The 91,022-nt window shown below is 70.7% G+C and carries 72 protein-coding genes and 1 tRNA gene (1 of these 73 running past the window's edge); 44 read left to right on the top strand and 29 right to left on the bottom strand.

All coding sequences use genetic code 11. From position 1 onward, the window contains the following. Positions 1-143: 143 nt before the first annotated feature. Positions 144-2,276: a collagenase gene (locus ACFWBY_RS12125; protein ID WP_385343612.1), complete on the bottom strand. Its 2,133-nt coding sequence runs from the start codon at positions 2,274-2,276 to the stop codon at positions 144-146. Between the two features lie 713 nt (positions 2,277-2,989). On the opposite strand from ACFWBY_RS12125, the gene ACFWBY_RS12120 reads away from it, so the two are divergent. Next, positions 2,990-3,409, top strand: coding sequence for a hypothetical protein (locus ACFWBY_RS12120; RefSeq protein ID WP_385343609.1), 420 nt, complete (start codon positions 2,990-2,992; stop codon positions 3,407-3,409). A 67-nt stretch (positions 3,410-3,476) separates the two neighbouring features. Here ACFWBY_RS12120 and ACFWBY_RS12115 read toward each other — a convergent pair whose 3' ends face one another. Then, on the bottom strand, positions 3,477-4,040 hold the full coding sequence (locus ACFWBY_RS12115; protein WP_385343607.1) for a dihydrofolate reductase family protein: 564 nt from the start codon (positions 4,038-4,040) through the stop codon (positions 3,477-3,479). 251 nt (positions 4,041-4,291) lie between these two features. Between ACFWBY_RS12115 and ACFWBY_RS12110 the strand changes: the two genes are divergently transcribed. The 5 genes from ACFWBY_RS12110 (at position 4,292) to ACFWBY_RS12090 (ending at position 9,029) form a co-directional block, all read left to right on the top strand. Then, the gene (locus ACFWBY_RS12110) at positions 4,292-5,581 is read left to right on the top strand and encodes a phytase (protein ID WP_385343604.1); all 1,290 of its coding nucleotides are present in this window, start codon (positions 4,292-4,294) and stop codon (positions 5,579-5,581) included. A gap of 155 nt (positions 5,582-5,736) precedes the next feature. Continuing rightward, entirely contained in the window at positions 5,737-6,381 is a 645-nt protein-coding gene (locus ACFWBY_RS12105) for a dihydrofolate reductase family protein (protein ID WP_385343601.1), read from the top strand. A 233-nt stretch (positions 6,382-6,614) separates the two neighbouring features. After that, positions 6,615-7,586, top strand: a complete 972-nt coding sequence (locus ACFWBY_RS12100) for a PP2C family protein-serine/threonine phosphatase (RefSeq protein ID WP_385343598.1) — start codon at positions 6,615-6,617, stop codon at positions 7,584-7,586. A 267-nt stretch (positions 7,587-7,853) separates the two neighbouring features. Beyond that, positions 7,854-8,393 carry a hypothetical protein gene (locus ACFWBY_RS12095; RefSeq protein ID WP_385343595.1) on the top strand — a complete coding sequence of 180 codons (540 nt, stop codon included), beginning with the start codon at positions 7,854-7,856 and terminating at the stop codon, positions 8,391-8,393. Between the two features lie 60 nt (positions 8,394-8,453). Continuing rightward, positions 8,454-9,029, top strand: a complete 576-nt coding sequence (locus tag ACFWBY_RS12090; RefSeq protein ID WP_385343592.1) for a hypothetical protein — start codon at positions 8,454-8,456, stop codon at positions 9,027-9,029. Positions 9,030-9,043: 14 nt separating this feature from the next. Here the strand turns inward: ACFWBY_RS12090 and ACFWBY_RS12085 are convergent, their stop codons facing one another. Beyond that, positions 9,044-9,730: an ABC transporter permease gene (locus tag ACFWBY_RS12085; protein WP_385343590.1), complete on the bottom strand. Its 687-nt coding sequence runs from the start codon at positions 9,728-9,730 to the stop codon at positions 9,044-9,046. Here ACFWBY_RS12085 and ACFWBY_RS12080 point away from each other — a divergent pair. Next, positions 9,723-9,836, top strand: a complete 114-nt coding sequence (locus ACFWBY_RS12080) for a hypothetical protein (protein WP_385343587.1) — start codon at positions 9,723-9,725, stop codon at positions 9,834-9,836. The genes ACFWBY_RS12085 and ACFWBY_RS12080 overlap by 8 nt on opposite strands. A gap of 91 nt (positions 9,837-9,927) precedes the next feature. Here ACFWBY_RS12080 and ACFWBY_RS12075 read toward each other — a convergent pair whose 3' ends face one another. Further along, a complete protein-coding gene (locus ACFWBY_RS12075) occupies positions 9,928-11,076 on the bottom strand; it encodes a S1 family peptidase (protein WP_385343584.1) in 1,149 nt (382 codons plus the stop codon). An 814-nt stretch (positions 11,077-11,890) separates the two neighbouring features. On the opposite strand from ACFWBY_RS12075, the gene ACFWBY_RS12070 reads away from it, so the two are divergent. Genes ACFWBY_RS12070 through ACFWBY_RS12060 form a run of 3 tightly spaced genes read left to right on the top strand, consistent with a single transcriptional unit; the run spans position 11,891 to position 16,667 of the window. Then, positions 11,891-12,262 carry a hypothetical protein gene (locus ACFWBY_RS12070; RefSeq protein ID WP_385343581.1) on the top strand — a complete coding sequence of 124 codons (372 nt, stop codon included), beginning with the start codon at positions 11,891-11,893 and terminating at the stop codon, positions 12,260-12,262. Then, the gene (locus ACFWBY_RS12065; protein ID WP_385343578.1) at positions 12,262-13,569 is read left to right on the top strand and encodes a lanthionine synthetase C family protein; all 1,308 of its coding nucleotides are present in this window, start codon (positions 12,262-12,264) and stop codon (positions 13,567-13,569) included. Before ACFWBY_RS12070 ends, ACFWBY_RS12065 begins: the two co-directional genes overlap by 1 nt. Then, positions 13,566-16,667 (top strand): lantibiotic dehydratase, encoded by a 3,102-nt coding sequence (locus ACFWBY_RS12060; RefSeq protein ID WP_385343576.1) that lies wholly within the window; start codon positions 13,566-13,568, stop codon positions 16,665-16,667. The genes ACFWBY_RS12065 and ACFWBY_RS12060 overlap by 4 nt, the downstream gene beginning before the upstream one ends. 45 nt (positions 16,668-16,712) lie before the next feature. Here the strand turns inward: ACFWBY_RS12060 and ACFWBY_RS12055 are convergent, their stop codons facing one another. Then, positions 16,713-17,015 (bottom strand): hypothetical protein, encoded by a 303-nt coding sequence (locus ACFWBY_RS12055; RefSeq protein WP_385343573.1) that lies wholly within the window; start codon positions 17,013-17,015, stop codon positions 16,713-16,715. Continuing rightward, positions 17,012-17,452, bottom strand: coding sequence for an arsenate reductase ArsC (locus ACFWBY_RS12050; RefSeq protein ID WP_385343570.1), 441 nt, complete (start codon positions 17,450-17,452; stop codon positions 17,012-17,014). The genes ACFWBY_RS12055 and ACFWBY_RS12050 overlap by 4 nt, the downstream gene beginning before the upstream one ends. Before the next feature lie 91 nt (positions 17,453-17,543). Between ACFWBY_RS12050 and ACFWBY_RS12045 the strand changes: the two genes are divergently transcribed. From ACFWBY_RS12045 to ACFWBY_RS12025, 5 genes are all read left to right on the top strand, one after another. Beyond that, positions 17,544-17,858, top strand: coding sequence for an ArsR/SmtB family transcription factor (locus ACFWBY_RS12045; RefSeq protein ID WP_385343568.1), 315 nt, complete (start codon positions 17,544-17,546; stop codon positions 17,856-17,858). A gap of 160 nt (positions 17,859-18,018) precedes the next feature. Further along, positions 18,019-18,828, top strand: a complete 810-nt coding sequence (locus tag ACFWBY_RS12040) for an aquaporin (protein ID WP_385343566.1) — start codon at positions 18,019-18,021, stop codon at positions 18,826-18,828. Between the two features lie 5 nt (positions 18,829-18,833). After that, a complete protein-coding gene (locus tag ACFWBY_RS12035; protein ID WP_385343563.1) occupies positions 18,834-19,622 on the top strand; it encodes a TSUP family transporter in 789 nt (262 codons plus the stop codon). 164 nt (positions 19,623-19,786) lie between these two features. Then, positions 19,787-21,145: an NAD(P)-binding domain-containing protein gene (locus ACFWBY_RS12030; RefSeq protein WP_385343560.1), complete on the top strand. Its 1,359-nt coding sequence runs from the start codon at positions 19,787-19,789 to the stop codon at positions 21,143-21,145. Between the two features lie 5 nt (positions 21,146-21,150). Further along, positions 21,151-22,365 (top strand): MFS transporter, encoded by a 1,215-nt coding sequence (locus ACFWBY_RS12025; protein ID WP_385409654.1) that lies wholly within the window; start codon positions 21,151-21,153, stop codon positions 22,363-22,365. Between the two features lie 50 nt (positions 22,366-22,415). On the opposite strand, the gene ACFWBY_RS12020 is transcribed toward ACFWBY_RS12025, so the two are convergent. From ACFWBY_RS12020 to ACFWBY_RS12010, 3 genes are all read right to left on the bottom strand, one after another. After that, positions 22,416-23,021, bottom strand: coding sequence for a hypothetical protein (locus ACFWBY_RS12020; RefSeq protein WP_385335144.1), 606 nt, complete (start codon positions 23,019-23,021; stop codon positions 22,416-22,418). 206 nt (positions 23,022-23,227) lie between these two features. Next, the gene (locus ACFWBY_RS12015) at positions 23,228-24,709 is read right to left on the bottom strand and encodes a UDP-N-acetylmuramoyl-L-alanyl-D-glutamate--2,6-diaminopimelate ligase (RefSeq protein ID WP_385335142.1); all 1,482 of its coding nucleotides are present in this window, start codon (positions 24,707-24,709) and stop codon (positions 23,228-23,230) included. A gap of 119 nt (positions 24,710-24,828) precedes the next feature. Beyond that, positions 24,829-24,981, bottom strand: a complete 153-nt coding sequence (locus ACFWBY_RS12010) for a hypothetical protein (RefSeq protein WP_385335140.1) — start codon at positions 24,979-24,981, stop codon at positions 24,829-24,831. Positions 24,982-25,175: 194 nt separating this feature from the next. Here ACFWBY_RS12010 and ppk2 point away from each other — a divergent pair, with 194 nt between their 5' ends. The 3 genes from ppk2 to ACFWBY_RS11995 all read left to right on the top strand — a co-directional run bounded on the left by ppk2 (position 25,176) and on the right by ACFWBY_RS11995 (position 28,078). Then, positions 25,176-26,165 carry a polyphosphate kinase 2 gene (ppk2, locus tag ACFWBY_RS12005; RefSeq protein ID WP_385335138.1) on the top strand — a complete coding sequence of 330 codons (990 nt, stop codon included), beginning with the start codon at positions 25,176-25,178 and terminating at the stop codon, positions 26,163-26,165. 134 nt (positions 26,166-26,299) lie between these two features. Beyond that, positions 26,300-26,860, top strand: coding sequence for a SixA phosphatase family protein (locus tag ACFWBY_RS12000; RefSeq protein WP_385335136.1), 561 nt, complete (start codon positions 26,300-26,302; stop codon positions 26,858-26,860). A gap of 339 nt (positions 26,861-27,199) precedes the next feature. Further along, complete coding sequence (locus tag ACFWBY_RS11995) at positions 27,200-28,078, top strand: formylglycine-generating enzyme family protein (protein ID WP_385335134.1); 879 nt, start codon at positions 27,200-27,202, stop codon at positions 28,076-28,078. On the opposite strand, the gene ACFWBY_RS11990 is transcribed toward ACFWBY_RS11995, so the two are convergent. Next, positions 28,065-30,416: a sulfatase-like hydrolase/transferase gene (locus ACFWBY_RS11990; RefSeq protein ID WP_385335132.1), complete on the bottom strand. Its 2,352-nt coding sequence runs from the start codon at positions 30,414-30,416 to the stop codon at positions 28,065-28,067. The two genes, ACFWBY_RS11995 and ACFWBY_RS11990, sit on opposite strands and share 14 nt — an antisense overlap. A 174-nt stretch (positions 30,417-30,590) precedes the next feature. On the opposite strand from ACFWBY_RS11990, the gene ACFWBY_RS11985 reads away from it, so the two are divergent. Further along, positions 30,591-31,085: an SRPBCC family protein gene (locus tag ACFWBY_RS11985; RefSeq protein WP_385335130.1), complete on the top strand. Its 495-nt coding sequence runs from the start codon at positions 30,591-30,593 to the stop codon at positions 31,083-31,085. Positions 31,086-31,168: 83 nt separating this feature from the next. On the opposite strand, the gene ACFWBY_RS11980 is transcribed toward ACFWBY_RS11985, so the two are convergent. Further along, the gene (locus ACFWBY_RS11980; RefSeq protein WP_385335128.1) at positions 31,169-32,782 is read right to left on the bottom strand and encodes a phospholipase D family protein; all 1,614 of its coding nucleotides are present in this window, start codon (positions 32,780-32,782) and stop codon (positions 31,169-31,171) included. Between the two features lie 207 nt (positions 32,783-32,989). Between ACFWBY_RS11980 and ACFWBY_RS11975 the strand changes: the two genes are divergently transcribed. Beyond that, positions 32,990-33,631, top strand: coding sequence for a 4'-phosphopantetheinyl transferase family protein (locus tag ACFWBY_RS11975; protein WP_385409653.1), 642 nt, complete (start codon positions 32,990-32,992; stop codon positions 33,629-33,631). Between the two features lie 177 nt (positions 33,632-33,808). On the opposite strand, the gene sbnA is transcribed toward ACFWBY_RS11975, so the two are convergent. Continuing rightward, on the bottom strand, positions 33,809-34,786 hold the full coding sequence (gene sbnA, locus ACFWBY_RS11970) for a 2,3-diaminopropionate biosynthesis protein SbnA (protein ID WP_385335124.1): 978 nt from the start codon (positions 34,784-34,786) through the stop codon (positions 33,809-33,811). Between the two features lie 541 nt (positions 34,787-35,327). On the opposite strand from sbnA, the gene ACFWBY_RS11965 reads away from it, so the two are divergent. Genes ACFWBY_RS11965 through sbnB form a run of 4 tightly spaced genes read left to right on the top strand, consistent with a single transcriptional unit; the run spans position 35,328 to position 42,842 of the window. Then, positions 35,328-38,069, top strand: coding sequence for a Pls/PosA family non-ribosomal peptide synthetase (locus tag ACFWBY_RS11965; protein WP_385335122.1), 2,742 nt, complete (start codon positions 35,328-35,330; stop codon positions 38,067-38,069). Between the two features lie 38 nt (positions 38,070-38,107). Further along, positions 38,108-40,657, top strand: a complete 2,550-nt coding sequence (locus tag ACFWBY_RS11960; protein ID WP_385335120.1) for an amino acid adenylation domain-containing protein — start codon at positions 38,108-38,110, stop codon at positions 40,655-40,657. A gap of 41 nt (positions 40,658-40,698) precedes the next feature. Beyond that, complete coding sequence (locus ACFWBY_RS11955; protein ID WP_385335118.1) at positions 40,699-41,754, top strand: TauD/TfdA family dioxygenase; 1,056 nt, start codon at positions 40,699-40,701, stop codon at positions 41,752-41,754. Then, positions 41,751-42,842, top strand: coding sequence for a 2,3-diaminopropionate biosynthesis protein SbnB (sbnB, locus tag ACFWBY_RS11950; protein WP_385335116.1), 1,092 nt, complete (start codon positions 41,751-41,753; stop codon positions 42,840-42,842). Before ACFWBY_RS11955 ends, sbnB begins: the two co-directional genes overlap by 4 nt. Before the next feature lie 89 nt (positions 42,843-42,931). Here the strand turns inward: sbnB and ACFWBY_RS11945 are convergent, their stop codons facing one another. Then, the gene (locus ACFWBY_RS11945; protein WP_385335114.1) at positions 42,932-44,194 is read right to left on the bottom strand and encodes an FAD-dependent monooxygenase; all 1,263 of its coding nucleotides are present in this window, start codon (positions 44,192-44,194) and stop codon (positions 42,932-42,934) included. Between the two features lie 183 nt (positions 44,195-44,377). On the opposite strand from ACFWBY_RS11945, the gene ACFWBY_RS11940 reads away from it, so the two are divergent. The 4 genes from ACFWBY_RS11940 (at position 44,378) to ACFWBY_RS11925 (ending at position 47,714) form a co-directional block, all read left to right on the top strand. Continuing rightward, entirely contained in the window at positions 44,378-45,415 is a 1,038-nt protein-coding gene (locus tag ACFWBY_RS11940; RefSeq protein WP_385335112.1) for a TetR/AcrR family transcriptional regulator C-terminal domain-containing protein, read from the top strand. A 202-nt stretch (positions 45,416-45,617) separates the two neighbouring features. Beyond that, complete coding sequence (locus tag ACFWBY_RS11935; RefSeq protein WP_385335110.1) at positions 45,618-46,685, top strand: sodium:calcium antiporter; 1,068 nt, start codon at positions 45,618-45,620, stop codon at positions 46,683-46,685. A 526-nt stretch (positions 46,686-47,211) separates the two neighbouring features. Further along, a tRNA-Met gene (locus ACFWBY_RS11930) sits at positions 47,212-47,288 on the top strand. A gap of 237 nt (positions 47,289-47,525) precedes the next feature. Next, positions 47,526-47,714 carry a DUF4236 domain-containing protein gene (locus ACFWBY_RS11925; RefSeq protein ID WP_385335108.1) on the top strand — a complete coding sequence of 63 codons (189 nt, stop codon included), beginning with the start codon at positions 47,526-47,528 and terminating at the stop codon, positions 47,712-47,714. A 78-nt stretch (positions 47,715-47,792) separates the two neighbouring features. Here the strand turns inward: ACFWBY_RS11925 and ACFWBY_RS11920 are convergent, their stop codons facing one another. Next, complete coding sequence (locus ACFWBY_RS11920) at positions 47,793-48,701, bottom strand: metal ABC transporter substrate-binding protein (protein WP_385335106.1); 909 nt, start codon at positions 48,699-48,701, stop codon at positions 47,793-47,795. 20 nt (positions 48,702-48,721) lie between these two features. Beyond that, positions 48,722-50,026, bottom strand: coding sequence for a hypothetical protein (locus ACFWBY_RS11915; protein WP_385335104.1), 1,305 nt, complete (start codon positions 50,024-50,026; stop codon positions 48,722-48,724). Between the two features lie 390 nt (positions 50,027-50,416). On the opposite strand from ACFWBY_RS11915, the gene ACFWBY_RS11910 reads away from it, so the two are divergent. Beyond that, positions 50,417-50,689, top strand: a complete 273-nt coding sequence (locus ACFWBY_RS11910) for a PLD nuclease N-terminal domain-containing protein (protein ID WP_385335102.1) — start codon at positions 50,417-50,419, stop codon at positions 50,687-50,689. A 1,100-nt stretch (positions 50,690-51,789) separates the two neighbouring features. Then, on the top strand, positions 51,790-53,061 hold the full coding sequence (locus ACFWBY_RS11905) for a peptidoglycan-binding protein (RefSeq protein WP_385335100.1): 1,272 nt from the start codon (positions 51,790-51,792) through the stop codon (positions 53,059-53,061). Between the two features lie 158 nt (positions 53,062-53,219). Here ACFWBY_RS11905 and ACFWBY_RS11900 read toward each other — a convergent pair whose 3' ends face one another. Continuing rightward, positions 53,220-54,086 (bottom strand): universal stress protein, encoded by an 867-nt coding sequence (locus tag ACFWBY_RS11900; RefSeq protein WP_385335098.1) that lies wholly within the window; start codon positions 54,084-54,086, stop codon positions 53,220-53,222. 577 nt (positions 54,087-54,663) lie between these two features. Here ACFWBY_RS11900 and ACFWBY_RS11895 point away from each other — a divergent pair. The 3 genes from ACFWBY_RS11895 to ACFWBY_RS11885 all read left to right on the top strand — a co-directional run bounded on the left by ACFWBY_RS11895 (position 54,664) and on the right by ACFWBY_RS11885 (position 58,729). Next, on the top strand, positions 54,664-57,369 hold the full coding sequence (locus tag ACFWBY_RS11895) for a SpoIIE family protein phosphatase (RefSeq protein WP_385335096.1): 2,706 nt from the start codon (positions 54,664-54,666) through the stop codon (positions 57,367-57,369). A 132-nt stretch (positions 57,370-57,501) separates the two neighbouring features. After that, positions 57,502-57,705, top strand: a complete 204-nt coding sequence (locus ACFWBY_RS11890; protein ID WP_385335094.1) for a cold-shock protein — start codon at positions 57,502-57,504, stop codon at positions 57,703-57,705. Positions 57,706-57,772: 67 nt separating this feature from the next. Then, positions 57,773-58,729 (top strand): hypothetical protein, encoded by a 957-nt coding sequence (locus tag ACFWBY_RS11885; RefSeq protein WP_385335092.1) that lies wholly within the window; start codon positions 57,773-57,775, stop codon positions 58,727-58,729. 132 nt (positions 58,730-58,861) lie between these two features. Here the strand turns inward: ACFWBY_RS11885 and ACFWBY_RS11880 are convergent, their stop codons facing one another. Genes ACFWBY_RS11880 through ACFWBY_RS11870 form a run of 3 tightly spaced genes read right to left on the bottom strand, consistent with a single transcriptional unit; the run spans position 58,862 to position 61,501 of the window. Beyond that, on the bottom strand, positions 58,862-59,890 hold the full coding sequence (locus tag ACFWBY_RS11880) for an NAD(P)/FAD-dependent oxidoreductase (protein ID WP_385335090.1): 1,029 nt from the start codon (positions 59,888-59,890) through the stop codon (positions 58,862-58,864). Further along, on the bottom strand, positions 59,887-60,423 hold the full coding sequence (locus tag ACFWBY_RS11875; protein WP_385335088.1) for an isoprenylcysteine carboxyl methyltransferase family protein: 537 nt from the start codon (positions 60,421-60,423) through the stop codon (positions 59,887-59,889). The genes ACFWBY_RS11880 and ACFWBY_RS11875 overlap by 4 nt, the downstream gene beginning before the upstream one ends. 7 nt (positions 60,424-60,430) lie before the next feature. After that, the gene (locus ACFWBY_RS11870) at positions 60,431-61,501 is read right to left on the bottom strand and encodes a type III polyketide synthase (protein ID WP_385335086.1); all 1,071 of its coding nucleotides are present in this window, start codon (positions 61,499-61,501) and stop codon (positions 60,431-60,433) included. A 79-nt stretch (positions 61,502-61,580) separates the two neighbouring features. On the opposite strand from ACFWBY_RS11870, the gene ACFWBY_RS11865 reads away from it, so the two are divergent. From ACFWBY_RS11865 to ACFWBY_RS11845, 5 genes are all read left to right on the top strand, one after another. Then, on the top strand, positions 61,581-62,489 hold the full coding sequence (locus tag ACFWBY_RS11865; protein ID WP_385335084.1) for a UbiA family prenyltransferase: 909 nt from the start codon (positions 61,581-61,583) through the stop codon (positions 62,487-62,489). A 452-nt stretch (positions 62,490-62,941) separates the two neighbouring features. Then, positions 62,942-63,298, top strand: coding sequence for a subtilase-type protease inhibitor (locus tag ACFWBY_RS11860; protein WP_385335154.1), 357 nt, complete (start codon positions 62,942-62,944; stop codon positions 63,296-63,298). Positions 63,299-63,548: 250 nt separating this feature from the next. Next, positions 63,549-63,800 carry a DUF3253 domain-containing protein gene (locus ACFWBY_RS11855; RefSeq protein WP_385335152.1) on the top strand — a complete coding sequence of 84 codons (252 nt, stop codon included), beginning with the start codon at positions 63,549-63,551 and terminating at the stop codon, positions 63,798-63,800. Between the two features lie 375 nt (positions 63,801-64,175). Next, positions 64,176-66,236, top strand: coding sequence for an alpha-galactosidase (locus ACFWBY_RS11850; protein WP_385335082.1), 2,061 nt, complete (start codon positions 64,176-64,178; stop codon positions 66,234-66,236). Next, positions 66,233-67,495: an MFS transporter gene (locus ACFWBY_RS11845; protein ID WP_385335080.1), complete on the top strand. Its 1,263-nt coding sequence runs from the start codon at positions 66,233-66,235 to the stop codon at positions 67,493-67,495. The genes ACFWBY_RS11850 and ACFWBY_RS11845 overlap by 4 nt, the downstream gene beginning before the upstream one ends. 23 nt (positions 67,496-67,518) lie before the next feature. On the opposite strand, the gene ACFWBY_RS11840 is transcribed toward ACFWBY_RS11845, so the two are convergent. Further along, positions 67,519-68,142 carry a TetR family transcriptional regulator gene (locus ACFWBY_RS11840; protein WP_385335078.1) on the bottom strand — a complete coding sequence of 208 codons (624 nt, stop codon included), beginning with the start codon at positions 68,140-68,142 and terminating at the stop codon, positions 67,519-67,521. A 64-nt stretch (positions 68,143-68,206) separates the two neighbouring features. Between ACFWBY_RS11840 and ACFWBY_RS11835 the strand changes: the two genes are divergently transcribed. Together ACFWBY_RS11835 and ACFWBY_RS11830 are read left to right on the top strand one after the other, a co-directional pair. Next, the gene (locus tag ACFWBY_RS11835; RefSeq protein WP_385335076.1) at positions 68,207-69,541 is read left to right on the top strand and encodes a GH1 family beta-glucosidase; all 1,335 of its coding nucleotides are present in this window, start codon (positions 68,207-68,209) and stop codon (positions 69,539-69,541) included. A gap of 195 nt (positions 69,542-69,736) precedes the next feature. Next, a complete protein-coding gene (locus tag ACFWBY_RS11830) occupies positions 69,737-72,079 on the top strand; it encodes an Orn/Lys/Arg decarboxylase N-terminal domain-containing protein (protein ID WP_385335074.1) in 2,343 nt (780 codons plus the stop codon). An 83-nt stretch (positions 72,080-72,162) separates the two neighbouring features. Here ACFWBY_RS11830 and ACFWBY_RS11825 read toward each other — a convergent pair whose 3' ends face one another. Then, a complete protein-coding gene (locus ACFWBY_RS11825; RefSeq protein ID WP_385335072.1) occupies positions 72,163-73,536 on the bottom strand; it encodes a phosphatidylserine/phosphatidylglycerophosphate/cardiolipin synthase family protein in 1,374 nt (457 codons plus the stop codon). Between the two features lie 142 nt (positions 73,537-73,678). On the opposite strand from ACFWBY_RS11825, the gene ACFWBY_RS11820 reads away from it, so the two are divergent. Both ACFWBY_RS11820 and ACFWBY_RS11815 read left to right on the top strand, forming a co-directional pair. Then, positions 73,679-74,005, top strand: coding sequence for a hypothetical protein (locus ACFWBY_RS11820; protein ID WP_385335070.1), 327 nt, complete (start codon positions 73,679-73,681; stop codon positions 74,003-74,005). Positions 74,006-74,890: 885 nt separating this feature from the next. Next, positions 74,891-77,113, top strand: coding sequence for a germacradienol/geosmin synthase (locus ACFWBY_RS11815; protein WP_385335068.1), 2,223 nt, complete (start codon positions 74,891-74,893; stop codon positions 77,111-77,113). 325 nt (positions 77,114-77,438) lie between these two features. Here ACFWBY_RS11815 and ACFWBY_RS11810 read toward each other — a convergent pair whose 3' ends face one another. The 3 genes from ACFWBY_RS11810 to ACFWBY_RS11800 form a co-directional block, all read right to left on the bottom strand. Then, positions 77,439-77,819 carry a hypothetical protein gene (locus tag ACFWBY_RS11810; protein ID WP_385335066.1) on the bottom strand — a complete coding sequence of 127 codons (381 nt, stop codon included), beginning with the start codon at positions 77,817-77,819 and terminating at the stop codon, positions 77,439-77,441. Continuing rightward, on the bottom strand, positions 77,816-78,403 hold the full coding sequence (locus tag ACFWBY_RS11805; protein ID WP_385335064.1) for a TetR/AcrR family transcriptional regulator: 588 nt from the start codon (positions 78,401-78,403) through the stop codon (positions 77,816-77,818). Before ACFWBY_RS11805 ends, ACFWBY_RS11810 begins: the two co-directional genes overlap by 4 nt. A gap of 498 nt (positions 78,404-78,901) precedes the next feature. Continuing rightward, a complete protein-coding gene (locus tag ACFWBY_RS11800; RefSeq protein ID WP_385335062.1) occupies positions 78,902-79,417 on the bottom strand; it encodes a GNAT family N-acetyltransferase in 516 nt (171 codons plus the stop codon). 248 nt (positions 79,418-79,665) lie between these two features. Between ACFWBY_RS11800 and ACFWBY_RS11795 the strand changes: the two genes are divergently transcribed. Beyond that, the gene (locus ACFWBY_RS11795; protein WP_385335060.1) at positions 79,666-81,054 is read left to right on the top strand and encodes a CoA transferase; all 1,389 of its coding nucleotides are present in this window, start codon (positions 79,666-79,668) and stop codon (positions 81,052-81,054) included. Between the two features lie 181 nt (positions 81,055-81,235). Here ACFWBY_RS11795 and ACFWBY_RS11790 read toward each other — a convergent pair whose 3' ends face one another. Then, complete coding sequence (locus ACFWBY_RS11790) at positions 81,236-83,605, bottom strand: non-reducing end alpha-L-arabinofuranosidase family hydrolase (RefSeq protein WP_385335058.1); 2,370 nt, start codon at positions 83,603-83,605, stop codon at positions 81,236-81,238. Positions 83,606-84,035: 430 nt separating this feature from the next. Beyond that, positions 84,036-85,586, bottom strand: a complete 1,551-nt coding sequence (locus ACFWBY_RS11785; protein ID WP_385335056.1) for a sigma-70 family RNA polymerase sigma factor — start codon at positions 85,584-85,586, stop codon at positions 84,036-84,038. A 444-nt stretch (positions 85,587-86,030) separates the two neighbouring features. Between ACFWBY_RS11785 and ACFWBY_RS11780 the strand changes: the two genes are divergently transcribed. Then, positions 86,031-88,577: an RICIN domain-containing protein gene (locus tag ACFWBY_RS11780; protein ID WP_385335150.1), complete on the top strand. Its 2,547-nt coding sequence runs from the start codon at positions 86,031-86,033 to the stop codon at positions 88,575-88,577. A gap of 221 nt (positions 88,578-88,798) precedes the next feature. On the opposite strand, the gene ACFWBY_RS11775 is transcribed toward ACFWBY_RS11780, so the two are convergent. From ACFWBY_RS11775 to ACFWBY_RS11765, 3 genes are all read right to left on the bottom strand, one after another. Continuing rightward, positions 88,799-89,623 (bottom strand): hypothetical protein, encoded by an 825-nt coding sequence (locus ACFWBY_RS11775; RefSeq protein WP_385335054.1) that lies wholly within the window; start codon positions 89,621-89,623, stop codon positions 88,799-88,801. Further along, on the bottom strand, positions 89,620-90,153 hold the full coding sequence (locus tag ACFWBY_RS11770; protein ID WP_385335052.1) for a SigE family RNA polymerase sigma factor: 534 nt from the start codon (positions 90,151-90,153) through the stop codon (positions 89,620-89,622). The genes ACFWBY_RS11775 and ACFWBY_RS11770 overlap by 4 nt, the downstream gene beginning before the upstream one ends. 124 nt (positions 90,154-90,277) lie before the next feature. Beyond that, a protein-coding gene (locus ACFWBY_RS11765) for an expansin EXLX1 family cellulose-binding protein (RefSeq protein WP_385335050.1) crosses the window boundary here: on the bottom strand, positions 90,278-91,022 show its 3' portion. Its footprint extends 158 nt past the window's final position; the window shows 745 of its 903 coding nt (coding positions 159-903); the start codon falls outside the window, past its right edge; its stop codon occupies positions 90,278-90,280.

Raw genomic sequence — 91,022 nt, 5'->3', positions numbered from 1 at the left:
GGGCGGGGCGCCCCCCCCCGGGGCGCCCCCCCGCGGTCCGCCCCCCCGCCCCCCCCGGGGCCGCCCCCCCCCCCCGGGGGCCCCCCCCCCGGCGGGCGGGCGGGGGGCGCCCCGCCGTCATGCTCAGAGCCCGGGGGACCGGCTCACTTGGACTGCGTGGAGACGCTCACGCCGCTGAAGTCCTGCGCGGCGGCGAGGCTGAAGTAGACCCAGCCGGACGGCGGGTTGTCGATCGTCAGGGTCTCGCTGTTGCCCGCGTTGGTGGACTTCGCCTGGTAGCTGCTGGTGGTGGCCCAGCTGCTGCCGCCGTAGTACAGGTCGGCGTTGCCGGTGCCGCCGCTGCTGGTGATGGTCAGCTGCTTGACGCCGGCCGGCAGGTACACGAAGTGGTAGCTGTAGTTGCCGGTGGCGGCCGCGAGATTGTCCCGGCGGCAGTTCTTGTCGAACTGCCGGGGGTCGCTGATGGTGCAGAGCGGGGTGGACTGGGCCTCCGGCAGGGGGCCGCAGTCGTTGGTCGCGCAGGCGGTCGTCAGCCAGGTGGCGAAGCCCGCGTCGTAGTTCGTGCCGATGGTCTGCTTCAGGAAGGTGCGGGCACCGTTCCAGTCACCGGCGCGGTACTTGGTGAGTACGGTCTCGACGTCGGCGGGGTGCGCCTGGAGCATGTAGCGGACCGCGAGCCAGCCCCAGCGGTAGACCCGGTTCGAGTTGACCTCGGGGTCCCCGTCCTGGTTGTAGACGGTGTCGAACAGGTCGCTCAGCTTGTAGGTCTTCTTGCCGGCCTCGGCGATCGCGTCGGCGTTGCGCTCGCCCCGGTAGCCGAACGAGATGTTCTCGGCGATGCCCTCGACCCACCAGATGGTCGGCGTGGTCAGGCTGGCCTCGAAGTCGCCGGCCATGTTGTAGCGGCCGTCGAGGTAGTGGGAGTACTCGTGGTTGAGGTTCCAGATCTGGAAGTCCGGGCGCAGCCAGTGGGCCTCGTGGGCGATGAAGCGGGCCTGGTTGCCGACGGTGGCCGGGTTGCCCTCCTCGTACATGCCGCCGTTGTCGACGTCGATGTTGTAGATGGCCCAGGCGTACAGCGCGTACTGGGTGTAGTCGTCGAAGACGACGACCTCGAGGTTGGTGTTCACGTCACCGGGGATCGCGCCCTTGTCGCCGATGACCCGGTGGAAGTAGGCGTCCTGGTTGACCAGGCTGGTGCAGGTGCCGGCCAGCTGTCCCGGGGACATGTCCTGGGCGCGGATCTTCAGACCCGGGGTGCACGTGTGCTGGATCGGCAGGATCGCCGGGAGCACGCGCTCGCCCAGGTCGCAGATGGCGTAGGCCGCGCAGTTGTTCTTGTCGTACTGGCGCGTGTACCAGCCCAGGTTCATGGTGATCGGCGCGGTGGGGCCGACGTTCGGGTAGCGGTTGATCAGGTCCTTCAGCAGCGGACGGACCCGGTCCTTGAGCTCGGGGACGTCGAGGGCGTAGCCGAGGTAGCGGCCGACGTTGCTGACGACGTCCAAGCGGTTCAGCTGCGCGCTGTTGCGCGTGATGAAGCCGGCCCAGGTGTTGAGGATCGTGGGGTCGGCCTTGAGGGCCGCCCGCCAGCCGCGGTCGTCGTTCTTGACCTTGAAGCCGTTCTCGACGACCCACTCGACGTGCTGCATGGCGAGGTTCATCTGGCCGGGCCAGGTGCCGTCGTAGCCGGCGAGCATCCACTTGACGACGCCGGCGTACCGGCCGGCCGCGTGGGTGCTGTCGATCAGGGTGACGACCTCGTTGAGGATCTCGCCGTTGGCGTCGGTGACGTCCTTGCTGCGCGGGGAAGCGAAGAAGGCGTCCAGCGCGCCGAGCGCCGCGTCGTCCAGCGCCGTGCCGTAGTCGCCGACGACGTCGGCGTTGTTGTCCTGCACGTAGTAGCCGGCGCGCAGGAACAGCACCAGCTGGCCGATGGCGGCGCTGTTGCTGCCCGAGTAGGTGGTGGAGGCGTCGCGCAGCGCATTGGCGACGGTCACCATCTGGGCTTCACGAAATGCCTTCCGCGCGTTCTCCCCGGTGAGGTTGAACAGCGGGTACGTACAGGAGATCCGGGGGAGGGCCTTGAGCTGCTGGACCAACGCGCTGCCGGTGGCGTTGATCACGCCGGAGATGTCACCGCACTCGTCCCCGGCGGCGGCAGAGGACTGCTTGCCGAGCTCGGCGGGCTTGCCGGTGACGGTCGGGGCGGGTGCGGGGGCGGACTCCTCGGTACTGTCCTGCGAGGAGATCCGGAAGCGGGAGGCGTTGCTCATCGCATCGGGCGACTTGGGGACCGGGATCGCACGCGGCGCCGGGGCCGCGGTTCCCCTTGCGGTCGCACCGGCGGCCGGGGTCGGGGCGCCGACGGAGGCGGCTTGGCTCTGTGGCGCGAACAGGCCGAGCGTGATGAAGACGGCTGCACCGAGCGCAGGAAGTCTGCGTGCGTTGGCCTTCGATATCCGGAAGGGATGCATCTGCGGGGGCCTCCGGGGCCGTTGTGCCGCGTGTGGGGGATGAACACGAGGCAATTGATGTGTGACATGTAAAATTGCACATGTCGCATCGCGCCGGAAGACTTTTGGCCAGATTGCGATCTCCGGGGTGCGGGACAGGGGTTGAGGGACCGTCGGTTTTCCCGGGCGTGACGGCCGGCCCGGCACGACGGCTCGGGCGCAGCTGTTCAGGCGATGGCCATCCGCAGGAGCGGATCCCTGGGCCGGGGCCGCGGGGAGAGCCGGCGATGGGGGCGGGTACGTCCGTCCTGGTGCTCCTGTTCCCGGGGGCCGGTCCGGCACAGGAGAGCGGCCTGGCGGCCGAGCGCATCGCGGCGACACTGGCCGGTGTGGCGCTGGCGTACCTGTGCGGGATCCGTCCGGCAGGTCGGCCCGGCCGGTCGAGCCCCCCGCACGCCCACCGACCCCGGACCGTTCAACAGTCCATCGCACACGTCCGCGTGCTTCCCGGCCGCAGCCCTTAGGCTCCGGCCATGACTACCGACCAGTGGTACGTCCTCATCGAGGAGGACACCCGGACGACTCGCAATGCCGACGGCGTCGCACTCAAACTGCACCGCTGGACTCTGGCTGCCAGCTACCCCGTCCGAGGCACGGAGGCACAGGCCCTGGCCGTGGCCGAGGACGCGGCCCTGCACTACCTGCCGGCCCTCCTGGCCCGCCACGCCAGACCGGGGGACACCCCCGCCCGTCAGGCGTTCCTCACCTCGGACGGCGCCTGGCTGGTCCAGCTCAGACAGCGTCACCGCGACTGCCACATACGCGTGTCGACCGCCCGCCTCGTCCACACACGAGAAGGGACGGACTCCCCGCCGAAATCCCTCAAGGAGAAGCTCCGGCACGCCCTCGACGGGCCCGAGCCCGTCGAGGATCCGTGGACACCCAAGGCGTAGGACCAGGCGCCGCTCGGTACCTACCAGAACCGGGTCGTCCACGAGCCGTTGATGGTGGCGACAAGGCTCAGCGCGCCACGCGGTAGGCGAGGTAGAGGACTCCCGAGCCGAAGGTGCGGGTCTCGACGAGTTCGAGATCCACCCGGCGCTCGTGCTGCGGAAAGAACGGAACGCCACCGCCGACGAGCACCGGGTAGACCCTGGCCCGGTATTCGTCGATCAGATCCAACGCGGCCGCCTCGGCGGCGAGAGCCGCGCCGCCGATCGCGATGTTGCCCTTCCCCGGTGCGGCTCGCAACCGTTCGATCTCCTCCGCCAGGCCGCCGGAGGCCAGGCGGGCATTGCCCTGCACCGCCGACAGCGTGGTGGAGAACACCAGCTTGGGGAGCGACTTCCAGAGCGCGGTCCACTCGAGCAGGGAGTCGTCGAGCGACGGATCCTCGTCGGCCGTCTCCCAGTACAGCATCGTCTCGTACAGGCGTCGTCCCAGCAGGTGGACGCCGACCCCTCGCACCTCGTCGGTGACGAAGCGAAAGACCTCCTCGTCGGGATCCGTCCAGTCGAAGGCACCGTCCGGCCCCACGATGTAGCCGTCAAGTGAGACGCCCATTGAATACGTCACGCTGCGCATCAGAAGACCTCCTCGGTGCGGGGTTCGACAGTACGGCCGCCGGACGCCGCGGGACCCGTCGCGGCTCGCGGGTCACCTGGGCCGACGGGGTTCCTTCTGGGTGGCCGACAATGGAAGCCGACCCGACCGACTCGTGGAAGGCGCGAACCTTTACCGGTTATTTAACCTCTCGGCAGTCATCAGTACCCTGTAGGGCCGTTCGACGACAGCATCGTCCCCCTCAAGCGCAACGCACTCCGAAGGGAAGAAACATGGCGACACGTCAGCTGCCGCGGGTCACCGCGCTGGTCGTGGGAGCGGTGGTGGCGTCCTGCGTCGCGCTGCCGGCCGAGGCGTCCTCCGGGATTCCGGCCGTCCACGCGAGGGTCGAGACGGCGCCTCTTTACGACGACGAGGCAGGCGGCGACGCCAACGCGGACGACCCGGCGATCTGGCGCAACGCGGCCAGTCCGGGCCGCAGCCTGGTGATCGCGACGGCCAAGCAGGGAGGCCTGCGGGTCTACGACCTGGAAGCGCGTGAGGTCCAGTCCCTCGCTGCCCCGGCCGGGCCGGGCGAGGACGACGCACCCGGCCGCTTCAACAACGTCGACCTCGTGTCCGGCCTGCGCCTGGCAGGCGCCCGGGCCGACATCGCGGTGGTCAGTGACCGCGGCAACGACCGGCTGCGGATCTACCGGATCGACCGTGACAAGCCCGGCGGCCCGCTCACCGACGTCACCGACCCGGCCGCGCTCCCGGTCTTCTCGGCAGACCAGGCCCAGATCAACGAACAGAAGACCGCATACGGCCTGGCCACCTGGACGGACCGGACGACCGGGCGCTCCTACGCACTGGTCAGCCAGCGCAACCGCACGCGGATCGCCCTACTGGAACTGGTCGCCACCCCCACGGGCACGGTGAGCTACCGGCAGGTCCGCACCCTCGACCTGCCCTCCTCCTTCCGGTTGCCGAACGGCACGGGCTGGACGCCTTGCGCCGAGCCCGGTGAACTGCCGCAGGTCGAGGGCATGGTCGTCGACCCGGCGGACGGCACCCTGTACGCCGGGCAGGAGGACGTCGGGATCTGGCGCATCGACGCGGGCCTCACCGGCACACCGGTGCTCGTCGACAAGGTGCGCGAGTACGGCGTGCCCGGCACGTACGACGAGGGCACCGAGGAGTGCACGCCCGGCACCGACCCCGGTTACGGCGGCAAGCACCTCAAGGCCGACGTCGAGGGTCTGACCCTGGTCACCGAGCGGGACGGCGACGGCTACCTGCTGGCCTCGAGCCAGGGTGACGACACCTTCGTCGCCTACGACCGGGAGCGCGACGACGACAACGAGGTGGAGGGCGCCTTCCGCATCACCGCGGCCTCGTCCGTCCTCGACGGCTCCGAGGTCTGCGACGGCGCCGCCGCCCTCAACGCACCCCTCGGTACGCGCTACCCCAACGGCCTGCTCGTCGTCCAGGACGGCCAGGAGACTCCGGGCGACGGCGACCGCGAGGCGACCGGCTTCAAGTTCGTCGACCTCGGCGACGTGCTCGACGCCCTCGACTGAGCCCGTCCGCCATCCGTGGCCCGGGACGCGTCCGGAGCCGCGCGCCCGGGTACTCCGCGCCGCCTCCATGAAACCGGTTCCGGCGCGGCGATGAGTTCGCGGGCACCCACGGGTCTATCTCTTGACGGAGACAACCGACTCATCGGGAGCACGCCATGGGCCTCATCCACATCGAGCTGTTCGCGACCCTCGACCTCGTCGGGCAGGCGCCCGGCGGCCCCGACGAGGACCCGGTGGGGTTCCCGTTCGGCGGCTGGCAGGCGCCCCTGCTGGACGAGGTCGCCGGGGCGCAGGTCGGTGCCGCGTACGAGGGCACGGACGCCCTCTTGCTCGGTCGGCGGACGTACGACATCTTCGCCGCCTACTGGCCCCACCAGGAGGGCGGCGAGGACAACGAGATCGCGACCCTCTTCAACAGCGTGCCGAAGTACGTGGCCTCTCGCGGCAGGCCCGACCTCTCGTGGGCCGGATCCACGCAGCTCGGCCCGGACCTCGCCACCGCGGTGCGTGAGATCCGTGAGCGTCACGAGCACGTGAAGGTCGTCGGGAGCCTGAACCTCGTGCAGAGCCTCCTGCGCGAGAAGCTCTTCGACCGTCTCGACCTCTGGCTGCACCCGATCGTGCTCGGCGTCGGGAAGAAGGTGTTCGCCGATGGCGCGGTGCCCACCAACGTCACGCTCCTCGCACCTCCGGCAGCGGGCCCGAAGGGCACCGTGTACCTGCGCTACGGGCTCGCCGACGGCACTCCCGCGACGGGCGACATGAGCGCACCCGATCGCGGCGTCGGAAGCGACGACTGAGGCCACCCCGCGCCTGGTGGAGCGCCTGGTGGGTCGCCCGGGCCCGCAGGGGCGGGAGGCCGGCTCCGTTCGCCAGAGCGCCGTGCGCTCCATGCACGGATACTCTGGTAAATGTGATCGAGTCCGGACGGCCGCGGCTCCGTAGGCGCCCCGGTTCGGGAAGACTTGTGCGGCTGTCGCCGGTCATCCTGACCGTCGTCATCGCCAGCCTGGCATACACCACTCCGCCGGAAATGGCCTTCAGTCGCCTCCTGCCCGCGGCGCCCGCCCTCGCCGCCGCCATGTGGCCGGTGCTCCCCACCGTCCTGCTCGGGACGGTCTGCCTCCTCCTGATGATCGGCCTCAGCCTCGTCTTCCCCGATCTGGGGACGTGGTGGACGGCCGCGGGGATCATCGCGGTCACCGTGGCCGCCGCGTACGGAAGCCATGTCCGGCTCCAGCGGGAGCGCACGCTCTTCCAGGTACGGCTCGTCGCCGACGCGGCGCAGCAGGTGGTGCTGAGCCCCATGCCGCGCCGCCTCGGCAGCCTCGAGATCGAGTCGCTGTACCTCGCGGCCGCGGCGGAGGCCCGCATCGGCGGGGATTTCTACGAGGTGGTCGACACGCCGTACGGGGTCAGGCTGCTCATCGGTGACGTGCGGGGCAAGGGCCTGCCGGCGGTGGGGGCGGCCGCGGCGATCGTCAACGCATTCCGGGAGGCTGCCTACGGCGAGACCGACATGATCAACGTCGCACGCAGGCTGGACGCCAGCAGCACCCGTTACAACGCCGCCTTTCCACCGGAGGGGCCGATGGAGCGCTTCGCCACCGCCCTCCTCGTCGAGATCCCGCACGAGGGCAGACGTATCAACATCCTCAACTGCGGGCACCCACCCCCGCTGCTCCTGAACCGCGGGAGACTGCGTGTCCTCGAGTCGCCCACCCCGTCGCCCCTGCTCAGCCTCGCCGAGCTGATCGGTGATCAGTACAGCGTCGACACCTTCGACTTCGCCCCCAACGACCTGCTGCTCCTCTATACCGACGGGATCGCCGAGACCCGCGCCCGCGACGGCGAGTTCTTTCCGCTGGCGGCCTGGATGCGTCGACAGCCCTCGACACCGCCCCGCGAACTGCTCACGGCTCTCCACCGCGATCTCCTCCGCTACAGCCGAGGACGCCTCGACGACGACATCGCCGCCCTCGCCGTCCGCCTGTGCGAGCCCTGAGGTACGGAGTCCCGGGTGGCCGGCCGGAGCGGGCACGGTGTGCACCGCTGCGGGCGGGGGAGCGGCGAGTCCGGCGGGTGACTGGCGGATCGCGGGGTAGGCGCTGTGAGCAGCACGCACATCTCATCGAGAGAGGAGCTCGCTGTGGCGGCGCGCTCCCGAGTCCGGCCCCAGTCAGGCAACGGCTGAGGCCTGGACCCCCATTTCCGAGCAGCCGATCGACAACGTCAAGGCCGACGCGGCCGAGACCAAGGAGGCAGCGCACCGATGAGCACCCCCTCCGAAGGCGACAAGGAACCCACACCCACTCCCGAGGACCTGCGCGTGCAGGTCGAGCACACCCACACAGGCGCGGAGCTCGGACACGCCGTCGAAGCGCCGGTGGCCAAGGCCGACGTCAAGACCCAGACGAAGGAGAAGGCGGCCGAGATCAAGGAGCAGGCCGCGGAGAAGGCCGCTGAGATCAAGGAGCAGGCCGCGGAGAAGGCGGCCGAGATCAAGGAGCAGGCCGCCGAGAAGGCCACCCTCGTCACCGACCAGCTACGGGAGAAGGCGGCGCAGGCCACCCAGCTCGTGAAGGACAAGACCCCCGATCCGGTCCTCGACAAGGCAGCCCACGCCGCGGCCCAGGTCCGTGACACCGCGGTCCGGGCCGGTCACCGCGCCGCCGAGAAAGCCCCGGAACCGCTCCGCGAGAAGGCCGGGACGGCGGCGACCACAGCGCGGGCCAACCGCACCCCACTGCTCGCCGCGGCCGCAGCGCTCGTCGTCTTCCTGCTCGTGCGCCACAGCCGGCGCTGCCGGTGAGTCTGCAGCGCCGTGACACCGGGGCGGGTGTCGTTCCCTTCTCGGGGCACACGAGACGTCATGCACGGACAACATGCGCGTCCCACAGGTGGCAGTCTGTTCGGCTCGGCCCGCGCGTCCCGGACGCCGACGCCGACGCCGACGCCGACGCCGACGCCGACGCCGACGCCGACGCCGACGCCGACGTCGACGTCGAGCCGAACCGGCGCCAAGCACTCGCGCCGGGGCCGGCTCACCGGCCGCCTGCGCCGACGGCTCCTCGTTTACCGGGCCATCGACTTCCTGTCCACGCACATCCCCGACGAGCCCGGCCCCGGCGAGGAATGCCTGCTCCTCGTCCACATTCGCCAGGTCGTCGGCCAGGTCCAGTACCGGATCTGCGCCGCCTGCGCCCAGGGTGTCATCACCGCCGTCGTCATCGACGGGCGCTTCCACAGCACCGGCCTGGGCACACGTGCGCTTTCGCACCTGCGTTCCCGCCACCCGGGTATTGCCTGGCGCAGCACTCTGACCCTGCGCACCACCCGCGATCTCCTGCGTCGCATGCGCATCCCCACGATCACCTCTGCCATGCCCTGTCCCCACGTACGCCGGACCCTGCCCGACCCGACCGGACCGAGACTTCTCAGCGCCTGACACCAGCCGCGGTCTCAGACGTCCCGGCGCCGCACGACGAGCACGGCGACGGCCACCGAGACGATCGCCCAGGACGCGAGTGCGATCCAGGAGCCCGTGATCGTGGCCGGATATTCGCCCAGGCTGGTATTGCTGTCGGGGTTCAGTGCCAGCCGGGCCCGCGCGGTCGGCGGCAGGTGGTTGCCGATCTCCTTCAAGAGCCTGTACCTCTCGCCACCGAAGAGCGCGGGCAGGATGAAGAGCACCCCCACGAGGGCGACGATCGAGGCCGTGGCGTGCCTCAGGACGGCGCCGAACGCCATGCCGATGAGCGCGCAGACCGGGGTGACCAGCGCGCATGCGGTGACGGCACGCAGGCAGCCGGGGTCGTGGATCGAGAGTCCGACGTGGCGGGAGGCGAGCATCGCGTTGGTGGTGGAGAACGACGTCACGGAGACGATCACACCGAGGACGAGCGTGACCGCCGTGACGAGGACGACCTTGGCCGTGATCACCGCGCGCCGGTCGGGGACGGCGGCGAGCGTGGTGCGGATCATTCCGGTGGCGTACTCGCCGAAGACCGTGATGGCAACGGCGAAGGCGGCCGCGGCCAGTGACGTGACATCGGCGGCGATGCTGCCCAGGCCGTGGACAGCGGGTCGTACACGTAGGGAGGGAGGTCGGGTAGTGATCGCCGAGGAGCTCTCCATCAGCGTGGCCACCGCCAAGGCCCACCTCGCGCGGCTCTTCACCAAGCTCGACGCACGCGACCGTGTCCACCTCGTCATCCTCGCTTACGAGACCGGCCTGGTCGCACCCCCGCGGTGAGTCCGACCCGCGCTTCCCCGAGGAACCCGGACAGGGTCCTTCCGGGCGCGGGCGTGCCCGGAAGGACCCCTCGTCGTGCACCGGCATCCGGTCAGGCGGTGTGGAGGGTCAGTCCGTAGCGGCCGAGGATCTCGTTGACGGGCTGGAACCACGTCTCGCCGCCGGAGGAGCAGTTGCCCCAGCCGCCGGAGGTGACGCCCTGGGCCTGGTCACCGCTGATGAACGCGCCGCCGGAGTCGCCGCCCTCCGCGCACACGCTGGTCTTCGTCATCTGGTGGACGGCGCCCTGGCTGTAGTTGACGGTCTCGTTCTTGGCCAGCACGGTGCCGCAGTGCCACCGCGTGGTGGAGCCGGAGCGGCAGATCGACGCGCCTACGGGCGCCTCGGCGGAGCCGCGTACCAGCCGGTCCGGGACGGTGCCCCAACCGAGCACCACCGGTACCGTCCACCAGCCGCTGTGGATGCTCACGTACGCGTAGTCGTCGCCGGGGAACGAGGAGCCCTGGAAGGTGCCCATGGCCGATCCGTCCCAGCCGCGTACCGCTGCCCCGGCCCGTCCGCAGTGTCCGGCGGTCACGAAACCGCCGTGGACGGAGAAGCCGATCGAGCAACGGACGTTGCCGGTGTAGTACGGGTCGCCGCCGACGGTTCCGGCGGCGTACGTGCGGGGCGCGTCGGCGGTCTCGGTCGTGGTGACGGGGCCTGCGTCGCGAGCCTTCTCGACGAATGCGCGGACGGCGGGAGCGTCCCGCTCGGCACGCACGACCGTGACGACGACGCTGTTGGAGCGGGGGTCGACGTGCCAGCCGGCCACGCCCGCTGGGGCGGAGAGCGTGTCCAGCCGCGCCTTGGTCCGGTCCAGCGCGTCCGCGCTGTGCCGGACGATCCGGGTGTCGGCGCCGAGCGCGCGCACCTCGGCCTCCCCGGTGCGCTCGGTGAGGGCGACGACGAGCCGTCCCGTGGCCGGCTCGAACCACGAGCCGCCGTACGCGCCGCCCGCGGCCTGCCGGGCCGGCGTTTCGACGGCGGTGGCCGCCTTCTCCTCGCGCAGCCGCGCCTCCGCCTGCGAGGCCGTCAGTCCGAAGTCGTGGCGCAGGGCTTCGAGCAGTCCGTCCGAGGCGGACGGGGAAGACGGGCGCGGCTCGGGCAGGGGGGCGGCGTTCGCGGTGCCTGCGGAGCCGAGGCCGAGGACCAGCATCAGCGCCGCGATGGCGGAGCGAAGGGGCATGTTGCGTTTCACGTGACCTCCTGGTGTGGGGCACAGAAAGCCTGAGAGCGCTCTCAAGGCGTCGTTCGGCGGCCACGCTAGCCCGGGGTGCCCTGACAGGTCCATACCAAATTCCGGCCGTCGCCGGCACTGCTTTCACGCCGCCCGCGATACGCCCAACCCCCGGCGCGCGTCGCGTCGGCACCGGCAGCTCCTGGCAACGATCAATGGATGGCCGGCATCACCAGCGCTCGCCCCCGTCCGCTCCTGGTTCACCGCTGCCCTCGCCAAGGGCGATGACCGCCATCACGAAGCCGTGACGCGATGAGGACGCGCGACCTGAGGTTCGGCCTGTACGCGGACGAGCTCACGGCTCTGTGTCCAGAGGGGATGGCGCCCCACGCCTGCCGTGTTCCATGGATGGCCGCCCGAAGTGGCTCGCGTAGCCGCCGTGCCCGGCCCGCGCGCTCCCGAGGGCGCGTGAGGCCGACTCGCCTTCCGACGGGCTGCGCTGTCGTACCGGGAGAACGGCAAGAGAACGGAAAGGGACTCCCGTGAACGACTTCCGAGCCATCGCGGACCGCGTCGAGATCGAGGCACTGCGCGGGGAGTTCACCGACGCGGCGATGATGCGCGACCGACCCCGCCCGGCGTCGCCGTTCACACCGGACGGTGCCCGCTACCAGCGCACCGAGGAAGGCCGGAAGTCAGGGGTGCTACCCGGCCGGGCTCCCGGACCTGGCGGTGGTGCGCGGGGGCCGTGGCCGCCCCGGGTTGCGGCCCCCACCCGAGGTGCCATCGTGGAAGCAAAGGCATTGCTCGGTAACCGATTGCCGAGGGTTGAGCCATGGAAGACGAGCAAGCGCACGTCGTATACAGCGATGACCAGTTCGACCTGGACATCCGGGTCAAGATGACGACGCGGGAAGTCGACAAGTTCGTCATCCAGGACACCCACAGCTGTGCCAGTACGTGCGGCGATGAATGCACGAACAGCTGTGCCAGTACTTGTGCGGGCAGTTGCCCCGTGCTCGACACCCGCAACGAGACCGAGACGTGTGACACCTGCGGCTCCTGCACCTCGGAGTGCGACCGCAGCCTCTACGAGGATCACTACGTCCTGGAAGTCAGTCAGGTCCGGGCCGACGGGGTCACCCGCAAGGTCGCCGGCGAGCACGTCATCCGCCGCGTCGTCGAGCACTCCCCGCAGGAAGGCTGATGGCCCCGCCCCCCTGGCAGCCGGCCATCGGCGATCCGCAAACCGCCGCCTCCGTGCGCGCGATCTCCGTGGACGTGCTCTCGCGGCTGCGTGACTCCGACACGGTCGAGGGGGAGGCCCGGGCGGCGCCGCTCGGGGGACGTCCGCGGTGGACGGCCCACAGTGCCGCCCAAGGCTCGTGCGGCCTCGCCCTCGCCTTCGGGCATCTCGACCGGTGCCTGCCCGGCGAGGGCTGGGACCTCGTGGCCCACCAGCACCTCAGCCGCGCCGTCGACGGCACCGCGTCGAACCCCGTGCGCACCCTGGGACTATTCGCCGGCCTCACCGGAGTGGCTTTCACCACCTCGTACCTGGCTCACGGCGGACAGCGGTACCGCAGTCTGCTCGGCGACATCGACGACAGCCTGTACACCCGGATTCCCGGACGGCTTCCCGCTGTCACCGGGGAAGGCCTCCCCGTCGGCACCTTCGACCTCGTGTCGGGGTGGACCGGCGTGGCCGCGTACCTCCACTCCCGCCCGACCGGCCCGGCCCGGGACCGCGCTCTGCACACCGTGCTCGCCTGGCTGGTGGACCTGTCCCGTGCCGTCGACGGGATCCCCGCCTGGCACACCCCCCATGCCCTCATCACCGACGAGAGCATGCGCGACCGGTACCGGACCGCGGTCGCCAACTGCGGTCTCGCCCACGGCATCACCGGCCCCCTCGCCATGCTCGCGCTCGCCCACGCCGACGGCCCGATCGCCGCGGGGCACACCGAGGCGATCCACCGCACGGCGTCCTGGCTCGCCTCCCACCAGGTCGACGACGCCCGAGGAGGGGCGTACCCGTCGGTCGTCCCGCTCGGTGAGGACTCCGCCGCACCGTCGGTGGCCCGCGACGCCTGGTGCTACGGCAGCCCCGGTGTCGCGCGCGCCCTCTGGCTCGCCGGTACCGCCCTCGGCGACCCCGACCTGACCCGTACGGCCGTCGGGGCCATGAGGGCCGTACTGCGGCGGCCCGTCGCCCGGCGGCGCATCGACTCGCCCGGGTTCTGCCACGGCATCGCCGGGCTTCTGCAGGTCACCCTGCGGTTCGCCGTCGACACCGGAGACGAGGAGATCGGCGACGGAGCGCGGCGCCTGGTCGACCAGCTGCTCGGCGAGTACCAGCCGCAGGCGCCCTTCGGCTATCGCAGCGTCGAGGCCGACGGCACCCGCGAGGACCGGTCCGGCCTCCTCGAAGGCGCCGCGGGCGTCGCCCTCACCCTGCTTGCCGCCACCAGCCCCGAACCACCCGCCTGGGACCGGTTCTTCCTGCTGTCATGAGCACCGACGCCTCCCGTGGTCGCGGCACTCGGCGACGAGCCGCAGCCCGGGCACCGGGGCTCTACCGCTGTGCCGACCACTTCGTGATCCGCACCCCGATCCTCCCCGTCACGGACTACCCCGGGGCCGAGGACCTCAGCCGCGCGCCCGCGACCGCGCGCGTCCGGGACGACGAGCACGCGCGGCGTGCCGTCGTCGTGTCCTCGCTGCCCCTCGCCGCCGCACTGCTGGGGCCCGTACGCACCGAACGCGACCGGCGGCGCCTCGAGTCGAGCATCCTGCGCTACCTCATTCGCCTCAGCACCCGGCCCACTCCCTTCGGGCTGAACGCAGGCGTCGCCCTGGGGCGGTGGGGCCCGGTCACCGACGTCCGTCTCGCCGACCAGACTCCCGACGTCCACGCCCGTGTCGACATGCACGCCCTCATGCACTTCGTCACCGCCCTCGAAGCGCGAGCCGAGATCCGGGAGGCGACCACGGTCATCGCCAATCCGGCCGTGCTGCACCGCGCCGGCCGGATCACGTTGAGCGGTGTCGAAGCGGTCCTCGGGGCGAACGGCGGCGAGAACGTCACCCTGCGCGCCACCGGCGCCGTCGAACGCGCCCTGGCCCTCGCCCGCACGCCCGTGGCCCACGCCGACCTCGCCGCCGACCTCCTGGCAGCCGTCCCCGGAGCCACTCCCGACAAGGTCCACGACCTGCTGTACCGGCTGTGGCGGCACGCGTTCCTCCTGACGGACCTGCGCCCACCGCTGACCCACCTCGACCCCGCGGGGCACGTCCTCGACCACCTGAGCCGGATACCGGGTGCCGTCGCCGCCGCGGCGGACCTCGGCGCACTGCTGGCCGCGATCCAGGACTGGGAGGGGCAGCCGGCCGCCACCGGCGCCGCCGCTTTCCCAGCGCTCGCCGACCACGCCCGCCGCGTCACGGGCTTCGAAACGGCCACACCGCTCCAGGTCGACACGGTTCTGCCCCTGGCGGCCCGCGACGTGTCCCGCAAAGTGGCCGACGAAGCGGTCCGAGCGGCCGAACTGCTGCTGCGTCTCACCCCGTTCCCCTTCGGCCTGCCGCAGATCACCGCGTACAGGAGCGCGTTCGAGGTCCGCTACGGCACCGACCGTGACGTGTCCGTCCTCGAACTCCTCGATCCCGTCACGGGCCTCGGCTCCCCGTCCCTCCTCCCTCCGGTCATTCCCGCCAAAGCGGCCCGGGCCGACACCTTGCTCCGCCTCGCCACCGGTGCTCTCCACGACCACCTCACCAGCGTCGACCTCGACGAGGACACCATCGACCGACTCGCCCTCTGGGAAGCGGCCCCCGAGCGGCTCCCCGCGTCGCTCGACCTCTACGCCATGGTCTCCGCCGCGTCACCCGCCGCCATCGACGCCGGCGACTTCCACCTGGTCGTGGGCCCCAACGTGGGTGCCGGAGCAGCCGGACGCAATCTCGGGCGCTTCGCGGGCATGCTCTCCGGTGCCGTTCCCGCCCTCGGCGACATCGCCGACGCCGAACAAGCCGTCGAAACCGGCCGCATTCTGGCCGAACTGGTGTACCTCCCCGAGAAGACCCGTTCGGCGAACGTCGTCGTCCGGCCCGCGATCCGCGACCACGAAGTCGGCATTCGCACCAGCGCGGCCGCCGGACCTGCCCGCTACATCCCTCTCGACCAGCTCGTGGTCCGCGTCACGAACGGCAGGTTCGCACTGATATGGGACGACGGCGCGGGGGAGCTCCGAGAGGTCGGCGTCTGCTCGGGACACATGCTCAACCACAGCCGGGCTCCCGCCGTCTGCCGTTTCCTCGCCGACGTGAGCCGCGACGGCACCGCCCAGATCGTCGGCTTCGACTGGGGCCCGGCCCGCGACTTCCCCTACCTGCCCCGCGTCACCTCCGGCCCGGTCGTCCTGCGCCTGGCCCAGTGGCGCATCGACCACGCCGCGGCGCACGAGATGGCCGGGCAGCCGGACCGGTTCCCGGCAGCGTTCGACACCTGGCGCCGCCGGTGGCGGGTGCCCCGCTACACGTACCTCACGAGCAGCGACGCGGCCGCGGACCACCGGCTCCTCGTCGACGCCACCGCGCATTCCCACACCGACGAGATACGGCGAGCCCTGAACCGTCTGCGGCCCGGCGGCAGCGTGGTCCTCCAGGAGGCCGTTCCCTGCCTCGACGACGCCTGGGTCACGGGTCCGAACGGCCGCCACACCGTCGAACTCGTGGTGTCCATGACCCGCAACGCGGCCGTTCCGCGCTCGGTTCCACCCGGCACGGCCGGCGCCCGGGTCGCGAGGGCGGACCGGCTGCGTCCCCCGGGCAGCGACTGGACCTTCGTCAAGCTCTACGGCGACCGCCAGGAGGAGGAATCCCTGCTCGTCGGCGGCATCCGCGAGCTCGTCCGCTCCCTGGACGGCCATTGCGACCGAGGCGTCTTCCTGCGCTACGCGGACCCCGAACCCCACCTGCGGCTACGCCTGCGCGGCAGCCCCTCCGTACTGCTCCCCGCACTCAGCGACTGGGCCGGCACCCTCCTCGCCGACGGCCACGTCTCGCGGTTCACCTTCGACGTCTACGACCGTGAGATCGAACGCTACGGCGGCCTCGTCGGGATGGACGTCACCGAACAGCTGTACTCCGCCGACAGCTCCGCCGTTCTCGACCTGCTCTCCCTCGACCACGCCGGGAAGTCCCAGCTCGACAGGACGGGGCTGGCCCTGCTCACCATTGACGACCTGTTGACCGGGCTCGGCCTGAGCGAAGCCGAGAGGCTCCGCTTCTACCATCGGGCGACTCCACAGCGACGGCTCGCCGGCGCGGAGTACCGCACCCGCAAGGCGGAATTCTGCGACCTGCTGCGCGGGCCGCCTCCCCGTCCCGTCGCCGACGTCCTCACCCGGCGTCGTCCTCACCTGGAGGACGTCGCCGACCGGCTCGACGATCTGAAACGCCGTCGGCAACTCGGCAAGACGCTGCCCGAGCTCTGCCACAGCTACGTACACCTGCACTGCAACCGCCTGCTGGGCACGGACCGTGCAGCCGAGAACACGGCGTTGGAACTGCTCTACCGCACCCGCCACAGCCTGGCCTCAGGAGCCTGAAACCCCGATGCGGGGCGGCCGCGTGGTGAGGGGGCACCTGGTGTGTCAGGTGCCGGTGTGTGCCCCGTCGCCGGTGCCGAGGAAGGGGACGGCGAGCTGGTGCTCGACGGCCTGGGGCAGCGACCACTGCGTACGCCGCTTGCGGTCCAGCGCGCCTCGGCGGTCCGCGCGGCGTACACCGGGAACGGCGAGGGCCAGGGCGGTCGGGGACGCGGCCGGCCCGGCGCCGAGGAGCACACCGGCGAGTACGGCCCCGCCCGCCACGGCGAACGGGAGAGCGACGCCGAGGCAGAGCGCGCCGAGGCCGCCGAGGACGGCCACCATCCACCACAGCGGGGTGAGCGTCACCCGGCTTCCCCGCCGTCCGCTGATCCGGCGGGGCGCGGGGTGATCTCGGCGATCAGGCCCTGGACGAGCCTCTTGATTTCGTCGCGGATGGGGCGGACGGCTTCGACGCCCTGGCCTGCGGGGTCTTCGAGTTTCCAGTCGAGGTAGCGCTTTCCGGGGAAGACGGGGCAGGTGTCGCCGCAGCCCATGGTGACGCACACATCGGAGGCCTTCACGGCGTCGACCGTGAGGACCTTGGGGGTCTCGGCGGACATGTCGATGCCGACTTCGTGCATCGCCTCGATCGCGGCCGGGTTGACGCTGTCGGCGGGGGCGGAGCCCGCGGAGCGGACCTCGACCTGGTCCCCGGCGAGGTGGGTGAGCCAGGCGGCGGCCATCTGGGAGCGGCCGGCGTTGTGGACGCAGACGAACAGCACGGACGGCTTGGCGGCGGTCATGGGTTCTCTTCTCGGGCAGGCAGGAGCACAGGGCGGCCATCGCATCAGCGCGAGCTGGTGTCAGCCGCTGCTGATGTGAAAGTATCAGCCCATGATGACGCCGGTCGACACTGATCTGATCCGGGTCCTGGCCGACCCGCTGAGGCTCGAGATCGTGACCCTCCTCGCCAGGGAGACGCTCTGCACCACCCACCTGGTGGAGGAGACGGGGGCGAAGCAGACCAACCTCTCCAACCACCTGACGGTGTTGCGCAAGGCCGGGGTCGTGGAGACGGAGCCCTGCGGACGGTTCACCTACTACCGGCTGCGCCCGGAGGTCATCGAACAGCTCGCCGGTCATTTCGCCGACCTCGCCCAGAGCGCGCGCGCCACCGCCGAGGCGAACCTCAAGCGGTCCTGTCCCTAGGGTCGGGCCCCGCGACCCGGTGGACCTTTCCGGTCACAGCACCAGCTTTCCGCTCCGGTCACAGCACTAGCTTTCCGCTCCGGTCACAGCACCAGCTTTCCGCACCGGCCACAGCACTTGCCTTCCGCGCCCCGCCTCACCTGCCCGAGGAGAACCCGCCTTGACCGCCCCCGAGTCCGCCGGCACGCCCACAGCCGCGGACGTGCCCCAGCCGGCGCCCGGCGCCACGCCGCCCCGTACGCCTCTGACCGCCCGCGCCGCCGCCGAGCTGGTCGGTACGGCCGCCCTGGTCGCGGTCGTGGTCGGTTCCGGTATCCAGGCGACCGGACTCACCGACGACGTCGCCCTCCAACTGCTGGCCAACTCCACCGCCACCGTCTTCGGCCTCGGGGTCCTCATCGCCCTCCTCGGCCCGGTTTCCGGCGCCCACTTCAACCCGGCCGTCACCCTCGCCGAGTGGTGGACCGCCCGCCGCGGCGGCGCCGGGGTCACCACCCGCGAACTCGCCGTCTACCTCCCCGCCCAGACCGTCGGCGCCGTCCTGGGCGCGATCCTGGCCGACGCCATGTTCGGCGAACCGCTGGTCAGGTGGTCGCAGCACGACCGCTCCGCGGGCCACCTGCTCCTCGGCGAGGTCGTCGCCACGGCCGGCCTGATCCTGCTGATCTTCGGCCTGGCCCGCACCGACCGTCTGCGTTTCGCACCCGTCGCCGTGGCCTCGTACATCGGCGCCGCCTACTGGTTCACCTCCTCCACCTCCTTCGCGAACCCGGCCGTCACGATCGGGCGCGCCTTCACCGACACGTTCGCGGGTATCGCCCCGGCCTCGGTCCCGGCGTTCATCGCCGCGCAGTGCGCGGGCGCGGTGATGGGGCTGGCCCTGGTCGCGATCGTCTTCGGTCGGACCGCCGCCCTGCCGGGCGTCCGTATCGACACCGCTCGGCGCCGGGCGGCTGCCGACCGCTCCTGACCGCCGTGGACTGGGGGGTGGGCGCGGCCGGTCTGGCCGCGGGTTTGATGATCGCGGTGGTGACCGCGCCGGTCGGTGTGTCGGGCGCGGTGTTCCTATTGCCCGTGCAGCTGAGCGTGTTCGCGGTGCCGAGTCCTGCGGTGACTCCGACCAACCTGCTCTACAACGTCGTCGCCGGCCCGGGCGCCCTCCTGCGCTACCGCCGCACCGGCGCCTTGCACGGACCGCTGGTGCGCCGTCTGGTCCTCGGTACCCTTCCGGGCGTCGTCGTCGGCGCGGTCATCCGCGTGTTCGCCATCCCGGGCCCGGCCGTCTTCAAGCTCCTGGTCGCCGTGTTCCTGCTGCCGCTCGGCGTGTGGCTGATCGCCCGGACGCTGCTGCCGCCGCGCCGGCCGAAGCCCTCCGGTGACGGGCCGTCGGCGCGCGCGGTGACCGGCCTGGCCCTGGCCGTAGGGGTGATCGGGGGGATCTACGGCATCGGCGGCGGTTCGCTCCTCGGCCCGGTCCTCGTCGGCCGTGGCATGCCGGTCGCGAAGGTCGCCCCGGCGGCCCTGGCGTCGACCTTCGCCACCTCGGTCGTGGGCGCGGCCACGTACGCGCTGCTGTCGCTGGCCGGCTCCGGCAGCATCGCACCGCACTGGTTCCTCGGCCTGGCCTGCGGCCTGGGAGGACTCATCGGCGGCTACCTCGGCGCCCGCCTCCAGGCCCGCGTTCCCGACAGAGCCCTGCGCCTGCTGCTGGGCACTCTGGCCGCCGCCGTCGGAGCCCTCTACGCGGTCGAGACCATCAGCTGATCAGCGGGCTGTGGCGTTCCGGCGTGGAAACGCGCCGCGTGCCGTGGTCGTGGTCGGCGCGCTGGCCGACTTCGATGAATGTCTATGTTGACGAATGTCGATCCAGGGTCCATCCTGGAGGCGTCAAGACATCGACAGACGTCGAATCAACTGGGGAGCCCGCCGTGCACGCATCCACCGAAGCCCTGCCCGTCGTCGTGATCGGCGCCGGTCCGATCGGACTCGCCGCGGCTGCCCGCCTCATCGAGCGGGACATCGAGCCCCTGGTCCTGGAGGCCGGACCCGCCGCCGCGTCCGCCGTGCGCGACTGGTCGCACGTACGCCTCTTCTCCACCTGGTCCGAACTGGTCGACCCGGCGGCCGAGAAGCTCCTCGCCCCCACCGGCTGGACCGCGCCCGACGGTGCGACCTACCCCTCCGGCGGCGACTGGGCCGACCTGTACCTCCAGCCCCTCGCTGACGTCTTTGCCGACCGTGTCCGCTACAACGTGACCGTCACCGGTGTCTCCCGCTCAGGCCGCGACCGCGTCGTCGACGCCGACCGCGAGACCCAGCCCTTCACCGTCCGCGTCGTCCACGCCGACGGCAGCGAGGAGCGGATCCTCGCCCGTGCCGTCATCGACGCATCCGGCACCTGGTCCACTCCCAGCCCGATCGGCGGTGACGGCCTCCCGGCCCTCGGCGAGCAGGCGGCCTCCGACCGGATCTCCTACCGCATCCCCGACCTGAGGAACCCTGCCGTCCGGGCCCGTTACGCGGGCAAGCACATCGCTGTCATCGGCTCGGGCGCGTCCGCCTTCACCGCTCTGGCCTACCTCGCCGACCTCGCCAAGGCCGAAGACGGAACCGGCACCCACGCCACCTGGATCCTGCGCCGCGGCATCTCCGGCTCCACCTTCGGCGGCGGCGATGCGGACCAACTGCCCGCACGCGGCGCCCTCGGCCTCGCCGCCAAGGCAGCAGTCGACGCGGGATACGCCGACGCCGTCACCGGCTTCCGCACCGACGCCGTCGAACGCGACGGCGACGACCGCCTCGTCCTGGTCGCCGAGGACGGCCGCCGTCTGGACGCGGTAGACGAAGTCATCGTCCTCACCGGCCTGCGCCCCGACCTGTCGTTCGTCAACGAGCTGCGCCTGGGCCTGGACGAGCGCCTCCAAGCGCCCGTCGAGCTCGCTCCGCTGATCGATCCCAACCAGCACTCCTGCGGCACCGTCTACCCCCACGGCGTGAAGGAGCTCTCCCACCCCGAGAAGGACGTCTACCTCGTCGGCATGAAGTCCTACGGCCGCGCCCCGACCTTCCTGGCCATGACCGGCTACGAGCAGGTCCGCTCCATCGCCGCCCACCTCGCCGGCGACCAGGAAGCCGCCGAACGCGTCGAGCTCACCCTCCCCGAGACCGGAGTCTGCGGCGGCGCGGGCCTGTTCGACGAGCCCGCGGCCGCCGAGGAGAGCGGTGGCGGCTGCTGCGCGGCGCCGGCCACGCTCACCATCGGCGCCCCGGCCCGCTCCGGCTGCTGACCGAAGTGACCGAACTCCACAGCAGCGGGGCCGCGACCGGTACGGGGGACCGGTCGCGGCCCCGCGCCGTCCTGCCCGCCCTGTGCCTCACCCAGATCACCAGCTGGGGCATCCTCTACTACGCCTTCCCCGTCCTGAACCCGGCCATCACCGCCGACACCGGCTGGGGCACCGGCACGACCACCGCGGCGTTCTCCGCCGCCCTCATCGTCTCCGCCCTCGCCGGCATCTACGTCGGCCGCACCCTGGACCACCGCGGACCCCGCGCCGTCATGACGGCCGGCTCCGTCCTCGGCGCCCTGAGCCTGCTGCTCGTGGCGGCGGCGCCCAACCCGGCCGTCTTCCTGGCCGGATGGCTGCTCGCCGGAACCGCGATGGCGGCCACCTTCTACCAGCCCGCCTTCGCAGCCCTCACCCGCTGGTGGGCGCCCGACCACATCCGCGCCCTGACGATCGTCACCCTCGCCGGCGGACTCGCCTCCACCGTCTTCGCCCCCCTGACAGCGGTCCTGGCCGACCACATGTCCTGGCGCGCCACCTACGTGGTGCTCGCGGGAATCCTCGCGGCCTTGACCATCCCGGCCCACGCCCTTGCTCTGAGAGCACCCTGGCCGCCGGCCCCTCCGAGCCCGTCGCACCTCACCGGTGGCAGTGACGCAGTCGTGGGCAGCAGGGCGTTCCGAATGCTGGCCGCCACCTTCACCCTGTCGTCTTTCGCGATGTACGCCGTGGTCATCGGCCTCGTCCCCCTCCTGATCGAGCGCGGCTACACCACCACCCAGGCCGCATGGGCCCTCGGCCTCGGCGGCGCGGGGCAAACCCTCGGCCGCACCCTGTACGCCGCCCTGTCCCGCCGTCTGGGCGTCACCGCCCGCACCGTCACCCTGATCGGCCTCGGCGGGCTCACCACCGCGGCCCTCGCCACCGTGGCCGGCCCCTACGCCCTTCTCGTCACCGTGTCCGTCCTGGCCGGGGTGGTGCGGGGCAACCTCACCCTCCTCCAGGCCACCTCCGTCACCGACCGCTGGGGAACCACCCACTACGGCCGGCTCTCCGGACTCCTCGGGGCACCCGCCCACGCCGCGGCAGCCCTCGCCCCCTTCGCCGGCGCGGTCCTGGCCGGGCCGCTCGGCGGGTACCCCGCACTGTTCGCACTGCTCTCGGCGCTGTCGATCATCGCCGCCGCCACCGCCCTCGGCACCCGCCCGCGCGTGCCGTAGTCCACCGGGGCGGATGCCGGCGGCCCGGCCGAGCCGACGGCCGGGGAGCATCAGGGGCGCAGGCCGGCCTGTCTGAGCGCCACCCGGGACAGGTCATCGATGACCTGCTCGTCTCCCCGGCGCCAGGCGTCGGCGAGGCCCCCCGGCGGGACGGGGACCGTGCCGAGGTACCGCACCGGTCCCGTCAGAGCACGCAGGGCCAGCAGATCGCCGCCGCCGGGAGCGTCGAGAAGTCCTCGGAGCAGAGCACTGCGTCGGATCCAGCGCACGCGCGGGGGAAGCCAGAGCGCCAGCACGAACGCCACCGAGAGGACGATCAGGGCGAACGCGGTCAGGCCGGCCACCCGGCCCACCACGTCCTGCATGGACTGCCCGGCATCGGAGAGCCCGTTGCTGGCGTCGGCGGCGGACTCCAGCGGCTCCTTGAGGACGTCTCCGACCAGCGGCACGTTCGAGGCCGCTTCCCCCGCGTCGCCGAGGCCGGAGGCAAGACTGCCGCCCGCGTCCTCCACCTTCCGCCCCGGCTCGGCCAGCAGCATGATCCCGTCGTGGACGGCCAGCGCGAACCATACTGAGGCCACCACCAGGACCAAGGCGGTGAGATCGGCGAGCACCTGTCGGCAACGGCGTGCTCGGGTCTGGGCGTAAAGGCGCATCCGCGTGCTCCTGTTCCGATGACATCAACGGACAAGGCCGGTCTCCGACCGGGCGAGGCAGACAGCCGGGACAACAAGCCACGGCCCACCGCCCGACCGTACGCGGCATCCAGGTGTCATCACGTGCCGACGTCACCGGCGCGTCTACCCCGGACCGGGCCGTCGAGGCATCCGGGCGACGCCGCACCTGATCCGAGAAGCGGTGATCAGGCCTGGGCCAGTTCACGCACCGTGGCCATGTCGCTGAAGGGGAGCAGCTCCACGCCGACGATCTGGTGCGGTTCGCTGCCCTTGCCGGCGATGAGGACCGTGTCGTCGGGGCCCGCCGCGGACAAGGCGAAGGCGATCGCCTGGCGGCGGTCGGCGTAGCGCCGGAAGGGGGTGCCGGTCGCCGTCAGGCCGGGGGAGACCTGGTCCAAGATGGCCTCGGGGTCCTCGTTGCGGGGGTTGTCCGAGGTCAGGACGCAGAGGTCGGAATGGGTTCCGGCGATCTGGCCCATCTCGACCCGTTTGGTGGTGTCGCGGTCCCCACCGCAGCCGAAGACCGTGATCACCCGGCCGCGGGCGAACCCTCGGATGGTGGTCAGGACCTTGTCCAGGGAGTCCGGCGAGTGGGCGTAGTCCACGATCACCGACGTACCCCGCGGGGTACGGAAGCGTTCCAGCCGGCCCGGGACGGGCGGCATCCGGTCGAGCGCGTCGACCAGGGGGCCCAGCTCGTGCCCCCACACGTGGCAGGCGGCCACCGTGGCCAGTGCGTTGGCCACCGAGAACCGGCCGGGCACGGGGATCGAGGCGGGGTAGGCGCGCCCTTCGTGGTGGAGGGTGAACCGCGTGCCCGAGGCACTCACCACGAGGTCGGTGGCCCGGTAGTCAGCCGGGCGGTCCAGGGCGTAGGTGCTCACCGCACCCGGCATCATCGCCACGATGCCCGCGCCCACCGGGTCGTCGGCGTTGACCACCGCACGTCGGCACAAGCCCTGGAAGAGCCGCAGCTTGGCGTCCCGGTAGTCCGCCATCGTTCCGTGGTCGTCCAGATGGTCCTGCGTCAGGTTGGTGAAGACCCCGACGTCGATGAACGTACGGTCCACCCGGTGTGTCAGCAGCGCCATCGAGGTGGCCTCCAGCACCACGCCGGTGGCCCCGCGGTCGCGCATGTACCCCAGGATGTACTGCAGGTCGGGAGATTCAGGGGTGGTCAGCACCGATCGCGGCATGGGGATCGGCTCGTCGCCGATCCTGCTCCCGGCGGTTCCGATCACCCCCACCCTGGAGCCCTCGGCGATCCGCAGGACCGACTCCACCATGTACGAAACGGAGGTCTTCCCGTTGGTGCCGGTGATCGCCATCATGTCCATCTGCCGTCCGGGCTCGCCGAAGTAGCGCGAGGTCACCACCGCGGCGGCCGTCCGCGTATCGGGTACCCGGACGACGCAGGCGCCGGGGGGCCACACCGCGGCCGGCAGGCCGGGGTCACTGCCGTCGACGAGTACGGCGGCGGCGCCCCGGGCCAGGGCGGGCGGGACGGCGCCGGGACCGCCTTCCCGGTGTCCGGGTACCGCGATGAAGAGCGAGCCCGGCGTGACCCGGTCGGCGTCGAAGGTGGTTCCCGCGGTGATCGGCGTCGTGTCCGGATCGCCCTGGAGAACGTGGTGTTCCTGTCCGGCCAGCAATTCGCTCAGCTTCACGATGATCCCTTCGAGGGGGCTCGGGCCCGGGCGTGCGGCCGTAGCCAGGCGGCAGCGCCGGCGGCGTGCCGGGAAGCTGCTGTGGTGATGTGGAGCGCAGGAGCCTGGGGCGCGAAGCGTCAGCCGTGGCCGTGCAGGGCGGTACGGCGGGTCTCGGGCACCGCGGCGAAGGCCGTGCCGGCCGGGTCGACGACGGTCGGTTCCCCGGCGGCCGGGCGCATCCCGGAGGCGGCCTGCTGCAGGCACTGCCTCGAGGAAAGTGTGCGACCCATGGGCCGAGTGTACGGCCCACGCAGCGGCCCGGGACCGCTTCGGCAGTCAATGCGGCGGCCCCGCCGTGCCGACTCCGTCCACCGTGCCCCCGCGCCGCGACAAGTGGATCCGACCTGCCGGCCGTCCCCCGCATCCTCACCCGCCGACGGTCGCCCCTCGCGCTATCCGCCGCGTCCTCGGGTAGGCGTGGAGTGTGAACGAGCGAGAAACGAACCTGCACAAGCCCGGGGATCTGCTGGCGGGGCTGAGCGTGGACGACCACCGGCCGGAGCAGCCGGTGCTCCTGGACTCGGCCGGCGCCCCGATCCAGACGTGGAGGGAGAACTATCCGTACGACCGCAAGCTGCGCCGGGCCGAGTACGAGCGGAGCAAACGAATCCTGCAGATCGAGCTGCTGAAGCTCCAGCACTGGGTCAAGGACTGCGGAGCCCGCATGGTGGTGATCTGCGAAGGCCGGGACGCGGCCGGCAAGGGCGGCACGATCCAGCGGTTCACCGAGCGCCTCAACCCCCGCGGGGCCCGGATCGTCGCCCTGGACAAGCCCACCGAGCGGGAGGCCGGGCAGTGGTACTTCCAGCGCTATGTCGCCCATCTGCCGACCGCCGGCGAGATCGTCTTCTTCGACCGCTCCTGGTACAACCGCGCCGGGGTCGAAAGGGTCATGGGATTCTGCACCGACGCGCAGTACGAGCTGTTCCTGCGGCAGTGTCCCCCTTTCGAATCCATGCTGGTGGCCGACGGGATCCTGCTGATCAAGCTGTGGTTCTCCGTCTCGCGTGCGGAGCAGCGCACCCGCTTCGCGATCCGCCAGGTCGACCCGGTACGGCAGTGGAAGCTCTCCCCGACCGATCTGGCCTCCCTCGACCTGTGGGACGCCTACACCACCGCGAAGGTCGAGATGTTCCGGGCCACCGACTCCGCGCACGCACCGTGGACCGTCGTCAAGAGCAACGACAAGCGCCGGGCCCGGCTGGAGGCGATCCGCAGTCTCCTGGCGCACATCGAGTACGACCGCAAGGACCCCGCGGCGGTCGGCAGGCCCGACCCCCTGATCGTGGGCGCCGCCGACACCCTCCTCGAGGCCGGGGAGGAGAACGCCGACCTTTCCCCCACTCCGCTGGCCGGCACTCCTCACGGTCCCGGCCGCCATCCGCAAGGCCGGGACTCCGCTGATCCCCGATGAGAGCACTGCGCTCACCCGGAGCGGTCACGGCCTCCTCCCGGTCGGCGAGTGCCGGGCCTGCGACCCGCGGTGCGCATCTGCCCGGCCGACCCCACGATGGTCGTGTACCCGTACCCGCGGTGAAGGAGACGGCCATGCCCTCGGCGCCCGCGCCACGCACGAAGTCCTCGGGTCCCGACGCGGCGGCCGGGTGTCGGCTGCTCCTGGTCCGGCACGCCAAGGCCGTGCCCAAGGGCCCGGAGGTCGAGGACTTCGAGCGTGCCCTGTCCGAGCGCGGCAGGGCCGACGCGCCGCGGACGGGAGCCTGGCTGGCAGAGTCCGGTCACCGGCCCGAGCTGGTGCTGTGTTCCCCGGCGCGCAGGACATCGGAGACCTGGCAGCTGCTCGTCCCGGCCCTGCCGGTTCCACCGCCCCCCGCCGTGTCCGACGAGCGGCTCTACAAGGCGGAGCCGAACGTCCTGGCCACGGTGCTGACGGAGCGGGCGGCAGGCCTGGGGTGCGTGGCTCTGGTCGGCCACAACCCCGGCCTCCACGCGTTCGCCTCGGCCCTGTGCGGTTCCGGTCCGCCGGAGCTGCTGGAGGAACTCACAGCGCGCTTCGTGACCTCGGGACTCGCGGTGGTGGACCTGCCGGGCTGGGACGCCCTGACTCCCGGCGCCGGCCGCCTCACGGCTCTGTGGTCACCGCACCGGTGAGGTGTCGGGGCACGGCTCGTCGAGCCGGCGGCAACCGTTGAACTGTGCGGGCGTGGCGGTGAGTTCGTCCTGAGCCGTCCCCGGTAGCGTGTCCTGGCGCCGCTGCGCGCCGTCCGCCGAGGGACGGCTCGACACCGGCCGCTCCGTGTCTTCTCCTGCGTCCGCGAGGCCTGCGCCGCCTTGCCGGAACCTCAAGAAGGGTGACGCATGTCCGCCAGTCACAAGAACGCAGCGTGCTGCAGCCCGTCCCGGTCGGAGCCGGGGGCGCCGGGGGCCGCACCGCCGACCCGCGTCGGTCAGGCATGTGCCGAGGCGGGCGTCCCGGGCGGGGAGCGGGGGATGGTGCGTCTGGACGCGGCGACGTTCCTGATGGGGGCCGCGGACCGGTGGGTGGTGCCCGGTGACGGTGAGGGCCCGGTCCACGAGGTGGAGCTCGCGCCGTTCTGGATCGACCGGTGCGCGGTCTCCAACGCCGACTTCGCCGACTTCGTCGCCGCGACGGGGTACGTGACCGACGCGGAGCGCTACGGCTGGTCGTTCGTCTTCGCCGGGCTGCTGCCGCCCGGCTTCCCCGACACCCGGGCCGTCGCCCGGGCTCCTTGGTGGCGTCAGGTCCACGGGGCATCCTGGCACCGGCCGGAGGGCCCCGACTCCCGTGTGGCGGACCGCGCCGACCATCCGGCGGTGCACGTGTCGTGGGACGACGCCGGCGCATACGCGGCGTGGGCGGGCAAGCGGCTGCCGACGGAGGCGGAGTGGGAGTACGCCGCCCGCGGAGGACTGGAGCAGGCCGCGTTCCCCTGGGGGAACGACCCCGAGCCGGGCGGAGAGCGCCTGATGAACGTATGGCAGGGCCGTTTCCCCGACCACCACACCCGCCCGGACGGCTGGTACGGCACCGCGCCGGTGACCGCGTACCGGCCCAACGGGCACGGCCTGTACAACGTGTGCGGCAACGTCTGGGAGTGGTGTGCCGACTGGTACTCGCCCACCACCTACGTGCGCGGTGGGCGCCAGAACCCGCCCGGCCCGGCCTCGGGCACCACCCGGGTGATCCGCGGCGGCTCCTACCTGTGCCACGCCTCCTACTGCCGCCGCTACCGGGTGGCCGCCCGCAGCTCCAGCACGCCCGACAGCAGCACGGGCCACCAGGGCTTCCGCTGCGCTGCCGACGACCACCCGCACAACGTCCCGCCGAGACGGCCTAGTCGCGCATGAACATGGCGGCGAACTCCTTCTCCAGATCCGCGTACGGCGCGCCGCTGACGTCCACCGCCACCTGCTCGATCGTCCCGCCGATGAACGGGAACGGTGCGTCGTAGCGGGTGGACACCGGCTGGCCGCTGTCCCGCCCGACCGTCAGCCCCTCCCCGACCATCGAGAAGGGACCCGGCTGGGTCTTGATGTCGCCCTGCCCGACGAGCCGTTCGTCGATGTGCACGGTGAGCGTCCCGTGCATGCTGCCCTGGCTGTCCGGCCGGCCCGCGGTGAACGTCGCGGAAAGCAGGTGGGTGCCGGCGCGGACCGGCTCCGAGGAGACGATCTCCTGCTCCACACTGCCCAGCCAGTTGTACACGTAGTGAAGGCGCCCGTCCTCGAGGAACAGACTGTGGCCGCCGAACCGGCCGCCGTGGGCGAAGAGCACGCCCTGCGCCTCGGCGGTATCCAGGTGCACCTCGGCGACGACGGAGTAAGAGCGCCTGCGGATGTTGACCGCCACCGACTCCGGCACGTCGGCGCAATCGGGGTAGTAGACGTAGCGCTCGCGCGGCTTGGAGAGTTGGGGTCGCGGGGTGCCGAGGAGCTCCACGACGCCGCGGTCGTCCAGTGGCAGACCGTTGTACTTGGCGGCTTCCTGCGCCCACAGGCGTTTGAGCTCCTCGAGCTTCTCCGGATGCTCGGCGGCCAGGTCCCGGCTCTCGGAGCGGTCCTCGCGCAGGTGGTACAGCTCCCAGACGTCTTCGTCGTAGCGGCCCCACGACGAGGGGGCCGGCGGGTGCAGAGCCGTGGCGTGCCAGCCGTCGTGCCAGATCCCACGGGTGCCGAGCATGACGTAGAACTGTGTCCGACGCGGTTCGGGGGCCTGCTCGTCCTCCAGGAGGTTCCGGAAGCTGGCGCCTTCGAGGGGGCTCTGCTCGATGCCCTTCACCTCGGTGGGGGGCTCGATGCCGATCAGGTCGTACAGGGTGGGCACGATGTCGATGGCGTGCAGGTACTGATGCCGTACTCCGCCCCGTGCCTTGATGCCCGCGGGCCAGGAGATGATCATCGGGTCGGCGACGCCGCCCTCGTAGGACGCCCACCGCTTCCAGTACTTGAAGGGGGTGTTGAACGCCCACGCCCACCCGGTCGGGTAGTGGTTGTAGGTGGTCGGGCTGCCCAGCTCGTCGATGTGGCGGAGGTTCTCGGCCATGTCGTCGGGTACGCCGTTGAAGAAGTTGTTCTCGTTCAACGACCCGTCCGGGCCGCCCTCCCCGCTGGCGCCGTTGTCCGAGACCGCGACGATGATCGTGTTCTCCAGCTGCCCGGACTTATCCAGGTAGTCCAGTACCCGGCCGATCTGCTCGTCCGTGTGCGACACGAAACCGGCGAACACCTCCGCCATCCGGGTGAACAGGCGCTTCTCCTCGGCGCTCAGCGACTCCCAGGGACGGACGAACTCTCCCTCGGGCCACGGCTTTCCGCTCGGGCTGGGTGCGTCCGGCTCGCCATGCGGGTTGATCGGCGTGAGTTCGGTGCCCTCCGGCATGATGCCCAGCTCGATCTGCCGCCGCAGCGTCAGCTGACGGTAGACCTCGTACCCGTCGCCGAACTTCCCCGCGTACCGGTCCGCCCACTCGCTCGGCACGTGATGGGGCGCGTGCCCCGCGCCCGGGCAGAAGTAGTTGAACCAGGGCTTGTCCGGGGCGATGACCTTGGCGTCCCTGATGAACTGGATCGCCTTGTCCGCCAGATCCTTCGCCAGGTGGTAGCCCTGCTCCGGAAGGTACGGGGGCTCGATCCGGTGGTTGTCGTAGGCCAGGTCCGGGGTGTACTGGTCGGTCTCGCCCCCGAGGAATCCGTAGAAGCGCTCGAACCCGCGGCCCAGCGGCCAGTGCCGCTTGGAGGACGCCATATTGGCCTCCTCTCCCGGGCACAGATGCCACTTGCCCAGGGCGTAGGTGTTCCATCCCCGCTCGACCAGCACCTCCGCCAGGGTGGCGTTCTCGAACGGCATCCGCCCGTTGGACGCGGGGAACCCGCTGGTGGCCTCCATGATGCAGGCCACCCCGTTGCTGGTCGCGTTCCGCCCCGTCAGCAGGCACGCCCGGGTCGGGGAGCACAGCGCGGTGGTGTGGAAGTTGGTGAACCGCACGCCCATGTCGGCGATCCGGCGCATCGCAGGGGCCTCCACCAGCCCGCCGAAGACGTCGAACGTTCCGAAGCCGACGTCGTCCCACACCAGGTACAGCACATTCGGCGCACCCTCAGGAGCCTGCGGCTCCGCATAGGGCTCCCAGTCCGGCACGGACTCCCGGATGTCCTGCTGAATCACTCCCTTGAAGGCCCCAGCCATTCCTGTCTCCTCGGATTCACGCGCACGCGGGCTCCAGCACCGTAAGTCCGCCCGCACGCTCCGGCCCCCGCGGCTAGCCCGACAGGGCACCGGACGCGCCCCGAAGGCCCAACCGCGTACGCCCTTCCACAGCGCCGCGCTGCGCACGTCCCGGGCAGGCCCGAGGATGGCACCATGATTCACCGGCTGCGCCCCGAAGGCCTGGAGTTCCTCGATCACGCACCCGTCCGGCAGACCTGCACCCGAGCCCTCCACACGCCGGCGGGCCTCCTCTTCGAGCAGCTCGCGGCCCGACCGCAGGACTGGCCGCGCTGGCTCGGCTTCGTGCGCGCATGCCAGTACCAGGCAGCGCCCCCGTACGGCGTCGGCACGGTGCGGCACCTGCGCGTCGCCGGCGGCCTCCGCTTCCACGAGGCCGTCATCGCCTGGGATCCGGACGAGCGCTTCGCCTACCGCGTCGAGGAGACGAACGCGCCCGGCCTCACCGCGATGATGGAGCAGTGGAAACTGACCCCGCTGTCCCAGAAGCTCACGAGGGTCAGCTGGACCATGGCCGCCGACGGCTCCCCGCCCTTGCGCCTCCTGCTCCGCGCCGGCCGCAACCGCGTTGACAGGACCTTCGGCGAAGCGATGAAGCGACTGGACCGCTCGCCGGCCCCACCACGCTAGGCCGAGGGCATGGTGCCGGCCGGCGCCGAGACGAAGGCTGCAAGGGCGACCGCGGCCACCTCAGGCTCGGTGTCCGGCCGCGGTCAGAAGACGTTGCGCCGCCGAAGGCCGAACGTACGGCCGTCCGGGTCGACGAGGAGCCGGTACAGCGGCATGGCGAAGCGGCGCTCGGCGCGCGAGAGGTCGGGCGGACGGTAGGCACGCAGTCGGCCGGGCGGTTTCGGGCCGCGGCAGCCGTCCGCGTGCCAGGCGTCCAGCGCGGCAGCGCTGGACGCGAACGCGTCGAAGGCCCGTACCGGATCGCACAGCGGGTCCGGGTCGCCGAGGGCGTCCGCGGGCAGATCGAGGTGCTCGCGGGAGAGTCCCAGCCGCAGCTCCCTGGCGAAGCGGCGGGCGCCGTCACCCAGCCCGGCGGGATCGGCGGGCGCGCGGCCGTCCAGGTCGTCGTCCAGGACGGCGCAGTTGAGTTCCGAGTCGTGCGTCCAAGACCGGAGGTTGATGTTGTCGGATCCGACCGTGGCCCACACGTCGTCGACGGCGCACACCTTGGCGTGCACGTACACGGGAGTGCCGGCGCGGTTCTCCAGCCCGTAGACCGCCACCCGTCCGCCGCCCGCCTCGCGCAGTCTGTCCAGTGCCTTGACCCGTCCGACCAGGTTCATGGGCCGGGACAGCCGGCCGTCCTGGTCGGGCTCGGTGGGTATCACGGCGATCAGGCGGAGTTCGGGGTTCTCGCACAGCGCCCGGGCGAAGCACTCCACCACCTCGGGGGACCAGAGGTACTGGTCCTCCAGGTAGATGAGCCGCCTGGCCCGCTTCAGCGCCTTGAGGTAGCTGCGCGCTACGCTGCGCTCCCCGTCCGGTGCGAAGGGGTAGCCGCGCAGCAGCCGGTTCGGGTAGGTGCGCAGTACCTGCACGGTGTGGTTGCCGCAGGGCGGGGGATCGGGGAGCTGCGGCGGGATGGGATCCGCGTAGGTGTCCTCCCTGTTGATGAGTTCCCGCAGCTTGACGAGGGGGCTGCGGCTCAGCGCGGCCGGGTCCTCCCAGCGTTCGCGGAAGACCGCCTCGACGTCACCGACGGCCGGCCCCCGGACGGCCAGTTGGACGTCGTGCCAAGGTGGCCGGGGACCGTAGGCGGCCGCCAGGGGCATTGCCTGCGGATCCCCGTGGTGCGAGGCGTCGTCGTTGCGGCTGTGGCACAGGTCGATCCCGCCGACGTAGGCCACGTCCAGAGCGGGGCGTCCGGGATGGCGCAGGACGACCAGCTTCTGGTGGTGGCTTCCTCCGGGGCGGACCCTCATGTCGAGCAGGCATTCGCCACCCGCCGCCGCGATCTCCTCACCGAGGTGCCGGTTCTCGCTCTCGCTGAACCGCAGTCCGTCCAGGTGGGAACGCCAGAGGAGGCCCTTGACGATCACGCCGCGCTCGGCCGCCTCCGCCAGCACGGCGCCGATCTCCGTGCCCTCGCCGTCGAGCCGTTCGTCGGGGTCGCCGCGCCAGTCCGTGAAGAAGAGGAGGTCTCCCCGGCGCTGTGCCCGGATGTTCCGCAGGAGCTCCGCGAAGTACGTGGCGCCGTGCACGAGCGGGCGGGCCTCGTTGCCGCGGGTCCAGGCGGCTCCGTCCGGGTGGCGGCTGTCCACCCGGGTGGCCGTGTTCCCGCGCTCACCAGTGGTGAGCATCCAGTCACTGTGTTTCATCTATGACGCCTCCCCCGACCGGCTACCCGCCCGGCACGGTTTCAGACACGGTGTCCCGGGCGGGCGGCGGCTCCGCGGCGTGTCCCCGTGCGGACGGATGGCGGGGTGCCGCAATAGTTTGAACGGCATTCGTATGCTCTACGGATGATGGCGCGTGCGGTGCGGTGGCCGGTTGAGTTGACCGACGGGGGATGGGAGCAGCCACCGGTGACGGCGGAGGCGCCGGCGCTGTGGTTGGTGCGGGCCCGCGCGTTCAAGACGGTCGTGGCCCGGCTGGCCGATGCGGTGCTGGACGGGGTCGAGAAGGAGCGCGCGGCGGCCTTCCGGGCGGCCGGGGACAGGGACACGTATCTGGCGGGCCATGTGGGACTGCGGCTGCTGCTGGGCGCGTACCTGGGTGTCCCGCCCGCGGAGGTCCTGCTCCAGCGGCTGCCGTGCCCGTTGTGCGGGCAGCCCCACGGGCGCCCGGTGGTGGACGGCAACCCGGTGCACTTCTCGCTCTCTCACAGCGGCGGGCTGTGCCTGCTCGCGTTCGCGAGTACGCCGGTGGGCGTGGACGTCGAAGCCGTGCCGGTCCTTGCGGTGGCTCAGGAGGTCGGGGGGAGTCTTCATCCGCGGGAGGCGTCCGAGCTGAGGGGGCTCCGCACGGTGGACCAGCCGGCGGTCTTCGCCCGCGTCTGGGCCCGCAAGGAGGCCTACCTGAAGGGGCTGGGGGTGGGACTGGGGCGCTCCATGTCGCTGGACTACCTGGGTACGGCACCGGAAGCGGTGGCGAAGGTGCCGGGCTGGACCATCGGGGATGTGGCTGTGGACGCCGGTTATGCCGCCGCGGTCGCCGTTCAGGACTGAGCTGCCCGCACCGCGCGACGGTCAGGCGGGGCACGCCGGGCTGAGCGCGACGGCAGGGTCTCGGCCGGCGCGGATCGGGCGACAGATCGCTATCAGTTGCTCGCTGTCGGTGACACCCGCTCGCACGGGATTCGGGCGGGACACGGGACAGGTGGCCGCGGCGCGTCGCTCGGCGGGTCAGCCTGTCGTGGCGGTGACGGTTTGGAGCTGGAGCGTGTCCTCGCCGTAAAGATCTTGCACCCAGTCGGTCTGGTAGATGGTTTCGAGGTAGCGCTCGCCGAGGTCGGGGGAGATGGCGACCGCGGTCACCTGCTGTTCCTGCTGGGCCAGCCATTGGGTGGCGCCGTTGACGACGGTCCCGGTGGAGCCGCCGAAGAGGAAGCCGTGGCGGGCCAGGTGGTGGCACGTGCGGATCGTCTCGGCCTCGTTGACGTGTACCACGTCGTCGACGTAGGAGGTGTCGAGGAGCGGGGGGCGGATGCCGGCGCCGAGGCCGGGGATCATGCGGCGGCTGGGCGTGTGACCGAAGGTGGCGGAGCCTTCCGTATCGATCGCGACGATGCGCACCGGGCGGTGCCAGGTGCGGAAGTAGCGGGCGCACCCCATGAGCGTCCCGGCGGTGCCGGCCCCGATGAAGAGGACATCGAGGTCGGGGAAGGCGCGGGCGATGGCCGGTGCGGTCGTGCGGTAGTGAGCGGTGTGGTTGTTGGGATTGGTGTACTGGTTGAGCCATACGTAGCGGTCGTCGGAGGCGCACAGGGCGCGGACGTGGTCGATGCGGGCGCCGAGCAGGCCGCCGGTGGGGGAGGGCTCGGTGACGACGTGGATCTCGCTGCCGAGGGCTTCCAAGAGCATCCGGGTCACCAGGTTGCAGCGGGAGTCGGTCACGCACACGAACTGGTAGCCCTTGCTGGCCGCGATCATGCCCAGCGCCACGCCGAGGTTGCCGGAGGAGGATTCGACCAGGATCGAGCCCGGGGTGAGCAGGCCGTCGCGTTCGGCGGCCTCGACCATCGCGGTCGCGGCTTTGAGCTTGACGGACCCCGCGAAGTTGAATCCTTCGCATTTGAGGAACAACCGGTTCCCGGTGATCGCCTCGAGGTCGACGTAGAGGTCGTCTTGGTTGAATTCCTGGGGTGTGGATATGACCGGCATGGTCGCCTCCTTGGGCGTGCGCTCACCGCGGCGTTTGGTGCCGCTGGCCTGCGTGGGGGCGGCTCGGGGAAGACCTGGCCTGCTGCCGTGTCTTCGGGACACCTCCAGTACGCGGGCTGAGCCCGGCTCTGTCATGCCACCGGATGTCGGGGCTTGACGCCGGCCGCGATCACGGATAGGTGCCGGCCGGTCGTGGTGGTCCGAGACGGTCCGGTGCGGTCCTCAATCGCGTCGAATGCGTGGTGTCAAGTCACGACATGCAGCGGCGTGACGCATATGTGCCGGCGGGGCCTACTGGAGGGGCGGCATCACGAATCCGCCTCTTGCGGGCTTGAGGCCTTTCTCAAACGGAACGTCCTCACCCGCAATCCGCGACCCGCGACGACCCAACGGAAACGTTTGTGGTTCGCGGGAGCGGAAGTGACATCCGTGGCCATGCGACGTCACCCGTTGCTGCGCGCCACAAACACGATCGGTGCCGAAAAGGCATCTTCCCGACCGCCGCGGCTTGCGGCGCTCGGAACGTCGTCGAGGAGCACACATGCTAGAGAAATCCACGGATGCCCGGACGGCCGACCCGACCGGCACCTCAACGCTTTCCGGCAGCAGGCCCGACGACGAGCACCAAGGCACATCCGGCAGCCCGGCCGCCGAGACCGCGCGTCTCCTCGCGGAGGTGCTGGCCGACGTCGTGGGTGTGGAGCACGTGCCGGGCGACGGCAACTTCTTCGATGATCTGGGCGCTGATTCGCTGGTGATGGCGGGGTTCTGTGCCCGCGTAAGGAAGCGGGCGGACCTGCTGCCCGTATCGATGAAGGACGTCTACCGGCACCCCACGGTCAACAGCCTGGCCTCCGCGCTCGTCGACGCGGCCCCCGGGGCCTCCGATCCCACCCGTGTCGCGCCCGGGACCTCCGCGCCCGTTCCCGCCGGTCCCGCGGCCACGGGACCGGCAGCGGCTGCGACCGTACCCTCCCAGCCCTCTGCCCAGCCCTCTGTCCATCCGGCCGTCCCGGCATCAACGCCGGCGTCCGTTTCGGCGCGCGGTACGGCGGCGCGGGCGGGCACGGGGCAGTACCTGCTGTGCGGAATGCTGCAGCTCCTGGTGTTCCTCGGCTACTCCTACCTCGGCGCCCTGGCCACGGTCCATGGCTTCGAGTGGGTCGCCGCCGGCACCGGTGTGCTCGACGTCTACCTGCGCTCCGTACTGGTGGGCGGTGCGGGCTTCACCGGCCTGTGCCTGGTGCCCATCGCGGCGAAGTGGACCCTCATCGGTCGTTTCACACCCCGCGAGTTCCCCGTCTGGAGCCTCGGCTACGTCCGCTTCTGGCTGGTCAAGACCTTGATCCGCGCGAGTCCCGTCCGTCTGTTCACCGGGTCGCCGCTGTACGTGGCATACCTCAGGGCGCTGGGCGCGAGGATCGGGCGCAACGTCGCGATCTTTTCCACGCACATCCCCGTCTGCGCCGATCTGCTCACGATCGATGACGGAACGGTGATCCGCAAGGACGTGCTCTTCTCCTGCTACCGGGCACACGCCGGTCTGATCCAGACCGGCCCCGTCACCCTCGGCAGCAACGTCCTCGTCAGCGAACAGACCGTCCTCGACATCAACACCTCGATGGGCCGCCAGGCCCAGCTCGGGCACGCCTCCAGCCTCCACACCGGTCAGACGGTCCCCGCCGGTGAGCGCTGGCACGGCTCACCGGCCGAGCCCACCGGCACGGACTTCCGCACGGTCGGTGCCCTCGACTGCTCCACCGCCAGGAAGGTCCGCTACACGGTCGGGCAGCTGCTCTCCCTGCTGCTGGTGTACCTGCCGCTGGCCACCGGCGCCGTCACCGTGCTGCTGGCCCCGCTGTCGCAGCTGACCACACCGCCTCAGGCCGGGACGTCCGCGTTCACGAGCGGCACGTTCTACCTGGGTGCGCTGGCGGCCTCCGTCGTGCTGTTCTTCGGCGCCGCCCTCGCCGGGCTGCTCGTCCAGGGCGTGGTGCCGCGCCTGCTCAATCGGGCGGTCAAGCCGGACACGGTCTATCCGCTCTACGGCTTCCACTACGGCGTGCAGCGGGCCATCGCGCTTCTGACCAACAGGAAGTTCTTCACGGCGCTGTTCGGGGACAGCTCCGCGATCGTCCACTACCTGCGCTATCTCGGCTACGACCTGTCCCGCGTCACCCAGACCGGTTCGAACTTCGGCACCGAAGTGAAGCACGACAGCCCGTTCTTGAGCTCGGTGGGCAGCAGGACGATGGTCGCCGACGGCCTGTCGGTCATCAATGCCGAATTCTCCAGCACGTCCTTCAAACTGTCCCGGGTCTCGATCGGAGCCGACAGTTTCCTCGGCAACCGCATCGCGTATCCCTCGCAGGCCAGGACCGGTGACAACTGTCTGCTGGCGACGAAGGTGATGGTCCCCGTCGACGGAGAGGTACGGGAAAACGTGGGCCTGCTGGGCTCGCCTTCCTTCGCCATTCCCCGCACGGTGATGCGGGACACCCGGTTCCAGGACCTGGAGAGCGGCAGCGAGCTGCGCCGGCGCCTGGCCGCCAAGAACCGGCACAATGCCGTCACGGCGGGGCTGTACCTGACGGCGCGGTGGATCCACGTCTTCGCCGTGACCCTGATCGCCATGGGCGCCACAACCCTCTACCCCGCGCTGGGTGCGTCGGCGTTCGCGCTGGCCAGCGTCCTCACCCTGCTGTTCACCGTCGTCTACTTCGCGCTGATCGAACGGGCCACCACCGGATTCAAGGCCCAGGAACCGCTGTACTGCTCGATCTACGAGCCGTCGTTCTGGCGGCACGAGCGGTTCTGGAAGATGGCGTCGGTCGACTACGCGCAGGTCTTCGACGGAACCCCGTTCAAGAACGTCGTCTGGCGGTTGCTGGGCGCGCGGATCGGCAAGCGGGTCTTCGACGACGGCAGCTTCTTCCCGGAGCGGACCCTCGTCACCATCGGGGACGACTGCACGCTGAACGCGGGCACGGTGGTGCAGTGCCACTCGCAGGAGGACGGCGCCTTCAAGTCCGACCGCACCACGATCGGTGACGGCTCCACCCTCGGTGTCGGCGCGTTCGTCCACTACGGCGTGACGCTGGCAGACCGCGTCCAGCTCGCCTGCGACTCCTTCCTCATGAAGGGCGAGCAGGTCCCGCAAGGGGCCCGGTGGGCAGGCAACCCGGCCCGGCACCTGTCCGACGACACCCCGCCCCCCGCCACGCCGCCGGCACACCTGTCCGGCCCCACGTCCCTGCACCGCGACCCGCTCGGCGTCGTCTGACGTCCCACCACATCAGTACCCGACAGGAGAGAATCCTCATGGCACTCAACGCATCCACCAGTAGAGAGTTCTGGCATGGCGTCCTGGCCGCCGGCAGCGGCTTCACTCCCCTCCCACGCTGGAGCCGGGTCCCGGTCGCGGGCGTGGCCGAGTACGAGACGACGCTCCCGGCCGGCCAGGCGACCGCCTTGCGCCGACTGGCGGACGACCTGACGGTGCCGATGAACTGTGTGCTGCTGACCGCCCACGCGAAGGTGCTGGCCGCGCTGAGCGGCGAGGAGGAAGTCACCACCGGCTACGTCGCCGCTGCCGGAGGCCGGCCGCTGCCGTGCAGGCTGACGACCGGCCCCGGCTCATGGCGGAGCCTGCTGCTGCACACCGGCGACGCCCTCGCGCACCTGCTGGCGCACCAGGACTTCCCCGTCGATGGGCTCAGGAGCGAACTCGGCCTGACCGAAGCCCCCTTCGAGACCGTGCTCGATCCCACCGGCATCGGCGGCGACCTCCCCGGCGGCGACGTTGAGCGGGCCGAGGACGGCGGCACCCCGGTCGCGGACACGGCGCTGTGGACGGGCATCGCCCACCACGACGACGGACGGCTGACACTGCGGCTGCGCTACCGCACCGACGTCCTCGACGCGGACTGCGCAGCCCGGATCGCCGGATACCACCTGACGGCGCTCGCCCTGATCACCGCTGACCCGGATGCCGATCACGCAGGTCAGAGCTTGGTGTCGGCCGAAGAGCTCGATTTCCAGCTCCACGGCCTTGCTGGGCCGCGCCGTGACCTTCCCGAGCGCCGAGTGCACGAGCTGTTCGAGCAGCGTGTACGGCAGCACCCGGAGGCCGTCGCCGCCCAGCACGGCGACCGGCAGTGGACCTACCAGGAGCTCAACGCCCGCGCCAACCGGCTGGCCCGCGCCCTGCGGGCGCAAGGACTGGACGGTGAAGGGGTGGTCGCGGTGGCCATGGAGAGGAACCTGGACTGGCTGGCCGCCGTCCTGGCCGTCTTCAAGGCCGGCGGCGCGTACCTGCCCATCGAGCCGCACCTGCCGGCCGAACGCATCAGCGCCATGCTGACCCGCGCCGGATGCGGGCTCGTGATGACAGAAACTGCCACCACCACCCTCCAGTCGGCCCTCGCCTCCCAGCCCTCGGTCCGGACGCTGTTCGCCGACGCCGCCTACGGCCAGGAGCATGCCGGGACCGACCTCGGTATCGACGTCGCACCCGACCAACTGGCCTACATCTACTTCACCTCCGGCTCGACGGGTGAGCCCAAGGGCGCGATGTGCGAACAGCAGGGCATGCTCAACCACCTCTACGCCAAAATCGACGACCTCGAGATCGGTGAAGGGCAGGTGGTCGCCCAGACCGCCCCCCAGTGTTTCGACATCTCGCTGTGGCAACTGCTGGCCCCACTGCTCGTCGGCGGGCGGACCCTGCTGATCGAACAGGAAGCGATCCTGGACGCCTCACGGTTCGTGGACACCGTTGCCCGCGGCCAGGTCACCGTGCTGCAGGTCGTCCCTTCCTACCTCGACGTCGTCGTGTCCCATCTCGAGCAGCACCCCCGGACGCTGCCGGACCTGCGGTACGTGTCGGTCACGGGTGAGGCGCTGAAGAGGGAACTCGCCCAGCGCTGGTTCACCGCGCAGCCGCACATCAAGCTCGTCAACGCCTACGGTCTGACCGAGACCAGCGACGACACCAACCACGAGGTCATGGACCGCGTACCGGACACCGACCGGGTCCCGCTGGGCCCCCCCGTCAACAACGTGCACCTCTACGTCGTCGACGAGCACCTCAACCCGGTGCCGCTCGGCGCGCCCGGCGTGATCGCCTTCTCCGGGGTCTGCGTCGGCCGCGGCTACGTCAATGACCCCGAACGCACCCGGCCGACCTACCTTGCCGATCCGCACCGTGAGGGCGCGCGCCTGTACCGCAGCGGCGACGTCGGCCGCTGGCGGGCCGACGGCAAGCTGGAATTCCTCGGCCGCCGCGACAACCAGGTCAAGATCCGCGGTTTCCGTATCGAGACCGGCGAGATCGAGAACACCCTCCTCCGGGCACCCGGGGTCCGTGACAGTGCCGTGGTGGTCGCTGAACGGCCCGACCACAGCACCCATCTGGTGGCGTTCTACACCGCGCCGCGCCCGCTCGAAACCAGCGTCCTGCTGGACCGGCTGGGCAGCTCACTGCCCGGGTACATGGTCCCCTCGGCCATCCACTGGCAGGAAAGCCTCCCGCTGACCGCCAACAGCAAAATCGACCGGAAGGCCTTGACGGCCCTGGCCGCGAACCTGCAGGTCACCGGCGACGACGTCCAGGTGCCGCTCACGCCCTCCGAACAGCGGCTGGCGGCCGCGTGGGGGAGCGTGCTCGGCATCGCGCACGGCCGGATCGACCGGCGTGACAACTTCTTCGACCTGGGCGGCACCTCCCTGTCGGCCGTGAAGCTCGCCATCACCCTGGACCGCGCCGTGTCCCCGGCAGACGTCACCCGCCACCCCGTCCTCACCGATCTGGCCCGGTTCCTGGACACCGCGTCCCAGCCGCGCCCCACCGCACACCCGGCCTCCCACTGATCACCGGCCTCCTCCTCCACAGCACCGAAAGGACACAGACCATGTCGTTCACCGGCCCCGCCCCGATCAGCACCAGCCCTACGGCTTCTTCCGCGCCCGTGCTCCGGGCGGACCTGCACCCCGGCACACCCCCGGTACTGCACGTTCCGACCCCCGCACCGGCCGATGTGCCGGCCTGGGCAGCCGAACACCGCCACACCCTGCGCGACCTCGTCACCGAACACGGCGCCCTCCTCGTACGCGGGCTCGGCTTGTGCGACACCGGCCAGGTGGGCGCCGTCTTCGACCGGTTGACCCCCGTCCTGATGACCGACACCGAAGCGTTCGCCCCCCGTCAGTCCCACGCCCCCGGCGTGTACTCCTCCGCGGCGTGGCCGGCCAACCAGCCCATGTGCATGCACCACGAGCTCAGCTACACGCACCGCCCTCCCGGCCTGCTGCTGCTGGCCTGCCTGACGGCGCCCACCACGGGCGGAGCGACGGCCCTCGCGGATTCCGCCGCCGTCCTGGACGCGCTGCCGCCGGAACTCGTCCAGCGGTTCGAACAGGAGGGCTGGCTGCTCACCCGCACCTACAACGACGACATCGGCGCCTCCTGGACCGAGGTGTTCGGCACCGACGACCGGGCAGCCGTCGAGAGCTACTGCCGAGCCAACGCCATCGAGTACGCCTGGCAACACGACGGCGGCTTGCGCACCAGCCAGCGCCGCCCCGCCGTGGTGCGCCATCCGGCCACCGGCCGACGCTGCTGGTTCAACCAGATCGCCTTCCTCAACGAGTGGACGCTGGCGCCCGAGGTGCGGGAGTACCTCGTCGACGTCTACGGGCCCGATGCCCTGCCCTTCAACACCCGCTTCGGAGACGGCGACCCGATCGGCGAGGACGTAGTCCAGCTGATCAACACGGTCTACGACGAGCACACCGTCCGCGAGCCGTGGCAGTCCGGCGACCTGATGCTCATCGACAACATCCGCACCGCGCACAGCAGGGAACCGTTCGAGCCGCCGCGCGAGGTCCTCGTCGCCATGGCCGCCCCACAGCCCCCGGCCTCCATCCCGCCCACCCCGACCGCGTCCCCCGACTGGAGCACCCGATGAGCACGTCCCGTCCTACTCCTGCGCAGTCCCCCCTGTCCGATCCGAGCGCGGCACAACAGCCGATCACGGTGCCCCCGTTCGCCGTGATCCCCGGAACCCAGGTCCAGCACACCCTCCAGGGCCAGGAGCACCAGATCATGGAGCTGATCGAGGCCACCTACCAGCTCCACGCCGCCGGGGAGTCGGTGAACCCGCCGTCGTACTTCCTGCGGTTCCCCGACCGCCCGACCGCCCGCATCATCGCGCTGCCCGCATCGATCGGCGGCCGGACGCGAGTGGACGGCCTCAAGTGGATCTCCAGCTTCCCCGACAACGTTCAGGCCGGCATTCCCAGGGCCTCGGCGGTGCTGATCCTCAACGACCACGACACCGGCTACCCGTTCGCCTGCCTGGAGAGCTCCATCATCAGCGCCACCCGGACGGCCGCGATGGCCGCGTCGGCGGCCCACAGGCTCAGCCAACACCGCCAAACACGCCCGGCCCGCGTCGGATTCTTCGGAACGGGCCTCATCGCCCGCTACATCCACACCTTCCTGACCGCGACCGGCTGGTCCTTCGACGAGATCGGCGTGCACGACATCTCGGCGGACAGCGCAGCCGGCTTCCACAGCTACCTCGAAGACGCCGATGCGACCACCCCGATCACCGTGCACGACAGCCCCGAGGAGCTGATCCGCTCCAGCGACCTGCTCGTCTTCGCCACCATCGCCGACAGGCCGCACATCACCGACCCGGCATGGTTCGACCACAACCCCCTGGTCCTGCACGTGTCACTGCGCGACCTCGCCCCCGAAGTCCTGCTCGCCTCGACCAACATCGTCGACGACGTCGAGCACTGCCTCAAAGCCGACACCTCGCCCCACCTGGCCGAACAGCTCACCGGGAGCCGCGATTTCCTCACCGGCACGCTGCACGACGTCACGACCGGCCGCGTGGCACTGCCGCAAGACCGGCCGGTGGTGTTCTCACCCTTCGGCCTGGGCGTGCTCGACCTCGCCGTCGGCAAACACGTCTACGACGAGGCCGCCCGCACCGGGCAACTGAACGTCATCGACGGCTTCTTCCACGAACTGCGCCGATACGGATAGGCGGCGCCGACCGGTACCGGGTCCGGGAGGAGACCAGCCCCAACAGTTCCGGCAGGTCGATCCGTTCGCGGAAGCGTCTGGTGGCTGCGCTACCTCGGCAGGCGTCCCTTCCGCCGCGGCACGCGCTCCGAGGGCGACGGGTGGACCGCGTCCGTGGCGCGACCGTACTCCGGCAGTGCGATGTCCCCGGCTTTGGCGAACTGCGCGGCGAGCAGGTTCCGCATCGGCCAGCGGGTCATCGACCGCATCGAGAGGTCGCGCAGCCGGATACCGAGCCGGCCCGACGGCGCGTACCCGGCGGCTCCACCGGGCGGCAGCTGCTGCGCCTGACTCACGTACGGGCGCATCACCGTGTCGTAGCGGCGGAGGGCGGCACCGTGGGCGCCCTCGGCGGCGGCGAGTTCACCGGCCAGGACGTAGGCGCCGACCAGGGCGAGGCTGGTCCCGAGGCCGGTCAGCGGGGTCGCGCAGTATCCGGCGTCGCCGAGCAGCACCACGCGGCCGCGCGAGAACCTGTCGAGGCGGACCTGGCCCATGGAGTCGAAGAAGAAGTCCGGGGAAGTGCGCATCGCCCGCAACAGGCGTGGGCTCTCCCAGCCGACGTGGGCGAAGCGCCGCGCTACGAGGTCCTGTTGGGCGGTGACGTCGTGGCGGTCGTAGGCGAGCGGCGGCGAACGGAAGCTGAAGCCCGCCTTGATCTCGCCCGGGAGGCGTCCGGGCCGGGCCGAGACGACCAGTCCTCCGGGCGCGTTGTGCATCAGGAACCAGCCGTCGAGGTCCAGGTCGTCGAGGGCGGTGAACCAGGCCGTGTAGAGGTCGATCGGGCGGACGAAGTCCCGCTCCGGGCCGAAGGCCAGCGCGCGCACCACGGAGTGCGGCCCGTCCGCGCCGACGACGAGCGCGAAACGGCGCGGAGCGGCCTTCTCGAAGGCGACGGTGACCCCGTCCGCGTCCTGCTCGATCTGGGTGACGGTGTCGTCGAAGAGGTACTCCGCGTCCGGCAGGGTGGCCTCGTACAGCAGACGGGCGAGGTCGCCGCGGAGGATCTCGATCTCGGAGACGAACCCCTCGCCGCCGAAGCCGTCGGCGGGCAGTCGGGCAGTGGCCCGGCCGGCGGTGTCGACGAGGGCGAGGCCGCGCTGGTCGACGGCCTGCGCCCTGGCCCGGTCCAACAGGCCCATCCGTTCCATCACGGTGCGACCGGCGCCGCGCAGGTCCACGGTCTGCCCGCCCGGCCGGGGTGTCGGGGTGCGCTCCACGATCGTGACCGTGAAGCCTCCCTCGCGTAGCCAGTACGCCAGCGCGGGACCGGCGATGCCGGCACCGCAGATGAGTATTCCGTCGTTCGGCATACTGAGAACGTACGCCGTACGCGAAGATGTGCGCAAGCGCGGAATAGTAGTCGCGAAAGGGGTATTGGAGGATGCCGTACTAGTGCGGTGGTGCGAAGGGGCTCCTTGCTGCCCCGGGTACCACGCGGCGTCGGCGGCTAGGATGGCACCCATCCAGGTGCACTAGTGCGGAAGGGGTGTCGGGTGGCCGGACGGGCGGAACCGCGCTACAGCCGGATCGTCGCCGAACTGCGGCAGCGGATCGAGACGGCCGAACTGGCGCCGGGCGATCGCGTGCCCTCGACCCGCGAGATCACCCGGCAGTGGGGCGTCGCCATGGCGACCGCGACCAAGGCGCTCTCCGAACTGCGCCGCGAGGGCTTGGTCCGCGCCGTCCCGGGCGTCGGCACGGTCGTGGCGGCCCCGAGCCGCCCGGTGCGGGCCGTGCGACCCGCTACCGCCGCACGCACGGGCGGGCCGTCGGACGCGCCCTCGGTCCAGGCGGCCCTCACGCTCGGACGGATCGTCTTTGCGGCCGTCACGGTCGCCGACACGGAGGGGCTGGCCGCGGTCTCGATGCGCCGGGTGGCCGCCGAGCTCGGGGTGGCGACCATGTCCCTGTACCGGCACGTGGCCGACAAGGACGACCTGCTGACGCGGATGATGGACAGCGTCATGGCGGAGCACCCGCTGCCCGCCCACCGTCCTGAGGGCTGGCGGGAGGCGACCGAGCTGGCGGCCCGACAGCTCTGGGACGTGTTCCGCCGCCATCCGTGGCTCGCACCGGCCCTGTCGGTGACCCGTCCTCAGGTGATCATCTCGGCGCTGCCGCACAGCGAGTGGATGCTCTCCACCCTGCACGCGCACGGGCTCGACCTGCGGGCGGCCTTCACCGCGCACCTCACACTGCTCAACCACGCCCGTGGCATCGCCGTCCACCTGGAGGCGGAGCGGGAGGCCGAGGCGCACAGCGGCCTCGACAGTGAGGAGTGGATGGCCGCCCAGGAGTCCAGGCTCCTGGCGGCTCTGGGCACCGGGCGGTTCCCCGCACTCTCCCGCCTCGCCACTGCCGGCTACGACCTCGACCTCGACGACCTCTTCGAATTCGGCCTCCAGCGCATCCTCGACGGCCTCGCCCCCCTCCTCGAACCGTCCGGCGGCGGGATCGAGCGGGACGGAGCGGCGGCCCGTCGTCCGGAAGGCCCCGGGGCGGGTAGGGTGGGTGGCTGCGAAGGGGAGTAGCCCTGCGATACCGGTCGTCGACACACTGGAACCCCCGGGTTCCCGGTGGCCGGGCCCGCGTTCTCCATGAGGCGGGTGGGCGAGACCTTCGGCCCATTTGTCGACGACGTATGTCAGCGTGTCGGCGGGGTCGAAGCCGTCTGCCGCCTCTTACGCCGGTCGTCCTCGAGCCCCGCAGACGCGGGAAGGCTGGACGAGTCCCTTGATCCATTTCGTATTGCTCATCGCGTGTGCGGTGGCGATCTATCTCTCCTGTGAGTGGTTCGTCAACGCGGTGGAGTGGCTGGGCGAACGCCTCAATGTGGGAAAGATGGCAGTCGGCACGATCCTGGCCGCCTTCGGCACCGCCCTGCCGGAGTCCGTGGTCACCCTCGTCGCCGTGACCACCGGCGCCACCGAAGAGGCCAAGAACATCGGAGTCGGCGCCGCCATGGGCGGCCCGCTCGCCCTGGCCACCATCGCCTACGGTGTCACCGGAGCGATGCTCATCCTCAAGCGCCGCAAGGACCGCGCGGCCGTCCTCGCCGGTGCCGGCGGCGCCATCGGCTCGAGCGCGGGCCGGCCCCGGGGCGATGAGGCCCTCGGCGACGCCAAGGACATGAAGCGCCTGGCCCGGGACCAGAAGTGGTTCCTGCCGATCTTCATCGTGAAGGTCGCGCTCGGTCTGGTCGCCTTCGCCTTCAAGCCCGCCCTGGGCGTCCTGTTCTTCGCCGCGTACGCGGTCTACTTCGTCCGCGAGATCCGCAGCAGCCGTGCCGAGGACCCGGACGACGAGGACGAGGAGCTGGAACCGCTCAAGCTCCAGCCCAAGGCCGCCTCTCCCGCCACGTGGGCCGTGGTCGTCCAGACCCTGGCCGCGCTCGTGGTGATCTTCTTCGCCGCGCACTTCTTCGTGAAGCAGCTCGACGTCATCGGCCCCATGCTGGGGCTGTCCGCGACGGTCACGGCCTTGCTGCTGTCCCCGATCGCCACCGAGCTCCCCGAGATCATGAACGCCGTGATCTGGGTCCGACAGGGCAAGGTCAAGCTGGCACTCGCCAACATCTCCGGCGCCATGATGATCCAGGCCACCGTCCCCAGCGGGATCGGCCTGTTCTTCACAAGCTGGCACTTCGACGGCGCCCTGCTCTGGTCGGGACTCATCACCATGGCCGCGATCGTCTACCTCCTGCTCACCATGCGCGCCCACAAGCTCACCCCTGCCCGCCTCGCGATCGCCGGACTGTTCTACGCCGTCTTCGCCATCGGCCTCGTCCCCATCCTCGGCTGACCCCCTCCCTCGCGGGTCCCCGCCCTCTCACGGGCCGGGCCCGCGCCATGGGTGCCCGCGATGTTCCACGGTCGTGACGCCGAGCGCGCGAGCGTTCTCGACCGGCGCGGCACACAGTCGCGGCAGGACGTCTCCGAACGCGTGCGCGCCGGATACCGGGCCTGGCTCGACGGGGACTCACGCCGGCGTCTGCTGGTTCTCCTCGACGAGTGCGACCAGTTCTTGGAGGCGGCGTGCCCCGCTTCGATCAGACCAAGAAGCGCACGGGTCTCGGGTCCGACACCAAGGACCGTGCCAAGGGCGTCTTAGTCGGCCTGCACCCCGTGCGGCGGTTCTCCAAGCTCGCCGGCAACGGCCCGTTCGGCCACCTCGAGCAGACTCCGAAGGTGATCGGCCCGTCGCCCCCCAGTCCGCCGCCGAACTACTGGTCGGCCCGATGCGGGCGCTCGGCTTCGAGTTCCAGGACATGGATCTGCGGACAATGGTCGGGCGGCACCGAAGGGATGCCGTACTCTGAGCTTACCGACGCGGGGTGGAGCAGCTCGGTAGCTCGCTGGGCTCATAACCCAGAGGTCGCAGGTTCAAATCCTGTCCCCGCTACCAACGCACCGGCCCCCTCGACCATCAGGTCGAGGGGGCCGGTCGCATCTGGCGGTCAAGGCAGCCTGCTGAGGCCGTTCCGGGAGGCGTCACCGAGGGGGCGGCGGGCGGCGCAGGGCGGCCATCAGGCGCTCCGCGGGCGCATGGAACAAGCGGCGCCGGGCACACGAATGTCAACTGGCCTGAGTACAGGAACAGTCGGGCCGCCCGTCCCTACGCGCACCGAGGAAGCGAGACGCCATGCCGCTGACATTCCGCAAGAGCTTCCGGATCCTGCCCGGCGTCCGGCTCAACATCAACCGCAAGTCGTGGTCGATCACCACTGGCGGCAAGCACGGCCCCCGCCGCACCCACAGCAGTACCGGACGCCGCACCACCTCGATGGACCTGCCCGGCCCGTTCGGCTGGCGCAAGACGCGCCGCGGCTGATTCACGAGGTGGGAGCCGCCCCCGCGAACCCCCTGCCGGACAGGTCGGGGGTTCGTTCTGCTGCATTCCAGTGCTCGGTCAGCGGCAGTCGAGGGCGGTGCGCAGGGCGGCGAGGTTGTCGCGCATGAGACTGAGGTAGTCCTTGCCGCTGCCCGGCGCGAGACCTTCCACCGGGTCGAGGACCGCCGCCTTGAGGCCGAGGTCCGTCGCCAGGGTCTCGGCCATCTTCGGGGTGGCGAGGGTTTCGAAGAAGACCGTGGTGATCTCCTTGTCCTTGATGGCCTGCTGGATCTGCCGGATGCGGGCGGGGGATGCCTCGGCCTGCGGGCTGACACCGCTGATCGCGATCTGGTTGAGCTCGTACCTCGAGGCGAGGTAGCCGAAGGCCGCGTGCGAGGTGACGACGTCCTTGCGCGCGCAGGAAGCCAGCCCGGCCCGGAACTCTCCGTCCAGTGCGGTGAGTTGTTCGCAGAGGCGCCGGGCACGTTCGCGGTGCGCTTCGGCGTGCTCGGGCTGGGCCTTGGCCAGTTCCTCGCCGATGGCCTCGGCGACCTTGGCGACCCGGAGCGGGTCCAGCCAGAAGTGCGGGTCGGGGACCTTGCCGTAGTCCTTGCTGTCGGTGTGCCGCAGGCCTGCCACGGCTCCGGCTTCCAGAGTTCGCTTCGGTTCGGTGGTCGCCACCGCCTTGTCCACGACGGGGGCCATCGTCTCGGCGTAGACGACCAAGTCGGCCGAGCCGAGCATGCTCGTCTGCTGCGGAGACAGGTCGAGGTCGTGGGCCTCGACGCCCGGTGAGGTCAGGTCGGTGACCCGAACAGCGTCCCCGCCGACCCGCTCGGTGATGAACGTCAACGGATAGAAACCGGTCACCACATTCAGCGTGGAGGACTGGGTGCTGCCGCCTGCGCCGCAGGCGGTCAGCGAAGCCGCCGAGGCGAGCACGGCCACCAGTGCTCCGAGCACGTACCTGGTCCTGATCCTGTTCATGATGTGTTCCTCAGTTCCCGTCAGCCTTCGTCGAGTTCGCTGTCCAGACCGCCCACCGCGATGCTGCCGGGGGTGAAGTCGAGGGTCATGGTGCGCTTCTTGGCGAGGGGGCCGTTCTCTCCGAGGCCCACCTCCACCAGCTGCTTGCTCCCCGGGTCGGTGACGTACGCGCGGTTCTCGCCGATCGCGATCGCGGGCTTGGGTGCCTTCTTGCCCTCGGACCGGGGCTGCTTGTCGAGGACGCCCAGGCTGCGCAACTCCTTGGGATTCCTCGGGTCGAGGGTGTGTACCTGGCCGTCGTCGGTGACGATCACGCCGCGGTTCCAGAACGGGTCCCACGCCATGGCCGACAGGCTGGCCGGCAACTTCACCTCCGTGGTGCCGCCGACGGCGGGATCGATCACCAGCAGTGCCCGCTTGCCCCAGTCGCCGATGACCGCCGAACCGTCCTCGGCACCGATGAAGCTCCCGGCCCGCTGCGCCGCGTCGTCCTTCGCCGGGTATGCCAGCTTGGTGTCCTTCCAGACGCCGTTCTCCCGCGACAGTTTGACCAGACCGTCCGAGCAGCCGAACAACGCGGCGTCCTTGCCGAGCGGGATCTCGCCGTGCAGCTTCGGGCACCCGGTGAACGTCTGCTTCCTGGCGCCGTCGGAGCCCAGTACCTGGAGACCGCTCGGCAGGCTCTGGGTGGTGTCCTCGTCGGCAAGGGTGAGCAGGGTGTCCTCGCCCATGGGGACGGCCACGCCGTGGTGGGGTGCGCCCGATGCGAGGGTGCGCTCCACCGTGAGCGGCTTGCCGACGGCCTTCTTGCCGACCGGGATCAGGTCCACCTCACCCGTGCCGTCGTAGAAGACGGCCAGTGTGCCGTCCTTGGCGACCGCATGGGACGGCTTCTTGCCCTCGCCCTTGCCTTCCAGTACGCGCGGGGCCTCGTGGGCCGTGTCGTCGTGGTCGCCGTGCGATATCCAGCGCACGCCGTTGTCGATCAGCTGGACCGTATCGGCCTCGCCCTGCGCGGCGACCAGCAGTGGATCGCCGCCCGCGGAGGCGAGCTTGGCCTTGCCCGCCAGGTCGAGGGCGCCGACCTGCTTGCCGCTGTTGATGTCGACGACGACCGCCTTGCCGGAGTCGGCGTCCGCGATCGTCGCGCGCGGGCGTGACTGACCGCAGCCCGACTTCGACTCCGCGGGCCAGCCGGCGGCAGCTGGCGCAGCGGGGGTGGGGGAAGCCGCCGCGTCGCCGGTTGCGGTACTGCTGCCGCCGGCGCATGCGGTGCAGACGATGGCGGTGCAAACGGCGGTGGCCGCGAGAAGTCGGGTGCGCATGGTGAAACCGTTCGAAGTAGTCAGAAATGAAAATCATTGCCAACAGTACGGGACTCCGGGGCGTTCGGCCCCGTGTCGGTACGTCGGGAGGCCCTTGCGCAGGTCGAACTGGGGTCCGCTGCAAGGGGGATGAGCAGGGCGAAATCGTCGCGGTGCGCCTCCCTCGCGGGGGTGGGCCGTCTGGGGGCGGGCTCGCCCGAGTGAGGGCTCATCTTCTGGGGGCGTGTGCACGGCGACCAGTCCGCCGTAAGGCTCGGACGGCTGTCCGACCTCCGGATGATCGAATCGGGAGCAAAGTATGACATTGCGAGCATCCTGGGGTGGGCAGAATGGTCCCAGTGGAGGTGCCCGACCGGCGAACTCCGAAGATCCCCACCACGAGGAAACGCGATGAACCCGCAGCTTGCACACGAGATGACACTTGCCGCCACGAGCGAGAGCGCGATCAGCGTCGCAGCCGTGGGTGTGGTCGTGGCCGCGGGTATCGCCTACGTGGCGTTCTTCGTAGCGGCTGTGGTCAGCATCGCCAGGTCCGGCCTCGCCGGAGGACTGAAGCTGGGCTGGGTTGTTTTCGCTGTCGTGGCACCCTTCCTCGGAAGCCTGCTCTGGTTCCTCGTCGGCCGCCGCGACGCCCAGCGTCAGCGTGAGCCGGGCGTCGCCTGATCCCGAGAGCGCCCTCGCGGCGCACGCGCCTTCAGCGCAGCGAATGACGCCTCAGGGTGAGCCGGGCCGCCGCCCCGTGGCGGAAGGCGCACCTGCGGCGAGCTTCAACGGCCCGCTCCGACGCTCAACCCGATTTCCCCGCCTGCGCGTTGCCTCTTGCGCAGTCAGGCGGCGACCGTACGCGTGGCCCCCGGTGGAGTCGGACTCCCGCCCGCGCGTCCACGTCGATCACCGGCACTTGCCGGCCCCGCGCGGCCAGGCCGTGCTCCAGGCGACGATCTCCGCCATCGGAGCCGGGTTCTCTCCCGGCGCGACTTCTCGGGGCCATGACCGGTTCCCCGGCAAGCCTCGTTGCGACGGCCGGCGAGCGGCTGCCCGCCGGCCTGGTCCTCGACGGCGAGTGCTTTTGTGGCCGTGCCCGGCGGCCCTGTCCAGTTCGGGACAGCGAGCCAGTACCCGCTTCAGGACGGCCCCTTCGGGTGGGCCCGTGCCCGGCCCCCGAAGCCGAAGGAGCCGGAAGTCCGACCGCAGGGGGGACTTTCGTCCCTTGCCGCTTTACGCCCCGTCAGTAATGTTTGATTCGAGAGATCATTAATGCTGTGAAGGCGTCTGCGGGTGCATCTCACCGCCCGTTGGCGGGCCTTGGGGAGTGATAGGTAGAAGTCGTGTTGCGGGTAGTGCTTGTTGCGCTGACGGTGGGAGACCTTTCCTAATCGCCGGTGTAAAGGCAATTCGGCCCAGTCCGATGGGGCGGGGGCGGTAAAGCCGCAGATCGAGAACCAGATGATCCCGGGGCAACCGTCTCCGGGTGCTGCCCCATGAGGGCCCCTGGGCTGCCGGGGATTCCGACACGGCGCAGCCCCTTGCCCCTTGTGTGAGTCGCCCTGGGCCGAGCACGCGCCGGGCGAGGCCTGCCGAGTGTCGGGTCCGCTACCCCGCACCTGTTCTGGGACATCGAGTCGTCAATGGGGGCTGTGACCCTCTCCATTCGAAAATATTCTTGTAAACGACAGGAGAAGCTATATGCGCACTGTTCCCCGTGCTAGCGGGACGGCCGGCTCGAAGAGCGCCGGGCTCCGCCACGGAAGGGGTGTTGCGAAGTGACGTCCCCCGCACCCGTCTTCGACGAGATCCACGCCCCCGCACAGTGTCATTGCGCTGGGTGCGTACATGAAGCCCGCGCCGCCCGCCGATCGGGTCTTCATGGCCTCAACGCCGCCAGATCTGCCGTCGTGGCCACTCTGGTGGGCGGCGCCACACTCGTGAGTGGGGCCGGTACATCGTTCGCGGCACAGTCGGTACCGGGCGACGCCGCACCACAGCGGTCTGCCCCCTCCTCCACGGCCGACACCATTGCGGCAACGGGAAACGGGCAGGGCACGCCAGGGCCGCTGTTCGGGGCGCCGTCCCGTCGGGCCTCACAGGACATGCGGCTGTCCCGGGAGCAGATCATCGCCCGGGCCCAGGCCTGGGTGAACGCCAAGGTGCCGTACGACATGAACCGCTATTGGTCAGACGGTTACCGCATGGACTGTTCAGGGTTCGTCTCCAGCGCATGGGGCCTGCGTGACAATCAATGGACCGGCAGTCTGGCCTCATACGGCACGCGCATCTCCAAGGGGGAACTCCAGCCCGGTGACATGCTGCTGTTCCACAACTCTGCCAATCCGGTGGCCGGTTCGCATGTGGTCATCTTCGGCGGCTGGGCCAACTCGGCAAAGACCCAGTACGTCGCCTACGACCAGACGCGACCGCACACCCTCAAGCGCACGACACCTTACGCCTACTGGAACAACTCCTCGCGCTACGTGGCGTACCGGTACAAAAACCTGAGTTCGGACGGAGGTGGCGAGAGCGGCACCGCCTTCCCCGGCGCCGGCCATTTCGGTCCGGGAGCCAACAACAAGCATGTAACCGAACTTGGCCGGATGCTGGTCAAGCGTGGCGGCGGCTCGTTCTACACCTCGGGTCCCGGTCCTCGCTGGTCGGAAGCGGACCGCAAAGCCACCCAGGCGTTCCAACGGGCTCAGGGCTGGTCCGGCAGTGACGCTGACGGCATTCCCGGCAAGGCGACCTGGGACTATCTCGTCAACGGCAAGGGCAATAACATCGGCACCGGTGGTGGCGAGAGCGGCACCGCCTTCCCCGGCAGGGGGCATTTCCGTCCGGGCGCCGTCAATGCACACGTCAATGCACTCGGTGTGCAGTTGGTGAAGAAGGGCTTCGGAAAGCACTACACCCAGGGTCCCGGGGAACGGTGGACCGAGAGCGACCGGCGCAACGTCGAAGCCTTCCAGCGCGCCCAAGGTTGGACAGGATCCTCAGCGGACGGCTACCCGGGGCCAGAGACCTGGCGCCGACTCTTCGCGTAGCCCCGTCGGCACTGGAGGAGATGGGCGAGAGCCGGGACCCCGCATTGGGGCCCGGCTCTCGCCCATCTCCTCCTACGGCCACGTAAGCAGAATCCGCCTCGGCCCTGTCCCAGCGCACCGAGGGAGCAGATCAAGGAGTAGGTCGGTCAGGGAAAAGATCAGCGTGATGCGCCGTCGCCCGGTGGCACCACAGCGACGGGACAACCGGCTTTCATGACGACCGCCTTGGCGACCGAGCCCGATGGCCGGCCGGCGGTGCGAAACCATCGCCGAGGCCGCCCGACCACCACCAGGCCGGCGGTGTTCGACCCCGTAGCCAGCCGGGTACCTGCGGCGCCCGCGACCACTACGGGTTCGACGTCCACGTCCCGGTAGTCATTGCGGCTGAAGGCGTCGAGTCGATGGCCCTGGGCCTCCTCGGCAGCAGCGGCCCGCCGTGACGTGGACGCCGAAACCACCTCCAGCGCCGTACCGCGTCCGCGAGCCTCCAGGAAGGCGAATTCGATCGCCGCGTGGGGGGTGAGCTCGGGGTGGAGTCCCAGGACCACCCGTTCTTGTCCTGTGTGGGCCGGACGCAGCTCGGTGCGCGGGCCCGGAGGCACCACGACCACCGGGCAGGCCGCCTCCGCCACACACGCGAGGCTGGTCGAGCCGAGCAGTAGGCTCGCGAGTCCTCCTCGCCGACGCGAGCCGAGCACCAATACCTGGGCGTGCTTCCCGAGCGCGACCAGCGTGTGCCCCACAGCGCCGGCCGGGGACGCGTACCGCACGTGGGGCAGTCCCTCACGCTCCCTGAGAATGCCCTGCACCTCGGCCAGGACGGTGTCTTCGTGGTCCGGAGCGCCCGCAGGCAGCGGACGCAGGGTGCTGAGGGGTGCGTAATCGGGCCGGACATGGACCACGAGCAGGTCGGTGCCCCGTCGCCGGGCTGTCGCCGCCGCCCAGTCCAATGCGGGGATGCTGTGTGGGGCGCCGTCCACGGCGACCACGACGGGCCGCTGCGGCGGGGGCTTCGCGTCGTCCACGGACTTCACGGCCGCGTCGGGTTCGTGCGCTGTATCAACGTCATGCTGTTCATCCTGAGCGATCCCCGAACGGTGCGGGCAGGGACGAAAGCCCCGGGCTCCCGGGAGGAAGGACTCTTTCCTGGGCTGTCACGCCTGGGCTGTCACGCCGACGGATGTCCGCTGCTTCAGCGGAGGATCCAGCGGGGCTAGCGGGGCGGCCCCGCACCGCTCCCCTTCCACAACCGTACGGGTGCGTACCGGGGGGTGCGAGAACGGCGCACGAGCGGCCCCGATGCCCTGGCGCGCATCGGGTCGGTCGACGACACCGACGGCAGAGCGGTCGCGGATTCCCGTCCCGGCGTCCCGCACGCGACACGCCGGTGCCCGGACCCGCCGGCACGTCACTGGGGCCGCCGGCAGCGACGCTCGACATGCGGCCGCGACGCTGCGTAAGGGGGAGGCGGGCGGCCGCCGGCGGCCCGGACGGGCGAGCCGAGGAAGACGCCGGGTGACCGCCCGGCAGCACTGTGCGCTTGTCGGGAGCCTTGGAGCCCCGGAGGTGCTACAACTGAGGCGTGACCTTTCCTCGCCACCCGTGCCGGGCACGTCGGTGCGGTCACCCCTAGGCAAGCGGTTCAGGAGCGTCGCCGGACAGGTCTTCATCCTCCAGGTGGCGATCGTGGTGTTGCTCTCCGCCGGAGCCCTGCTGGCCCTGGTGCTCCAGTCGCGGCACGACACCGAGCGCGAGGCACGTAACCGGTCGGTAGCCGTAGCCGAGACCTTCGCCCACTCCGTCGGTCTGCAAGACGTGCTGAAGACGTCCGATCCGTCCGCCGTCCTGCAGCCCCTGGCCGAGACGACGCGCGGGGCCGCCGGGGTCGACTTCATCGTCGTGATGGACACGAACGGCATCCGGTACAGCCATCCCAAGCCTGACCGCATCGGGAAACGGTTCGTCGGCACGATCGAGCCGTCCCTCGCCGGCAAGGTCCACACCGAGAGCGTGGACGGCCCGCTCGGCAAGGAGATCCAGGCGGTGGTGCCCGTCACCGACGCCGATGGCAAGGTCGTCGGGCTGGTGTCGGCGGGCCTGACGGTGAAGAACGTGACCGGAGTCGTCGACCGCCAGCTGCCGGTCATCCTGCTGGCCATCGCGACCGGGCTGGCGCTGGCCACCGTAGGCACGGCGCTCATCAGCCGACGGCTGCGCCGCCAGACCCACGGGCTCGGCACGCAGGAGATGACCCGGATGTACGAGCACCACTACGCGGTGCTCCATGCCGTCCGCGAGGGGGTGCTGATCACCGATGGTGAAGGGCGGCTGCTGCTGGCGAACGACGAGGCCAAGCGGCTGCTCGGCCTGCCGGATGACGCCGAGGGGCGCCACCTCGGCGACGTTCCGGGCCTGGACCGCCGGATGGCGGACCTGCTGCTGTCCGGCCGGGTGGCCACCGACGAGGTGCTCGAGGCCGGAGACCGGCTGCTCGTGGTCAACCAGCGGCTCACCCACCCCCGGGGCAGGCCGGAGGGCACCGCGGTCACCATCCGTGACTCCACGGAGATGCAGGTCCTGACCAGCCGTGCGGACACGGCCCGCAGGCGGCTCAAACTGCTGTACGAGGCGGGAGGTGACATCGGCACCACCCTCGACGTGGTGCGGACGGCCGAGGAACTCGCCGCCGTCGCCGTCCCCCGCTTCGCGGACTACGTCACGGTCGACCTGGCCGATCCCGTGCTCGACGGCGAGGAGCCCGGCCCGGGCGCCGACATGCGGCGCACGGCGGTCAGCGGCATCAGCACCGACCACCCCCTCTACCCCCGCGGCCGGCTGATCGACTACCTGCCGTCCACACCCCAGGCCCGCGGGTACGGCACCGGTGAGGCGGAACTGGTGCCCGACCTGGCCGAAGCCTCGGGCTGGCACGCCCAGGATCCGCCGCGCGCGGGGGCCATCGTCGCCTACGGCATCCACTCGCTGATCGCGGCGCCGCTCAGGGCCCGGGGAGTGGTGCTCGGGGTGGTCAACTTCTGGCGGTCACAGAAGCCGGAGCCGTTCGACGAAGAGGACCTGTCGCTGGCGGAGGAACTCGTCGCCCGTGCTGCGGTCAGCATGGACAACGCACGCCGCTACACCCGTGAACACGTCCTCGCCGTGACGCTACAGCGCAGCCTGCTGCCCCGCGCCCTGCCCGAGCAGAGCGCCGTGGACATCGCGCACTTCTACTTGCCCGCGCAGTCCGGGGTGGGCGGGGACTGGTTCGACGTGATCCCGCTGCCGGGCAGCCGGGTCGCGCTGGTCGTCGGAGACGTCGTCGGGCACGGCCTGCACGCCGCGGCCACCATGGGACGGCTGCGTACGGCGGTGCACAACTTCTCGTCCCTCGACCTGCCGCCCGAGGAGATCCTGGCCCGCCTGGACGACCTCGTACAGCGCATCGACCACGACGGGGACGGCGACGACGCGGAGGGCGGCGTACTGGGGGCGACCTGCCTGTACGCCGTCTACGACCCGGTGTCCCAGCTCTGCACGATGGCCCGTGCGGGGCACCTGCCTCCGCTGGTGGTCGCTCCTGACGGCACGACGGAGATCGTGGAACTGCCGGCGGGGCCTCCGCTGGGGCTGGGGGGCATGCCGTTCGAGACCGCCGAGCTGTACCTGGACGAGGGCAGTCAGCTCGTCCTGTACACGGACGGGCTGGTGGAGGAGCGGACCCGCGACATCGGCGAGGGGCTGGAGCTGCTGCGGGCGGCGCTGAGCCGTTCCGACCGCGACCCGCACGAGAGCTGCCAGGCGGTGCTCGACATCCTGCTGCCGCCCCGGCCGACCGACGACGTGGCGCTGCTCATCGCACGGACGCGGACCCTCGGTCCGGACCGGGTCGCGCAATGGGACGTGCCGTTCGAGCCGAGCGCGGTCGGTGCCACACGGAACGCCGCGGCGAAGAAGCTCGACCAGTGGGGCCTGACCGAACTGGGCTTCGCCATGGAACTCATCCTCAGCGAGCTGATCACCAACGCCCTGCGCTACGCCAGTGCGCCCGTACGCGTACGACTGCTGCACGCCCAGACCCTGACATGCGAGGTCTGGGACGCCAGCAGCACCGCGCCACACCTGCGGTACGCCGCCACCACGGACGAGGGCGGACGCGGACTGTTCCTGGTGGCGCAGCTCAGCGAGCGCTGGGGCACCCGGTACACACCCCAAGGCAAGGTCATCTGGGCGGAACTCGAACTGCCCGGACCCTCGGCCGCCGGCGCGGAGCCCGACCTTGCGGCCTTCCTGGACGTGGACCCCCTCTGACTGCGCCCGCAGCTCCTGGGAGGCTGAGGAGTAGGGCCCCGGTCCGGGGTTTTGTCTTGGGGTGGTTGGGGAGTATCGGTGTGCAGCCGGGTGCGGATCATGTTCTCGGCGATGTCTTGCGAGGGGTTGAGCATGGCTCAGGGGACTGTGAAGTGGTTCAACGGGGAAAAGGGCTTCGGTTTCATCTCTCCGGATGAGGGCGGTGCGGACGTCTTCGTTCACTTCAGTGCGATCCAAGGTTCCGGATTCAGGAACCTGGAGGAGAACCAGCGGGTGGAGTTCCAGGTCACCGCCGGGCAGCGCGGTCCGCAAGCCGACCAGGTGAGGGCCCTCTGACTGCTGTCGGCCCGGGCATAGGGTGGTTGGCTTTGGAGGTTCGGTGCGGATAGCGGTCGCCCACAACGTGAGGTCGTCCGATGGACTGGCGCAGCGGGGGTTCACCGCCCGCGCGGAGCTCGAGGACCTGGTGGCCTCGGTGGCCCGTCTCGGGCATACCGCCGAACCCTTGGAGGTGTCCGGGCCGCTGGAGGATGTCGCCCGCGCCCTGGGGGAGATGCGGCCGGACCTGGTGTTCAACCTGGCGGAGGGGTGGAGCGGCCCCTGGCGGCAGTCCGCCTTCCCCGAGCTGTACGAACGGCTCGGCCTGCCCTACACCGGTTCCGGGCCCCAGGGGCTGGCCCTGGCCCTGGACAAGTACCGCACCAAGCTCGTCCTGCGCGAGGCCGGCGTGCCGACACCGGCCGCCGTGTTCCTGACGCCGGGCGCGGCACCGGCGGGGCTGGACGCACTCTCGTTTCCGGTCATCGTCAAACCGAACTTCGAGTCCTGCTCGAAGGGCATCACCGGTACGTCCCTGGCTCACACCGCGCGGGAGGCCGCCGATCTGGCGACGGCCCTGCTCAAGGAGTATCCGGACGGGGCGCTCGTGGAGGAGTACGTGCCGGGCCGGGACATCACCGTGCCTTACCTGACCGCCGCCGGCGGCCCGCTCCCGGTCGCCGAGACCACCATGCCCGCCACGGCCACCGACGGCGGGGTCTTCGACTACGACCTCAAGCAGGATCCGGCCCGCTGGCAGCACCTGAGAGTTCCTGCCCCCATCCCGGAGACCCTCGCCCGCCGGGCACGCCACCTCACGAGCATGGCCTTCGACGCGCTGGGCCTTCGGGACATGGCCCGAGCCGACTTCCGCCTCGACCCCGACGGAGCCCTCCACCTCCTGGAGGTCAACGGCCTGCCAGGCCTTCCCCGCCACGGCGCCACCCACCAAGCGACCGTCCTGGCGGGCCTCGACCCGCAGGACGGCATGGCCGCCGCCGTCATCGCCTCCGCCCTCGCCCGCTCCACGGCGGTCGCCTGACCGCCCGCTCCCCTCCCCGAGGCACACACCGACCCGGCCAACTCGGGCGGCTCGTCGGGCAATCCGTGGGTGCGCGACGGGCAGGGAGCGCCGCTGTGGACCGGTCGGAGAGTCCCAGGCTGTTGCCCGTGGTCACGCCAGCACGTTCACCGCATGCTGGAACAGGCTGGGAAAGCGGGCCGCGGTCGGCGTGATCAGGGGAGCCAGCCGGGGCTGGTTCCGCGCCCACAGCAGGGAGGTCGTCAGCAGCCGGTAGCTGCGGGACAGCCGGCACCACGCGCGTTCGTACGCCTGCGGCCGGTCCTCGCGCAGGCAGCGCACGAGTTCCCCGGCGGCCGTCAGGGCGAGGGCGATGCCCTCGCCCGTCAGAGCGTCGACGTACCCGGCGGCGTCGCCCACGAACAGGACCCGGCCGGCCACCCGGGAGCGGGACTGCTGGCGGAGCGGACCCGCACCCCGGACCGGCGTCCGATCGGCCGTGCCGAGCCGTGACACCAGGAGCGGGAACCGGGCCAGCTGGGCGTCGTACGGGAGCTGTTCGGACGTCAGGACGGCGATGCCGACCTGCCGCGGGCCCAGCGGAGTGACGTACGCCTCGCAGCCGGCCGACCAGTGCACCTCCACCAGGTCGCTCCACGGCTCGACGGTGTAGTGACGCCGCAGTCCGAACCGCGGCCGCTGCCGCCGGGCGGCGGATCGTACGTCCAGGCCGAGCGTCCGCCGGGTCGGCGAGTGAAGCCCGTCCGCTGCCACGAGGTAGCGGGCGGCCATCCCGTCCGCCGTGACGTGTTCGTCGTACTGGTCCACCTGGCGAACGCGGCGCGGGACGATCGGGACACCCAGCTGAGCGGCCCGGGCGGTGAGCGCCTCGTGCAGCAGGGTGCGGCGCGCACCGAGGCCGTGGCCCGCCCGGAACACCGCTTCGGCACGCCGTTCGCCGGCGGCGTCCACGTAGCGGATGCCGCGCAGCGGCCGGCCGGGCACCTCAACGCCCATGGCCTCCAAGGCGCGCACCGCGCCCGGCATCAGGCCCTCTCCGCAGGCTTTGTCGATGGGCGCGGGACGCGGTTCGGCGACTACGACGTCGAACCCTGCGAGCGCCGCGTGGATCGCGGTGGCCAGGCCCGCCGGGCCGCCGCCCACGACGAGGAGGTCGATCACAGGGTCGCGCCCGGTGCGGCGAGAGGGCGCGCGGGCGCCAGCGCGTCGTCTTCGCAGCGGATGCGCACGGTCAGCAGCGCGGCGTTCAGCAGGGAGAAGCCCAGGGCGGTCACCCAGCCGGTGTGCACCAGGGGAAGGGCCATGCCCTCGACGGCGACCGCCAGGTAGTTGGGATGACGCAGGTACCGGTAGGGGCCGCGGGTGATCAGCGCAAGGCCGGGGACGATCAGCACGCGGGTGTTCCAGCGGGGACCGAGGGTGCTGATGCACCACCACCGCAGCCCCTGGGCGGCCAGCACCAGGACCAACGCGGGCCAGCCGAGCAGGGGCAGGAAAGGCCGATCGGCGGCCCAGGGCTCCACGAGGCAGCCGAGCAGCAGCGCCGCATGCAAGGCGACCATCGCCGGGTAGTGACCCGCCCCGCGTTCGAAAGCGCCCCGGCTCCGGCTCCATGCATGGTTGCGCCGCGCCACGGCGAGTTCCGCGAACCGCTCGGCGACCACCAGCAGGACCAGCACGTAGTACGGCGTCATGGCGCACTCACCAGGCCAGCAGTACGAGTTCGGAGGAGAAGCCCGGCCCGAAGGCGATCATCAGGCCGTTCGTTCCCGCCTGCGGCGCTGCGGCGCGGGTGTCGCGCAGGATCTGCAGCACCGAGGCGGAGGACAGGTTTCCCGTGGCGGCCAGCGCGCTGCGGGAGGGGGCAAGGGCGGAGTCCGGCAGGCCGAGTTCGTCGGCCAGCGCGTCCAGGATCTTCGGACCGCCCGGATGGCAGATCCAGGTGGCGACGTCCTGCGGCTTGAGGTCGTGGACCGCGAGGAAGGACTCGATCTCCTCCGCCACGTGCAGCCTGACGAGCTCGGGGATCTCCTGGCCGAGCACCATGCGGAAGCCCCAGTCGCCTACGTCCCATCCCAGCAGGTGTCCGGTCCCCGGGTACAGGCGGCTGCGCGTGGCCGCGACCACCGGTCCGGTCGAGCCGGTCCCGTGCGCCGTCGCCGAGGCGTGGTCGTCACCGACCGCCACCAGCGCGGCGGCCCCGTCCCCGAACAGGCTGCCCGCCACCAGATTCGCCATCGAAGTGTCCGCGGGCTGCAAGGTGAGCGAGCACAGTTCGGTGGACAGCAGGAGCGCCGTACTGCCCGGCCGGCCGGTGAGGAAGTCGTGGACCCGGGCCAGCCCCGCCGCACCGGCGGAGCACCCGAGCCCGAACATCGGTACCCGCTTGACGTCGGGCCGCAAGCCGACCTGCACGGCCAGCCGGGCCTCCAGGGAGGGCGCCGCGACGCCGGTCACGGTCGTCGAGACGACCAGGTCGATCTCCTCGGCCCGAACCCCCGCCTCGTCGAGTGCCCGCTCGACCGCTTCGGCCCCCAGGGCGACGGCGACTTCGACGAAGAGACGGTTGGTGTCACCGAAGCCGCCGAGCTTCCGGTACTGGTCCAGGGGGAGGGCGAGGTGACGTGTCTCCACCTGCGCCGCGCCGTGCAGTCGGCGCAGGAGCGCGCTGTCTGCCCCGGGCGGCAGACAGGAAGCGAGGACGTCGGTGATTTCCTGCTGCGTGTATCGGTGCGGCGGGAACACCGCGCTCACCGCGAGGACGCGAGTCATTGCTCCAACATAGGGACAGAGGGACGTCGGCACGCTGAACACGCCCGCCATGGGCGCGCCGGACGCATAACGTGGCGTGGTGCCCGCCACCACCGAAGAAGGGGCCACCGCGCCCGCCGCACGAGCAGGGTCCGCGGCGGCCCGGCGGCCCGCCCTCGCGAGCTCGCTGGGGCTCCTGAAAGCCAGTCACCCCGTGCCCGCCGCCGCCGTCACCCTCCTCGCGGCGCTGCTGGCGGGCGCCGCCGGGCTCCGACCCGCCGCCGGGACCACAGCGGTGGCCGCGGTCGCCGCGGGCCAACTGTCGATCGGCTGGTGCAACGACCGGCTGGACATGCGGCGCGACGGGGCGGCCGGCCGCCGGGACAAGCCGCTCGCCGCGGGGGAGGTACGGCCCGCAGCCGTGGCCGCGGCCGCGTGGGTGGCCCTGCTCGCCTGCGTCCCGCTCTCGCTGGCCTGCGGCGCCCGGGCCGGCTGGGTCCACCTGGGCTGCGTCGCCGCGGCCTGGTCCTACAACCTGTGGCTGAAGCACACCTTTGCCTCGTGGCTGCCGTACACCGTTGCCTTCGGACTGCTCCCCGCCTTCCTGACCCTGACCTCACCGCAGGGCGACTGGCCGCCGGTCTGGCTGACCGCCGCCGCGGCCTTGCTGGGGACCAGCGCCCACTTCGCCAACGCCCTCCCCGACATCGACGAGGACATCGCGGGCGGCGTGTTGGGACTCCCGCAGAGACTGGGGCGACGCGGATCCATGGCGCTGGCCGCCGTCCTCGCCTTCGCCTCCTGCACGGTGCTGACCCTCGGCCCGGCCGGACCGGTGACCCTCGCCGGCCGGCTGCTGCTGGGCGGGACACTGGCCTTGTGCCTGGCGGCGTCGGCTGCCCCGCCCGTCCTCGCACGTGGCCGGATGCCCTTCTTGATCATCCTGGCCCTGGCCGGAGCCGACGCCGTTCTCCTGGTCCTGGCCGGCCACGCCCTGACCGCCGCCTGAGTACGCACTCCGGGCAGACGTCCGGCGCATCGGGGCGTGAGCGTCCGGACCCTGCAGTTCCCGGCCCGCCTCCGCCCCGAGAGGAACCGGCGCTATCCGGTCACCCTGGATGGACGTTCGATGAACCCCGCTCGGCCGACACCAGGTCAACGCCCCACGTACAACTGCTCCTGCCGGGTGTCACGGTCCGATCGGGTGTGATCGCCAAGGGCGGATCCCCGCTCCGAGCTGCCTGAACGACCGTTCGGTCGCCGGTAATCGAACGAGTTGTCTTTAAACCGGCGTTCGATGTGCATCCATCCTTCACACCCGACAGACTCGGCGGTGTCCAGTCGACATATCGCAGCCAACTGCTGCGCATTCCCTTTGAATTGAAAGCGAGTTTCGTCGTGCGTCACCGCATCGCTGCCGTCTCCACTGCCGCCCTCCTGACGCTGGCCGCCGCCTCCGGCATGGCGGAGGCACGGCCCGCCGGCTTGTACGCCCCCTCCGCCGTGGTCCTGACCGTCGCCCAGGGCGAGGACGCGGCCACCGTCGTGCGGGCGGCGACCCTCAGCTGCGCGCCGACCGCCCAGGGCACGCATCCCGACCCCAAGGCCGCCTGTGCGGCCCTCGCCGCCACCGCCGGCACCCTCGACGTGCTCCTGACCGCCCCCGACTCGGACCGCGCCTGCCCGATGCACTACGACCCCGTCACCGTCACCGCGGACGGCGTCTGGCAGGGCAGCCGCATCTCCTGGAAGCACACCTTCTCCAACGCGTGCACCATGTCCGCGACCTTCGACGAGAACGCCGTCTTCGCGTTCTGACGGCTACTCCACTCGCCCGCCACGCTCGTCCGCACCCGCCCTTCTGGTCCTGGCCGGCCCCGTGCCGCCTCGGCTGGGCCGTCTCTTTCGGATCTTGCCGGGCCCGCGCCGCCGGGCATCGCACCTGGCCGCGTTGTCGGGGCGCCCGGGTACTTCCAGTACGCGGGCGCCCCTCCGCCTTGCCATGTGTCGTCCTGGTTCGCGTGACCGCTGGGGCGATACTGGTGGGGTGACGGACATCGACCGGCAGATGGGCCGGCGATTGGAACGGGTCATCCTGGAGCTGCTGGAGCGTCGGGGCCCGACCGCGACGATCTGTCCTTCGGACGCCGCCCGGGCTGCATACGGAGGGGACGACGACGGCTGGCGCGCGTTCATGGAACCGGCCCGCAGCGCGGCCCGGAGGCTGGTCGCGGCCGGCGAAGTGGAGATCACCCAGGCCGGCCGCCCGGTCGAGCCGACAACGGCCCGCGGTCCGATTCGCATCCGCCGCGCACGCTGAAAGCCCATGGGGCGGCCCCGGCGGGCGCGGCCCGGTCCGGGCCCGAATAGAGGCCCGCGGCCGGCAGCGTCCCGATCCTGACCCGCACCCCGCGCCGCTTCCTACCGGGCCTGCCGCGGCCACCCACCGGTTTCGCGGGGGGAGCAGGGCCCGTACGGTTCTGCCGCCCTCGGGCCCGGGCGTCACGACGGGCCGTCCAGCCCCTTCGCCGTTCTACCGGACGATCAACAGTCCCGCGGCATGCGAGGCACGCGCCCCCGGTGGAGCGGTCCTCCCCATGTCCCGACGGTGGCCCCCGTCAAGGGGGTTGGCGTCGCAGAGGCGCTCCCGTAGCATGCGAGCGAAACATGAGCCATACTCACATTAAGGCCGCGTGTGATCACCTACCATTCCGAAGCCCGCCTGTGGCTGCTGAGCACGCCCGGCACCTCCTACGCCTTCCGATTGGACGCCGACGACGTCCCCCGGCACGTGCACTGGGGCCGGCCGCTGACCCTTGAGCAGGCCGTCGTGATCGCGGCCGACCTGCCCGCCGAGGATCCCGGCGGCGACGACCCCGGCGGCGAGGAGTACGCGGTCGAGGGCGGCCTGCGGTTCGGGGCGCTGTCGCTGACCGTTCGGTTCGACGACGGCGTGCGCGGCTTCGAGTGGCAGTTCGTCTCGCACGGGGCTGAGGACGGCCTGCTCACGCTCTCCTTCACCGACCGCGTCCGCTCCCTGGGTCTCGACCTGCACTACCGGATCCGAGACGGCCACGACCAGGTAGAACGCTGGGCGGTCCTCACCGCGGACGAGCCGGTGGACGTCCTGCGGTTCGACTCCGCCGCCTGGACACTGCCCGCCCGCGACGACTACCGGGTGAGCCATGTGGTGGGCGAGTGGGGCAGGGAGTTCCAGCTCCAGCGCAACCGGGTGCCCATCGGCGAGACGGTGTTCTCCAGCCGCCTCGGCATCACAGGACAGCACGCCGGACCCTGGCTGATGCTCGACGCGGACGACGCCTCCGAGGAGCACGGCGAGGTCTGGAGCGCGGCCCTGGCCTGGAGCGGCAGCCGCCGGGTCACCCTGCGCCGCGACCCCTACGGCCGCGCCTCTTGGACCGGCGGCTTCGGCCACGAGGGGCTGGTCTGGAAACTGCTCCCCGGCGAGCGCCTGGAAACCCCCGTCTTCACCGGGCTGTACGCTCCCGACGGCTTCGGCGGCACCAGCCGCAGCTGGCACGCCTACATCGAAAGCCAGGTGCTGCCCGCCCGTCCGGCCGAACGCCCCCTGATCTTCAACTCGTGGGAGGCGACCGAGTTCGACATCAGCGAGAAGCAGCAGACCGAGCTGGCCGAGCTGGCCGCGGGTCTCGGCGTCGAGATCTTCGTGGTGGACGACGCCTGGTTCGGCGCCCGGACCAGCGACACGGCCGGGCTCGGCGACTGGTGGCCCAACCCCGACCGCTTCCCGGACGGCCTGGGCCCGCTCGCCGACCACGTTCGCGCGCTGGGCATGGGCTTCGGCCTGTGGGTCGAGCCCGAGGCGGTCAACCCCGACAGCGACCTGTTCCGTGCACACCCTGACTGGATCCTCTGCCAGGACGGCCGTAGGCGCACGCTGGGCCGTAACCAGCACGTGCTGAACTTCGCCCGCCGTGACGTCCGTGAATGGGCGGTCGAATGGCTGGTCAGGACCGTCACCGAGCTGGACGTCGCCTTCCTCAAATGGGACATGAACCGGTCCTTCAGCGAGGCGGGGCAGCCGGGGGCCGCCGACCCCGACAGGGTCTGGATCGAGCACACGCGCGGCGTCTACGAGGTGATGGACCGGCTGCGCACCGCCCGTCCCGACCTGTACGTGGAGTCGTGCGCGGGCGGCGGCGGGCGGGCCGACCTGGGCGTGTTGGCCCGCGCCGACCAGGTCTGGACCTCCGACAACACCGACGCCGCCGAACGGGTCGCGATCCAGCACGGCCACGGCCAGCTGCTGCCCGCCCGGACCATGGGCGCCTGGGTCACCGACAGCCCGAACAGCTTCACCGCCCGCCCTGCCTCGATCCGGTACCGCTTCCACGTCTCGATGGCCGGGGCGATGGGAATCGGCGGCGACCTGCGGAACTGGAGCGAGGACGAACTCGCCTGGGCCCGGATGCTGGTCGGGCAGTACAAGCGGATCCGGCCCGTGGTGCACGGCGGCGTCCTGTATCGCCTCGGGCACGACTCGGTGCAGTACCTCACCGGGGACGAGGTCGTCGTCTTCCAGTTCCAGCCGTCCGGGCTGAACCGCACCGCAGCCCGCACCCGGCTGAAGGGCCTCGACCCCCGTGCCCGCTACCGGGACGAGGACACCGGCGCCGTCCACGAGGGCGCCGTCCTGCTCAGCCACGGCCTCCCGCCCCTGCTGGCCTTCGACTGCGCGAGCGAGCTCGTCCACCTCAAGAAAGTGCCCCGATGAGCCTCGCTCCCGAGCGGCCCGAGGCTCTCGTCGAGCCGACCCGCAAGGTCAGGCCCGGCTGGATCGCCCTGTACGTGCTGGCCAACACCGGGATGTTCATCCCGATGCAGGTGCTGAGCACCTTCCTGATGCCCGAGCAGATCGCCCAGATCGACCCGGCGGGGAAGGTCGGCAGCTACGCCTGGGTCAGCGTGCTGGGCGCGATCTCGGGAATCGTCATCGCGCCGCTGGCCGGCGCGCTCTGCGACCGCACGACCGGCCGTTTCGGCCGCCGCCGGCCGTGGATGATCGCGGGCTCGCTGGTCTGCATGGCAGCGCTGGTCCTTACCGGCCTCCAGACGACGGTCGTCGGGATCGCGCTCGGCTCCCTCGTGCTGTCCGCCTCCTTCATGATCATCAGTGCCGGGCTCTCCCCGGTGGTACCCGACCGGGTCCCCGTCGCGCAACGCGGCGTGGTGCTGGGCTGGGCCACGGTCCCGCAGGCCGGCGGCATGATCGCGGGCGGACTGCTGCTCGGGCTGGTCGCGGGCTTCTCCGCACAGTACGTACTGATGGCCGCGTTCCCGCTGCTGATCGTGCTGTTCGCGGTCGTCGTGAAGGATCCGCGACTTCTCCCCGACCACCGCGAGCCGTTCTCGCTGCGCGCCTTCCTGGACGGCTACCGGATCAGTCCGCGCGAGCACCCCGACTTCGTCTGGGCGATGAGCTCGCGGTTCATCATGGGGCTGGGCTACGGCCTGGGCACGCTCTACATGCCGTACTTCCTGGACGACGTCCTGCACTACGAGCAGCTGTTCCCCGGCCAGTCCACCGAGGACGGCCTGCTCATCGTGGTCGGCGTCAACTGCCTGGCCACGATCTCGACGGTCGTCCTCAGCGGATGGCTCTCCGACAAGCTGGGCAAGCGCCGCATGCTCGTCTTCCTCGGCGGCGTCACGATGGCCGTCGCCGCCATCCCGCTCGCCCTCTCACCCACCTGGACCATGACACTGGTCGCTGCCGTCATCCTGGGCCTGGGCTACGGCGTGTACCTGGCCGTCGACACGGCCCTGGTCACGGAGGTGCTCCCCACCTCGGCGGACCGCGGCAAGGACATGGCCCTGGCCAACCTGATGGCTTCCCTGCCGTATGTCCTGGTACCGCCGATCGCCTCGGTCGCGCTCGGGGACCTGGGGGGCTACCGCTCGCTGTTCCTGTGTTCTGCGGCCATGTCCGCGCTGGGCGCGGTCCTGGTCTGGAAGGTCAAGAGCGTCCGCTAGCGCGCTCCCCGAGGTGTCGCCAGTCACCGGATTCGATCGTTCAGGTAGCTGTTGAGGACTCGCTTGCACTCGGCGATCAGCTGGGGGTCGCCCTGCGGATCGGTGCGGAAGGCGAGTCTCAGCACGCTGTCCGCGCATTCCAGGGCCACCCTGATGGCGATGTCCAGCTCGGCGTCGTCCTGAACGCCGGACACGGACGCGGTCAGTGAGCGCAGCCGGCCGGCGACGGCCGTGTTGTTGTCGAGGGCCGGGTCGAGGGTGTGGTCCCGGCCCGCCGCACCGAAGTCCACCACGCCGAAACCGGTGATCGTCCGACGCATGGCGACGTACTCCTCGACGGCCACCTCGACGACGCCCGGGATCTCCTCCGGCTTCTCGCGCTCCAGCCGGACCGTGACCCGCTCCAAGAAGGCCTCCAGGTTCCGGGCGGCGAGCGCGCCGATCAGCCCCTCCCGGTCGGAGAAGAACTGGTACAGGGTGCCGATGGGCACCTCGGCCCTGCGGGCCACTTCCTTGGTGGTCAGCGCCGAGTAGCCGACCTCGTCCAGGAGTTCGGCGCAGGCGTCCAGCAGTCGTTTGAATCGTTCGGCGCTGCGCTTCTGGACGGGCCGGCGGCGCAATGTCCCCGAGGTGCGATCTTGGTTCACTGTTCCATCATCCCACCCGGCGAGCTAACGTGAGGCAGGCTCATATTTGGGGAGGTTGCAGTACATGAAGCTGGACCATCTGCCGGCGGACTTCGTCTGGGGCGCCTCGACGGCGTCCTACCAGATCGAGGGCGCCACCAAGGAGGACGGCCGCGGACCGTCGGTGTGGGACACCTTCACCGCCCGCGCCGGTACGGTCCGCGACGGGCACACCGGTGACGTGGCCTGCGACCACTACCGCCGGTACGAGGAGGATCTGGCGCTGATGGCCGAGGCGGGCCTCACCGGCTACCGCTTCTCCATCGCCTGGTCCAGGATCCAGCCGACCGGCAAGGGCGAGGTCAACCTCCGGGGTCTGGACTTCTACGACCGGCTGGTCGACGGCCTGCTCGCACGCGGCGTCGAACCCCTCCCGACGCTGTTCCACTGGGACCTCCCGCAGGGCCTCGAGGACGAAGGCGGCTGGCTGAACCGCGACACCGCGTACCGCTTCGCCGAGTACGCCGCCGTCATGGCCGACAGGCTGGGCGACCGCGTCCAGAAGTGGATCACGCTCAACGAGCCGTTCATCCACACGGTCTGGGGCTACGGCCTCGGCATCCACGCGCCGGGCCGCACCCTGTTCCTGGGCAGCCTTCCGGTCGCCCACCACCAGCTCCTCGGCCACGGCCTCGCCCTGCGGGAGCTGCGGGCGCGCGGCCTCCAGGTGATGATCGCGAACAACTGCACCCCGGTCTGGGCCGCCTCGGACGCCCCCGCCGACCACGCCGCCGCGCAGGCCTACGACAACCTCCACAACCGCCTGTTCAACGACCCGATCCTCGCGGGCGCCTACCCCGACCTGTCGGCCTACGGGGCGGACGCGACCCTGGGCGGCTCCGTCCAGGACGGCGATCTCGAACTGATCTCGGCCCCGCTGGACGCGCTCGGCATCAACTACTACAACCCGACCCGCATCCAGGCTCCGACGTCCGAGGGCCTGCCGTTCGAAGAGGCCCCCATCGAGGGCTACCGCCGCACCGCCTTCGATTGGCCCGTCGTCCCCGACGGCCTACGGGAACTGCTCGTCGGCCTCAAGGACCGCTACCCGGCCCTCCCGCCGGTCTACATCACGGAGAACGGCTGTTCAGTCGACGACGTCGTCACCGCGGACGGCACCGTCCCCGACCTCGACCGCATCGACTACTTGGAATCCCACCTCCAGGCCGTCGACGCCGCTGTGGCCCAGGGCGTGGACGTGCGCGGCTACTTCACCTGGACCCTGATGGACAACTTCGAATGGGCCGAGGGATTCCACCAGCGCTTCGGTCTCGTCCACGTCGACCACGCCACCCAGGTCCGCACCCCGAAGGCGTCCTTCGCCTGGTACCGCGATCTCATCCGCGCTCAGCGCGGCTGAGCAGCTCGCGAGCGCACCGTACGAGCTGCGGGAGTTTCCTCGGCGAACACTCGAGCGGCGTCCGACGAAAGGCGGCCCGCCGCCGGGTGTGAGCCCCCGTACGGGTGACGTGCCGGGTGTTTTCGGCGCGGCGCGCGGGGCTTGCCCTCGACACTTGCCCCGTCGGTTGCTCGGTGCGACGCAGGTAGGAGTCTTATGGCGAACGGTAGTGTCCTTCTGGCCTTGCGCGAGGACCCGTTGGGCCGGGGCGTCGGCGGTGAACAGCTACGACGTATCGCCAAGGAACTGGAGAACCGCGGGCTGGAAGTGCGGTGGGCGCGGACGGTCGAGGCGGCCCGTGCGGTACTGAGTACCGAGGCCGGACTGACGGCTGCCGTCGTGGCGTGGGACCTGCCGTCGGAGACCGGCGAGGACGCCTCCGGCGAGGGCGGGACGGTGCTGCAACAGATCTCCCGCCGGTTCAAGAACCTGCCGGTCTTCGTGGTGATGTCCGAGACGTCGGACCTCGGCCTGGACCGGCTGCCCCTGTGGGTGGCGGAAATCGCCGTCGGCTACATCTGGCCCCTGGAGGACACCCCTTCCTTCATCGCCGGCCGAGTCGTCAGCGCGGCGCGTGCGTACGGTGACGCCGTCCTGCCACCGTTCTTCAAAGCCCTGAGGCGGTTCGACGACGCCCACGAGTACTCCTGGCACACCCCCGCGCACTCCGGCGGAGTGGCGTTCTTGAAGTCACCGGTCGGCCGGGCGTTCTTCGACTACTACGGTGAGCGCCTCCTGCGGACCGACCTGTCGATCTCGGTGGAGGAACTGGGCTCCCTCTTCGAGCACAGCGGCCCGATCGGGGACGCCGAACGAAACGCCGCCCGGATCTTCGGGGCGGACCGGACGTACTTCGTACTCCACGGGAACTCCACCGCCGACCGCATGGTCGGCCACTACTGCGTCACCACCGACGAGATCGCCTTGGTGGACCGCAACTGTCACAAGTCGGTGCTGCACGGGCTGGTGATCTCGGGCGCGCGACCGGTCTACCTCGTCCCGACCCGCAACGGCTACGGCCTGGCGGGCCCCCTCCCCGCCAGTGAGACGCTGCCCGCAGCGGTGGCCGCACGCATTGCCGCCCATCCGCTGCTGCCCGGGGCGGTATCCCCGGATGCTCAGTACGCGGTGGTCACCAACTCGACGTACGACGGCTTGTGCTACGACACCGTGCAGACCGCGCGCGCCCTGGCACCCAGTACGCCCCGGCTCCACTTCGACGAAGCCTGGTTCGCCTACGCGCGCTTCCACCCCCTCTACGAGGGCCGGTACGGCATGGCTGTGGGCCCGGACACCTTCGAAGGCGACGAGCGTCCGACCGTCTTCGCCACGCAGTCGACGCACAAGCTGCTGGCCGCCCTGTCGCAGACGGCCATGGTGCACGTGAAGTCCTCGCCGCGCGCTCCGGTCGAACACCACCGGTTCAACGAGGCGTTCATGATGCACGGCACCACCTCCGCCCTGTATCCGGCGATCGCCTCGCTGGATGTGGCCGCGGCGATGATGGACGGGCCGCAGGGCGAATGGCTAATCAACGAGGCGATCACCGAGGCGATCCGGTTCCGGCAGGCCGTCGTCCGCACCGGCCGCCGGATCGCGGACGCCGGCGACCGACCGCCGTGGTTCTTCGGCGTCTGGCAGCCCGACACCGTGACCGACCCGGCCGACGGGACCACCGTCCCCTTCGCCGACGCCTCCCCGGCGCTGCTCGCCGCCGACCCCGGCTGCTGGGAGCTCGACCCCGACGCGGACTGGCACGGCTTCCCCGGACTGAGCCGGGGACAGTGCCTGCTGGACCCGATCAAGGTGACGCTGACCTGCCCCGGCGTCAACGCGAGCGGCGAGGCGGACTCCTGGGGCATCCCTGCCCGGATCCTCACCGCCTACCTGGCCGGCCGGGGCATCGTGGTGGAGAAGACCGACACCTACACCGCCCTCGTCCTGTTCTCCATGGGCATCACCAAGGGGAAATGGGGCACTTTGATGGACGCCCTCATGGACTTCAAGTCCCTCTACGACGCCAACACCCCCCTGCGGCAGGTCATGCCCCACCTGGTCGAGCGCCATCCGCAGCGCTACGGCCGCACGACTTTGCGCGCTCTGTGCCAGGACATGCACGAACACCTCACCCGCGCGGAACTCATCGACGCCCTGGACACGGCCTTCCAGCAGCTTCCCGAGCCCGTCGTCCCGCCGCAGACCTGCTACCAGCAGCTGATCCGGGCCGGCACCGAACGCGTCCGTCTCACCGACGCCGCCGGCAGGGTGGCCGCCGCCATGGTCACCGTGACCCCGCCCGGCATTCCCGTGCTGATGCCGGGGGAAGCACTCGGGGCCCCCGACGGTCCCGTCCTGCGCTACCTCAGGGCGCTGGAAACCTTCGACAGGGACTTCCCCGGCTTCCACAGCGAAGCACACGGAGTGACCATCGACTCGGATACCGGCGACTACCTCATCGAATGCGTACGCCAGGACATCCGGACGCGCTGGCGCTCGTAGGTCAGCGGGACGAGGACTGCGGTGGATGCGCCGGACATGCCGCACCCACCGCACGCTGCCCGTCTCGGAGACCTGCCGGCCGGCTACTGGACGCCGCCGTACTCGGCCTCCGTCACGGCTCGGGCACGCTGGGCGCGGAAGTTCGCCACGTAGGCGTTGAACACGTCCGCGTTCGCGCTCCTGTCCTCGTACTTCAGCAGCGTTTCGTCGTTGTCGGTCAAGGCCATCCCCGTGAAGGTGTGGCTGCCGGTGAAGACGATCTTCTGGTCCTTCTTGGCCTTGTAGGAGCCGTCGATGACCATGTACTTGGTGTGGGAGGTGCTACCGGAGTCCGGAGCGGTACCGTCGGTCTTCGCCGGACCGGACAGGCCCTGGTTGTTCAGGCGGTGCAGGGAGATCTTGCCGCGCTTGGTCGACCTGGTGAGCCAGTAGGCCGTCTCGCGGTGCTCTCCCGCCGCTTCGTAGTCGGCGAGCTTGCCGTAGACGACATCGATGTAGCAGCCGTCCTCGGCCATCTCCCAGAGCTTCTGGGCCACGGCCGGACGCGAGATGTGGCCGTTGGCGATCCGGATCACCGTGCGCCCGTCGGCGGTACCGTGCCCCGCACTGTTCCCGGAGCAGCCGGGGTACTTTCCGTCCTTGGGAGCTTCGCCTTCCACCCCCGTGCCGACCGTGTTCAGGATGTTGACGACGACGTCAGTCGAGGCCCGGGGGAAGAAGTAGGCCTTGGCGTCGCCGGCCTCCACATCGACGGGGTAGTCCTTGACGCGTGACGTGTCCGCCTGCGCCGTGGCCATCCTGTCGAAGTAGGTCGTGTAGCCGGTGTGCAGCGCCTGGTTGCCCACGACGGTCATCGCGTCGTTCCAGAGGGAGCTGAGGTCCTGCCCCGTGAGGTTGCCCGAGGACTGGACGACGACGTTGTCCACCGGAACACCGGTGTTCGGCGAGCCGCTGCCGGTCGTGCGGGAGAAGAGGAAGAACTTGTTGTGGTTGACACCGCCGATGGTGCTGTCGGCCAGACAGGGCTTGTTGTACTCGCACACCTTGAACCAGGACGTCCCGTACGTGGTGCCCGCGGGCGGAACCTTGGCGAAGGCCGTATTGAGCTTGTCCCGGACCGTCTTGCCGGACTGTCCCATCCACGCCTCGCTGATGGTGTCGTCGTCCACGAGGACCTGTACGTTCACGCCCCGGAGATGAGCTTCCGCGAGCCGGTCCGCGGTCCAGCCGGATCCGAACGCGTACAGCGATATCTTGATCGTCGATCCAGGCGTGGCACCGCCGATGAGTCGGCCGATGTGTCCGAGGATCGCGTTCTGTTCGGCCTGCGGGCCCTTGGGGTTGTTGAAGACGGGACCCGTGGACACGTAGGTCGTCGTCTCGGCCGAGGCGGAGGGAGCCGTCATCGCCAGGAGGCCCCCGATGACGAGGGCCGGAAGGAATCTCTTCTTGATCATGAGCACACCCTACGAACGCCCCTGAACTGCGAGTTCGGCACCCCTGACGGGTACCTGCTTCGCGGTGGAACGGCCGGGAAGCCATGGTTTTGGCGTGCGTGCGCGCCGCGTGGTGGACCGTGATGCTGGAAGCATGGCCCTCATGACCACTCACCAGCCGCACGACAATGCAAGCCCCGGCCCCGGCGGAAGTGCGGGCGGGTCGGTTCCACTGACCTCCCATGTGAAGGCCGGGTCCGGCGGGGCGATGACCGAGGAGGTCGGTGTCATCACCGGCGACGTCTCCCTGACGACCGAGGTCGGCCCGGATGGCACCGTCCAGGTCCGCATCCAGTACACCGGCGCGGAGGAGTGGTACACCCTCACGGGCAGCCCTGCCCCGCTCCCGCCAGAAGGTCTTGCCGTGTTCCACGAACGCGTCGTCGACGCAGTCCGGGCAGGCGGAGCTGCCGAAGTCCCCGACCTCTAGCCGAGCCTGACTCGTGTGCGGGTTCGCCCGTGCACCAAAAGGCGTGTAAAAGTCGGGCGCCACCACCGGCTCATGGGCCGACGCCACAGCGAGGCCGTCGGCTCCGGGCACTGCAGAGGCACCGGCATGCGGGAACCTCGGCTCTTGCGCCCTCCCTCCAACGGACAAGGACATGCCACTCCCAAGATCGGCGCGAGCGACGCTCATGCGCCGCCTCCCAGGCAAACGCGGCGGCCAGGGCGGAAGTTGGCGGCGAAAGGCCGGGGTCAGGCACCGGCTGACATCTTGGGAAAATGCGTCGCTGGTCCCGATCTGCGGGTGCGGTACGCCGCCGCTGCTCACACGCTGCGTCCTCGATGACGAGTACGACGTCCTCGAATACGGCGACCGAACAGCGGCACAGGTCGATGTCGAGGTCACGGCCGAGCGCGCCTCCTCGCAACCCACCCCCACGCTCCCGCCGAACCCACGGACACGACCGGCTGATGCACACGGACCGACCCGCGAGTTCCCGCTGTATGAGCTCCCGTGCCCGGAAACCACCGGGGGCGATCTTGGGCGGGCATCCCTCGTGCGGGTGAGTCCGGGGCCGTAGGGCTGCGGTGCGTGAGCGTGCGCCAGGACGATCTACGAACATGGCCCGTAGCCCGTTGGACTTGGATGAGTTGGTCGAGCGCTGGACGCTGCCGACGGACGTGAGCCGGGCCGGTGCGACCGGATCGTCGCGGCTGCGCCCGCGTCCGCCCGCGTTTGCCCACGCCCGCGTCCGCCCGTACGGCGAGGTGAACCCCGACACATGGCCGCCCGCCTCCATAGCGCAGCAGCGCCTGTGCCCCGTCCCCGAATTACGGCGGACGCCGCCGGCCGGCCCCTGAGGGAGAAGCGATGAACAAGCATGCACCGTTCGTGATGCCCGAGCTCTACCAGCCGTATCCCGCCCGTGTGAATCCGCACCTGGAGTCGGCGCGGGCACACACCAAGGCCTGGGCCCGTGAGAGGGGAATGCTGGATCACGCCGGCCCCGACGGGGCCCTGATCTGGGACGAGGCCCGGTTCGAATCCATGGACTACGCCCTCATGAACGCGTATGTCCACCCCGACGCGGACGCCCAGGAACTCGCTCTGCTCACTGACTGGTACGTGTGGGTGTTCTTCTTCGACGACCACTTCTTCCAGGTCTTCAAGCGCACCGGGGACTACGAGGGCGCGAAGGCCCACTTGGCCAGACTGGCGCAGTTCACCCCCCTGGAATCCGATACCCCCTCAGCCGCTCCGGCCAACCCGGACGAACGCGCGCTGGCCGACCTGTGGCCGCGCACGGTCCCGGCCATGTCCGTCGGCTGGCGCCGCCGTTTCGCCCAGAGCACCCAGAACCTCATCCAGGACTGCTTGCGAGAGCTGTCCAACATGAGGGCCGACCGGGTGCCCAACCCGATCGAGTACATCGGGCTCCGCCGCACCTCCGGCGGAGCACCCTGGTCGGCGGATCTGGTGGAACACGCGGTCCGGGCGGAGATCCCCTCCGGGGTCGTCGACACCCGGCAGCTCCAGGTACTGAAAGACACCTTCTCCGACGGCGTGCACCTGCTCAACGACCTCTTCTCCTACCAGCGGGAGACCACCGAGGAGGGGGAGCTCAACAACGGCGTCCTGGTCGTCGAGCGGTTTCTCGGCCTCGACCCCCAGACCGCCGCCGAGCGGGTCAACGACCTGCGCACCTCACGACTTCACCAGTTCGAGAACACCGCGGCGACCGAAGTGCCGCTGCTCTGCGAGGAGCACGGACTGGGCCCGCAAGCCCGTCTCGACATCGGCCGGTACGTCCAGGGCCTGCAGGACTGGCAGGCCGGCGGACTCGAATGGCACCAGCGCTCCAGCCGCTACATGAACGCTGCCGCGCGGCGCCCGTCCTTCGCCCCGTCCGGCCCGGGCACCTCCGCCGCCCGGATCAGCCGGTCATGGCACCGGCTGACACCGCGATCGTGCGACCCCGGCGGGACGGCGGTCAGCCCGGGCTACCCGTTCCTGCTGCCGGCCTTCACACTGCCGTGGACCGCGCGCAGCAACCCGCACCTGGCTTCCGCCCGTCGGCACGCCAAGGAGTGGGCCCGGCGCACGGGTCTGCTCGACCCGCTGCTCTGCCCACCCGGCCCTGCGATCTGGGACGAGTACACCTTCGATTCGGACGACTGGCCGCTGTTCGCCGCGCTGACCCACCCGGACGCCACCGAGGAGCAGCTGCACCGGGTGGCTCTCTGGGACGTGTGCCTCCTCGCCCTCGACGACTACTTCGTCACCGCGTACAAGAACCCGCGCGACCTGGCCGGAGCCAAGGCCTTCGTCGAGCGCCTACCGGGGTTCATGCCCCTGGACGACTCCCCGACCCCGGAACCGGTCAACCAGGTAGAACGCTCCGTGGCCGATGCGTGGGCCCGCACCGCACCGGCGATGCCCGAGCCCCTCAGGAACCGCTTCCCCGCCTACGTCGTCGACTTCGTCGGCTCCAACCTCTGGGAGTTGTTCAACATCATCCAGGACCGGGTTCCCGACCCGGTCGACTACCTGGAGATGCGTAGGACCACTGCTGGGACGGACCTGTCGACCGGCCTCACCCTGCACACCCCCGGCCGGGAACTCCCACCCGAGGTCTTGCGGGCCGCACCCATGCGGACGCTGCTGAACTCCTTCGCCGACACCGTCGGCATCCGCAACGACATCTACTCCTACCGCAAGGAGATCGACACCGAGCAGGAGGTCAACAACGGCGTCCTGACCATTCAGCGGTTCCTCGACTGTGACCTGCAACAAGCCGTTGACATCGCCTACGGCCTGTTCACCTGCAGGATCCGCGAGTTCGAGGAGGCCGCAGCCACCGATCTGCCCCCACTGTTCGAAGAACTGGGCCTGCACCAGGACCAGCGCGACAGCGTCCTGGGATACGTCAGGACGCTCCAGGACTGGATGGCCGGGGACAACCAGTGGTACCGCCAGACCGGCCGCTATACCCGGGGGGCGGCGAATCCGCTCACGCGGCTCCTCAGTGGCCCCACCGGCCTCGGCACCACCGCCGCCCGCATCACACTCGGCACCGCGCCCACGCTCGGCTGAGTCGCGGTGCGAGGACGCCGCGGGCGGCGGTCTGCTCCTCGCGCCGCGCCGTTCAGATCCGCCGCCACATCAGCCAGGGATCCTCGCGGCAGTCCTGTTGCGGATGGACGACTGCGGGCACTGGCAGGTCGTCCGGCTCGTCCCGCAGGCGTAGTGCGGCTACCCCCGGCCCAACGGAGCGGCCGATCATGGATGGGGCGGAGCTGCGCGCCACCGGCGCGCTGCGGCACCGGCTGAGCGAGTACCGGGAGTTCGAGTTTGGAGCCGCGGCCTCAGCCGCATCCGTGGCGGACAGCGGGGGCCGCGGGAGCTCTCCGGGGTGGAGCTACGCGGCGCCCGCCGCTGCCAGCACCGCGACCGGTAGGAGCAGAATCCACTGCGGCAGGCGGAGCAGCGGCCTGGACCAGCCGACGGACAGCGTGACGACGAGGAAGGCCGCCGCGTACGCGGTGAAGTGCGCGGCCACGAACCATGCCACCAGGCCGGTCCCCGGCGTTCGGTCCGGCAGGGAGAGGTAGAGCAGAGCGAGCCCGGAGAGCACCAGGTCGACGCTCACCATGTGCCACACGGCGTGCAGGACACGCTTGGGTTCGTCCGCGAGCCCGCAGGACAGCAGCGGGCGCACCACATCGCGGTGCCCGGCGGCGATGTGCACTGCGGCCACGCCGAGCGCCGTGATCCCTGCCGCGAGGAGCCAGCCGTTCATCGGACCTCGATTCCCTTGGCCACGACCGCGGCCAGCAGTGCGGCCAGCTGCCGGCCAGGGTGTTCCCCGACCAGTCCCACATGGAAGAACACGGCTCCCGCCAGCGTGTCCAGGACCAGGTCCACGGGCGTTTCGGCCGCGATCTCCCCGCGCAGCAAGGCGCGATCGAAGACGACCAGCAGCCGTTCCTTCGACGGGGCCAGGAAGTCGCCGCGGATGCGCGCCTGCAGTTCCGGATCGGCGGCGAAGTCAGCGAGCAGCCCCGGGAGTGCCGCCGCGGCGGCAGGTGCGCGGAACTCGTCGACCAGGCCCTGCAGTAGTACGGTCAGATCCCCGGCCAGGGTTCCGGTGTCCGGGGGAGGAGCGTCATCGGTGGTCGTGAAGACGGCCTCGAAGACCAACTCCGGCTTGCCCGGCCACCGCCGGTAGATCGTGTCCTTGCCGACACCGGCCCGTGCGGCCACCGCCCCGATCGATGTCGCGGCGTAACCGACCTCGACCACCAGCTCTGCCGTCGCGCCGATGATCGCCTCGTGTGATCGGGGGTCCCTGGGACGCCCCCTGGAGGGCTGAGAGGAGCTCATGGCATTTACCTTACGGGTCGACCCGTAAAGTAAGCAAGAGGGTGGCCGGAAGGTGCCCGCCGTCGCCGCCGGACGCCGGGCCGGGGTGTGACCGGGGCGGCTGTTCCGGAATTCCGTTCAGCGATGGCTCGCATGGAACGGCAACCGCATCTCGCGTTGGGCGGCGAGATCTCAGATGATGTCGAAGCCTCTCCCCGCGTCATAGATGTCCGCTCCCACGACGTAGGCAACGTTCCAGGCCGGGATCGCGATGAAGTGCACCATGGCGGAACCGCACGCGCTCGACCGCCTGCCCGGGCGCAGACTGACCAGGACGATTCACCTGGCCTACGGCGCCGCGGTATCGCCCGTACCCTTTCCGAGATGTCTGATCAGGTCCGCGATCAGCCGATCGCGCGCGGCAGCCTTGGCGGCCGGGGGCCTCAAACACCGGGTCATCGATGCCACTGACCCTTTGCGGCGGTGTGGGGCCGTCGGCAACCCGTCGGCCCCACGGCATCATCGCTCGTCGTGGTCGGGCTTGGTGATCCTGAAGCGGGCCGTGTGCTCCTCAGTGACCCATCGGTGGAAGCCGGCCTTCTCCAGCACGCGGACGGAGGCCGGGTTCGACAGCTCCACGTCGGCGAACACGGTGTGGACGCCGGGGGCGGTGAGGGCGAACTCGGCGAGGGTCCGGGTGGCCTCGGGGGCGTAGCCCCGGCCGCGGCGGGAAGCCACGATGCCGTAGCCGATCTCGAGGGTTCCCTCGCTGGGCGGCCAGAACAGGCCGATCGAGCCCACGACCAGACCGCTGACGCGCTCGATGATCAGACGGTGGCCATGTTCGCCGAGCCAGGCGGGGTGGTGGTCGAAGAGGCCCGCGATGACGCGGTCGCCTTCGGTGGGGAAGTCGTCCGCCCAGTGGGCCGACCTGGTGTTGTCGAGGACCGCGGTGGCCTCGGCCGCGGACCAGGGCCGGAGATCGAGGCGGTCGGTGGTCAGCTGAATGCGGGCGGATGAAGCGGAGGAAGTCACGTGTTGCTCCTGGTCGTCGGGGCGACCGGATCGCGCTCTGCTAACGCGCGGGCCGGAAAAGGGCATGCTGAGGACGGCCGTTGGCAGCCATATTCATCAACCTCCCTGTCCCGTGATCACGCGCCTCTCGCGTTGGCGAGACGGTAGCAATCCCTCCTCGGCCTGGGCAAAGCAGTTCTGGTCACCGGTCGGCCCGGGTTCGTGGTGCAGTCCTTCCCGCTGATGGCACTCAGTGCCATAGTGTTGGTATGCAGCCCTCCATCACCTCCGGCACCTCGCAGGCTTGGGCGGCACTGAGTGCCGACCCTTCGTTGTTGGACCGGGTTTCCTGCGACGGCCCCTCCGGAGGGTTGCCCTCGTGCCTGCCTGTCATGGAGCTGGCGCGGGCCACCGTCGCAGTGTGCTCCCTCGCGGCTGCCGAGCTCGTCTCCGTCCGCACGGGACGCCCGGTTCCCCGTGTACGGGTCGATGACGGAGCAGTCGCGACGGCGTTCCTCAGCGACCGGTTGGTGCAGGTCGACGGGCAGGCGTGGGCGACCTTCTCACCGCTGTCCCGGTTCTGGCGGGCGTCCGATGGATGGGTTCGTACGCACGCCAACTACCCGCACCACCAAGCCCGATTGCTCGCCGTCCTCGGAGTGCCGGGGGACGCAGGCACGGAGGCGGTGCACGCGGTGGCCCGGGCGATCGCGCGGCTTACCGCCCTCGAGGTGGAGGAGGCCGTGTACGCGGCGGGGGGTTTGGCCATCGCGGCACGCGGGCCCGGGGACTGGGCCCAGAGCGAGCAGGGGGTCATGGTTGCCCGGCAGCCGCTGCTCACCACGATGCGCATCGATGATGCCCCCGACCGGATGCTCCGCGGTGCCGCACTACCGTGCGCGGGACTCCGCGTCCTGGATCTCACCCGAGTGCTGGCCGGTCCGGTCGCCACCCGAACACTGGCTTTGCTCGGCGCCGACGTGCTGCGAATCGACGCCCCACAGCTGCCGGAAAGTCAGGAGGCCCACAACGACACGGGAATGGGAAAGCGCTCAACCACCCTGGGGCTGGGGCAGGCCACCGACCGTAGGCTCTTCGAGGCACTGCTCGAGAAGGCGGACGTGGTGGTCACCGGTTACCGGCCGGGTGCGCTGGAACGGCTCGGACTGACCCCGGAGGCGCTCGCCGAGCGCCGTCCGGGTCTGGTGATCGCCCAGCTCTCCGCGTGGGGCCGTTACGGGCCGTGGCACGAGCGACGCGGCTTCGACAGCCTGGTCCAGGTGGCCACCGGCATCGCCGAGCTGGAGGGTTCACCGGACTCGCCCGGTGTGCTGCCCGCCCAGGCGCTCGACCACGGCACCGGCTATCTCCTCGCGGCCGCGGTGCTGCGCGCGCTCACCGAGCAGTACCGAACGGGCGGCACCCGTCTTGTCCGCCTGGCCTTGACGCAGACCGCACACTGGTTGGTCCACGGCTTGGCGCCCGCTCCAGGCGAGGATGACGGCTTCGATCCCGAGCCCTGGCTGACTGGGAGAGACAGCCCCATGGGCCGACTGCGGCACGCGCTGCCACCTGTCTCGTACGAGGGGGGCCCGGTGAACTGGGAACGCCCGCCCGGCCGGTGGGGGACGGACGCCCCGGTCTGGGCCGGCGACTAAGGTCCGTCTGCAAACGGCCGGCCGTGGCCGGGCGGTGGAAGAGCGGAACCCCAGCCGACGTGCGGCTGGGGTTCCTCGAAGCGGCGGGCATCGGTCAGAAGGTGGAGTCGCCTGGGCCGTGTGCCGCTCGTCTCCGCGTCGGCAGGCCGTCCCGCATCGCGATCACCGTGGATCGGGCAGGCTAACGCTGCAGGGTGAGGACACCCGGTCGGTACGGCAGTTGGTCGTAGGGGCCGTTCGCGGTGGGTGACTTGCCCTGGTAGAGAAACTGCAGGTTGCAGGGGTCGATGGTCATGGTCTGGTCGGGGTTGTTGCGGACCAGGTCACCGTGGCTGATGTCGTTGGTCCACGTGGCACCGCTGTTGGCCTTGCCCGCGAAAGGGGTGCTTTCGCTGCCTGCCTGCGGGGTCCACGAACCGCTCAGGCTGGAGGCCGTGAACGAGCGGAAGTACCGCCCATGCGCACCCTTCGCCTCGACGATCATGAGGTACTGGTTCTGGCCCTGGACCTTGTAGACCTGCGGCGCCTCGAACAGGTTGTCCGTCGAGTCGCTCATGATCGTCGTGTACGACGAGCCGAAGTTGCCCGGGAAGTTCCCGATCGGCATGCTCGCCCGGTAGATCTTGCCGTTGTCACCGGCGAAGAACAGGTACATGTTCTGTTCGTCGGCGATCAGGGTCTGGTCGATCGGGCCGGTGGGGGAGCCCGGGATGCTACCGGTGAACAGCGGCTGCGGCGAGGACCAGCCGTTGGGGTTGGTGGGGTCGCTCGACGTGCGGTAGATGAAGGGCCACGAACCCCACTGGTACGCCAGCACCCAGATGTTCTTGGGCGCGAAGTAGAACAGCGTGGGCGCCACCGCGGCCTGGCTCATCCCGGTCTGGCCGGCCGACGCCATGTCCGACCAGTTCGTGAAGGGATTGAACATCATCGAGCCGTACGACGATCCGGACGCGTTCGACCCGTAGACCAGGTGCTTGCCGTTGTGGACCACGTTCGTGAAGTCCTTCAGCGCGCCCCATCCGTTCGCCGGCTGCGCCGACGCACCCGTCGACGTCCATCGGTACGTCGACGGAAGAGCACACGGGCCGCCCGTCGGCGCGGGCGTGGTCGGGGTAGACGTCCCGGACGGGACGGTCCACTTCTGGTTGGTGCCGGACCAGCAGGAGTACAGCTGGATCTTGGTGCGGTTGGCGGTCGCCGCGCCGACGGCGTCGAGGCACAGCCCGGACTGGACACCGGCGATCGTGCCGTTGGTGGTGTTGATGTTCCACTGCTGGCCGGCGCTGCCGTCGCAGTCCCCGATGACCACCGCGGTGCCGTTGCCGGTGCCCTTGGACATGGCGTCCAGGCACTTGTTGCCGTAGATCATCAGCTGCTTGCCGGAGGTGTATGTCCAGCGCTGGTTGGTCTGGCCGTTGCAGTCCCACAGCTGCGCCTGGGTGCCGTTGGCGGTGGTGGAGCCGTTGATGTCGATACAACGGCCGGAGGGGACGCCCTTGATCGCCCCGGTGCCGGTCCCGCCGGTGGTACCGGGGGCGGCCTTGAGGGCGTCCACGACGGCGGTGTAGGCGGCCTTGGGGTTGCCGTTGTTGTCGAACAGCAGGGGGCTGTCGCCGCTGCGCCAGGAGTCGCTGTCCCGGATGCCCCATACCGTGATGCCGGTGCACCGGGCCACGGCGAGGCAGGCCTTGACCGTGTTGGCGTAGTGGGTGGCCGACGCCCGGGCGATGTCCAGCTCGGTGATCTGGACGTCGACGCCCAGGGCGGCGAAGCTGGACAAGGTGGTCTGGAAGCTGGACGGCGGTCCGCCGGTGCCGAAGTGGCTCTGGAACCCGACGCAGTCGATCGGCACGCCGCGGGACTTGAAGTCCCTGACCATGTTGTAGACGCCCTGGGTCTTGGCGTCCGACCAGTTCTCGATGTTGTAGTCGTTGTAGCAGAGCTTGGCCGAGGAGTCGGCCGCCCGGGCGGTGCGGAACGCTTCCTCGATGAAGCCGTTGCCCAGCACGTTCTGGAACACCGAGCTGCGGTGCTGGGAGGAGCCGTCGGCGAACGCCTCGTTGACCACGTCCCAGGCGTAGATCTTGCCCTTGAAGTGGGTCATCTCGGCGGTGATGTGATTGTTCATCACACTGCGCAGCGTATTCGCGTCGCTGATGGAGCTGACCCAGGAGGGGAGCTGCGAGTGCCAGACCGTGGTGTGGCCGCGCATGCGCTGGCCGTGTGCCAGGGCACGGTCGACGATCTGGTCGGCCGGCCCGAAGTCGAAATTGCCGCGGGACGGTTCGATGGCGTCCCACTTCATCTCGTTCTCCGGGGTGATCATGTTGAACTCCCGGTCCGAGATGGCGGCGTACGTCGAGTCGCGGAGCCTGCCGGAGGCCACAGCAGTGCCGAAGTACCTGCCCGAGGGGGCCGCCTGCGTACCCAGGTTGGCGGCTCCGGCGGAGCTGGGAAGGAACGTCACGACACCGGCCACCAGTGCCGCGGCCGACAGCCCTATCGTCAGCGTCCGGTGACGCCGGCTGAGCCGGTGCAGGCCTTTCATGATTCTCCTCGGGGGTCGCGGGTCACCCGGGGTGCCGTGATCGTGCGCGCATCGGCCGGTACGGCCTGATCCGTCTCGGGGCGGGTGCGGTGCAGGACGTGGGACCGTTCCTGCGTACCGGTCGCCCGGGGTTGGTGAGTGCGTCGCGTCATGGGAGGCGCTTTCTTCAGGAGATGCGTCAACGGGGAAGCAGGGGAACCTGCCACGCCGACACGCCATGGTGAGCGGCGGGAAGAACACCCCACGAAGAGGAGGCTTCCGAACCCGCGGTCTCGTAACGGAAAAGTCGCGCCGTCCGGACGATTGCTCAGTGATGCATCTCGCAGGCAAAAAGCGTTATGCCGAGCCCCGCGGTCTGGTCGTCCCCGTGGAAGGCGCGCCGCCCTGACCCGTCACCGCGACTCGGTCCAACATGCTCAAGGAGCAGTTCTCAAGCCCAGGACCTGCGCACGATGAAGGAAGCCTGGCCGGCGAAGGCCCGGGTGCCGTCGGAGCCATCGAGCCAGATGCCACCGTCGCGGTGACGGAGGACCGATCCGGGATAGTTGTGCGCGTGCAGGGTTACCGACCCGGCGACCGCCCCGGGGCTCGGACAGAAGGTGGCGTCTTCACGGAACAGTGCGCTGCCGTCGTTGGTGCTCAGCTGTAGCCGCAGGTCACGATGGCGCAGATAGCGGCCGTCGGCGGCGCGGAAGGTGACGCACCGTGTGTCGGCCAGCCCCCCGATGACCGTGAAGGTGCCCCGCTGCCGTGTTTGCGCGCTGCTGGAGGCGGAGACCCGGCCGAGCATCGCGAAGTCGCCCGCATAGGTGAGGTACAGGGCGGGGTCGTCCACGGACTCCAGTGACCGTGCCCCCAGCGGAACGGTGCCTGCGGCGGCGGACGGACTCACAGGGGACGGTCCGGCCGACGTGGTGGTGCGCGACGGGATCGGCGTGGGATCTCCGACCGGGGGAGCGGCGATGACGCCGGGCGCCCGATGCGCCGGTTCGGGCCAGGTCGCGTAGGTGGCGGTCCCCGCGATGAGCACCGCGCCGGTGGCGAGACCCACCAGTGGATGAGCGGTCACCGCGTGGAGTTTGCCGATCAGCGAGCTGTGCAGACCGCCTCCACCCGTCGCCGTGCCGACGGCGACGTGTGCCGCGGCCAGCCCGACGGCGCTCGTGGCCGTACCCGACAGCAGGCCCTTGGCGGCCAGTGCGGCGATGAGCCCGGCCGGGACGGCCAGCGGAGCGAGGCTGAGGAGCAGTAGTTCGGCCGGAACCCGTTCTGTCGTCGTCGCCGTGCAGACCGGGCAGCCGCGGGTGTGCCGCGCGATCCGCTTGCGCCACACCGGTGCACGGAGACCGTCCCAGCCGACGACGGTCTCGTTCAACTGCGGACAACGCGGGTCGGCCTCGAGCGCGGCGACGATCGTCCGGCACACTTCCAGCTGCTCGCGCATGCGTTGCAGGCGTACTCCGACGTGGGCGACAGTGAGCCCCATCGCGGCGGCGATGTCGTCACGGCTCAGCGAGCCGGCGCGTTCCTGCCACCACAGCGACAGCAGCACCCGATGGTCCGGGTCGAGCCACCGGTCGGCTTCGACGACCTGACGGCGCTCGTCCGACACGTGCAGACGCAGGATCGTCACGTCCTCGGGTTCGGCGCCGACGTCCGGTATCCGGAGTGCCTCGTCGATGACGGTGGTCCGGTCGGCGAAGGCGCGTTGCCGCTGCCAGTGGGTGTTGATCTGGCGGAGCGTGATCGACACCAGCCAGGACCGGAAGCTCTCCGGGGCGCGCAGGGCAGGCAGGTCGCGCACCACGCGCAGCAGGGTTTCCTGGACGACGTCGTCGACGTCGGCATGTCCGCTCAGCGCTCGCCCGACGATGTTGTAGACCAACGGCAGGTACGCGGCGATCAGCTTTTCGCGCGCCCGACCGTCGCCGGCCTGCGCCGCGACGACAAGCCCCGCGTGCTCCGCATCCATGAGCCCCATTCCCACCTCCCTCAGGGGAGTGATCCGCCGAGTACGGCGCCGCATTCTGGCCTCGGGCATGCAACCGGGCCAAGCGATCTGACGACAAGTGAGGAGAAGGCGCCCCTGAGCTGCCGGGATTCGAGTGTCTAGGTCGGATCCGCTGCAAGAACAGGTGCACCTTCTCGGTGAGCGAGCGTACAGGGTGGGACCAGCCGGCAACCTTTTGCGGAGCCGTGACGACTGACGGGAGACCCGAAGACGATCACACCCACGATCGTCCGATCACACCGCCGCATGCTGCTGCGCACCGCTGACCAGAGCGGTGTGCGAGGCAGGCCCGTAGCGAGGAGCAACCCCCCCATGAACGAGACGGATCCCACCGCGCACGGTCGTGGTCGGCGCACGCACGCGGCCGGTGGCGAGCGACGTACGCGTGGACGCCACCGTCGGCGCTGGACGACGATGGGTCTGGCGCTGGGTGTGCCCGGTGTGCTCGGCCCCTACCTTCTGTTCGTGCAGGCCGACTCGGAGGCCGCGACCTTGGATTCCGACGCCTACTACGAGGTGGTGTCCGTGCGCAGCGACAAGGTGCTGGACGTGCCCGGCGCGGACACGTCGGACGGCGCCTGGACACGGCAGCAGAGCCGCGCGGCCGGCTCCGCGAGTCAGCAATGGCGGCTGAGGCCGACGCGGGACGGCTACTACGAGCTGGAGAACCGCAGCAGCAAGAAGGTCCTCGGTGTGCGGGGTGCCTCCAGCCAGTCGGCGGCAGCCGTCGAGCAGCAGTCCGACCACGGTGCCGCCGCGCAGCAGTGGAAGATCGAGGACGTCGGCGGCGCGGCGGTGAAAATCGTCTCCCGGAGCAGCGGCATGGTGCTGGACGTGTGGGGTGGTTCCCGCGGCGACGGCGTGCCGCTCATCCAATACCCGGACCAGGGCAGCACCAATCAGAGGTGGAAGCTGGTGAGGGTGGGCGGCCCGGCCGGGTACACCTGGCACAACGCGCAGATCGTCGGTGGCGGCTTCGTCACCGGGTTGGTCTTCAACCCCGCCCGCAAGGACCTGCTGTACGCGCGGACCGACATCGGCGGCGCCTACCGTTGGGACGCGACCGCCGCACGCTGGACCCCCTTGACCGACTGGATCGGCGGAGCCGACTGGAACCTGCTGGGGATCGAGAGCCTGGCGACCGACCCGGTCGACCCGAATCGCCTGTACCTCGCGAGCGGCACCTACACCAACGATTGGGCGGGCAACGGCGCCATCCTGCGCTCCACCGACCAGGGCAGGACGTTCCAGCGCACCGACCTGCCGTTCAAACTGGGCGGCAACGAGGACGGCCGGTCCATGGGCGAGCGGCTGGTGGTGGACCCGTCCGACCACCGCACGCTCTACCTGGGTACCCGCAAGAACGGGCTCTGGCGCAGCACCGACTACGGAGCGACCTGGAGCCAGGTCGCAGGCTTCCCCGTGCAGGACGGTGCGAGCAGCGGAGTCGGCCTGTCGTTCGTGACCTTCGGCCCGGCCGGCAGCCGGACCATCTACGTCGGGGTAGCGGACAAGGCCACCTCCCTCTACCGCTCCACGGACGGCGGCAGCACCTGGCAGGCCGTGCCCGGCCAGCCGGAAGGGCAGCTGCCGCAGCACGGTGTGCTGTCCGGCGACGGCTCGCTGTACCTGACGTACACCAACGCGCCGGGCCCGAACGGGGTGACGGCCGGTTCGGTGTGGAAGCACACGCCGTCCACCGGGAGCTGGAAGAACATCTCGCCGTCCAGCGGCGGTTACGGCTTCGCCGGCCTGGCGGTCGATCCGCAGCACCCCTCCACGGTCATGGTCACCACACTGGACCGGTGGTGGCCCTCGGACGAGATCTACCGGTCGGCCGACGGCGGGGCCTCCTGGAAGGCGCTCGGCGCGACCTCGGTCCGGGACAACTCCGCGGCGCCCTACGTGGGCACCGGCATCGGTCACTGGATGGGCGCCCTGGCCATCGACCCCTTCGACTCCGGCCACGTGCTGTACGGCACCGGATCGGGGATATGGGGCAGCCATGACGTGACCGCGGCGGACACCGGGCGGGCGACGCACTGGACCATCCCGGCCAAGGGCCTGGAGGAGACCGCGACCCTCGGACTGATCAAGCCCCCTGGTCTTCCCCTGATCAGTGCGCTCGGCGATGTCAGCGGGTTCCGGCACGAGGACCTCACCAAGGTGCCCGCCAAGGCGCTGTCCGGACCGCTGTTCACCAACACCACTGGTATCGACTTCGCCCAGTCGAAGCCGCAGTTCATGGTGCGGGTCGGTCTCGGTGGCGAGCAGCACGGCGCCTATTCGACCGACGGCGGAGCCGACTGGGCACCCTTCGCCGCGGCGCCGGTCCGCGACGCGGGCGGCGGTTCCGCGGCCGTCTCGGCGGACGGCGCCGCCGTGGTGTGGACCCCCGCGGGTCAGGTTCCGTTCTACTCGACCAACCACGGTTCGGCCTGGGCGGCGACCTCCGGTCTGCCCAAGGACACGGCGGTGGTGGCCGACCGTTCGGCGGCGAACACCTTCTACGCCCTCAGCGGCGGCACCTTGTACGTCGCCACCGACGGCGGGAAGCACTTCACCGCCCGGGCCACCGGCCTGGGCGACGGGGAGCTCAAGGCGGTTCCCGGCATCGCCGGTGACCTGTGGATCGCCGGCGCGGGCAACGGACTGCTGCACTCCACCGACGGGGGGAAGAGCTTCAACAAGGTGGACGGCGTGGAGCAGGCGACCGCCGTCGGCTTCGGCAAGCCGGCCCCGGGCGCCGGATACCAGGCGCTCTACCTCAGTGGGAAGGTGAAGGGCGTCGCGGGGCTGTTCCGTTCCACCGACGGCGGCTCGGCCTGGGTCCGGATCAACGACGACCGGCACCAGTTCGGTGGCAGTGCCATCAACGTCATCATTGGCGACCCCGACGTGTACGGCCGGGTCTACCTGGGCGGCTACGGCCGTGGCGTGGTGTACGGCGACCTGTCCTGACCGCCTTGGCCCGTGGGCGGCGGCGGGTCGGAGCCGTCCCCCACGGGCCACTGGCGCGGTTACCCCGTCATGTTCTTGGCGGTCCTGCAGTGGGGCCGCCGGCTCGCTTTCCCGGGGCCGCCCGCCTCGCCTCCTGAGACACCCCCCCCACGGGGCCACTGGCGGTACGTCCGCACTTCGCCGGGGCGCTCCCGCTCAGCCCGACGGCTGCGGGCACGGCCTCAGTGTGTCGGGGAGAAGCCGCCCCAGACCGAGAGGGCGCCGCGGGGACCGTTGGCGTCGACGCGGTAACCGTCGTGCCCGGCCTCGCGCCCGCCGGTGGCGTGGTTGTACTGGCCGGCGAAGACGTGCTGCCCGGTCGGGACCGTACGGCCCGGCTTGAGGATCCAGCGGTAGACCACGGCTGCGCCCTCGTCCCGGACGGTGACGGTGAAGTCCTCCGCGGGCAGCGTCCGCCAGCTGCCGGTGCTCTGCACTGCGCCGGTCTGCGTGATGCGCAGTTCCACGGTGAGTGCGGTGAGCGGCTGGGTGGTCTTGAGGGTGATGTCGCTCTGCGCCCAGTAGGCGTTGCTGTTCGCGGCCAGGGAGCCGCCCGACCACAGCGGACCGTCCTGGACGCGTGCGCCGCCGGGCGGGGCCGAGCCGGCGCCGGCTGACGCCGCGGGGCCGTGGCTCGTCGGGGACGAGTGCTCCGGTGCGGTCGGCCCGCCGTGGGTGGGCGCCGACGGGGTCGAGCGGGGGGCCCCGGACGTGGACGGTGCGGAGGGCGTTTCGGACGCGGACGGCGCGGAGGGGGTGGCCGAGACGTCCGGCTCGGACGGCGGTGATTGGACGATGGCGGCGACGGCGAAGCCGCCGACCGCCAGGACGCCGGCCGTGGCGAGGGAGGCGAGGGCGACCCCGCGCCAGGGCCGGGCGCCCGGCGATCGGCGCCGGTGCGCGGGGGCGCCGGACATGCCGTGTTCCAGACGGGCCAGGATCCGGGCGCGGTCAGGCTGGTGGGCTTCGGAGGCTGTGCGCAGCCGCCGGGCGAGTTCCTCGTTCAACGGCTCCTCCTCCCCGCCAATACTTCCCCGGACGCTCCTGTGCTGCCCAGCATCCGTTCCAGTTCGGCCATCCCCTTCGACGTCTGGCTCTTCACCGTACCGACGGATATGCCGAGCGCCAGCGCGGTGTCCTTCTCCGACAGGTCGAAGGCGTGCCGCAGGACCACGCATGCCCGCTTCCGGAACGGCAACCGGGCGAGAGCGGTACGGACGTCCACCACGGAGGCCACGTCCGGACCGTTCGACGGCTCCGCACCGCGGGACCAGAACAGGGCGATCCGGCGGCGTTCGCGCACCGCGCTGCGGATCCGTGACCGGGCCAGGTTGGCGACCACGCCACGGGCGTAGGCAAGCGGGTACTCGGCCTGGCGCAGCCGGTCCCAGCGCTGCCACAGGGCGATCAGGGCGTCCGCGGCCAGATCGTCGGCGCCGTCCGAATCGCCCGTCAGGAGATGGGCGAACCGGGCGAGTCCGGCGTAGTGGCGTTCGAAGAAGTCGTGGAACTCCGCGGACGCGTCATCGGGGACCATGTCCGTCGGTCGCCCCCTCCGAAAATGTGTGCGTTAACAATCGGGCGGCAGCGTACCAGGGCTGGGTCGATCGAGGCGCACTCCCGTGCGCCACCGCGGAACCGCCGTCCGCGGCGGGGCGGGCTCAGTGCGGGGCGAACTGGACCCGGGTCGGTTGTACGACGTCCGGCAGCAGCGCGGTCCCTTCGACCGTCAGCTGCTCTCCGTAGATGTCGGTGATCCTCATCGCGCCGCCGCACCCGCTGCCGTCTGCGGCGAGGAAGTAGTTGTATTCGGTACGGGGCAGTCTCCGCCAGCCCTTGGGCGTGCGTACCTCCAGCCGTGCGACCGGATTCCGGTGGCCGATCACCTGGATGCCGCACCAGTGGGGGCTGGACCCGGTCTTGTACCGGACGGACATCGTGCCGGGGGTCGAGGGGCTCAGCAGGCTCCAGGTGATCGGGATGCGGCCGAGTTTGGGATCGGCCAGTTTCGCGAAGGCCTGTTCGCTGAGGTCCAGTTGTCCGGGTGCGCAGGGCAGTGGGCATTCGTTGGTGATCCGGACCGTGATGGAGGCGCCGCTCGCGGCGCGGACGCGCACGTAGGCGCCGCACGCCCTGGACGACTCGTAGTCGGTGGTGTTCATGGCCGCGATCATGAGGTCGTCGCTCGGGCCGAACAGGCAGGCGCCGTTGCCGTCGGCGGCGGCGTAGGCGGTGGCGACCCCCCTGTAGGTGGTGTCCGGCTGGATGCGTCCTGCCGACGGCGCCGTGGTCGACGCCGACTCCGGGGTGCCTTCCGCCGAAGGCTGTGGAGCCGCGGCGGTCGTCCCCGCGGCCGCGGTCGGGGTGGGTGCCGCTCGCGAGCTGTCCGTCGAGGGCGCGGGGCTC

Source organism: Streptomyces sp. NPDC060049, assembly GCF_042736715.1.
In the GTDB taxonomy this organism is placed as follows: domain Bacteria; phylum Actinomycetota; class Actinomycetes; order Streptomycetales; family Streptomycetaceae; genus Streptomyces.
Note: the sequence above shows the minus strand (reverse complement) of the source record. Positions and strands in the feature narration are given on the sequence as shown.

Coding starts and splice junctions, on each gene's coding strand:
- ACFWBY_RS12125 (WP_385343612.1), bottom strand. CDS start 2,276: ATGAGCAACGCCTCCCGCTTCCGGATCTCCTCGCAGGACAGTACCGAG.
- ACFWBY_RS12120 (WP_385343609.1), top strand. CDS start 2,990: ATGACTACCGACCAGTGGTACGTCCTCATCGAGGAGGACACCCGGACG.
- ACFWBY_RS12115 (WP_385343607.1), bottom strand. CDS start 4,040: ATGCGCAGCGTGACGTATTCAATGGGCGTCTCACTTGACGGCTACATC.
- ACFWBY_RS12110 (WP_385343604.1), top strand. CDS start 4,292: ATGGCGACACGTCAGCTGCCGCGGGTCACCGCGCTGGTCGTGGGAGCG.
- ACFWBY_RS12105 (WP_385343601.1), top strand. CDS start 5,737: ATGGGCCTCATCCACATCGAGCTGTTCGCGACCCTCGACCTCGTCGGG.
- ACFWBY_RS12100 (WP_385343598.1), top strand. CDS start 6,615: ATGGCCTTCAGTCGCCTCCTGCCCGCGGCGCCCGCCCTCGCCGCCGCC.
- ACFWBY_RS12095 (WP_385343595.1), top strand. CDS start 7,854: ATGAGCACCCCCTCCGAAGGCGACAAGGAACCCACACCCACTCCCGAG.
- ACFWBY_RS12090 (WP_385343592.1), top strand. CDS start 8,454: ATGCACGGACAACATGCGCGTCCCACAGGTGGCAGTCTGTTCGGCTCG.
- ACFWBY_RS12070 (WP_385343581.1), top strand. CDS start 11,891: ATGGAAGACGAGCAAGCGCACGTCGTATACAGCGATGACCAGTTCGAC.
- ACFWBY_RS12065 (WP_385343578.1), top strand. CDS start 12,262: ATGGCCCCGCCCCCCTGGCAGCCGGCCATCGGCGATCCGCAAACCGCC.
- ACFWBY_RS12060 (WP_385343576.1), top strand. CDS start 13,566: ATGAGCACCGACGCCTCCCGTGGTCGCGGCACTCGGCGACGAGCCGCA.
- ACFWBY_RS12050 (WP_385343570.1), bottom strand. CDS start 17,452: ATGACCGCCGCCAAGCCGTCCGTGCTGTTCGTCTGCGTCCACAACGCC.
- ACFWBY_RS12045 (WP_385343568.1), top strand. CDS start 17,544: ATGATGACGCCGGTCGACACTGATCTGATCCGGGTCCTGGCCGACCCG.
- ACFWBY_RS12020 (WP_385335144.1), bottom strand. CDS start 23,021: ATGCGCCTTTACGCCCAGACCCGAGCACGCCGTTGCCGACAGGTGCTC.
- ACFWBY_RS12010 (WP_385335140.1), bottom strand. CDS start 24,981: ATGGGTCGCACACTTTCCTCGAGGCAGTGCCTGCAGCAGGCCGCCTCC.
- ACFWBY_RS12000 (WP_385335136.1), top strand. CDS start 26,300: ATGCCCTCGGCGCCCGCGCCACGCACGAAGTCCTCGGGTCCCGACGCG.
- ACFWBY_RS11995 (WP_385335134.1), top strand. CDS start 27,200: ATGGTGCGTCTGGACGCGGCGACGTTCCTGATGGGGGCCGCGGACCGG.
- ACFWBY_RS11990 (WP_385335132.1), bottom strand. CDS start 30,416: ATGGCTGGGGCCTTCAAGGGAGTGATTCAGCAGGACATCCGGGAGTCC.
- ACFWBY_RS11985 (WP_385335130.1), top strand. CDS start 30,591: ATGATTCACCGGCTGCGCCCCGAAGGCCTGGAGTTCCTCGATCACGCA.
- ACFWBY_RS11980 (WP_385335128.1), bottom strand. CDS start 32,782: ATGAAACACAGTGACTGGATGCTCACCACTGGTGAGCGCGGGAACACG.
- sbnA (WP_385335124.1), bottom strand. CDS start 34,786: ATGCCGGTCATATCCACACCCCAGGAATTCAACCAAGACGACCTCTAC.
- ACFWBY_RS11965 (WP_385335122.1), top strand. CDS start 35,328: ATGCTAGAGAAATCCACGGATGCCCGGACGGCCGACCCGACCGGCACC.
- ACFWBY_RS11960 (WP_385335120.1), top strand. CDS start 38,108: ATGGCACTCAACGCATCCACCAGTAGAGAGTTCTGGCATGGCGTCCTG.
- ACFWBY_RS11955 (WP_385335118.1), top strand. CDS start 40,699: ATGTCGTTCACCGGCCCCGCCCCGATCAGCACCAGCCCTACGGCTTCT.
- sbnB (WP_385335116.1), top strand. CDS start 41,751: ATGAGCACGTCCCGTCCTACTCCTGCGCAGTCCCCCCTGTCCGATCCG.
- ACFWBY_RS11945 (WP_385335114.1), bottom strand. CDS start 44,194: ATGCCGAACGACGGAATACTCATCTGCGGTGCCGGCATCGCCGGTCCC.
- ACFWBY_RS11925 (WP_385335108.1), top strand. CDS start 47,526: ATGCCGCTGACATTCCGCAAGAGCTTCCGGATCCTGCCCGGCGTCCGG.
- ACFWBY_RS11920 (WP_385335106.1), bottom strand. CDS start 48,701: ATGAACAGGATCAGGACCAGGTACGTGCTCGGAGCACTGGTGGCCGTG.
- ACFWBY_RS11915 (WP_385335104.1), bottom strand. CDS start 50,026: ATGCGCACCCGACTTCTCGCGGCCACCGCCGTTTGCACCGCCATCGTC.
- ACFWBY_RS11910 (WP_385335102.1), top strand. CDS start 50,417: ATGAACCCGCAGCTTGCACACGAGATGACACTTGCCGCCACGAGCGAG.
- ACFWBY_RS11890 (WP_385335094.1), top strand. CDS start 57,502: ATGGCTCAGGGGACTGTGAAGTGGTTCAACGGGGAAAAGGGCTTCGGT.
- ACFWBY_RS11875 (WP_385335088.1), bottom strand. CDS start 60,423: ATGACGCCGTACTACGTGCTGGTCCTGCTGGTGGTCGCCGAGCGGTTC.
- ACFWBY_RS11870 (WP_385335086.1), bottom strand. CDS start 61,501: ATGACTCGCGTCCTCGCGGTGAGCGCGGTGTTCCCGCCGCACCGATAC.
- ACFWBY_RS11860 (WP_385335154.1), top strand. CDS start 62,942: ATGGCGGAGGCACGGCCCGCCGGCTTGTACGCCCCCTCCGCCGTGGTC.
- ACFWBY_RS11855 (WP_385335152.1), top strand. CDS start 63,549: ATGGGCCGGCGATTGGAACGGGTCATCCTGGAGCTGCTGGAGCGTCGG.
- ACFWBY_RS11845 (WP_385335080.1), top strand. CDS start 66,233: ATGAGCCTCGCTCCCGAGCGGCCCGAGGCTCTCGTCGAGCCGACCCGC.
- ACFWBY_RS11835 (WP_385335076.1), top strand. CDS start 68,207: ATGAAGCTGGACCATCTGCCGGCGGACTTCGTCTGGGGCGCCTCGACG.
- ACFWBY_RS11830 (WP_385335074.1), top strand. CDS start 69,737: ATGGCGAACGGTAGTGTCCTTCTGGCCTTGCGCGAGGACCCGTTGGGC.
- ACFWBY_RS11825 (WP_385335072.1), bottom strand. CDS start 73,536: ATGATCAAGAAGAGATTCCTTCCGGCCCTCGTCATCGGGGGCCTCCTG.
- ACFWBY_RS11820 (WP_385335070.1), top strand. CDS start 73,679: ATGACCACTCACCAGCCGCACGACAATGCAAGCCCCGGCCCCGGCGGA.
- ACFWBY_RS11815 (WP_385335068.1), top strand. CDS start 74,891: ATGAACAAGCATGCACCGTTCGTGATGCCCGAGCTCTACCAGCCGTAT.
- ACFWBY_RS11810 (WP_385335066.1), bottom strand. CDS start 77,819: ATGAACGGCTGGCTCCTCGCGGCAGGGATCACGGCGCTCGGCGTGGCC.
- ACFWBY_RS11805 (WP_385335064.1), bottom strand. CDS start 78,403: ATGAGCTCCTCTCAGCCCTCCAGGGGGCGTCCCAGGGACCCCCGATCA.
- ACFWBY_RS11795 (WP_385335060.1), top strand. CDS start 79,666: ATGCAGCCCTCCATCACCTCCGGCACCTCGCAGGCTTGGGCGGCACTG.
- ACFWBY_RS11790 (WP_385335058.1), bottom strand. CDS start 83,605: ATGAAAGGCCTGCACCGGCTCAGCCGGCGTCACCGGACGCTGACGATA.
- ACFWBY_RS11785 (WP_385335056.1), bottom strand. CDS start 85,586: ATGGGGCTCATGGATGCGGAGCACGCGGGGCTTGTCGTCGCGGCGCAG.
- ACFWBY_RS11780 (WP_385335150.1), top strand. CDS start 86,031: ATGGGTCTGGCGCTGGGTGTGCCCGGTGTGCTCGGCCCCTACCTTCTG.
- ACFWBY_RS11770 (WP_385335052.1), bottom strand. CDS start 90,153: ATGGTCCCCGATGACGCGTCCGCGGAGTTCCACGACTTCTTCGAACGC.